Here is a 115343-nt window from a genome sequence, read left to right as displayed (position 1 = left end):
AAGAACGACTGAACTACCGATTGCGATGGGCAAAAAGAACGTTCGCTGAGCAGGTCGAACGTGCCGATGCGGATTACCTGTTCGTACTCGAAGACGACGATCAGCAAGTGGTGGGCGTGAGTGCCGTGGCGGGAGCCGTTGGCCTGCGCGAACCCTGGTACAACTATCGGGTCGGTCTGACGGTCAGCTCATCCCCGGACCTGGGGATCCAGCGACACATTCCGACCTTGTTCCTGAGCAATGAAATGACCGGGCAATCGGAACTCCGCACGTTGTTCCTGCGCCCCGACCAGCGCCTGGGCAGCCACGGTCGACTTCTATCCCTGAGTCGCCTGTTGTTTGTCGCGGAGTTCCCGAGCTTGTTTGGCGACAAACTCATCGCCGAGCTGCGCGGCAGTGCCGACGCACAGGGCTGTTCGCCCTTCTGGGACAGCGTGGGCCGCCACTTTTTCCAGATGGATTTCAGCCACGCCGATCACCTGTCCGGGTTGGGCAACAAATCGTTCATCGCCGAACTGATGCCACGCCAACCCATTTACACCTGTCTGCTCACAGAACAGGCTCAAGCCGTGATCGGCAAACCTCACGCCAACAGCGAAGCGGCACTGAAAATCCTCAGCGACGAGGGTTTTGACCACAAAGGTTATATCGACATTTTCGACGCCGGCCCGGTCATCGAAGCCCCGACCTCCGGCATTCGCACCGTGCGCGACAGTCAATTGCTTGATTTGGCCATTGGCGCCCCGGACGAGCAGGCGCCGCTGTGGCTGATCCACAACCGCCGACTGGAAAACTGTCGCATCACTGCTGCCCGGGCTCGACAATCAGGGCACAGTCTGGTGGTTGATCGTCTCACCGCCAAACGCCTGCAATTGCGACCCGGCGATTCTGTTCGAGCCGTCCCCTTGCTCAAACAACAGCAGCAGGCAGTGGCGGCGTAACACCTCAATTGCCTGGCGTGCCGTTGGTCGCTCAACCCAAGCCGACATCCCCCGGACATACCCGCGTTTACCTTGAAACAGACAATGGCACACACCAAAAGGCAGCAATCACGGCAAATTCGTCATCATTCTCGACTCGCCAGCGTGATAGCCTTTTACAACTTCGGCGTTGACACTTTTGCTCAAGCCCTTCCATTTCCATTGGTGGAACTCATATGTCCAGGCTGTCTCATCAAGATTTGCGCCACAATTTTCGCCAGCTGTTCGCGTCCAAAACCTGCTATCACACCGCATCGGTCTTCGATCCGATGTCGGCGCGCATCGCCGCCGACCTGGGGTTTGAGGTAGGCATCCTGGGAGGTTCGGTTGCATCGTTACAAGTGCTGGGCGCCCCCGACTTTGCCTTGATCACCCTCAGTGAGTTCGCCGAGCAGGCCACCCGTATCGGGCGTGTCGCCCAGTTACCGGTCATCGCCGACGCCGACCATGGCTACGGCAATGCATTGAATGTGATGCGTACCATTGTCGAACTGGAACGTGCCGGCATCGCGGCCCTGACCATCGAAGACACCCTGCTGCCCGCCCAATTCGGCCGCAAATCCACCGACTTGATAACCGTCGCCGAGGGCGTCGGCAAGATCCGCGCGGCACTGGAAGCTCGCTGCGATTCGGAAATGGCAATCATTGCCCGCACCAACGCAGGGATCCTGCCGGTGCAGGAAATCATCAGCCGCACCAAGCAATACCAACGCGCCGGTGCCGATGGTATTTGCATGGTAGGGGTAAAGGATTTCGATCATCTGGAGCAAATCGCCGAACACCTGAGCGTCCCGTTGATGCTGGTGACCTACGGCAACCCGCTGCTGCGTGACGACAAACGTCTGGCCGAACTTGGCGTGCGCGTGGTAATCGACGGCCACGGCGCCTACTTCGCCGCCATCAAGGCGACCTACGACAGCCTGCGCGAACAACGCCAGATCTTCACCCAGGCCTCTGACCTGAGCGCTACCGAACTGACTCACACCTACACTCAGCCTGAAGAGTACATCCGCTATGCGGAGGAATTCATGAGCGTCAAGGAGTGATGAGCAGGCGGTAGTCAGGCGGCGACAGTGGGATCAGGGGATCAAACCGAGCCGAGCAGCTCATGCCGTGGCCTGTCGTCACGGCAACAGATCACCCGATTACGCCCCGTGCTCTTGGCTTCATACAGCGCCTGATCCGCATCATTGAGCCACAGGGTCGCGTCGGTGTGGCCTGCGTTGAACGCCGCAAGACCAATACTCAGGCTGACCTTCAACGTCGGATTCTGTTCATAACCCAGGGTGGCGAAGCGATCACGCAAGCCCTCCATGACAGCAGCGGCACTGCTCAGGGGCAGGTCCGGCAGGATCACGCAAAATTCATCGCCGCCATAACGCCCGGCGACATCCGTGGCCCGCAGGTTGTGTTTGAGCATCTTGCTCAGTTGCCGCAACACGATGTCTCCGGCGACGTGACCGTAGGTGTCGTTGATGATTTTGAAATGGTCGATGTCGATCAGGGCAATCGCCCCGCCCTGGCGTTGCCGCTGGCAGCGCTGGAATTCCACTTCCAGCTGGTCCTTCCAGGCGCCGTGGTTGAGCAATCCGGTCAGGCTGTCGGTGCGGCTCAGGGCCAGTAACTCGCGTTTTTGCCGCCCGAGGGTATAAGCCTGGCGATAGCAGATCCAGCCCAGCGCCAGCGGATAAAGACACATCAGCGGCAAACAGGCGTAGAGCTGGATCTGGCTGGTTTCGGGAACCACGACGGGGCTGAAAAACAGCCAGCCGACGCCCATCCCGAGTACCTGCGCGGCGGTCCCCGTCAGCAGAAAGCGCAAACCGCCAATGGCGACATTATTCATCGCCATCATCGAAAGGGTGGTGGCGGCAGGCAAAGGATTGAAGTGCATGGCGACAACCCAGAACCCACCCATAAAGGCGTCCACCAACAGGTTACGCTGTTCCGCGTGGTAGGGACGCGCAACCCGACGCGACCAATGGTAGGCCAGGTGCGGCCAGAGCAACCCATTGAACAACATCAGGCCCCATACCCAAGGTGCCGGGTTCAATGGGAACATCGCCACACTCACGCATAACAAGCCCAACCCGAGGCCGAGGATGCGCGATGTGTAGAGCCTCCTGGCCAGTGAAAGTCCTTTTCCTCCCATCTTTCCCATTGGGACCTCTGCCGCACGGAACAAAACCTGATTACACCGGTGGTGCAGGTACTGTCGGAGTCTAACAGGGCAACGTCAAATAGCCATCACCGGCTAGCGGCGCATAGGCCGAGCGCTGTGTGCGAGTCTGATCGCGCCCACTTGATGAAGATCACGCGCAATACCGCTTCGTTTGGCTATACATGAAAGAAGCGTTCGCTAAACCACGAGCAAACAGGAGGCCCATGCAGACCTTTCAAGTGCTGATCATCGGCAGCGGCTTTGGAGGTCAGTGCGCCGCCGTCAATTTGCTCAAGGCCGGCATTACCGACTTCCGTGTGCTGGAGCGGCGGGACTTCTTCGGTGGCACCTGGTGCCAGAACACCTACCCCGGCGCCGCCGTCGATGTGCCTTCACCGCTGTATTCGCTGTCCTTTGCCCCCTACCGCTGGACGCAGATGTTTGCCGAACAGGCCGAACTTCATCGCTACACCGGTCATGTGATCGAGCACTTTGGCCTGCGCGAACGAGTGGAATTGCAAGCCGATGTCGAGCGTGTCGAATGGGACGATGCCGGCAAACGCTGGGCCGTGCACACTGCCGCCAAAGGCACGTTTCACGCACAATTTCTGATCAACGCCACGGGTCCCTTGAGCCAACCGGTAATTCCGCATTTCGAGGGGCAGGAACGCTTTCAGGGCAAAACCTTTCATACCAACAATTGGGACCATTCCTACGATTACCGGCAAAAACGCGTGGCCATTGTCGGCAGCGGTGCCAGCGCGGCGCAGGTGATTCCGGCGATAGCCCCGGATGTCGGGCACTTGCATGTATTCCAGCGTACGCCGCATTGGGTGCTGCCTCGGGCTGACCGCACATTCGGGCGTTTCCAGCGTTGGCTGCTCGGGATCAGGCCGGCCTACAAGCTGCTGCGCTGGATGATCTACTGGCAGTTTGAAACCCGGGTGATCGCCTTCAAATACTCGAAACCGGCGTTGCACATGGTCCAGCAAAAGGCCCTGCGCTTCATCAGGCGCCAGGTTCCCGACGGCGAACTTCGGCGAAAACTGACGCCGGACTACACCATCGGCTGCAAACGGGTGATTCTATCGAGCACGCTGTACCCGGCGCTGGCCCGCAGCAACGTAACGCTGCACAGCCGCGAACAGGCCATCGCCGCTATCGACGAAACCGGTATCGTCATGCAGGACGGCCAACACATCGATCTCGATCTGATTATCTGGTCCACCGGTTATGACGCCACCGACGGGGTGATTTCCTACCCGGTCAGCGGCAAGAACGGCACGCAACTGCGAAATGTCTGGCGCGAATTCCCCCGAGCCTACCTCGGCACTGCCCTGCCGGACTTTCCCAACCTGTTTATCGTCACCGGCCCGAACACGGGCATCGGCCACACCTCGGCGCTGTTCATCATCGAATCGCAAATGAACTACATCCTCGACTGCATTCAAACGTTAAAAGCACAAGGTTTGCGCAGCATTGAAGTTCGCCCGGAAGCAGAACGTACCTACACTGAAATGATCCATAGAGAAATGGAGCGCACGGTGTGGAAGTCGGGAGGCTGCCACAGTTGGTATCAAAGCAAGAGCGGTCATGTGATTGCCATGTTTCCGGGGTTCAGTTTCAGCTTCCACCGCTTGACCCGAACCTTGAAACCGGCCGATCACATTTTGTCCTGATTCGTCAGAAGGAAGGCGCCTGATGCTTTTACTGGTTGTCGCAATCGCGGTTTTCGCCGCCTGGAGCTGGTTGAGCTACCCGGCCATCGGCTATTGGATCTATGAATTGAGCACGGCCGCCGAAGCCAAGTTGTACAAGCTGCACAAGATTGTCGTGCCCATCGCCGAAATGACCGTCTCAACCTGGCAAGGTGGCCCCTACGAAGCATCCAGCAATGTGTTGATGCTGCATGGTTTTAGCGCCGATAAAAATATCTGGCTGCGCTTTGCCCGATATTTTGTCGGCAATTATCGGGTCATCATCCCCGACATCGCCGGTCATGGCGAAACCGGCTTCAAGGCCGGCGGCGGCTATGACATCCCGTTGCAGGCCAAGCGCATCATCCAATTGCTGGATGTGTGCGGCGTGGACAAGGTTCATGTGATTGGCAACTCGATGGGCGGGTATCTGGCGGCATGGCTGGCGGCAACGTACCCGGAACGCATCGTTTCGGTCGCCCTGATTGATCCGGCGGGCGTGACCGCGCCCGAACCCAGTGATCTGGAGCGGCATCTGGCCCGGGGCCACAATCCTTTCCTGATCAACTCCCGCGAAGAATTCAAATACCTCTATGCCATGACCATGGCCGATCCACCATGGGTGCCGCGCGTGGTGCTGGATGCCTTTGCCCATCGCTATGAACAGTCGCGGGACGAACTGGAAGAGATTTTTCGCGACTTCCGCGCCAGCCCGCCGATGGAGCCGAAACTCCCTTCGATCAAAGCCCCGGCCCTGCTGCTCTGGGGACGCAAGGACCGTTTGATCGATGTCAGCAGTGTGGCGATCTGGAGCAAAGGCATCGCTGATCTACGGGTAGAAATCTGGGAAGGCGTCGGCCATATGCCCATGGTCGAGGCACCGGCCGGTTCAGCCCACCTGTATCGGGAGTTTTTGGCATCGCTGCGCTCGGAAAGCCCACAGGATCAACGACTGCACTGAAGATGCAGTCCTTTGCAGAATGAAGTTCGTCAGAAACTTCGTTTGTCGGCGACGCCCAAGGCTGCGATCTTTTGATCCATCCTTCTCGTTACCGCGCCAGGAATTCTGTTCATGAACCACCCTAGCTTCGTCAGCCCTGACCTGATCCGCCAACGCTTTTCCAGAGCGATGTCCGACATGTACCGCGAAGAAGTGCCGCTGTACGGCGCGTTGATGGAATTGGTGGAACAGACCAACCGTCACGTGCTCGACAGCGATCCACAAGTGGCGCAGCAGTTGAACAGCACTGGCGAAATCGAACGCCTGGACCTGGAGCGCCACGGTGCGATCCGAGTCGGCACGGCCGCTGAACTGGCCACCCTCGCCCGCCTGTTCGCGGTGATGGGCATGCAACCCGTGGGATATTACGATTTGACCCCGGCCGGCGTCCCCGTGCACTCCACGGCATTTCGTGCCGTGCATGAAGCAGCGTTGCAGGTCAGCCCGTTCCGTGTTTTCACCTCGCTATTGCGCCTGGAACTGATCGAAGATCTTGAGTTGCGGGCCTTCGCCCAGTCGGTTTTGGATAAACGGTCGATCTTCACCCCGACTGCGCTCACGTTGATCGAGCGCGCCGAGACCCAGGGCGGTCTCACCGAACAAGAGGCGGTAACATTCGTCGAGCAGGCGCTGGAAACCTTCCGCTGGCACCACAGTGCCACTGTGACCGCCGAGCAATATCAGAAGCTCAGCGCTCAGCATCGCCTGATCGCCGATGTCGTGGCTTTCAAGGGGCCGCATATCAATCACCTGACTCCGCGTACCCTGGACATCGACATCGTCCAGGCACAAATGCCTGCCCATGGCATCACCCCCAAAGCGGTAATCGAAGGTCCGCCCCGTCGTCAGTGCCCTATTCTGCTGCGCCAGACCAGTTTCAAGGCACTCGACGAACCGGTCGCGTTCATCGACCAAGCCCAAACACGCGGCAGTCACAGCGCCCGTTTTGGTGAGATCGAACAACGTGGCGCTGCGCTCACGCCCAAAGGCCGGGCGCTGTATGACCGCCTGCTCAATGCGGCGCGGGATGAACTCAAGGATTTCCCCAATGAAGCCAATGCCAAGCGTTACAACACGCTGATGGCGCAACACTTCAGCGAATTTCCCGACACCTACGAAGACATGCGCCGTCAGGAACTGGCGTACTTTCGCTATTTTGTGACAGAAAAAGGCCTGGCAGCAGCCGAGCTGAAAACCTTGCCTCTGGAAGATCTGGTCAGCAACGGCTATCTGCGAGTTGAACCGTTGGTGTACGAAGATTTCCTGCCGGTCAGCGCGGCGGGGATTTTTCAGTCAAATCTGGGGGACGCGGCGCAGACCCACTATGGCGTGCATTCCAATCAGCAAGCGTTCGAGAGAGCCCTGGGGCGCCCGACCATTGATGAATTGGGGTTGTATGCCGAGACCCAGCGGCGCTCGATCGAGCAGTGTTTTGCCTCGTTCGTACACTGACACTGGACTGACTGCGGGAGCGAGCACGCTCGCTCCCGCAGAGTGGGTTATTTCAGTTTCGCCAATAGCGCTTCAGCCGTTGCCTGTGACGACGCCGGATTCTGCCCGGTCAGCAACAGACCATCCGTGAGCACATAGCTTGCCCAGTCCGGGCCCTTGGAAAAAATCCCGCCTTTGGCCTTGAGCTCGTCTTCGACCAGAAACGGCACGACGTTGGTCAATTGCACGGCGTCCTCCTCACTGTTGGTGAACCCCGTCACCTTCTTGCCTTTGACCAAGGGCTGGCCGTCGGCGCTCTTGGCATGCCGTAAAACACCCGGGGCATGGCAAACGGTCGCGACCGGTTTGCCGGCGTTGTAAAAAGATTCGATCAGGGCAATCGAATGCTTGTCTTCGGCCAGGTCCCAAAGCGGACCATGGCCTCCGGGATAGAAAATCGCATCGTAATCGCTGGCCTTGACCGAGCTGAGCAGCACGGTGGATGCCAAGGCCGACTGCGCAGCCGTGTCCTTGCGAAAACGCTCGGTGGCTTCAGTTTGTGCATCCGGTTCGTCACTTTTCGGGTCCAGCGGTGGTTGCCCGCCTTTGGGTGAAGCCAGGGTCAACTGAGCGCCGGCATCCTTGAAGGCGTAATACGGTGCCGCGAATTCCTCCAGCCAGAATCCGGTTTTCTTGCCGGTGTTACCCAATTGATCGTGGGACGTTAAAACCATCAGGATTTTCATGTCGTCACTCCGTCTCGGGACTGTAATGGTGGCTTATAGCCGTGATGCGCCGAAAACTGCCCGCTTGGCACGCTGCAGGTTCTCGGCGCGAGGTGGATCATTCGGTCTGTCGGGCGATTCGACAAGGTGCGCCACAATTCGACCTGTATTGCGCAGCAACCTGCGCAGATATCGAGGTGTTTTAGCGAAAGAACGTTCCCCTGAATTGACTCGACCTGCGGCCTCAGGGGCTTCGCGGCTTATGGCACGGACCTTGTTAATCGTGAGACCCCCATCAGGCGAACGTGCCTTTCGGGAGCCTCACTTTACTCTAGCAAGGAGAGCATCCATGGCTACACCCGCGTATATGTATGTGAATGGCGTGACACAAGGCTTGATCACTGACGGTGCTTTCACGGCTGACTCCGTTGGCAACATCTTTCAGGAAGGTCGTGAAAATGAGGTCATGGTTCAAGGTTTCAGCCACGAACTGACAATGCCGCGCGATCCGCAATCTGGTCAAACAACAGGCCTACGCATTCACAAACCGGTAATAATCACGAAGGTCTTCGACAAATCTTCGCCCTTACTACTGCAGGCGTTGACGACGGGTGAAGTGATGACATCTGTCCTGATCAAATGGTACCGCATATCGATAAAGGGGACTCAAGAGCACTACTACACCACCGAGCTTGAAGATGCGATCATCGTCCATATCAAAGATTACATGCACAACTGCCAGGATCCGGCGAATTCGCATTTCACGCATTTACAAGACGTGCACTTTACCTATCGAAAAATAACCTGGACCCACGAAGTAAGTGGTACTTCGGGCTCCGATGACTGGCGCTCGCCGGCAGGCTGATGTGCTCGTGCAATAACTATCGAACCGCTTTTTTCCGGTCTAATTTATAGATCGTATTGGAGAAGCCCCATACGCAAAGAAGAGTTCGCCCAGTGCAATGGCCTCGGCATCCCTGCACCGGTAAAGAGCCGCAACACTGGGCGAACGAGACGCATATTAAATCAACGCCTGGAAGTTGTCCGCGAATATAAACATGAAATTTACAGATACATATTTATCAAATGTCGACTCCAATATAATTTGCATCACTCACTGAACTCACCAGCTCGTTAAAAACAGTGAATATCCCTGTACAAGTTGTACAGGAACATTCAACCGATAGAGCAGATACTCAACTTTTTCGTGTGGTGACCTTCAGTATATCGGTGTAAACCACATTCACCGTCTGGCCTTTCTTCAGATCCTTTAGCTTGGCTTGCATTTCAGGTCTTACGACATCGATCGTCTTGGACTGGCCTTTGGGGTTCTCGAAGGTCACCCGATTGTTCTTCACATCGATGTCGGTGATCTTCAGTTGTACCTGTACCTGACGGTAGGCTTCACCCCCCGGATTGGCGCTGCCGGGCGCGGCGCGGGCTTCACCGGTTCGCTCGATGCTGCCCGGCAAGCCTTTGTCGATATCGGTGTCGAGGTAAGCCGCCACAGCGCGGGTGACCTCAATGTCCACTTGGTCGCCGGCCTTCAGGTTGCCGAGGTTCTTGGCCTTCTCGGTCAATTGCACATGCACCTGATTGCCTTCAGGCCCCTCAAGCACGACTTGATGATTGGCGGCATCGACCGACACGACTTTGGTGGTGATTTGATCTGCTTCCACGACAGCAGACAGCGGGATGTCAGCCGCAATGACACTCAGGCTGGTGGCAGAGAGCAAGGTGGCAAGGGTGATGGCTTTGGTCAGTGCGTGAAGTTTCATAGGCAGAACATTCCCTGTGATCATTGGCGACAAACGGCTTTGAACCCGGGTTAAAAGCCGCGTGCGAATGAGCATAGACGCTGTTGCGCGAGTTCGACGCTAATCTGCATTCTTCGCGGTTTCTTGCGCTGTCGACTCTCCGCTGCGGGTGCCCTTGCCACTTTCCTCGCGCCGCGTCGGATCGGTTGGACGCAGGGCATCGTTGTCGCGTTCTGTTTCCCCCGGTGGACGGGGCTCGTCGGGGTTTTCTGATTCCGGTGTCGGTTTCATGGCGTATTCCTCATGCCTCGGGGTCTTCGACTTCCCGGGCAACGTTGATGGCCGGTGAGCCTTTGTGGGACTGCTCCGCTCTGGCTCGCAAGTCTTGCCACTGTTGAAGGTCAACCGCGCCCTGACCCAGCAAATCGTCGGCCAGACGCAGCAATTCCATGTAATGCGCGTCCGGGGATTGTTGCCAGTAAGCCTGGTCTTCAAACAGGCGCTGCCATGCGTCAAGGTCGGGTGGGGTGAGGTCTTCGCGCATGACAGTCTCCGGTCTGTGGCCTTCTTGATTTAGGAGGCCCGCGAACATCAGAGAGTTCCGGCTCAATACCCGGTCATTTCCAGATACCCCTGCCCTTTATGGCTGCCGCTCAAGCGCACCGGGCCTTCCCAGTAAGGAATGCGCAAATCCATCCAGGCCCCGGGATTGAGGGCGTTGATGACGATGTCGAGGTGTTTGTCGGGAATCCGGATCGACCAGCGCACCGGCATCTCGCGCCCTGCCACCGTAGCGGTGTCCTGCGGGACGAGGCGGATGTCGCCGGCCCTTAGCAGTTGCGTCTGGCCTCGGGCATCGATCCACGTTCCAGTCAAATAGGGCTCACCGTCCTTGTGCCGCATGCGATAGAGCATCACTTGTTCGCCACTCTCCAGGTGCAGGGAAAACCAGTCCCACCCGGTCTGATTGGCCGTCAGCGGCTGGCTGCTCCATTCGCGGTCGAGCCACGCGGGGCCGCTGACTTGATACGGCTTGCCGTCGATCTCAAGCGTGCCGCTGGCCTGGAAAAACGGTTGGCTGTAGTAATACGACGCCTGGCCTTGCTCGGATTTTTGGCTAAACCCCTGGTCACCTTGCAACACCAGCGGTTGGGTCGACGTCAGCCGCAATCGATAACTGAAGGCTTTGTCCCGGGCACTGAGTTGCAGGTCGGTCAATGGGTTTTCAGAAGAGGCCTGGCTGCTGAACACCCAGTCGTCGATCCACGCGCTGAACGGCGTCAGGCTGACGCCCGCCTGACCGACGCCCCCCCGGGCATAACGTTCGGCTGCATGATGTGCCGTCGCCGAGGTCACTGCTGCATGCCCGAGCCAGATCGTCTGATTCTCCCAGCCCTTGACCTCGGGTGTGGCTTTCAAGGCACTGCGAAACAATGTCCACTGCGCGCCGAATTCGTGACCCTGCGGGTCCTTGAGGTTGGCGGTGACGTACCACCACTCGATCCGGAAACCGTCATGAGGGCCGTGATCCGCCGGGAAGCTGAACACTCGACCGGGCACCACCTTGGTGAATGCACTCGCTTGATTGCCCAGCCCCGCAAAGCCTTTTTCCGATGGCGCCGGTTGCTCGCAACCGCTCGACAAGACTGCCAACAGGCACACGACGCACTTAATCCTCATGGGCAAAAGTCCTCAGCAGGTCCGCTGGCTGCGTGCGGTACAACGCGTAAAGCGGCCATGCCGACGCCAGCAACGTTGCCAGCAATGCCAGCCCCATCAACTGCAGCAATTGCAGCGGGAACACCCGCAGTGGCAAGCGCCAGCCGAACGCCTGAACGTTGATCACCGTGTCGAGACACCAGGCCAACGCAATGCCCAACGGCAGTGCCAGCGCCAGGGTCAGCACTGCCAGCAACCAGGTTTGCCCGAGGTTGAGCCGCATCAATTGCTGTCGCGTCACCCCCAGCGCCCATAATGGCGCCAGTTGCCCGAGGCGGCTCTGACTCTGGGTCAGCAGGCTGATGAACAACGCCACGCCGGCCACGCACAGGGTCAGGCTGTTGAGGGCGGCGGTGGCGGCGAACGTTCGCTCGAATACTTGCGTGGACCATCCCTTGAGCCGCGCCTGATCGACGATGCGGCTGTCTTCAAGGTCAAAGCGCGCCTGCAAGGCCTGTACGAACGGTGCAATCAACGTCGGCTCGATGCGCAGATTGAAACGGTTCGGCGTCAATTGCGGCCAACCACGCAACAGATGATTGATGTTCACCAGCACGTGGCCCTTGGGATTTCCGTAATCGGCGTAGATCCCGATGATGCGCGGCGACCACGGGCCATTGGGCGTCGCCATCGACAGATGATCGCCCAAGCCGACCTTCAAACGCCGGGCCAGCTGTTCGCTGAGCATCACCGCGTCGTCCGTCGCCAGCTGCTCCCAGGGCTTGTCGCCCAAGGCTTCGAGCAGTGGCCAGTGCTGGCGATAGGTCGGGTGATCGATCACCCCGAACACATCCGCCGGCCAACCTTGCAATTGAATCGGCACTTGCCAGTTGGGCAATACCGCCGTGAGTTGCGGCTGCTGCATCAGCCAGCCGTGCAGCTCCCGGGCCTGGGTCGGGTTTTGTGGATTGAGGTAAAGCTCGGCGGTCAGCCGTTGTTCCAGCCAGTCGCTGAACGTCTGGCGAAAACCGGCGGTCATGCTGCCGGCCCCGATGTTCGCCGCCAGCGCCAACAGCAGCGCCATCAGCGCCAGGCTCAGGGCCGGTAACTGCTGGCGGCAATCGGCGAGAAACCACTGGCCGAGCACCGACCGAGCGCGATGCAGCAGCAGATTGAGCAGCGCATCGAGCACCACGGGCAACGCCAGTGCCGCACCGATCAACAGTGTCGCCATCAACAAAAACCCGCTGATCAGACTGTCACCCAACACCAGCGCCAACCCGGCGCTTGCCAGGGCTATCGCCGCCACCCAGCCCTGGCGCCGCAACCAACGCGCATGCGCCTGATGCCACGCCTGCGGATCGGCCAGGGCCAGCAATGGCAAACGCGACGCCCGCCACAGACTGTTGGCACCGGCGAGCAAAGCGCCCAACAGGCTTAACCCTATGCCGCCGAGCCACCACAGCGGGCTGAGGTTCAACTGCCCCGCCACTTCCGCGCCGTACAAGCCGCGCAGGCTGGCGGCGACATCCGGCAGCAACACGCCGGCCAGTAAATAGCCGCTGACCACCCCGGCCAACCCGCCTACCAGGGCCAGCCCACCCAGTTCGACGGCGAGACAGGTGATCAGCATCCGCGCACTGACGCCACAGGCACGCATCGTGCGCAGCAAACCACGGCGCTGTTCCAGGGCGAGGCCGATGGCTGCATGCACGATAAAGAGTCCGACCACGAACGACAGAAACCCCAACGCATTGAGATTCAGATGAAAGCTTTCGGTCAGGCGTGCCAGATTGTTTTCTTCAGCGCTGCTTTTGAATTGCAGTTGTCCCTTGAACGCATCGGGAAGTGGCGCAATGAAATCCTTGGGCAGTAACAACCGCGACAGCTGTTCCGGCAAACCGAGAATCTGTTGGGCAAACCCGATGTCCACCAGCAACACCCCCGGGGCCATATCGGTTTGCGCATGCAGGGGCGGCAACGATGTCCCGCTTACGCTCAAAGGTCGGTCACCTTCTTTCAATCCCAATGACTGCAAGGTCGATGGCGCAATCCAGGTACTTCCCGGCGCAGTAAAGAACTCGACCACCTGTTCGATTGCCAACGCCTGGCCCGCCACCGGCGAACCACCCGGCAGTGACACCGGTTCGATGCCCATCAGTTGCAGCCGTTGATCTTCATGGTCCTTGAGCGTCAGCCTTCCCTGCAGTACCGGCGACACCGGCCAACCGGCGCGACGCAGGTCGACAAACCATTGCTGCGGGAACGTCCCGCCAGCGGTTGCACTGAGGCTGGCCTGGGGTTCACCGCCAATCAGCTGGCTGGCGCGGGCGTAGCTTTCTCGCGCCTGGCTGTTCAACGCTTGCACGCCGGTCAGCAGACTGGTGGCCAGCCACAGCCCGGTCAGCACACTGAAAAACTGCACTGGATGCTGTCGCCAGTGACTGAGCAGCGCGCGCAGGGTTTCGCCGAAGATGCGCATCTCAGCGACCGTCCACACCGAGCAGACGACCACCGTGCAGCACCACTTTTTCTGCCAGCTGCGCCGCCACGCCCTGACTGTGAGTGACCATCAACAGCGTCGTGGTGCTGTCGTCGAGCAACGCCAGCAATAAGCGCAATACCTCGGCACTGGTGGTTTCATCCAGGCTGCCGGTAGGTTCGTCGGCCAGCAACAGCTTCGGCCGTGAGGCCAAGGCTCGCCCCAGTGCAACACGCTGCTGCTGACCGCCGGACAATTGCTCCGGATAACGTTTGAGCAACTCGCCCAGCCCCAAACGTTGCACCAGATGCGCCTGCCAGCGTGGATCATGACGACCGGCAAGCCGCGCCTGAAAGGCCAGGTTGTCCTCCACCCGCAGGCTGCCGATCAGGTTGAACTGTTGGAACACCAGGCCGATTTCGGTGCGCCGCCACTTCGCCAGTTGCCCTTCGTTCATCTGTTCCAGACGATGCTCACCGCTGCGGATACTGCCGCGGTCGACCTTGTCCAGGCCAGCGATCAGGTGCAGCAAGGTGCTCTTGCCGCTGCCCGACTCGCCCATCAACGCCAGGCTGCTGCCGGGCTTGAGCGTCAGGTCGACACCTTGCAGCACCGGCAACGGCCCCTGCGGCGTGGCGTAGCTTTTGAAGACACCCTGGACCTCAAGCATGAGAGAACCCGTTCGATTGGCGTGGGCCAAGGATAGCGGGCCTGAATGGTTTTTGTCCGTTGGCGATTGCCATCTGGAACGGGCGCCGCCCTACCCTCGAGGCTGGTCTGACCATAACGATAAAAAACGGAGACGCCATGCCACGTTTTACTTTTAGCCCCCGCGGCCTGCTGGCCTGCCTGATCACCGCGTGCCTGACGCAATCGGCGATGGCCGCCGATGCACCAGTCGCCGCCAGCGCGCAAACCGCCGCCAGCAACAGTGCCGTGTTGCAACAACTGCCCTTTAGCGATCGCACTGACTTCGAGTCGGTGGGCAAGGGCTTGATTGCGCCCTTCAAGGGCCAGGTCAAGGATGCCGCCGGCAAGGTCATCTGGGATGTCCAGGCTTATGACTTCCTGCTCAAGGACCAGGCTCCGGATTCGGTCAACCCGAGTCTTTGGCGTCTGGCTCAACTCAATGCCCATGCCGGGCTGTTCGAAGTCAGCCCGAAGATTTACCAGGTGCGTGGTCTCGACGTGGCCAATATGACCATCATCGAGGGCGATGACGGGTTGATCATCATCGACCCGCTGACCATGGCCGAAACCGCCAAAGCGGCGCTGGCGCTGTACTACCAGAACCGTCCGCAGAAACCGGTGGTGGCGGTGATCTACAGCCACACTCACGTAGACCATTTCGGTGGTGTACGCGGGGTGATCGACGAGGCCGACGTAAAGGCCGGCAAGGTCAAGGTGTTCGCCCCCGCCGGGTTCATGGAACACGTGATGAGCGAGAACGTGTTTGCCGGCAATGCCATGAGCCGTCGCGCGCAGTACCAGTTCGGCAGTCTGTTGCCTCGCGGTGAAAAGGGCCAGGTCGATGCAGGTCTGGGCAAAAGCACGCCGAGCGGCGGCACCATCACCCTGATCGCGCCGACCGACCTGATCGACAAGGAACTGCAAACCCGCACTATCGCCGGGCTGGAGGTAGAGTTTCAGCTCACACCGGGTACCGAAGCGCCGGCAGAAATGAACCTCTACCTGCCGCAACTGCGCGCCTTGTGCATGGCAGAAAACGCCACGCAAATGATGCACAACATTCTCACCCCACGCGGCGCGCAAGTGCGTGACGCCAAGGCCTGGGCGCAATACCTGGACAACAGCCTGGCGCGCTACGGCGACAAGAGTGACGTGCTGTTTGCCCAGCACAACTGGCCGACCTGGGGCGGCGAGCGCATCCGCACGTTCCTCGCCGACCAGCGCGACATGTACGCCTTCCTCAACGACCGTACCCTGCACTTGCTCAACCAGGGCCTGACCCCGCTGGAAGTCGCCGACGCGATCAAGAAACTGCCGGGCAGCCTCGACCAGAAGTGGTACACCCGTGGTTACTATGGCTCCCTGAGTTTCAACGTGCGGGCGGTGTACCAGCGTTACCTGGGTTTCTACGATGGCAACCCGGCCAACCTCAACCCGTTACCCCCGGTGGACAGCGCCAAACGCAGCGTCGAGGCCATGGGCGGTGGCGTAGCGGTGTTGGAGAAAATGCGCGCCGCCATGGCCAAGGGCGATTACCGTTGGGCGGCGCAACTGGGCAATCAGTTGCTGTTCAGCGAACCGGATAACGCCGACGCGCGCACAGCCCAGGCCGAGACATTGGAGCAACTCGGTTATCAAAGCGAAAACGCTACCTGGCGCAACATGTACCTGACCGGTGCCATGGAGCTTCGCAACGGCGTACCAACCCATGCGGGCTCGTCGGTATCGGCCGACATGGTGCGGGCGATGAGTCCTGAGATGTTTTTCGATTTCCTGGCCATTCGCCTGGACAGCGACAAAGCCGTTGGCCACGACATGACCCTGAACTGGACGTTCGAAGAGCCGAACAAGGATTTCACCCTGACCCTGCGCAACGGCGTATTGACCCACCGCCCTGGCCTCGACCCGCAGGCCGATGCATCAGTGAGCATGAGCAAGACAACGCTGGAGCAGATCAGCCTCAAGCAAACGGACTTCCCGACGGCGATCCACAAAGGCCTGGTCAAACTGCAAGGCAATGGCAAGAAGCTTGGCGAATTGATGAGCAGCCTGGACACCTTTGCGCCGCAGTTCAATATCGTCACGCCTTGATCGGATGACGCGGGAAAACCGCGTCGCCCCCATCGCGAGCAGGCTCACTCCTACCCAGGCCAGGTTGATCACAACATTTGTGAACAACACGAAACTCTGTAGGAGCACCTGAGCAAGGCTTGCCCGCGATGACGGCGGCACATTCAACATCCATGGTGCCAGACATTTCGCCATCGCGAGCAAGCTGTGCTCCCACAGGGGATTTGTGCCGAGCACAACAACTGCGGCCACTTCAGCACCTGTGCCAACCTGCTGGCGATGGCTTTGCCCTCACTGCACAGAAACCGCTTCCACCAACGGCATCCGCCAGCGCTGTTCAATCACCTCTGGCTTGGGTCCGTACAGGCGCAGGATCAACGTAAACGCGCCCTGCGCTGGCGTTGGTAACCAGTTGTTCGACGACTCGGGCGCTGAGGTCTGCATGACCAGTGTCACCCCGCCATCCTCATCCACTTGCAATGCATCGCGACTGCTCAGGCAGTAACGGTCTATGGGATTGGCGACCAATTGCCGGTCCGGTAAGTCGTACAACGTCAGCGACCAGAACTCGCTGGCCGGCGGCAATTGTCCCGGTGCAAACCGCAATCGATAACGGCGCCCGCCCTGCAACGGCTGTCCCTGACTGTCCAGGCGAGCACCGGTGTAGAACGCCTCTTCGACGCTGTTGCCGTAGATTCCGACATTCGCAGCGACCGCTCGATTCAAATAGTTGCCGTGCAGCGCTTCACGGTTGCCAAATAGGCCCAGCGTGGTGCGCGTTTGACTGACCGCGGTTTGCAGTTGCGCCTGTGCGTCCGCTACCCCGGCCATCAAGGCGTCACGTACGTCCGTGGTCAGGGCTGCCACATCGAATGCCTGACCGGGCACGATGCCGATCCGGGCAAAGCGTGCTCGCAACGCCTGCTCTGATGGCGGGGTCGGGCACAGCGTGAGGATCTGATTCAGCGTCGCGATAAATTCCGGACCCAAACCGGTCTTGCTGTCCCAGGGTTGCCAGGCAATCGTCGGGGCCGATACCGGTGGTGCGCTGGCGGTGTATTCATGCAGGGCACGCAAACGGTATTGCTGCTGCAAGGCGCGCACGGCCGGCAGGTCGTCAGCGTTCTTCAGCCCGGTGCGCCCGAGGATCATGACAATCGCGGTTTCACTACGCAGCACAGCCTTGACCCCTTCCGGCGTCGGGCCTTGCCAGTCCGGTCCGACAATCAGGTAATCCCCCGCTTCGCGACCGGTGCTGAGCACGCCGACATAGGCAAAGTTATGGGTGTACTGATCGACCAACTGGTGCACGTAGTAGCGGTCGGCAGCAACCGCCGGCACGCTCAGTACCTGCGGTTCGCTGCGCAGGTCCAGCCAGGCCCAGGAGTACGGTGTGTCGTTGTTCGGCGTAACGATTTCGCGGTTGTTCGGGGTGTACAACGCGCTGTAGTGACGGAAACGATTGAAGCCGCCGACATAGGCCGGCGCACTTGGATCAAGCGCCTGCTTTTCCAGGGTCTGGTAATGCATGAGCATCGGGTAGGCGTAGATCCAGGCCTCCCGGGCAATCGTGCGCAGCTCATCGGAACCGCTGGCCAACAACCAGCGCGGCAACATCAAGCCACCCCCCAACACGCCCATGCCACCCAGTACACGGCGGCGACTGACGAACATGTTCATGGCTCGACCCTCGCGATAGCAGGCAGCGGATAGCTGCCGTCCAGCGCCCCGCCCTTCGGCAGATACAGGCGCAACAACAGGTTGAATGGGCCTGCGGGCGTCGGCAGCCAGTTGCTTTGCTGCGCTGGTGCATTGGCTTGCAGGATCAGGGTCAGGCCGCCGTCGGCGTCGTATTGCAAACCCGGACTGCGATCACCCAGCGAGTAACGCTCGATCGGATTGGCCGCAAGCAATTGCGTCTTGCCGTCGTACAGGGTCAACGACCAGAAGGCATTCACCGGCGGCAACTGCCCGGCCGGGAAGTGCAGACGATAGGCATATCGGCCATCCAACAACTGCCCCTGACCATCGTGCAGCGCCATCGGGTAGACCGCTTCCAGCGGATCGTTGGCGTAGATGTAGCGCCAGGCGACGGCCGCGCGAGTCAGGTCGTCATCGCCGAATTTGCCGACATTGCTCGGCGAGCGAAGCCAGCCTTGCTGCTCCACCGAGATCTGGCTGGACGCGGCGCGCACCTGGTCTCGCCCCGCTTCGGCACCTTGGGCAATGGCTGGGTTGAGGTCTTTTGGCGGGGCGAACGCTACGCCGGGTTTCACCCCGATGGCAGCGAAACGCTTGAGTTTTGCTTGCTCGCTGGCCGTCCATTGATGCAACGGCGCCAGCGCATTGAAGGTGCTGAACAAAGCCTGCGCCGGGCCTTGTTTGGTGTCCTGATAGGTCGGCAGGTGCAGCGGCGCCATCGGCTCAGGCGTTGCACTTGCGATCACTTTGGACAACGGCTGCAAGGCATAGCCCATCAACACTTTTGCGGCCTCCTGCTGATCTGCTTTGCCTTTGACTTCGGTTCGCCCGAGCAAAAACACCAGGCGACTCGGCGAACGAATCACACCGTTGAATCCGCTTGGCAGCTCACCTTTCCAGTCCGGCCCGACGATCAGGTAGCGCCCGGCCTGATCGCCGGTAGCGCGGGTGCCAATGTAGTCGAGGTTATCGGTGCGCATGTCGACCAACTGGAAGCTGTAGTAGCGCCCCTGCACCGCCGGCACTTGCAACACCTGTGGTTCCGCGCGCAAGTCGAGCAAGGCCCGGGAATAGAATGTGTCGTTGTTTGGCGACACCACTTTGTTGTCCTGCGGGCCGAGCAATCGCGCTTCGCTGTAGAGGCGGTTGAACGGCAGCTTCGCGGCGATGGCGCTGAGCACCTTGTCGTGCTCGACGGTGGCGTAAGCAAACACATAGGCCTCTTGCGCCAGCGCCCTGGCCTGCGATTGATCGAGGGTTTGCGCGTGAACCGATCCCAGGCTTGCGCCCAGGGCCAGCGCGGATATCCAGTAGCGCACGGATAGATCTCCTTACGGGTGATGAATGATCGTTCCCACGCTCTGCGTGGGAATGCCTCTTGTGACGCTCCGCGTCACGCTTTGGGACGCGGAGCGTCCCGGGCTGCATTCCCACGCAGAGCGTGGGAACGATCGAACGACGACGCGGAGCGTGGGAACGATCGACAAAAAAGGGTTACTTGGCCCAGCGCCGCAGGTCCGACGGGGTGTAGTCGTCGGTCTTGGCGGCAAAGCCGACACGCATCGGCTCGGTCTCTTCGTTGGCCAGGCCACCGGCGTAATAACGTCCGGAAATCAGGTCATAGGAGGTTTCCAGCACGTTGTAGGTGAAGCCGTGGTCGTACTGCTGAATCGCATGCAGTTCACCGCTGCGCCACAGTTCGCCGCGGCTGTCGTACTGGTCTGATTGGGCGATCTGCCAACTGTCTTCGTCGACATAGAACCGGCGCTTGGCATAGATGTGTCGCGCGTCGGGCTTGAGGGTCGCTTCGACCACCCACACCCGATGCTTCTCGTAACGAGCCAGATCCTGATTGATATGGTTGGGTTGGATCACAGCGTCGTACTTGATGTCGCGGCTGCCGATCTTGTAGCTGTTGTAAGGGATGTACAGCTCTTGCTTGCCCACCAGTTTCCAGTCGAAGCGATCCGGCGCGCCGTTGTAGCCGTCGATGTTGTCGGCGGTGATCAGGCCGTTGCTGTAACGGGCGCTGTTGTCGTAGGCGATCATCGGTGCACGGCGCACCCGGCGCTGGCCCGGCAGGTATTGCCACGCCGAACGCGGCTCGGCGACCTGATCGATCGGCTCATGCACCAGCACCGCTTCCCCGGACAAACGCGCCGGTTCCAATACGCGGCTCTTGAACATGAACAGGATGTTCGAGTTTGCCTCCAGCCCGCCCACCGTGTCGGCGAAGTTGATCAGCGACTGATTACGCACGTAACTGGTGGCGCCGTTTTCACGCACCAATGCCGCACTGCTGATGCGCTCGTAACTGCCACCGCGATAACGGGTCATATGGTTCCACATCACCTCGAGGCCTTCGGTGGGCAGTGGAAACGGAATGCCCCGCGCATAGTCGTGCAAGCCATTGCCACCGTCGGCCATGCTGGTTTTGGCCACATTGTCACGGCTCGCCGCGAGCACGTCCTTGGGCAGGTTGGCGCTGCGGTGGCTCGGGTAGATGTTCATTTTGTAGCTGTCGGGGAAACGCTTGAACAAGGCAATTTGACCCGGGCTGAGAAACTTCTGGTACTGGCTGACGTTCTTTGCCGTGATGGTGAACAACGGTTTCTCGGCGGCATATGGATCGCTGTAACCGCCCTTGCTATCTACGATACCGGCGTTGGCGCCAAGGCCTCCGGTCCAGGCCGGAATGCTGCCGTCGGCATTGGCCGCCATCTCCGAACCCATCGGGGTCAGGGTTTTGCCCAGAGCAGCCGAATCGGTGCCTTTGGCCTGAGCCAGGCCTACGGTGCAGGCCAGGGCCAGCACGCACAATTGCATACGCATTATGATTCTCCTTAGAAGTCTGCCTTGAAGCTGACAGAGGCGAAGTCGCGGTCGTCGAGGGTGCTGTAGTCGTTGGAACCGAAGAAGGCGTTGTAGGCCAGTTCCACGCTGTAATCGTTCATGTAGACGCCGGTCAGGCTGACGCCGAGCGCTTGCTGGCCTTCCTGGAACGGCCCTTGCGGATCGTAGGAATAACCCTCGACGTCATGTCGCCAGTTGACGGCCGGAATCAGGTTGATGCCCGGCAGCACATCGCTGTATTCCAGGCTGGCGCGCAAGCGATAACCCCACGACAAATCGGTGGCGAAACCCTTGTCGGTGCAGTACTGGTTGGTCACGCCCGACGCCGCGGTGTTGCACGGCGTACCGTTGCGCGTGGAGCTGCGGCCGAATGCCGAGTTGCGACCCAGGCGCTCGTCGCCCAGATCATCGATGTGCACCACGCCAGCCTCACCGAACAGGCTCAGGCGTGTGGCACCCAAAATGTTATCGAAGGCCTGGGTCGCCGAGGCGGTCGCCTGCCAGACGCCTTTGCGCTCCCAGCCGTCGTAACGGTCGCCACGATTGATGTTGAACCCTGTCGGCAACTGCACCCAGGAGCTGCCTGCCGCCCCGGTGATCACTGCAACGTTGATGTCCGGCGCGTTGATCGCCAGCGGCATGTTCGGCCGGTAGCTCAGCTCGCCGGCAAGGGAAATTCCGCTGTTGGGCTCGACACCGTTGAGGCTGATGCCGTACAGGCGAATATCTTCCGGAAAAGCCGCGGCATAAGTCGGCGGTTGAACGCCGCCAGGGAACGTACCGCGTACGGCGGTGTTCTTCGCATTGAGGGTGAAATACGGCAGGCGTGAGTGGTAGTTGATAAAGTAAATCGCCGCTTCGGCATCGTTGAGCGCCGGGATCATCTGGCGCAAAGCGAAACCGAATTGACCGTTGTCCGACGGCGATTCATTACCCCGCGACGGCGCGTACAAACCGCTGGTCTGCATCTGCTGATCGGTCAACACCTGGCTCAGGTACAACGGCCCGCAACCTTTCTGGATCGCATCGCTGCTGGCGAAAAATGTGCCGCAACCGTCGAGAACGCTGGGGCGCCAGTTGTATTGGTAAAAACCTTCGAGGTTGGTGGTGTCCGACAGGCCAAAGCTGAAAGACACCATCTCCACCGGCAACTGGCCTTCCTTGATCTCGACGCCAGGACGGTTGAACGCCGAGACGTCCAGCGGGTTGATCACGTTGATGCCGTTCTGGATCAGCAGCGACTCGCCCCAGGACAATACCTGATTGCCGACTTTCACGTTCAGCGGATGATCGGCCAACTGGAAGTCTTTCCAGACATAGGCATCGAGCATCTCGAACCCCTTGAACTTCGACAGATCGTCCCAGCCCGAATCGTCGAAATCCTTGAACCGACCGTTGCGGGTTTCATAGGCGTGGTCGTACCAGTATTTGAAGCGGATGAACGCGCCCTGCCCCTGGCCATCGAGGCTGAAATCGGTAAGGCCCTTGAAGATCTGCGAGATGGGGTCGCCCCGCTCGAAATTCAGCCGGTTGTCGTCGGCGCTCACGCTCGTGCCATTGGCCTGAACGCCTTGGGCTTGCAAGGCGTTGGCCCGGGTCATGAGGCTCTTGTCGGGATTTTGCGTCGACCAGCTACTGCCCAGGCTCAGCGTGGTCTTGGTCGACAGGCTCCAGTCTTCGTTGATATCGAACGTGGTCGCACAGGCGGGTCCCGTCAGTACGGCAATGATCGCCAGCGCAAGGGGTTGCGGGCGGGTGTGGCCAGGCCGGTGCAGTCGTTGGCGGACTGTGGCGGTGGCCGAGCGTTTTTTTATCATTATTAGGCTCCGGTCAGGTTTGCTCAACCTGATCACGGTGCCTGACGCTCATCGATGACACACAAGCGGTGGCCGACAAAAAGTAATCATCGGAGGTGATTTAAGGGCGGTCATGCGACCAGTCAGGCCGCCGCGATTACCCAAGCAACGGATATACAACCACCTTCAAGGCGCGCCGAACCTCTCCAGATACGCCAACAGATCATCAATTTTCTCTTGATCACTGATCCCCCAGAAAATCATCCGCGTCCCCGACACCACAGCCTTCGGATCTTCGATATACGCCGCCAGTTTCTCCCGGGTCCAGACGATTCCAGATGATTTCATGGCCTCGGAGTACTGATAGTCCGTGGTACTCCCGGCAACTCGCCCGATCACATTATTGAGCTGCGGCCCAAAAAACGCTCTCGCGGACTCCCCGACCTGATGGCAGCCACCGCACACTCGCTTGAACAGTTTGCCGCCCGCCTCGGCGTCCCCCGCCGCCTGCGCTTGCATGCTGAGCCATCCGAGGCTCAGGACGAGCGCCAACACCGCCGTTTTGTTCATGTACACCCCGTTCCACCGTCGCCTGCGATAAAAAATGCTCGCCATTTGAGCATGACCGGGATCGCTGGCATACCTGAGTATGAATCTTTAACACCTAGATGTTCGCCTGCCCAACCTATGCATGAGTGACGTGCTTTTTAAGCCAATTAAGATGGCTTGCTTGAATGTGAACAACCCCGTGACCCACCAGGTGAACATGATGAACACCCCCAAACTCGCGTTAGGCATTGCCCTCTTTTCGGCTCTCGGTTGCATCGCGGCGAACACTCAAGCGGCCGAAGCGGGAGCTACGACAACCGGTGCCGGCACCGCCGCCCACAACGTTGCCGAAGGCGCGCCCGACCGTATCAAGGAAAGACAACTGGCTGAAGGCGGCGCTGATCGCTTGCAGGAACGGCGACTCGCCGAGGGTGGTGCGGATCGCCTGCAAGAACGTCGACTTGCCGAGGGCGGCGCGGATCGCCTGCAAGAACGGCGGCTCGCCGAGGGTGGTGCCGACCGTCTGCAAGAACGGCGGCTCGCCGAAGGTGGCGCGGATCGGCTACAGGAACGTCGACTTGCCGAAGGTGGTGCGGATCGTCTCCGAGAACGGCAACTGGCCTCGGACGGTTCCGATCGACTGAAGCAGAACAACGTCGCGGCGGGCTACAACTCGATGCGCGGCACACGTGTAGCAGAAGGCGGTTCCGACCGATTGCTGCACAACCATTACGCCGATGGCAGCAATGGTTACGATGCCAGCTCCGACGTCATGCCTTACTTCTGCATGGAATGTCGCTGAAATACATAATGTGGGAGCGAGCCTGCTCGCGATGGCGGAGGAACATTCAACATCACTGTTGACTGATCTACCGCTATCGCGAGCAGGCTCGCTCCCACAGGTTATTTGCTTCAAGCGGTTTGTAATTTGGCTTCAATCCTTGAAGTCAGTGGACAGCGCCAGGTCTTTCCACTCGGCCAGTTCCTCGGCGACAAAGCGGTTCTTCGCTTCAATCCTCGCAATGGTGTCGCTGCCCAGCGCCAGACGTTGCGGTGGCTTCGGTGCATTGACCAGGGCGAGCATGGCCTCGGCGAATTTCACCGGATCACCCGGCTGCGCATGGTTGGCCGCCTCGGCATGCTTGCGCATCGCACCGACGGTTGCATCGTAGTCCGGCAGTTCCAGCGCGGTCTTTACCAGCGATTGTTCGTCGAGGAAATCCGTGCGGAAGAAGCCCGGTTCGACCACCGTGGCATGAATGCCCAGCGGCGCCAGTTCCTGATGCAGCGCTTCGGTAATGCCCTCCACCGCAAACTTGGTGGAACCATAGACCCCCCAACCCATGTAGGCCTGGTAGCCGCCAATCGAAGAGATGTTGATCACATGCCCGGCACGCTGGCGGCGCATGTGCGGCAGTACTGCACGCGTCACGTTGAGCACGCCGAACACGTTGGTGGCGAACAGTCGCTCGGTCTCGCTGGCGCTGGTTTCTTCGACTGCCCCCAACACGCCGAAACCGGCATTGTTGATCAGCACGTCGATGCGGCCAAAACGCTTGATGCCCTCGGCGACTGCCTGATGCGCTTCTTCTTCGCGAGTCACGTCCAGGCGCACAGCCAGCAGGTTTGGATGATCGCCCAGCCGGGCGATGATTTCTTCGGGTTTACGGGCGGTGGCAATCACCGCGTCGCCGGCACGCAGAGCCTGTTCTGCGATGAGGGTACCAAAACCACGGGAAGCTCCAGTAATCAACCAAGTACGCATTTCAACGCCTCCTGACAACGACCCGAGCGTGATTGCCGGGCCTTCTTGATGAGTTGACGCCACTGTAAAACTCGATTACTGATGTGATAATCCCAGCAATTTTGCATGGCTTTGTGAAAGGCACTCACAAATGAAAGTTCCTTCTGCGGCCGACCTTACGACCTTCCTCAGCGTGGCCACTCACCTGAACTTCAGCCGGGCGGCGGTGGAGCTGGGGTTGACGCCTTCCGCGCTGAGCCATTCGGTACGGACCCTGGAAAACCGGCTCGGTGTGCGGTTGTTCAATCGCACCACCCGCAGCGTCGGCCTGACCGAGGCGGGTGAACGTCTGTTCGCGCGATTGAAGCCCGCGTTTCGCGACATCGACGACGCCCTCGAAGACCTCAACAACTTTCGCGACAAACCCTCCGGCAACCTGCGAATCACCGCCGGCCGCCAGGCCGCGGAGTTGGTGCTGCTGCCCCTGGCCGCGAAATTTCTGCAAGCCTATCCGGACGTGAAGCTGGAGATCGTCGCCGATGACGGTCTGGTCGACGTGGTGTCGGAGGGGTTTCACGCCGGGGTGCGGTTCGGTGCGCGTCTTGAAGCTGATATGGTATCGCTGCCCATCGGTACCTACATGCGTTCGGTGGTGGTGGCCTCGCCCGAATTCTTCAAGCAACATGCCATTCCGCAAAAACCCGAGGACTTGCATGGCCTGCCATGCATCCGCCATCGCTTCCCCAGTGGTTCGCTGTATCGCTGGGAGTTCGAACGGGGCGGCATCGCCCAGGAAATCGAAATCGACGGGCCGCTGACCTTAGGCGACGTCAGCCTGATGGTCGGCCCGGCGCTGCAGGGCGTCGGTTTGGCTTACGTTTTCGAAGAGATGGTCAAGGTGCCTGTCGCCGACGGCCGGCTGATCCAGGTGCTGGGCGATTGGTGCCCCTACTACCCGGGCCTGCACCTGTACTACCCGAGCCGACGGCATGTGCCGGCGACGCTCAAAGCCTTCATCGAATTTGCTCGCGCCGCCCGGGAGCAGCATCCGGGCTGACGCAGCCGACAGAAAAAAATCATTAACCCCGACTGAGAGAAAAACCGATGGTCACCTGCTACCTCAAATATGTGCTGGACCCGTACAAGCTCGAAGCGTTCGAGCACTACGGGAAATTGTGGATACCGCTGGTGGAGAAATTCGGCGGCCAGCATCACGGCTACTTCTTGCCGTCCGAAGGTGCCAACAACATCGCCATGGCCCTGTTCACTTTCCCGAGCCTGGCGGCTTACGAAAGCTATCGGCAACAGTCCATGAGCGATCCGGAGTGCATCGCCGCGTTCAAATACGCCGAAGAGACCCGCTGCATCCTCAGCTATGAGCGCAGCTTCTTGCGCCCGGTGTTCGGCACCCCGGTGTAAATAACCGGCAGACGATTGTCGGCGTCACCGTCCCTTGGAGGGCGTCGACAGCCCCGGGCTCAACCTTGGTGCAGATCGAGGCAGTAGGTGTAGTAACCGCCATCGCGTACATAACCCAAAGACTCATACAAACGCTGGGCGCTGAAGTTATCGGTAGCGGTTTCCAGGGTCATGCCCTTGGCACCGCTCAACCGGGCAAAGTCGCGGGCGGTGTTCAGCAGCAGCGTACCGACGCCTTTGCCCCGAGCGTCCGGTGTGGTGAACAGGTCGCCAAGCAACCAGGTGCGGTGCGCGTCGATTGAGGAAAACGTCGGGAACATTTGCACGAAACCCAACGCTGCGCCGTCGCTGTCTACGGCAATGAAGATCACCGATTCGTCCCGGGCAATACGCTCGGCGATGAAGTCACGGGACTGAGGCAGGTTTGTTGGCTGACGGTAAAAAACCCGGTAGGCGTCGAACAATGGGGCAATGATATCGATGTGGGATGCGTCGGCGCGCAGGGCCTGGATAGCCATGAGGATGCTCCATTGCGGTCTCGAGGATTAACAGCCTAGCAGCCCATGATCACCTGTAGGAGCAAAGCTTGCTCGCGATGACGGCGCCACACTCAGCACAGATGTTGACTGCAAGACTGCTATCGCGAGCAAGCTTTGCTCCTACCGGTTGCGTGACCTGTGGAGGTGAAGTGCGATTCAAGCCATTATGAAGTGATGGGTCATCAAGGAGCCGTTGCCGATGTCGCGTTTTCCCGGTCTGTGGATGCTATGCCTGAGCCTTGCGCTGCCGTGCATGGCTGACGAGTCGAAACCTGAACACATGGTGTATCTGCGCAACGTCGATCCCGGCATTGAGCAGGACATCCGGTATGCCGGCGCCCATAACTTCACCGGTCATGCGCTGGATGGCTATCAGGCGGCCGAGTGCCTGTTGGCGGCGGATGCAGCCAAAGCGCTGTCACGGGTGCAATCGGCGCTCAAGGCCGAGGGCTACGGCCTGAAAGTCTTCGACTGCTACCGCCCCCGTCGTGCCGTGGCCGACATGGGACGTTTCGCCAACGAACCGGGCGACCCGCGCAAGGCCGAATTCTACCCACGGGTAGACAAGCAGGACTTCTGGCGCCTGGGTTACGTGGCGCGGGTCTCCAACCACTCACGGGGCGGCACCGTCGACCTGACCATGACCGGCCCCGGTGCACTGCCCGCAGACAACTGGACACCTGCCGTCACACCGGTCGATTGCACCGCCGACGTTGGCCACCGCTGGCACGACGGCGCGGTCGACATGGGCACCGGGTTCGATTGTTTTGATGAACGTGCCCATACTGACTCTCCATTGATCAGCGCGGCGGCCAGGGACAATCGCCAGCGACTCAGCCGTGCCATGGAAAAGGAAGGGTTTACCGGCTACGCCAACGAGTGGTGGCACTTCACGTATACCCGGGACCCGTCATTGAAGACTGTCATGGACTTCCCCATTACCCCGCTTGCACCATGAACAATCTGATCAAGGCCTGGTCGTTTCTGGTGCTGTTGCTGCCCGCTGCAGTCGTGGCCCAGGTACTCGACGACAGCGATCAGCTGATTGTGGTCACCAGCAAAAACTGGGATGCCATCCAGGGCATCGCGCAACGCTATGAACGGCACGGCGACAGCTTTGAAAAATTCGAAGTGGCGTTTCCCGTGGTGCTCGGAAAACACGGCATGGGCTGGGGCAAAGGCATGATTGTCGTGAAGGACCCCTCGGGACCGGTAAAACAGGAAGGCGATGGCAAGGCCCCGGCCGGTGTGTTCAAACTGGGAACCGCGTTCGGCTATGACACCTCTGCCGCCACCCGCCTGCCGTATCTCGCACTGACGCAAACCCTCGAATGCGTGGATGACAGCCAGTCGTCGCGCTACAACCAACTGGTCGACAACGGGACACTCGCCGGGGACTGGACAAGCGCCGAACGCATGCGCCGCAAAGACGATTTGTATCGCCAGGGCATTTTCATCGAACACAACACACCGGCCATCCCCGGCGCAGGCTCGTGCATCTTCCTGCACATCTGGCGCGGCCAGACGACACCGACCCGAGGCTGCACGGCAATGGCCGCGGAAGACATCGCGCGGTTGTTCAACTGGCTCGACCCGCGCCGTTCCCCACTGCTGGTGCAATTGCCCGAGGCACAGTACGAGCAGTGGCGTGAACACTGGAAGCTTCCGCCTCGCTGACCAAAGGACTGCACTTTGCCTGGCGCAGCTTTGCTGCAGTTTCCACGAACGGCATGACGATCAGGCTGTAGAGGGTCAGGTAACGCTCGTCCGCTTCACCGGTGCCAAACCGGATGGATTCGGGTTTTGACTGCGTGACGTAGAGCGTGCCGAACATCCAGTCCCAGAGCGACAAGTTGACCCCGTAGTTTTTGTTGAAGTGTCGAGGCGCATCGCTGTGATGAATCTGGTGTTGCGCCGGGCTGTTCAGCACATGCTCGACTACCGGTCCGAACGAAAGCCAGACATGACTGTGCCGCAGGTTTGCCGCCAGCGCATTGAGGATGAACACCATGTAGGTCACACCAAACAGTGTGTAGCGGCTGATCTCCCCGCCACAGGCATACCAGAAGACACCGGCGAAGGCGCTGATGAAAACGATGTCAATCAACCGCCCGACTATTATCTCGCTGAAATGCACGCGACTGGCCGTCACCGGAACCAGCACCGACGCCGAATGATGAACCTTGTGAAACGCCCACAGATAACGGGAATGAAAGGCACGATGTACCCAGTAATGAATGCAGTCCTGTAGCAAAAATACGCCCAGCCCGTAGAGCAAGGACAGCGCCAGATGTTCCTCCATCTGCACCCGTGCGCCCCACAGGTGCGTGAAAAAACGGATGTAATCGCCGGAACTCAGAACATACGGATCAACCAGCCCGACCACGGGCACGACCAGCATGACCTTGAGGATCGCCCGCACAAAGTAATAGCGGTAATCGAGCAATGCCGAAGGATGAAAATGCACACGGTTACCGCCGATGAATTGCCAGAACGTGCGTGCATTGGTCAGGCCCCGGGGCTTCCTGAAACGGAACAACCCATAGGCAACGACATAAGAGATGAAAAGGAATGCCACACAGAGGCGGCCATTGAGGTCGAACAGACCGAGGAACCGCTCGCTGACAGGTGCGATCACCCAGCGAAACAGGTATTGGTAGAACGGTGCGAGAACATCCATGAACGGCTGCCCCCTTTCGAAGCAAGTACGTTGTTGGCCAGATTGGAAATGGGTGAAACCCTGTGAGTGACAAGTCCATTTCCGACCAACATCCGTTCATCACATCCAGGCGCACGAGCCCGATGACCTGTGCCTTCCCGGTTTGCACCGTACCATCGAGTGCAGACGCTATTGCGGATGTATCTTATTCAGGCTTTTGTGTTTCGGCAACAGGCGTGCCTGCCTGTTTTGCGATAGTCGCGTCTCACAGCAACGCACTTGGATATCTTCGGTTCGCCCTGAGTTGTGCGACCTGATGCGTCAATCAAGACCGGGGACCTGTAGGAGCGAGCCTGCTCGCGATGAGGGGGGCACATTCACCGTCTGCAGCGACTGACACACCACCATCGCGAGCCTGCTAGCGCCTTCAGGGAGATTCGGTTTTTTCAGAAGTGAATTTCGGCAGCCGGGATCACATCGATCCGCGCTACCGAGCCGGTCAAGTGCGCCAGATCCTTGTTGTGCTCGGCAATGATGTCTTCGGCGGTGAGGTTACCGTTGTCGACGGTGGAGTGTGCATCCGCCGCCAGTACCACGTCGTAACCCAGTTTCAATGCCTGGCGCACGGTGGCGTTGACGCAGTAATCGGTTTGCAGCCCGCAGATGACCAAGCGATCGAAATCCTGCACCGGCAGCAGTTTTTGCAGGTTGGTCTGGTAGAACGAATCACCGGTGGTCTTGCGTACGCGCCAATCCGTGGCCGCAGTCGCCAAGCCTTCAGCCAGTTGCCAGCCAGCGGTGTCATGAGCAAAAGGACTGCCCTCTTCTTCTTCGTGCTGGATAATCACCACCGGAGCTCCGGCATTGCGCGCACGCGCAGAAAGCTCGTTGATGGTATCGATGACACGCCCGATCTCGAAGCACTCGTATTCGCCTGAACACAGAGCCTGCTGGACGTCGATGATTAACAATGCGGTGGTCATGATTCCTTCCTTGAACATTCAGAGTGGCAGGGGACGAACATAAGTCCGTCCCCCCTCGAACACAACCCTCAGTAACCCAGCGACAAGCCGGTGTTACGCCGCGGATCGTTGGCCCCGTAGAAACGGTTCTTGCCCACCGGTTTGCCATCCAGTGACGGCGCGCCAACCAGGATCGCCGCCAGGTGGTTGGCATCCTGCGGGCCGGCAAACTTGTGGCCCCAGCTTTCGAGGATCTTCACCGTATCCGGGCTGGTGGTGAACGTTTCCAGGTTGGTTTCCTCCGGCAGCCACTGCTGGTGGAATCGCGGTGCATCGACCGCTTCCTGGATGTTCATGCCGTAGTCGATGACGTTGAGCATGGTCAGCAGAGTGGCCGTGATGATCCGGCTGCCACCCGGCGTACCCACCACCATCACCACTTTGCCGTCCTTGGTGACGATGGTCGGGCTCATGGACGACAACGGCGCCTTGCCCGGCGCGATGGCATTGGCCTCGCCCTGCACCAGACCGTACATGTTGGGCACGCCGATCTTCGAGGTGAAGTCGTCCATCTCATCGTTGAGGATGACCCCGGTCTTGCTGGCCATGACCCCGGCACCGAACCAGTCGTTGAGGGTGTAGGTCACCGACACCGCGTTGCCCCATTTGTCGACGATCGAGTAATGGGTGGTGTTGCTGCCTTCGTGGGGCGCTACGCCAGGCTTGAGGTCCTTCGACACCCCGGCCTTCTGCGGGCTGATCGCTTCGCGCAGCTTGGTCGCGTAGTTTTTGTCGAGCAGATGGGCGATCGGGTTTTTTACGAAATCCGGATCCCCCAGGTAGCTGTTGCGGTCGACGTAAGCGTGGCGCATCGCTTCGATCTGGTAGTGCATGCCCTGGGCCGAGTGATAGCCCAGGTCCTTCATCGGATAGCCTTCGAGGATGTTCATGATCTGGCAGATCACTACGCCGCCAGAACTCGGTGGCGGTGCCGACACCACGTGGTAACCGCGGTAGTCGCATTCGATCGGCGCCAGTTCGCGGGTCTTGTATTTGTCGAGGTCGGCCTGGGTGATGATGCCTTTGTTGGCCTGGCTGGACGTGACGATGGCGTCGGCCACCCAGCCTTTGTAGAAGCCGTCGGCGCCCTTCTCGGAAATTTCCCGCAGGGTTTTGCCGAGGTCCTTTTGCACAAGCTTTTGCCCGACCTGCATTGGCTCGCCGTTGCTGAGGAAAATCGCGCCGGAATCCTTGATATCCTTCTTGAACACGTCGGTGGCGTATTCCAGCAACTCGACATCACCCTGTTCCAGCACGAAACCGTCTTCCGCGAGTTTGATCGCCGGGGCAATGACTTCCTTGCGCGGTTTGGTGCCGTATTTGCTCAAGGCCAGTTCCATGCCGGAAACAGTGCCCGGCACGCCGACAGCCAGGTGACCACGGGTGCTCAGGTCCGGCACGACGTTGCCGTCCTTGTCGAGGTACATGTCGGCAGTGGCAGCCAAGGGGGCTTTTTCGCGGAAGTCGAGGAAGGTCTTGCGCCCGTCGGCCAGTTGAATGGTCATGAAACCACCACCGCCCAGATTACCCGCCGCCGGATACACCACGGCCAGTGCGTAACCCACCGCGACAGCGGCGTCGACCGCGTTGCCGCCATTTTTCAGAACATCAACGCCCACGTGGCTGGCCAGGTGCTGAGCGGTGACCACCATGCCGTTTTCAGCGGCGACCGGGGCCACAGAGGCCGCGTTGGCCGTCAGACAGCTGAGAGCCAATGAGGTCGCTATCAGCGTTTTGGCAAAAGGTTCGTACTTCATGAGTCGGTCTCTTCTTGTTTTAAAGTCGGAAAATTCGTCAAAAGCAGTAGCCAAGTATGGTCGGGATTGCGCATTGCGCCTCCCTTGAGAAGCAGTATCCTTAACGCCTGTTCAACAATCAGACGGGGCTAGCGCCATGACTTTCACCTGCACCACTCTGGCTTCCCCGGTTGGCGAATTGAAGCTGGTGGCGAACGGTTCGAGACTGGTGGCCATCCTCTGGGAAAACGACAGACCGGGGCGAGTGCGCCTGGGACCGATGAGCGAAGCGCCGGACTCTCCGATCCTGATACGTGCCGCCGCGCAACTGCGCGAGTATTTCGCCGGCACACGCCGAAGCTTCGATCTGGAGCTGGATTTTTCCGGAACGGAATTTCAAAAGCAGGTTTGGGCAGCGCTACTGACCATCCCGTTTGGCGAGACTCGCAGCTACAGCCAGATTGCCGAACAGATCGGCAACCCGACCGCGGTCAGGGCGGTTGGAGCGGCGAATGGCAAGAACCCGCTATCGATCATTGCACCGTGCCATCGGGTAATCGGTGCGTCGGGAAAATTGACCGGTTTTGCCGGGGGCTGGAAGCGAAAGAACTGCTATTGACGCTGGAGGGCGGACATTGGCCCGCCACAGCGCGCCTGCCTGGCTTCTAATCCTGTAGGAGCGAGCCTGCTCGCGATGGTCTTCAACGATAACGCGGGAAATCTGAATCCCCGCGGTGTTTGCGAATCCATCGCGAGCAGGCTCGCTCCTACAGGGGGGGGGCAATACCTCAGGAGAGCTGCGCCTGGTATTCCTTCTCGTATTGTCCTGCCAGCGATTCTTTCTGCTTGTCGTCGAGCAACTTACCAGCCATCTGGAAGAACTTCTGCTCTTCCTCCTTGAGATGGTGATGAACCTTTTCCGACAGCTTCTTGGCGGTCGCGAGCCAGGCCGGGCTGGACATCTCGGTCTCGTCCAGTTCCTCCATCATTTCGTCCATTTCGTGATGTTCGGCAATCGCATGGCGGCTGAGGTCGACGCCGTTATCGAACTCCATCAGCGGGATGTAGAAATGCCGCTCTTCAGCGGTTTCATGGGCCTGGAGTTCAGCCTTGAGCTGTTTGTACGCCTCGACCCGCTCGGGGGTGTCGCCACTGGTCTGGATCAGCGCCTTGGCATAGGTACGCTGGCGTTCATGGCTTTCGCGCAAGGCTTCGAAAATATTCACGGATTGTCCTCATCGGTCGCGTTCGGGAAGACGCGTCTTAATCAGTGACATCCGCGCGCGGGCGACGGTTCCACCCGCGTTGCGCTGATGGAACATTGCCGCCGAGCACGATAGGCTGAGTGTTCACAGCCATAAGGATATAGCCATGACCCTGCGTATCGAACGCAAGACCAACCCCAGCAACGAAGAGCGCGAGGCGATCCTCGTGCCGCTGCGCGCCTACAATGCTTCGAAATCAGCCAGCCCGCCGCCGGAACACATCGCGTTGCTGGTACGCGATGACAACGATCAGATTGTTGGCGGTGTTTACGCCCGGTTGTTTTATCAATGGTTGTTCATCGACCTGCTGGCGGTGCCGGAACAAGCCCGTGGCCAGGGCATGGGCACGAAGCTGATGGAGATGGCCGAAGACCTGGCCCGGGAAAAGGAATGCGTCGGCCTGTGGCTTGAAACCTTTGAATTCCAGGCACCGGAGTTCTACAGGAAATGCGGCTACAGCGAAGTCGGACACATCGCCGACTACCCGCCGGGACACAAACACTTTTTCTTTCAGAAGCGCTTGAGAAACGACCTGTAACCTGTAGGAGCCGGCTTGCTGGCGATGGGGATTTCATAGACGCCATCGCCAGCAAGCCGGCTCCTACCAGGGGTTTGTGTCACGCCATTCGATTAGAGACAAGTGGCCAATGCCGCCAACCGGCGTTTGGCGACGAAGTCGTCCTGTTGCGCGTAGTAGCTCAACACAGTGCCCGAGGCATCGGTGGTCACGTCCACAAAAGACTCCGCGGAACGGGTGTAGACCGTAGTGCCGCCCTTCTCGGCCGGTTCCAGGTACGCAGCAGCGTCAACACCGAATACCGTTTCGTCCTGCCACGAAAACTGCACACACTGGGCGACGTCTTTCGCCGGTTTGTCCGAGTTCAGGGTTTTGTACGGGGCTTTGGTGCGCGCATCGTTCATTGCCGAGCCCGCGCATCCCGCCAGCAAGGTAGCGGCCAGCGCCACCATCAGAATTCGCATTGCATTCACTCATCAGGAAAAAGCGGACTGTATCACCGTGGCACAGGGTATCGTTCTGCTTTACTGCATTTATAACGCGACACCACGCGACGATTCGCGCACCCTGTCGCGCCATGACGCTGCATCGCACCTTGACTGGAAGCCCCATGATCCCCAACGCCGAGTTTTACAAACCGACCACTGAATACGCTGACAAACTGATCAGCCAGATAGGCCAGACGCCCTCCTGGATCGCCAAGCGGATCGGCGTCACCGACAAGCGGATTCGCTACATCCTCGACGGTGAGAGGACCGTCAAAGGCGAAACCACGCCGATCCAGATGACCTACACCGAGCAGTTTGCCCTCGAATGTCTGGCGGCAGCGGCCAAGGCCAGCAAGAAACAGTCTTCGTAATCCGTTCCCGAGGAGTGACCATGGCGGCATCCGAGCTGCAACATGAACAGGCATTGAACAGGTTTCTCGATGACCGCCCCGAACTGCGCATCGAACTGGACAACCTCAACCCGTTGCTGGCCCAGGCCAAAGGCGAGACCCTCGCGCAGTTTCGCGAGGAGCGTTTGCATGAAGCCTTCGAAGCCGAAGCCGAGCGCCTTGGTTTGTTTGCCTGGGAACTGACCCTGCAATTGACCTCTGCCACACCGCAGGAATACGAGGCCCAGCGCCTTGAGGTGCACCGGGAGGTCGCGGAAATGGCCGGCATGGACTGGCTGGAGTATTGCGACTTGTACGGGATAAAATCCTGACCACCGCTCAAGGACGCCATCGCCCATGCTGCCTTCCGCCTCCAGAACTCACGCCAGCCCCGGCCACCTGCACACACAGAAATGGCGCGGGCGCATCGGCCTGAGCCTGGTGGCCATGCTTTCGGTATTGGCCGGCATGACCGACGCTATCGGTTTCATGGCCAGCGGCGATTTTGTTTCGTTCATGAGTGGCAACACCACACGCATGGCCGTCGCGATCAGCGCCGGTGACCTGGGTTTGACCTTGCGTCTGGTGATCCTCGTCGCCACGTTCATCCTCGGTAACGCGCTGGGGATTATCGTCAGTCGCTGGGGTGGTCGCCGGGCGCTGCCTTTGATGTTGTGCATTGCCGCCCTGCTCTGCGCTGCAGCGGCATGGCCATACGACACGCAAATGCCGGCCTTGCTGGCGGCGATCATCGCGATGGGCATGCTCAACGCCGCGGTGGAACAGGTCAATGGTTTGCCGGTCGGCCTGACCTACGTCACCGGTGCCCTGTCGCGTTTCGGGCGTGGGTTGGGACGCTGGCTGCTTGGCGAACGACGCGACGGCTGGCGGGTGCAATTGATCCCCTGGACCGGCATGTTTGCCGGCGCAATACTCGGTGCGGTGCTGGAACACCACTTTGGGCTCAAGGCACTGTTTGCCAGTGGTTTGCTGGCGGCGGCGCTGGGGGTGTTGTCGCTGAGGATTCCGCGGCGTTGGCAGTTGGGCTACATGCCACGCTGAATTTTGTATCGCCCGCTCTGGTCTCATCGCTGGCAAGCCAGCTCCCACAGGGATTTGTGAAATGATTGAGATTGTAGTGTCACTACATAACCTGTGGGAGCTGGCTTGCCAGCGATAAGGTCCGCACAGGCGACATCGACTTAGCCCCTGCGCCGATAAAGCTTTATCATGGCCGCAGTTTCGCTGATCGAGTCCGTCATGAAGTTCGCCATCGCCGTGTTTTCCGCCGCCCATGCGCCCTCCTCGCGCCGCGCCTTGCTGTTCGCCCAAGCGGCGCTGGCCGGTGGGCACGAGATTGTCCGGCTGTTTTTCTACCAGGATGGCGTCCACAACGCGTCCGGCAGCGTAGTGACGCCGCAGGATGAGCAGGACTTGCCAAAGCAATGGCGAGCTTTTGTCAGCGAGCAAAAACTCGATGGCGTGGTGTGCATCGCCGCCGCCCTGCGCCGGGGTGTGTTGAACGAGGAAGAAGCCAAACGCTATCAACGCGAAGCTGTCGCCGTCGGCGCACCGTGGGAATTGTCCGGCCTCGGCCAATTGCATGATGCGGTGCAAGACGCCGACCGCCTGATCTGTTTCGGAGGCGCCTGACATGGCCAAATCCTTGTTGATCATCAGCCGTCAGGCACCGTGGTCCGGCCCCGGTGCCCGGGAAGCGCTGGACATCGTGCTGGCCGGCGGCGCTTTCGATCTGCCGATCGGCTTGCTGTTTCTCGATGACGGCGTGTTCCAGCTCGCGACCAGACAAGACGCCAAGGCTTTGCAACAGAAAGACTTGAGCGCCAACCTGCAGGCCTTGCCGATGTTCGGCGTTGAAGAACTGTTTGTCTGCGCCGACAGCACGGCGCAGCGCGGGCTGGACCCGAGCGCTCTATCGCTGAAAGAAGCCCGGGTGCTGGCTGCCAACGAAATCACCGCCCTTATTGACCGATACGACCAGGTGATCACTCTCTGATGTCGACTTTGCATGTGTTGTCTCATTCCCCTTTCGGCGACGAACGCCTGAACAGTTGCCTGCGGTTGATCGGCAGCAATGACGCACTGCTGCTGTCCGGCGACGCGGCTTATGCCTTGCAACCGGGCACCGCGCCGTTCACCACGCTGCATGCCCGCGGCCTGCAACTCTATGTCCTGGCCGAAGATGCCCAGGCCCGCGCCATCGACGTTCCGGATTGGGCCAATGCCATCGATTACCCGGCCTTCGTCGAACTGTCGCTGCGCCACGACAAGGTCAACAGTTGGCTATGAATGCACTGACGGTCGGCGCACGCGCCATCGAATTGGACAAAGACGGTTTTCTGCTCGAACTGAGCGACTGGTCGGCTGAAGTCGCCTGTGCCCTGGCGGCTGCGGAAGACATCGAGCTGAGCGCCGAACACTGGGAAATCCTCGAACTGCTGCGCAGTTTCTACGCCGAATTCCAGCTGTCGCCCGCCACCCGCCCACTGATCAAATACACCGCATTGAAGCTCGGTCCGGAAAAAGGCAACAGCCTGCACCTGAACCGATTGTTCAAAGGCACCCCCGCCAAACTCGCCGCGAAACTGGCGGGCCTGCCCAAACCGACGAATTGCTTATGACCGACTATCCAGCGCTGACCCTTGAAACACCTGCCGAGCACCCATTCGCCCAGTTCGTGCGGATTCTCGGCAAAGGCAAACGCGGCGCCCGCGACCTGACGCGCACGGAAGCCCGCGAAGCCATGGGCATGGTGCTTGATGAGAAGGTCGAGGAAACCCAACTCGGCGCGTTCCTGATGCTGTTGCGGCATAAAGAAGAAAGCGCCGAGGAAATGGCCGGGTTCACCGAGGCTTTGCGCGAGCGCCTGCAAGCGCCGGCATTGGCGGTGGATCTGGACTGGCCGACCTACGCCGGCAAAAAGCGCCATTTGCCATGGTATCTGTTGGCCGCCAAATGCCTTTCGCAGAACGGCGTGCGGATTTTCATGCACGGTGGCGGCGCGCACACCGCGGGCCGGCTGTACAGCGAGCAATTGCTGGATGAGCTGCAGATTCCGTTGTGCCGCAACTGGCAGCAGGTCGGCACGGCTCTGGACAACGGTGGCCTGGCGTTCATGCCGCTGGTGGACTGGGCACCGCAACTGCAACGGATGATCGACCTGCGCAACACCCTCGGGCTGCGTTCGCCGATCCATTCGCTGGCGCGGATTCTCAATCCGCTGGGGGCCCGCTGCGGCTTGCAAAGTATCTTCCACCCCGGTTATCAAGCCGTGCATCGTGATGCCAGCGGTCTGCTCGGCGACACCGCCATCGTGGTCAAGGGAGACGGCGGCGAGATCGAGATCAACCCGGACGCCGACAGCCACTTGTACGGCACCACCGGCGGCGCAAGCTGGGATGAGGAATGGCCGCAGCTGTCGAGCCAGCGTCACGTCAAACCTTCCAGTCTCGACCCTGCACACCTCAAGGCCGTATGGCGCGGCGATGTGGTCGACAGCTACCCGCAAATGGCCCTGATCGCGACCATGGCTTTGGCCTTGCGCGGCCTCGGCCAGAGTCGTGAACAAGCATTCGAAACGGCTGAGAAATACTGGAACGCCCGGGATAAATCGATTTAATCGATCATTGACGCCCGAACTTTGCGCTTTTTGTTCGAACTCATCGGCATAGACTCCTCTCCAACGCTTATCGGTTGAGGAGTCCTGGACATGGGTTTGTTAGTTGAAGGTCGCTGGCAAGACAAGTGGTATGAAAGCAGCAAGGACGGCGCGTTCCAACGTGAGCAGGCGCAACGTCGCAACTGGGTGACTGCCGACGGCCAGCCCGGCCCGAGCGGCGTCGGTGGCTTTGCCGCCGAGCCAGGGCGCTATCACCTGTACGTTTCCCTCGCCTGTCCGTGGGCTCATCGCACGTTGATCCTGCGCAAACTCAAAGGCCTCGAAAACCTGATCGATGTGTCGGTGGTCAGTTGGCTGATGCTGGAAAACGGCTGGACGTTCGACAAGGCACTGGGTTCGACCGGTGACAAGCTCGACGGCCTGACCTTCCTGCACCAGCGCTACACCGCCGATGCCGTCGATTACAGCGGTCGCGTCACAGTGCCGGTGCTCTGGGACAAACAGCGTCAGCACATCGTCAACAATGAATCATCGGAAATCATCCGCATGTTCAATGGCGCCTTCGACGAGCTGACCGGCAATGACCTGGATTTTTACCCGGCACCGTTGCGCAGTGAGATCGACGCGCTTAACGAACGGATTTATCCGGCGGTGAACAACGGCGTGTACCGTGCAGGGTTCGCCACTTCTCAGCAGGCCTATGAACAGGCGTTCGACGAGTTGTTTGCCGAACTGGACCGACTGGAACAGTTGCTGGGCGCCAACCGCTATCTGGCCGGTGAGTACCTGACCGAGGCTGATATCCGCCTGTTCACCACGCTGATTCGTTTTGATGCGGTGTATTACGGCCACTTCAAGTGCAACCTGCAGCGCATTGCCGATTATCCGAACCTGTCGAACTGGTTGCGGGAGATTTATCAGTGGCCAGGAATCGCCGAGACGGTGGATTTCACCCACATCAAGAACCACTACTACGGCAGCCACAAGACCATCAACCCGACCGGGATCGTGCCCAAAGGCCCGGCGCAGGATTTCACAGCACCGCATGATCGCGAGCGGTTGATTGGCAAAGGGGTTTGGCGCAGGGCCTGAGATTCAGATCGATCCCACGCTCCGCGTGGGACCGCCGCCGGGGACGCTCCGCGTTCCGCTTCTGGAGGTGACGCAGAGCGTCACTGGATGCATTCCCACGCAGAGCGTGGGAACGATCCAAGGCCCCATCGCTGGCAAGCCAGCTCCCACAGTGATCTATGTGATGTTGAAGCTTGTCGTTTCAACACAAAACCTGTGGGAGCTGGCTTGCCAGCGATCGGGACACCCGGGTCTCAGAGTTGCCCCTGAGCCCCTTCGAACCACGCCAGTTTCTCCCGAAGTTGCACCACTTCACCAACGATCACCAAGGTCGGTGCATGGACTTCATGCTCCGCCACCAACCGTGGCAAGTCGGCCAGTGTGCCGGTAAACACCCGCTGATTGACCGTGGTGCCCTGTTGAATCAGCGCTGCCGGGGTATCTTTGCTGCGACCATGCTTGATCAACTCTTCGCAAATGATCGGCAAGCCCACCAAGCCCATGTAGAACACCAGGGTTTGCGCGGGCGCGACGAGGTCGGCCCACGGCAAATCGGTAGAGCCGTCCTTCAAGTGACCGGTAACAAACCGTACCGATTGCGCATAATCGCGGTGGGTTAGCGGGATCCCGGCATAAGCTGCGCAACCACTGGCCGCCGTGATTCCCGGCACGACCTGGAACGGGATGCCTTGGGCGGCCAGCTCTTCGATCTCTTCACCGCCACGACCGAAGATGAACGGATCACCGCCCTTCAGTCGCACCACGCGCTTGCCCTGCCTGGCCAAATCCACCAATTGCTGGTTGATCTGGTCCTGCGGTACGGCGTGATCGGCGCGACGCTTGCCGACGTACACCCGCTCGGCATCGCGACGGCACAGTTCGAGAATCGCCGGCGCCACCAGGCGGTCGTATAGCACTACATCGGCTTGCTGCATCAAGCGCAAGGCGCGGAACGTCAGCAGGTCGGGATCACCTGGCCCGGCCCCCACCAGATACACCTCACCGGTGGCCACTGGCGCTTCGCCATCGATCTTGGCTTGCAGCAGACGCTCGGCCTCACCGCCCTGCCCGGCCAGTTGACGATCGGCAATCGGTCCCTGGAAAACCTCCTCCCAGAACGCGCGACGCTGCTGCACATCCGGAAACAGCTTTTTAACCTGATGGCGAAAACGCGCCGCGAGCCCCGCGAGCTGACCGTAGGTGGAAGGAATCCAGGTTTCGATCTTCGCCCGGATCAACCGCGCCAGCACCGGCGCATCGCCGCCGCTGGACACGGCGATGATCAATGGCGAACGATCGACAATCGCCGGGAAGATCACGCTGCACAGCGCTGGCGCATCCACCACGTTGACCGGCACGCAACGCCGATGCGCATCGGCGGAGACCTGTGCGTTCAGCGCTTGGTCGTCAGTGGCGGCAATGATCAGCCCGCAACCGTCCAGATCCGCTTCGACATAGCCACGCACCAGGCACTCGCCGCCACTGGCGGCAACCAGTTCGCGCAATTGCTGTTCGATTTCAGGTGCAACCACCCGCAGCAGCGCACCGGCATCGGCCAGCAGGCGGGATTTGCGCAAGGCAATTTCCCCCCCGCCGACGACCAACACACGACTGCCGCGAAGGTTGTGAAACAGCGGCAGATAGTTCATTCAGCCGATTACCTCAAGGCCACCCATGTAAGGCTTGAGCACTTCAGGCACGCGGATCGAACCGTCGGCCTGCTGGTAGTTCTCAAGAACCGCAACCAACGTACGACCCACAGCCAGGCCGGAACCGTTCAAGGTGTGCACCAGTTCAGGCTTGCCGGTTTCCGGATTACGGAAACGGGCTTGCATGCGACGGGCCTGGAAATCGCCGCAGTTGGAGCACGAGGAAATTTCACGGTACTTGTCCTGGCTCGGGATCCACACTTCCAGGTCGTAAGTCTTGACCGCGCTGAAGCCCATGTCGCCGGTACACAGCGCCAGGGTGCGGTAAGGCAGTTCGAGCAGTTGCAGGACTTTTTCAGCGTTGGCGGTCAGGCCTTCCAGCGCTTCCATCGACTTCGACGGCTCGACGATCTGCACCATTTCAACCTTGTCGAACTGGTGCTGGCGGATCATGCCGCGAGTGTCACGGCCCGACGCACCGGCTTCACTGCGGAAGCAAGGTGTGTGGGCGACGAATTTGATCGGCAGTTGCTTGGCGTCGACGATCTCACCGGCAACGATGTTGGTCAGCGACACTTCAGCGGTAGGGATCAAGTACAGGTCGGCTTCGCCTTCGCGAGCGATCTTGAACAGGTCCTCTTCGAATTTCGGCAACTGGCCGGTGCCTTGCAGCGCCGGAGCCTGGACCAGATAAGGCGTGTAAGCCTCTTCGTAACCGTGCTCGGTGACGTGCAGGTTGATCATGAACTGCGCCAGGGCGCGATGCAGACGGGCAATCGGGCCACGCAGCAGGGCGAAACGAGCGCCGGACAGCTTGGCGGCGGTTTCGAAGTCCAGCCAGCCGAACTTCTCGCCCAGTGCTACATGGTCCTGAACCGGGAAATCGAAGGCAGTCGGGGTGCCCCAACGGCGTACTTCGACGTTGCCGTCTTCATCTTCACCGACCGGCACCGATTCGTGCGGCAGGTTGGGGATACCCAGCAGGATCGAGTCCAATTCGGTCTGGATCGAGTCCAGTTCGACTTTGCCGGCGCTCAATTCACCCGCCATGCGCTCGACGTCCGCCATCAGCGGCGCGATGTCTTCGCCGCGCTGCTTGGCCTGACCGATGGATTTGGAGCGCGCGTTACGTTCGGCCTGCAGTGCTTCGGTGCGGGTCTGGACGGTCTTGCGCTGTTCTTCCAGCGCTTCGATGCGCGCGACATCCAGGGCATAGCCACGGGAAGCCAGGCGGTCCGCTACGTCCTGAAGGTTGCTACGTAACAGTTTGGAATCGAGCATGTCGGTCTCTCGTTATCAAAGTTTGGTCAAGGACAGGCCGGCCCAGGTGGCGAGCAGCCCGCCGAATACGCTGATGGCCGCATAGCCCAGGGCCAGCGGCACTTGCCCGCTTTCCAGCAAGCGCACCGTATCCAGTGAAAAGGATGAAAAAGTCGTCAGCCCTCCGAGGAAGCCGACGATCAACCCGGCACGCACCTCGATGGGCACCTCCGGGCGAATCAAAAACAGACCGTATAGAACGCCGATCAGCAAACAGCCCACGATATTAACGGCCAGCGTCGCGGTATAGAAGTGCCGCGGCCAATTAGCGTTGATCCAGTTACCCGTAGCGAAGCGCAACAGCGTGCCGGCGATCCCGCCGACGGAAACCGCGATTATCAATGGGACCACTATTTTCTCCGCTGCCTGGGGCTTAAACGGTCGAGTTTCGCCAGATGACTGAGCTTTTCGCCGATTTTCAGCTCAAGGCCCCGGGGCACCGGCTGATAGAACGGAATAGGGTCGAGTTCTTCCGGGAAATAGTCTTCCCCGGCGGCGTAGGCATCGGGTTCGTCGTGGGCATAACGGTACTCGTCGCCGTAGCCCAATTGCTTCATCAGTTTGGTCGGCGCGTTGCGCAGGTGCAGCGGCACTTCCAGCGAGCCGTGTTCGGCAGCCGCGCGCAATGCGCTCTTGAAACCCATGTACACCGCGTTGCTCTTAGGCGCGCAGGCCAGATAAGTGATGGCCTGGGCCACCGCCAATTCACCTTCGGGACTGCCAAGCCGCTCCTGCACTTCCCACGCCGCCAGGCACAGGCTCAACGCGCGCGGGTCGGCATTGCCGATGTCTTCGCTGGCCATGCGCACCACGCGCCGGGCCAGGTACAACGGATCGCAACCGCCGTCGATCATGCGCGCGAACCAATACAAGGCGCCGTCGGGATTGGAGCCGCGCACCGACTTATGCAGCGCGGAGATCTGGTCGTAGAACGCTTCACCGCCCTTGTCGAAGCGCCGACGTGTGTCGCCGAGCAGGCTTTGCAGCAGATCGGTGCCGATTTCGCTATTGTCTTCTGCCAGGTCGGAGGCGTTTTCCAGCAGATTGAGCAGACGCCGGCCATCGCCGTCAGCGGCCGACAACAACATCTGGAAGCCTTCATCACTGAGGGTCAGGTTGCGCTTGCCCAGGCCGCGTTCTTCGGTCAGTGCGCGGTGCACCAATTTGCGCAGCGCGGTTTCGTCGAGGCTTTTCAGCACATAGACGCGCGCGCGCGAAAGCAATGCGTTATTGAGTTCGAACGAAGGGTTTTCGGTGGTTGCACCGATGAAAATCAACGTGCCGTCTTCGACGTACGGCAGGAACGCATCCTGCTGGGACTTGTTGAAACGGTGCACTTCGTCAACGAACAGAATCGTGCGGCGGCCGTACTGCGCGGCCTGCTGCTTGGCGATTTCCACCGCCTGACGGATTTCCTTGACCCCGGCCAGCACGGCCGACACCGTTTCGAAGTGCGCCTCCGAGACTTCCGCCAGCAACCGCGCCAGCGTGGTTTTACCGACCCCTGGCGGCCCCCAGAAAATCATCGAGTGCAGGGCACCCTGCTCCAGGGCTTCGCGCAAAGGCTTGCCGCGAGCGAGCACGTGTTCCTGACCGACGTACTCATCCAGGTTGGTCGCACGTAAACGGGCGGCCAAGGGCTGAGCGATCGGGGCACTGCGAAACAGGTCCATCACGTACTGTTAAAACCTCGCTTTTTATTACGTAGTTCTCAAGTCTGGCGAAATCCTGTGGCGAGGGAGCTTGCTCCCGCTGGGGCGCGAAACACCCCCAAAATGGGACTGCTGCGCAGTCCAGCGGGAGCAAGCTCCCTCGACACACAAGCCCGCTCCCACAAGTTATGCGTCTTACTCCTGGATCACGTCCGCCCCTTTAGGGATGTCGAACTTGAATTTCGAAGCCGGGATCGGCTCGTTGGCCTTCACACCGGTAAACAGGATATTGGTGCGCTGGCCGACGCTGTCGATCAGTTGCATGTCATTGACCAAGCCGTTGCGGAACGACAAACGCAGGTTGTCGAACAGCGTGTCCTTGGTTTTCGGCTTCAGGGTGAAGTCAATCACCCCGCCGGCTTCCTTGGCGCTGATGTCAAAGCTCTGGCTGATCTTCGACACGTCACCGGACAACAGCAACGCCGGGGTTTGAGTCAGTCGCTGATCGAGGTTCTTGATGGTGACCTGCTCCAGGTCCGGGTCCCAAAGGGTGACCTTCTTGCCATCGGAAACCATCAACTGTTCTTGCGGCGCGTCGGTGTGCCAGTAGAACAGGCCCGGGCGTTGCAGGGACATTTGACCTGCGGTTTCCTGCAACTGGGTGCCGCTGCCATCGAGGGTCAGCTGGGAGAAACGTGCGGTCAGGGTCTGGGATTTTTCCAGCAATTGAGTCAGGCGCGCCACGTCCTTGTCATCGGCGTGAGCCTGCAGCGTGGTCAAGGCCAGTACCGGTAGCAACAGCATGCGGATCAGACGCATGGGAGTCCTCATAACATTCGTGGGAGTGCGGGCGGCGCCTCGGGACGCCGCCCCTTTTCAATCTCGGATCAGTCGCGTACCGGGCCAGGGGCCAGCACTTCACGCGAACCGTTGGTATTCATGGACGTCACGACACCGGCCATTTCCATGGCTTCGATCATGCGCGCTGCGCGGTTGTAGCCGATTTTCAGTTTACGCTGAACCGCGGAAATGGAGGCACGGCGGCTTTCCAGAACGAACTGCACCGCTTCGTCATATAACGCATCGGCCTCGGGATCATCACCGTCGCCACCACCGCTGCTGCCCTCAAAGCCACTGCCGGCCTCTTCGACACCGTTGAGGATGTCGTCGTTGTACTCCGGCGCGCCACGCAGCTTCCAGGCCTCGACCACGCGATGAACCTCATCGTCGGACACAAAGGCCCCGTGGACACGGATCGGCAGACTGGTACCCGGCGGCATGTAGAGCATGTCACCGTGCCCCAGCAATTGTTCGGCGCCGCCCTGGTCGATGATGGTCCGGGAATCGATCTTGCTCGACACCTGGAACGCCATACGGGTCGGAATGTTGGCCTTGATCAGGCCGGTGATCACGTCAACCGACGGACGCTGGGTCGCGAGGATCAGGTGGATGCCGGCAGCACGCGCCTTCTGGGCGATACGCGCGATCAGTTCTTCCACCTTCTTGCCGACGATCATCATCATGTCGGCGAATTCGTCGACCACCACCACAATGGTCGGCAGCTTTTGCAGCAGCGGCGCTTCATCATGGATGCTTTCGCGCTTGTACAGCGGATCGCTCAACGGCTCGCCAGCGTCCTGGGCTTCCTTGACCTTGGCATTGAAACCAGACAGGTTGCGCACGCCCATTTTCGCCATCAGTTTGTAGCGTCGCTCCATCTCGGCAACGCTCCAGCGCAGGGCGTTCGCGGCGTCCTTCATGTCGGTGACCACCGGGCACAGCAGATGCGGAATGCCCTCGTAGATCGACAGTTCGAGCATTTTCGGGTCGATCATGATCAGTTTGGCGTCTTCCGGGCCGGACTTGAACAGAATCGACAGGATCATCGCGTTCACACCCACCGACTTACCGGAACCGGTGGTACCGGCCACCAGCAGGTGCGGCATCTTCGCCAGGTCAGTGATGACCGGCTTGCCGCCGATGTCATGACCCAGTGCCAGTGTGACCGGCGATTTGAAGTTGTCGTACTCGGGGGTCGACAGCACTTCGGAGAAGCGCACGATCTGCCGGTCTTCGTTGGGAATCTCGATACCGACCGTGGTCTTGCCCGGAATCACTTCCACCACCCGCACGCTGGTCACGGCCAGGGAACGTGCCAGGTCCTTGGCGAGGTTGGCGATGCGGCTGACCTTGACCCCGGCCGCCGGTTGAATTTCGTAACGGGTGATCACCGGCCCAGGGTGGATCGAATCCACAGTGACTTCGACGCCGAATTCCTTGAGCTTGATTTCCAGCAAATGGCCGACCGCGGCCAGGGATTCCGGCGAATAATTGAGTTGTTTCTTTTCCGCAGGATCAAGAATCGAAATCGGCGGCAAGGTGCCTTCCACCGCACTGTCGACGAACAGCGGCGCCTGTTTCTCTTTCTCGACGCGCTTGCTCGGGGCTGGTGGCTTGACCGGCGCCGGCGCAATCACCGGCGGCACCTGTTTCTCACGCTCGGACATGTGCTTGCTCAGGGCTTGCTCACGCTCGATCAAGCGCTCCTTGACCTTGGCCTGTTCGCGTTTATCGGTGACGGTTGGCGCGACCACGTCGTGCACGCGGTCGTCGACTTCACGCAATTGCGCCACCAGTTGCTTGCGCTCGGTACGGGCCGCCCACCAGCGGTTGGCTGCGCCCTGGAACAGCTCGAAGAGGTCGAGCGTGATCTTGCCGGTGACGTCCATCACCTTGAACCACGACAAATCGGTGAAAACGGTCAGGCCGAACAGGAACAGGGCAATGAACAGCAGCGTGCTGCCCTGAATGTTCAAGGCGTTTTTCGCCAGATCACCCAGGCTTTCGCCCAGCGCACCGCCAGCACCGGCCGGCAGACCGGTCGCCGCGTGAAAATGGATATGGGCAAGCGCAGCACCGGACAACACCAGAAATACCAGCCCGATCAGGCGCCAGGAGAACAGCCAGCCGCTCCACTGCCACGGCTCGTGACGTTGGCGGAAGATCTGGTAGGCCTTGATCGCCAGCAACAGGGGGAAGATGTAGGCGAAGTAACCGAGCACCATGAACAGGATATCGGCGCTGTAGGAGCCCGCCGGACCACCGAAATTCTGCACATCGTCGATCTTGCTGTTATGGCTCCAGCCCGGATCGTCCTTGCCGTAGGTCAGCAAGGCCATCATCAGAAACAGGCACAACGCGCCAATGGCGATCAATGCACCTTCCTTGAGGCGGTAGTGCAATTGCTGACGCCAGAGCGGCACGACTGTTTTGGGTGCTTCGGTGGATTTCTTCAAAACGCTACTATTCCTGCGCCCAAGGCGCGTCCATCTGTTGATTGACTATTAAAAACTGCCCAATCCAGGCAGGTAAAAAAGTTGACAGCCATAACTCAGACTACTTTTAACACTGCGTTCCGGTTTTTATAAACACGAAACGTCCTGCTTATTTTGTTACAAACGCTGTTACAGCCAGGCATTGTACGGGTTTGTACGCTTGATGCCATGCTTGTGATCCTAGGGTGTAGCATAGTCAACAGCACATCACGTGCGACTCAATTTGAGCATGCATTGTCTTTTGTGACAAAGGCTTATGAGGTGTTTTTATGAGCGAAGCGAAGCATCACCGCCTGATCATCCTGGGTTCCGGCCCCGCCGGTTACAGCGCAGCCGTGTATGCCGCCCGCGCCAACCTCAAACCCGTTGTCATTACCGGCATACAGGCCGGTGGCCAGCTCACTACCACCGTGGAAGTCGATAACTGGCCAGGCGATGTCGAAGGCCTCACCGGCCCGGTGTTGATGGAACGCATGCAAAAACACGCCGAGCGCTTTGCCACAGAGATCGTTTACGACCACATCCATACTGCCAAGTTGCAACAGCGCCCGTTCGAACTGATTGGCGACAGCGGCACTTACACGTGTGACGCGCTGATTATTGCCACCGGTGCGTCCGCGCAATACCTGGGGTTGGCGTCGGAAGAAACGTTTGCCGGCAAAGGCGTTTCCGCCTGCGCGACCTGCGACGGGTTCTTCTATCGCAATCAAGTGGTCGCGGTCATTGGTGGCGGCAATACCGCCGTTGAAGAAGCACTGTACTTGTCGAACATTGCCAAGGAAGTTCATCTGATACACCGGCGGGACAAGTTGCGTTCTGAGAAAATCCTCCAGGACAAACTCTTCGAGAAAGCCGCCAACGGCAATATTCGCCTGCACTGGAACCAGAACCTCGATGAGGTACTGGGTGACGCCACTGGCGTGACCGGCGCCCGCCTGCGCGATAGCCATACGGGTGAACTCAAGGAACTGGCAGTGGCCGGGGTGTTCATCGCCATCGGCCACAAACCCAATACCGACCTGTTCGTCGGCCAACTGGAAATGCGCGACGGTTACCTGCTGGTCAAGGGTGGCAGTGATGGCGATGCCACGGCGACCGCCATTGCGGGCGTGTTTGCCGCTGGTGACGTGGCCGACCACGTCTATCGCCAGGCCGTGACTTCCGCAGGGGCTGGCTGCATGGCTGCACTGGACGCGGAAAAATACCTCGACGACATTCCCGTCGTTTAACGGCACACTTCACGGCGGGCCGAGAGCCCGCCACCGCCCTCCCCTTCTGCAAGCCCGAACGCCATGCTGACTTGGTTACAACGCAACACCCTGACTTTCCCGCCACTGGAAAAGGCCATGCGTGACCCCAACGGGTTGCTGGCGGCCGGTGGCGACCTGTCTGCCGACCGGCTGATCCAGGCATATCGTCACGGCTGTTTCCCATGGTTCTCGGAAGGCCAACCGATCCTCTGGTGGTCACCCGACCCACGCACAGTTTTATTTCCCGACGAACTGCACGTATCCCGCAGCCTTGGCAAATTGCTGCGCCAACAACGCTATCAGGTGACCTTCGATCGGGATTTCGCCGCCGTTATCCGGGCGTGCGCCGCCCCCAGGGAATACGCCGATGGCACCTGGATTACCGATGCCATGCAGGACGCCTACATTAAACTGCACCGTCGCGGGTTCGCCCACTCGGTGGAAGTCTGGGACCAGCAAGAACTGGTTGGCGGATTGTACGGTTTGGCGATGGGCCAGATGTTTTTCGGCGAATCGATGTTCAGCCGCGCCGACAACGCCTCCAAATTTGGTTTTGCCACATTGGTGCGACATCTGAAAGACTCCGGCTTTGTCTTGATCGACTGCCAGATGCCGACCGATCATCTGCACAGCCTTGGCGCGCGGGCAATTCCCCGCAGCGCATTTGCCGGTTATCTGGCGCAATATCTGGATCGACCCAGCCGCGCAACCTGGGTTTGCTGAGCGACTTTTGCGCGCGTGGCTTACACTTAATCGAAAGCATTATCCCGAGGGTTGATCATGACCGAGTTGGCGCGCCTGAAGTTCTATGCCACTCAGCCCCACTCTTGCAGCTATCTGCCTGAGGAGCAGGCCACGACCCTGTTCCTTGACCCTAGCCAGCCCATGGATGTGCATGTCTATGCAGACCTGTCGGAAATGGGTTTCCGTCGCAGTGGCGATCACCTCTACCGGCCCCATTGCCAGAACTGCAATGCGTGCGTGCCTGCGCGCATTCCCGTAGGGCAATTCGCGCCCAATCGTCAGCAGAAACGCATTTTCAAACGCAACGCCGATCTGCAGGTGCGCCCGGCCAGACCCGGGTTCAGTGAAGAGTATTTCGATCTCTATCAACGGTACATTGAAGAGCGACATGCCGATGGCGACATGTATCCGCCCAGCCGCGATCAATTTTCTACGTTCCTGGTGCGTGACCTGCCGTTTTCGCGTTTCTATGAATTTCGTCTCGACGGACGGTTGCTGGCGATCGCGGTGACCGACCTGCTGCCAAACGGCCTGTCGGCGGTTTACACCTTCTATGAGCCTGCCGAAGAACGACGCAGCCTGGGGCGTTATGCGATCCTCTGGCAAATCGCCGAGGCCCGGCGCCTGGGGCTGGATGCGGTCTACCTGGGCTACTGGATCAAAAACTGCAAAAAAATGAGCTACAAGACCCAATACCGCCCAATAGAGCTGCTGGTTAACCAGCGCTGGGTCGTTCTGAACTAGAGCACACCCTAAACCCCTTGGCTTGACCCCCACTTTTCGGGCACAATGCACGCCGCTTTTGCCTGGCGCAGTTGCACCGGGCCATTCACTGGACACCGAGGGCTTTACTGCATGTCGAAAGAAGACAGCTTCGAAATGGAAGGCACTGTCGTCGACACCCTGCCCAACACCATGTTTCGCGTGGAGTTGGAAAATGGGCACGTCGTAACCGCGCATATCTCCGGCAAGATGCGCAAGAACTACATCCGTATTCTTACCGGTGACAAAGTGCGCGTCGAGCTGACGCCCTATGACTTGAGCAAAGGGCGCATCACTTACCGCGCTCGCTAATCAAGTCAATACAAAACGCCCGGCTTATGCCGGGCGTTTTTGTTTGCGGATCGTTCCCACGCTCTGCGTGGGAATGCCTCAACGGACGCTCTGCGTTCGGCTTTTGAAGGGATGCGGAGCGTCCCGGGCTGCATGCCCACGCGGAGCATGGGAACGATCAATAGCAGAAAGGCGCCAATTGGCGCCTTTCTGCTTTGTTGCGGTTAACGTCAGGCCATTTCAGCCGTGGTCTCGAACTCGAAGGTCAGTTCGCCGTCCTTGATGTCGATGTGCACCACACCGCCATGTTCGGCCAGTTCGCCAAAGAGAATCTCCTCCGCCAGCGGACGCTTGATCTTGTCCTGGATCAGGCGAGCCATTGGTCGAGCACCCATTGCCGAGTCGTAACCACCGGCCGCCAGCCAGCTGCGGGCCGCATCGGTGACTTCCAGCAATACACGCTTGTCTTCCAACTGCGCCTGGAGTTCGGTAAGGAACTTGTCCACCACACTCTTGATGACCTCATGACTGAGGCGACCAAACTGGATAATGGTGTCCAGACGGTTGCGGAACTCTGGCGTAAAGCTCTTCTTGATCACTTCCATCGCATCGGAAGAGTGGTCCTGATGAGTGAAACCGATCGAAGCACGTGCGGCAGTTTCGGCACCGGCGTTGGTCGTCATGATGACGATCACGTTACGGAAGTCCGCTTTGCGCCCGTTGTTATCGGTCAGCGTACCGTGATCCATCACCTGCAACAGCAAGTTGAAGACTTCCGGATGCGCCTTTTCGATTTCATCAAGCAACAGCACGCAGTGTGGCTGCTTGGTAATCGCTTCGGTCAGCAGGCCGCCCTGATCGAACCCCACATAACCAGGAGGTGCACCGATCAGACGCGATACGGTGTGCCGCTCCATGTACTCGGACATGTCGAAACGAATCAGCTCGACACCCAACGCCTTGGCCAGTTGGCGCGCCGCTTCGGTTTTACCGACACCGGTCGGCCCGGCGAACAGGAACGAACCGACTGGCTTGTCAGGCGACTTGAGGCCGGCACGGGAGAGCTTGATCGCGGTTGCCAGCGAGTCGATCGCCGCATCCTGGCCAAACACCGTCAGCTTCAGGTCACGCTCAAGGTTACGCAGCAGCTCCTTGTCGGAACTGGTGACGTGCTTTGGCGGAATCCGCGCGATTTTCGCAACGATGTCCTCGACCTGAGGCACTTCGATGCGCTTCACCCGCTTCTCGATCGGTTGCAGGCGCTGGAAGGCTCCCGCCTCGTCGATCACGTCGATCGCCTTGTCCGGCATATGACGGTCGTTGATATAACGCGAAGCCAGTTCGGCAGCGGCACGCAAGGCTTCATCACTGTATTCGATATTGTGATGAGTCTCGAAACGCCCTTTCAGGCCACGCAGAATACCAATGGTGTCTTCCACCGAAGGCTCCGACACGTCCACCTTTTGGAAGCGCCGTGCCAATGCTCGGTCCTTCTCGAAAATCCCACGGAATTCCTGGAAGGTGGTCGAACCGATGCACCGGATATCACCGGACGACAGCAACGGCTTGAGCAGGTTCGAAGCATCCATCACGCCACCGGACGCGGCACCCGCACCGATGATGGTGTGGATTTCGTCGATGAACAGGATCGCCTGCGGACGTTTTTTCAGTTCATTGAGCAACGCCTTGAAGCGCTTCTCGAAATCGCCACGGTATTTGGTCCCGGCCAGCAGCGCGCCGAGATCAAGGGAGTAAACCACGCTGTTGGCCAGCAGGTCCGGAACCTGGTTGTCGACAATACGCTTGGCCAGGCCTTCGGCGATCGCGGTTTTACCCACGCCGGCCTCGCCCACCAGCAGCGGATTGTTTTTGCGACGACGCGCCAGGATCTGCGCGACGCGTTCGACTTCCAGCTCACGGCCTACCAACGGATCGATTCGACCCTGGCGCGCGAGTTCATTGAGGTTGCTGGCATAAGCATCCAGAGGATTGCCTGAAGAAGAAGACTCACCGCCCTCGTCGTCCTGCATATCTTGCTCACCTTCAGAGTGATCGCCGTGCCCGGGCACCTTGGAAATGCCGTGGGCGATGTAGTTGACGACATCAATGCGGGCAACGCTCTGCTGTTTCAGCAGGAACACCGCCTGACTTTCTTGCTCACTGAAGATCGCGACCAGCACGTTGGCGCCAGTCACTTCACGCTTGCCCGAGCTCTGTACGTGAAACACAGCACGTTGCAGTACACGCTGGAAGCCCAGGGTTGGCTGGGTTTCACGATCTTCGTCATGCACGGGGATCAATGGCGTGGTGGAGTCGATGAACTCCTGCAGGTCATGCTTGAGTTTGTCGAGGTTTGCGCCGCACGCACGCAAAACGGTGGCGGCAGCCTCATTGTCCAATAGGGCCAGCAGAAGATGTTCGACGGTCATGAACTCATGACGCTTCGAACGAGCCTCCTTGAAGGCAAGATTGAGGGTGACTTCGAGCTCGCGGTTTAACATAGCTTCACCTCATACCCAAGTGGTCGGCGATTAACCGTCCTTCTCGATTTCACAGAGTAGCGGATGCTGGCTTTCCCTGGCGTACTGGTTGACCTGCATGGCCTTCGTCTCGGCGATGTCGCGGGTAAACACTCCACATACTGCCCGTCCTTCTGTATGAACGGCCAGCATGACCTTGGTCGCCAGCTCGCGATTCAGGTTAAAAAACACCTCGAGCACTTCGACGACGAAATCCATCGGTGTGTAGTCATCGTTGAACAAAACCACCTTGTACATCGGCGGCGCCTGTAAAGCAGGCTTGGCCTCCTGAACAGCAATGCCTGCGGAATCGTCGTCGTGTAAATCAGGGCGATCCTGATTGAATGTTAGTCGAATCTGGCTGATTGCATGCATGGAAAGAAAGGTTCGTCAGTTGTTCGAATACAGTGGTGGGGGCGGCTATCAGCGTTTTCAACTCCGACTGCCGGGTCAGCTTGACTATCGGCAAAAGGGTGTTACAAACAATAGAGCCCACAGTGGGTAAAAAAGGTCCGCGGAGTCAACTTTTTTCGAAGAAGTGACTGCGGATGAACTGGATGATACTCCAGTGATGGAGTCTGTTGCAGAGGGAGTTGGGTATGTCAGGTGTCAAGGTCAGCGGCAAGGTCAAATGGTTCAACAACGCCAAGGGTTACGGCTTCATCAATGAGGATGGCAAGACGGAAGATCTGTTTGCCCATTACTCGGCCATCCAGATGGACGGTTACAAGACCCTCAAAGCCGGGCAATCTGTGGTGTTCGAGATCATCCAGGGACCCAAGGGCCTGCATGCGGTCAACATCATGAATCCTGTGGATGCATCGAAACCGGTGACATCCACCACATCATCAGCTGTAACGGCCTGAGCCCGCACAACATCCAGTCATAAAAAAAACCGCCCGGCTCAAACACTTGAGCCGGGCGGTTTTCGCATGCCTTTCGTTCGCTTACATGTGCGAGATCAACGCATCGCCAAAGCCGGAAGAGGAAACCAGTTTCGCGCCCTCCATCAGACGTTCGAAGTCATAGGTCACGGTCTTGGCGGAAATCGCGCCGTTAGTGCCCTTGATGATCAGGTCTGCCGCTTCGGTCCAGCCCATGTGGCGCAGCATCATTTCCGCAGACAGGATCAGCGAACCCGGGTTGACCTGGTCCTTGCCGGCGTACTTCGGTGCTGTGCCGTGGGTGGCTTCGAACATGGCCACCGTGTCGGACAGGTTGGCACCTGGGGCAATACCGATACCTCCCACTTCAGCCGCGAGGGCGTCGGACAGGTAGTCCCCATTCAGGTTCAGGGTGGCGATTACATCGTACTCAGCCGGGCGCAGCAGGATCTGCTGGAGCATGGCATCGGCGATGGCATCCTTGACGATGACATTCTTGCCGGTTTTCGGGTTCTTGAACTGCATCCACGGGCCGCCGTCGAGCAGAGTCGCACCGAACTCTTCAGCCGCCACTTCGTAGGCCCATTCCTTGAAGGCACCTTCGGTGAACTTCATGATGTTGCCTTTGTGCACGATGGTCAGCGAATCACGATCGTTGTCGACCACATATTGCAGGGCCTTGCGCGCCAGACGCTTGGTGCCTTGCAGGGACACCGGCTTGACGCCGATACCGCAGTTCTCGTCGAAACGGATCTTGGTAACGCCCATTTCTTCTTTAAGGAACTTGATGACCTTGGTGGCTTCCGGCGTGCCGGCTTTCCATTCGATGCCGGCGTAGATGTCTTCGGAGTTCTCGCGGAAGATCGTCATGTCGACGTCGCCTGGCTTCTTGACCGGGCTGGGCACGCCTTCGAACCAGCGCACCGGGCGCAGGCAGACGTAAAGGTCGAGTTGCTGACGCAACGCCACGTTGAGCGAGCGGATGCCGCCACCCACCGGGGTGGTCAGCGGGCCTTTGATGGAAACCACGTAATCCTTGACCGCGTCCAGGGTTTCCTGAGGCAGCCAGGTGTCCTGATCGTAAACCTGGGTCGCTTTCTCCCCGGCATAAACTTCCATCCAGGAAATCTTGCGCTCGCCGCCGTAAGCCTTTTTCACAGCAGCATCGACAACCTTGATCATGACCGGGCTGATGTCGACACCAATGCCGTCACCTTCGATGAAGGGGATGATCGGGTTATTAGGAACATTGAGAGAATGGTCTGCATTGACGGTGATTTTGTCGCCGACGGCTGGAACCTGAATCTTCTTGTAACCCATGCTGAACTCCATTGATTGGATTGAACATCTGGCTTGGTTCGAGCGTAACCCAGTTGAATCGGCGCGCAAACCCTATGTTCCATTCATCTGCCGCAAAGCCATACAACCAGCGCGCTACAAGCCTGAAAGCAAAGGGAAAAGCGCCAAACTCAAGCACGACGAATGACCATACGCCTTGCTCGCCCCTGCGACCTTTAGACCAATGGACGACAATCGTTGCATATGAACCATCGGCAGATTGCCAGCAACCTATGTATAATGCCGCCCGCTGACTAAAGGGTCACGATGGCTGAACGGCTCTATGACGAGCCTTTGCGCCGCACAATCTGGTCTGTTACCGCAGACCGGCTACTTGACGCCCTACTGATGCACCCAACATCACAGCAACGAAACCTCGATATTCGGCTCATGGATGACTTTGAACGAACGCGCTTACCCGGCGCCCCTCGAGTTTCTGCGCACGCTTTAGCAAAGAAGAGAGAGTTAATCCGAATATGCCCACCCGCTCGAAGATCATCTATACCTTCACCGACGAAGCTCCCGCCCTCGCCACCTATTCACTGTTGCCTATCGTAGAGGCGTTCACCGCCTCGGCTGATATCGCCGTGGAAACCCGCGATATCTCTCTTGCAGGGCGCATCCTGGCCAGCTTCCCCGAGCAATTGGGCGACAAAGCCGTAGCCGACCACCTCGCCGAACTGGGCGACCTGGCCGTTACGCCTGAAGCCAACATCATCAAGCTGCCGAACATCAGCGCCTCGGTTCCGCAATTGCAAGCCGCGATCAAAGAACTGCAAGCCCAGGGCTACGCACTGCCGGACTACCCGGAAACCGTGACCAGCGACGCCGACAAAGACGTCAAGTCGCGCTACGACAAGGTCAAGGGCAGCGCCGTGAACCCGGTTCTGCGTGAAGGCAACTCCGACCGTCGCGCCCCGCTGTCGGTCAAGAACTACGCGCGCAAACACCCGCACAAAATGGGCGCCTGGGCTGCTGACTCCAAGTCCCACGTTGCGCACATGAGCACCGGTGATTTCTACGGCAGCGAAAAAGCTGCCCTGATCGACGCCGCTGGCGCCGTGAAGATCGAACTGATCGCTCAAGACGGCACCACCACCGTCCTGAAAGAAAAGACCACCGTTCAGGCTGGCGAGATCCTCGACTGCGCCGTCATGAGCAAAAACGCTCTGCGCGCATTCATTGCCGCTGAAATCGAAAGCGCCAAGGCACAAGGCGTGCTGCTGTCGGTTCACCTGAAAGCGACCATGATGAAGGTTTCCGACCCGATCATGTTCGGCCAGATCGTTGCCGAGTTCTATAAAGACGCACTGGCCAAGCACGCTGACGTGCTGGCACAGATCGGCTTCAACCTGAACAACGGCATCGGCGATCTGTACGCTCGCATCAAGGCCCTGCCGGCCGAGCAGCAAGCGCAGATCGAAGCTGACATTCAAGCGGTCTACGCCGTTCGCCCTGCCCTGGCGATGGTCAACTCCGACAAAGGCATCACCAACCTGCACGTGCCGAGCGACGTCATTGTCGACGCCTCGATGCCAGCAATGATCCGTGACTCCGGCAAAATGTGGGGCACCGACGGCCAGCTGCACGACACCAAGGCTGTGATCCCGGATCGCTGCTACGCCACCATCTACCAGGCGGTGATCGAAGACTGCAAGGCCAACGGCGCCTTCGACCCAACCACCATGGGCAGCGTGCCGAACGTTGGCCTGATGGCGAAAAAGGCCGAAGAGTACGGTTCCCACGACAAGACGTTCCAGATCAAGACCAACGGCGTTGTCCGCGTGACCGACACCAATGGCACCCTGCTGCTGGAACAGTCGGTTGAAGCCGGCGACATCTTCCGCATGTGTCAGACCAAAGACGCGCCGATCCAGGACTGGGTCAAGCTGGCCGTCAACCGTGCTCGCGCAAGCAGCACGCCAGCGATCTTCTGGCTGGACCCGATGCGCGCCCACGATGGCGTGGTGATCGAGAAAGTTCAGGCTTACCTGAAGGATCACGACACTGCCGGCCTGGACATCCAGATCATGGCGCCGGTCGACGCAATGAAGTACACCCTGCAGCGCACCCGCGCAGGCAAGGACACCATCTCGGTGACCGGCAACGTACTGCGCGACTACCTGACCGACCTGTTCCCGATCATGGAACTGGGCACCAGCGCCAAGATGCTGTCGATCGTGCCGCTGATGAACGGCGGTGGCCTGTTCGAAACCGGCGCCGGCGGTTCGGCGCCGAAGCATGTTCAGCAGCTGCTGGAAGAAAACTTCCTGCGCTGGGATTCGCTGGGTGAGTTCCTGGCATTGGCCGCATCCCTGGAACACCTGGGCGTGACCTACAACAATCCAAAGGCACTGGTTCTGGCCAAGACCCTGGACCAGGCCACCGGCCAGTTCCTGGACAACAACAAGTCGCCATCGCGCAAAGTCGGCAACATCGACAACCGCGGCAGCCACTTCTACCTGGCGCTGTACTGGGCTCAAGCCCTGGCTGCCCAGACCGAAGACACTGCACTGCAAGCGCAGTTCGCGACGCTGGCCAAGACCCTGACCGAGAACGAGGCAACCATCGTTGCCGAGCTCAACGCCGTTCAGGGCAAGCCAGTGGACATTGGCGGCTACTACCACGCCAGCGCCGAGCTGATCAGCAAGGCCATGCGTCCAAGCGCCACACTCAACGCGGCGATTGCTGCGCTGGTGTAAGGCTGCAAGGAAGTACCACAAACCCCGGCCCTGTGCCGGGGTTTGTGTTTTCGGTACTTAATGATTGGCACAAAAACCTGTGGGAGCTGGCTTGCCAGCGATGACGATTTATCATTCGACATCAACATTGACTGACCCACCGCTATCGCTGGCAAGCCAGCTCCCACAGGGACTGTGCTCCAGCATTCAACATCGAGGAAGCTTCATGACCTGGCAACCCCACATCACCGTCGCCACCATCGTCGAAGACAACGGCCGCTTCCTGATGGTCGAGGAACTCAAGCACGGTCGCGTCGTACTCAATCAACCGGCCGGCCACCTCGACCCGAACGAGACCCTGACCGAAGCCGCCGTGCGCGAAACCCTCGAGGAAACCGGCTGGGACGTCGAACCGACCGGCGTGCTGGGCATTTATCTGTACACCGCCCCGAGTAACGGCGTGACTTACCAACGGGTCTGCTTCATCGCCAAACCACTGAAACACCACCCGGATTATCAATTGGACGACGGCATCGTCGGTGCCAAGTGGTTGACCCGCGACGAATTAATCGAGCAGCGCGATAACTGGCGCAGCGAACTGATCATCCGCTGCATCGACGACTATCTGGGCGGCCAACACTTCAGCCTCGAATTGATCCGTCCTTCTCTTTAGCCTTGCGGGCCTGAGCCTGCTAGAATCGCGTCCTTTTTCAAGACACTCATTGAATCCCTATGCGTGATCCAGCCCCTTCTGACACAAAAAAGAAGCGCGTCATTGTCGGCATGTCCGGCGGCGTGGACTCTTCCGTTTCCGCCCTCCTGCTGATCGAGCAGGGTTATGAGGTGGAAGGCCTGTTCATGAAGAACTGGGAAGAAGACGATGGAACGGAATACTGCACCGCCATGGATGACCTGGCGGACGCCCAGGCCGTGTGCGACAAGATCGGCATCAAGCTGCACACCGCCAACTTCGCGGCGGAGTACTGGGACAACGTGTTCGAGCATTTCCTGGCCGAATACAAGGCCGGTCGTACGCCGAATCCGGACATCCTGTGCAACCGCGAAATCAAGTTCAAGGCGTTCCTCGACTACGCCATGATGCTGGGCGCCGACCTGATCGCCACCGGTCACTACGTGCGTCGCCGCGACATCGATGGCCGCACCGAATTGCTCAAAGGCCTGGACCCGAACAAGGACCAGAGCTATTTCCTGCACGCCGTCGGTGGCGAACAGATCGCCAAGACCCTGTTCCCGGTCGGCGAACTGGAAAAACCCCAAGTGCGCGCAATTGCCGAGAAATACCAGCTGGCGACCGCGAAGAAGAAAGACTCCACCGGGATCTGCTTCATCGGCGAGCGCCGTTTCAGCGATTTCCTCAAGCAATACCTGCCAGCTCAACCAGGCGAGATCAAGACCACCGAAGGCGAAATCATCGGCCGTCACCACGGCCTGATGTACCACACCATCGGCCAGCGCCAGGGCCTGGGCATTGGCGGCTTGAAAGACGCCAGTGACGAGCCGTGGTACGTGCTGGTCAAAGACCTGGAGCACAACGAGCTGATCGTCGGCCAAGGCAACGATCACCCGTGGCTGTTCTCCCGCGCCCTGCTCGCCTCGGACATCTATTGGGTCAACCCGATCGACCTGAGCCAGCCACGCAAGCTGACCGCCAAGGTGCGCTATCGCCAGAGCGACCAGCCTTGCACCCTGGAAAAGACTGCCAACGGCTATCGCGCGACCTTCGATGACCCGCAGCGCGCGGTCACTCCAGGCCAATCGGTGGTGTTCTATGACGGCGAAATCTGCCTCGGCGGCGGCGTCATTGAAGTAGCAGAGCCATGGACCAGCAAAGGCGCTCTTGAAGGCGAGCAGCAATGACTCCCACCCAGGAACAACTGACGGCGCTGGGCGGCGTATTTCTCGCCGCCGTGCTGGTAGACAAGATCGCCAAGACCGGACAGACCAGCGAAGCCGGCTTGACCTGCATGCTCGGCAGCCTGTTGATCCGCGACCCCAAGGACACCCTGGAAGTCTACGGGGGCGACGACCTCAATCTGCGCGAAGGCTATCGCGCGCTGATCGGCGCCCTCGAACGCGACCCGAGCGCCCTGCAACGCGAGCCGTTGCGCTATGCGCTGGCCATGCTCGGTCTTGAGCGGCAGCTGGCCAAGCGCAGCGACATGCTGGATGTGATCGGCAAGCGCCTGCCGCAAATTCAATCCCAGGTCGAACACTTCGGCCCGGCCCACGAAAACGTGATCGCCGCCTGCGGCGCGCTGTATCAGGACACCTTGAGCACCCTGCGCCAACGCATCCAGGTGCATGGCGACATGCGCAACCTGCAGCAACCGAGCAATGCCTCGAAAATCCGCGCCTTGTTGTTGGCCGGCATTCGTTCGGCACGCCTGTGGCGGCAATTGGGCGGGCATCGCTGGCAACTGGTGATCAGCCGTCGCAAATTGCTCAAAGAACTTTACCCATTGATGCGTAACGAATAACTCGCATCGACGGAACCGAACCTAGCAATACGCGTAATACGCCGGTCAGTTGGCGACGGACCGGCGGATTTTTTCATGTATGATACGCGCCCCATTTCGTTGCCCGACTGTCCGAGAACACCCCATGCAGCTTTCTTCGCTCACTGCGGTTTCCCCTGTTGACGGCCGCTACGCCGGCAAAACCCAGGCCCTGCGCCCAATTTTCAGCGAGTACGGCCTGATCCGTGCCCGCGTTCTGGTTGAAGTGCGCTGGCTCCAGCGCCTGGCCGCTCACCCTGCCATCAGCGAAGTGCCGGCGTTCTCCGCCGAAGCCAACGCTGTATTGAATGCCCTGGCGGAAAATTTCTCTCTGGAACACGCCGAGCGCGTCAAAGAGATCGAGCGCACCACCAACCACGACGTCAAAGCCATCGAATACCTGCTCAAAGAGCAAGCGGCCAAACTGCCGGAATTGGCCAAGGTCAGCGAATTCATCCACTTTGCCTGCACCAGCGAGGACATCAACAACCTGTCCCACGCCCTGATGCTGCGCGAAGGCCGTGATGACGTGATGCTGCCGCTGATGCGCCAGACCGCCAACGCCATCCGCGAGCTGGCCATCCGCTTCGCCGACGTGCCGATGCTGTCGCGCACCCACGGTCAACCGGCCTCGCCGACTACCCTGGGCAAAGAACTGGCCAACGTGGTCTACCGTCTGGAGCGCCAGATCGCTCAAGTCGCTGCCGTGCCACTGCTGGGCAAGATCAACGGCGCTGTCGGCAACTACAACGCTCACCTGTCGGCCTACCCCGAGATCGACTGGGAAGCCAACGCCCGCGCCTTCATCGAAGACGAGCTGGGCCTGGGCTTCAACCCGTACACCACGCAGATCGAGCCGCATGACTACATTGCCGAGCTGTTTGACGCGATCGCCCGCTTCAACACCATTCTGATCGACTTCGACCGTGATATCTGGGGCTACATCTCCCTGGGTTATTTCAAACAGCGCACCATCGCTGGCGAAATCGGTTCGTCGACCATGCCGCACAAGGTCAACCCGATCGACTTCGAAAACTCCGAAGGCAACCTGGGCATCGCCAACGCACTATTCCAGCACCTGGCGAGCAAACTGCCGATCTCCCGCTGGCAGCGCGACCTGACCGACTCCACCGTACTGCGCAACCTCGGTGTCGGCTTCGCCCACAGCGTGATCGCGTACGAAGCCAGCCTCAAGGGCATCAGCAAACTGGAGCTCAACGAGCAGAAGATTGCCGCTGACCTGGACGCGTGCTGGGAAGTATTGGCCGAGCCGATCCAGACCGTGATGCGTCGCTACAACATCGAAAACCCGTACGAAAAGCTGAAAGAATTGACCCGCGGCAAGGGCATCAGCCCGCAAGCGCTGCAGACTTTCATCGACGGCCTGGACATGCCAGCCGCCGCGAAGGCCGAGCTGAAATTGCTCACCCCGGCCAACTACATCGGTAACGCTGTAGAGCAAGCCAAACGCATCTGATCGACCGCTGGACCCCTTTAAGACGCCCGGCCGCGCCGGGCGTTTTTATTCCCGTATGAAAAGTGCTTTTTTTCAATAGGTTACACATGAATCCTGACACTCCTCTTCAACTTCTGGGCGGCATCACGGCACGGGAATTCCTGCGCGATTACTGGCAGAAAAAACCACTGCTGATCCGCCAGGCAATTCCTGATTTCGAAAGCCCGATCGACGCCGACGAACTGGCCGGCCTGGCGCTGGAAGAAGAAGTTGAATCGCGCCTGATCATCGAGAACGGCGAGCGTCCATGGGAATTGCGTCGCGGCCCGTTTGCCGAGGACGAATTCAGCAAGTTGCCGGAGCGCGACTGGACCCTGCTGGTTCAAGCGGTCGACCAGTTCGTACCGGAAGTCAGTGAACTGCTGGAAAACTTCCGCTTCCTGCCAAGCTGGCGCATCGACGATGTGATGATCAGCTTTGCTGCACCGGGTGGCAGCGTCGGTCCGCACTTCGACAACTACGATGTTTTCCTGCTGCAAGGCCACGGCAAGCGCAACTGGAAGATTGGCCAGATGTGCGATTCCGAAAGCCCGCTGCTGCAACACGCCGACTTGCGCATCCTCGCTGATTTCGAAGCGACCGATGAATGGGTCCTGGAGCCGGGCGACATGCTGTACCTGCCGCCGCGCCTGGCCCACTGCGGCGTCGCCGTCGACGACTGCCTGACCTACTCGGTCGGCTTCCGCGCACCGAGCGCCGCTGAAGTGCTGACTCACTTCACCGACTTCCTCAGCCAGTTCCTGCCGGACGAAGAACGCTACACCGACGCCGACGCCTTGCCGGCCGCCGACCCGCACCAGATCCAGCACGACGCCCTCGATCGCCTGAAAAGCCTGCTGGCCGAACACATGAGCGACGAGCGCCTGCTGCTGACCTGGTTCGGCCAGTTCATGACCGAGCCGCGCTATCCAGAGCTGGTGGTCGGCCCTGAAGACCTCGCAGAAGACGACGTCCTGGGTGCGCTGGAGCAAGGCGCCGTCTTGATCCGTAACCCGAGCGCGCGCCTGGCCTGGTCGGAAGTCGATGACGACTTGCTGTTGTTCGCCAGCGGCCAGAGTCGTTATCTGCCGGGCAAACTGCGCGAACTGCTGAAGATGATCTGCGCCGCCGACGCCCTGCACGTCGACAACCTTGGCGATTGGCTCAGCGACGAAGACGGTCGCGGGCTGCTCTGCGAGCTGGTCAAGCAAGGAAGCCTGGGGTTCGCCGATGAATAAGATTCACGTACGTGTCGCAGACTGGCAAAAGGACAACGCCGAGATCCGGCGCATTCGTGAAACGGTGTTCGTCGCCGAGCAATGCGTACCGCCTGAACTGGAATGGGACGCCGACGATGCAACGGCCGTGCATTTCCTTGCATTCGAAGGCGACTTCCCCATTGGCACCGCACGCCTGCTGCCGGACGGTCACATCGGCCGGGTGTCGGTCCTCAAGGACTGGCGCGGCTTGAAAGTCGGCGACGCGCTGATGCAGGCCGTGATCGGTGAAGCCGAAGAACGCGGGCTCAAGCAGCAAATGCTCAGCGCCCAGGTGCAAGCCACGGCGTTCTATGAACGCCTGGGTTTCAGCATGGTCAGTGAGGAGTTCCTCGAAGCCGGAATCCCGCATGTGGACATGGTGCGCCATTCTGCCTGAGGTTTAAGGCTTAAAGTTTGATCCCTGTGGCGAGGGAGCTTGCTCCCGCTGGGCTGCGTAGCAGACCCAAGATTTCAGGGCCGCTTCGCGCCCCAACGGGAGCAAGCTCCCTCGCCACAAAAGCTTCGATCGCATCACAAAACGCCCCGACATCGCGAGATGCCGGGGCGTTTTGCTGTCTAGGATTCAACTTGCCCCACCCCAGGCCGACAAACTGGCAATATCAAGCCTTTGATTGCGGAGATAACGGATATGTCCCTACGCACCCTGCTCACCACACTGCTGGTGAGCTGCAGTTTTTCGGTCATGGCAGCCACCGAAATCGTGCCTTTGAATTACCACACCAGCGCCGACATGTTACCCGTGGCACAAGACTTCATCGGCAAGGACGGCAACGTCAGCGCCTACGGAAATCAGTTAATAGTCAATGCCGATCAACGCAAGATCGACGAACTTAAAGCGCTGATCGGCCAACTCGACACCGCACCCAAGCGCCTGCTGATCACCGTCGACACCAACGACAACAACGTACAGGGCGATCAGGGTTATTCAGTCAACGGCGCCAAGCCCGGCCAAACTCGCATCATCAGCCGTAGCACCGCCAGTCGTGACGGCGGAATTCAACAAGTCCAGGCCACCGATGGCATGCCGGCGCTGATCCAGGTCGGCCAGAGCGTACCGCTGACCAGCACCCAGAGCGACTCCTACGGCGACCTGCGCAGCCAGACTGAATACCGCAACGTCACCCAGGGCTTTTACGTCACAGCCAACGTCACCGGCGAAATCGTCCACCTGTCGATCAGTACCAACCGTGACCGCTTGAGCCAGGAACGTCCCGATGTAGTGAACGTACAAAGTACCGACACAACCGTCACCGGACGTCTTGGTGAATGGATCCTGCTGGCCGGGGTCAATGGCCAGACCCAGGCCGACAAACAGGGCATAGCCCGCAGCTACTCGACACAGAGCCGCAATGACATGACCCTGCGCGTGAAAGTCGACACTTTGGACTAAACATCGAAAACTGACTGATTAGTCGTATTAGACCAAAGATGTAGTGCTTGAAAAAAAGCACTACAAAACGTTTGACGAGCCAAAAAAGCAAAGGCATGATGGCCTCGCTCCCGCTAATCAGGGGCCCTGGCAAGGGCCTTCGAGGCGACGTTCGTACCTACCCCGCGAACCGCTTCGTGTCTGTACCGCCCACAAGGTGTGTTTGACGAGGTTGCCGACTGGAACGAAGTTGTCCCGAGGGACGGAAGCGTATTTAGGTAAACCCGGCATCACACTGAAGTTCGCACCAAGGCCCACGACGCCCCAATGCGCCCACCAGTTCGCCCTTACCTGCTCACTTCCCCTCGAGCCCATCGTTCATCCCGTCGCCACCCCCGCCGAATCCGACTTGACCGCCTAAGCTTCTGGTCAGCGAGCGCAGGAATTTTCCACCGCAGAACAACTTTTCATAAAGACGCGACGAGGTTTATCTCCCATGGCACTGACACGCGAACAGCAAATTGCAGCCCTCGAAAAAGACTGGGCTGAAAACCCGCGCTGGAAAGGCGTGACACGCACTTACTCCGCTGCTGACGTCGTCCGCCTGCGTGGCTCGGTTCAACCTGAGCACACCTTTGCAAAAATGGGCGCCGAGAAGCTGTGGAACCTGGTTACCCAGGGTGCCAAGCCAGCCTTCCGTCCTGAGAAAGATTTCGTCAACTGCATGGGCGCCCTGACCGGCGGCCAGGCTGTGCAACAAGTCAAAGCCGGTATCCAGGCAATCTACCTGTCGGGCTGGCAAGTGGCTGCGGACAACAACTCCGCCGAATCGATGTACCCGGACCAGTCGCTGTACCCGGTGGACTCGGTTCCAACTGTGGTCAAGCGCATCAACAACTCGTTCCGTCGTGCCGACCAGATCCAGTGGAAAGCCGGCAAGAACCCGGGCGACGACGGCTACATCGACTACTTCGCACCGATCGTGGCTGACGCTGAAGCCGGTTTCGGCGGCGTACTGAACGCTTACGAGCTGATGAAGAGCATGATCGAAGCAGGCGCCGCCGGTGTTCACTTCGAAGACCAACTGGCTTCCGTGAAGAAATGCGGCCACATGGGCGGCAAAGTACTGGTTCCTACCCAGGAAGCCGTACAGAAGCTGACCGCTGCACGTCTGGCTGCTGACGTTGCCGGTACGCCGACCATCATCCTGGCTCGTACCGACGCGAACGCTGCGGACCTGCTGACTTCCGACTGCGACCCGTACGACCAGCCGTTCGTAACGGGCGAACGCACCCAGGAAGGTTTCTACAAAGTACGCGCTGGTCTGGACCAGGCAATCGCTCGTGGCCTGGCTTACGCTCCGTACGCCGACCTGATCTGGTGCGAAACCGCCAAGCCAGACCTGGAAGAGGCTCGTCGCTTCGCTGAAGCGATCAAGAAGGAATACCCGGACCAACTGCTGTCCTACAACTGCTCGCCTTCCTTCAACTGGAAGAAGAACCTGGACGACGCGACCATCGCCAAGTTCCAGCGCGAACTGTCCGCCATGGGCTACAAGCACCAGTTCATCACCCTGGCCGGCATTCACAACATGTGGCACAGCATGTTCAACCTGGCGCACGACTACGCCCGCAACGACATGACTGCCTACGTGAAGCTGCAAGAGCAGGAATTCGCTGACGCATCGAAGGGCTACACCTTCGTGGCTCACCAGCAGGAAGTGGGCACCGGCTACTTCGACGACATGACCACCGTGATCCAGGGTGGCTCGTCTTCGGTAACCGCACTGACCGGTTCGACTGAAGAAGAACAGTTCCACTGATCTGCTTCTTGAGTAAACAGCCGCTGCGGACTGAATAGAAAGCTAACCGCAGCGCTGCACATCTGACGCCCCGACCGCCTGGTTCGGGGCGTTTTTTTGTCTGCGATTTAACCAACACTGCAAAACCCCGGTAGGAGCTGACGAGTGAAACGAGGCTGCGATCTTTTGATCTTGCTTCTAAAAAACAAAGTCAAAAGATCGCAGCCTCGTTTCACTCGTCAGCTCCTACAAAGGTCGGCGGCAGTCTGGGCAAAAACGTTGCTCCATCTCTAAGCGGAGTGAGCGACCGGGAATCAGATAACGAAGTTAACCAGTCGATTGGGCACCACAATCATCCTGCCCGCGCCTTCCAGATAACTGCGCAACACCGGATCAGCCAATGCCTGGCTCCGTATCGCATCGTGATCGGCATCAACCTGGATCATGATGTCCCCACGCAACTTGCCGTTGACTTGCACCATCATTTTTACTTCGTTCTGTTTCAAGGCTTCATTGTCGGGTACCGGCCACGAACTGTCGTAGATGTCACCTGCGAAACCCAGTTCCGCCCAGAGTGTCTGGGCGATGTGCGGCGTAACGGGATACAGGACCTGCAACAGGATCGCCATCCCCTCGCGGGCCGCGTGCGGGCCAGCCGACCTGCCGCCCTCCAGCACCTTGAACATCTTCATCGCACCCGAAACCACAGTGTTGTATTGCAGCCGTTCGTAATCGTTGTTGATCTGCTGCAGCAAGCGATGTATCTCAAAGCGCACGCGTCTGGATTCGGCAACGTCCTCAACCCGAGCATCCCCACCATCCGGGGCCCGGCTGTCACAGGCAAAAGTCCATAGCCGGCGCAGGAAGCGATAAGCACCCTCCACCCCACTGTCGCTCCAGATCGTGTCCTGGTCGGGAGGTCCCGCGAAAATAGTAAACAAACGGGCAGTGTCGGCGCCGAACGTGTTGATGATGTCCTTCGGCTCGACGACGTTGTTCTTCGACTTGGACATTTTCTCCACGCCGCCAATGGTGACGGGCAAACCGTCCTCAAGCGCCGTAGCCTTTACCGGGCGACCTTTTTCATCGTACTCGACCGTCACCTGCGCGGGATAAAACCATCGCCGACTGCCATCATCCGCTTTGCGGTAATAACTTTCCCGCAACAGCATGCCTTGGGTGAACAGGTTCTTGAACGGTTCGCTGAACGCCACCAGCCCTTCATCCCGCATAGCCCGGGTCCAGAACCTGGCGTACAGCAAATGCAGCACAGCATGCTCGATACCGCCGATGTATTGATCGACGGGCATCCAGTATTGGCTGCCTGGCCCCACCATCGCGGTAGCACTGTCGGGATCGCAGTAGCGCATGAAGTACCAGCTTGAGTCGACGAAGGTATCCATGGTGTCCGTTTCTCGAAGCGCCGGCGCCGCGCAGCGAGGGCAAGCCACATGGCGAAATCCTTCATGTTCCAGTAACGGGTTTGCGCTGCCGTCGGGAACACAATCGGTGGGTAACACCACGGGCAGATCTGCGTAAGGTACCGGGATGTCGCCACATTGTTCACAATGGATGATGGGAATTGGGGTTCCCCAGTACCGCTGCCGTGAAATCCCCCAATCGCGCAGGCGCCACGTGGTGGTTTCCTCGCCCATGCCACATTCAACCAACGCCGCGACGATGGCCTGAGTGGCCTGTTCGACTGTCAGCCCATCGAAGGTGCCGGAGTTGATCAGATGGCCGTCCCGACGGGTGTAATCGTCTGACCAGACCTCGGGCTCGTACGCCTGATCATCGGAGGCAATGACCTGGCGAACAGGCAAACCGTATTGATGGGCAAAGTTGAAGTCACGCTCATCGTGGGCAGGCACGGCCATCAGGGCCCCTTCACCGTATTCGCTGAGCACATAGTTGGTAATCCACAGTGCGACAGGCTCACCGGTCAACGGGTGCTCGACGTGCAAACCGCTGGGAACGCCGATCTTGACCTGAACGCTGGAGGCGGGACCGGCATCCGCCGCTTGACGACACGCCCGCACCTGCAACTCCAGGCTCGGATCAAGCTCCAGAGCCCGCCTGGCCAGTGCATGCTCGGGAGAAATGGCACAGAAGGTCACCCCCATCAGCGTATCCACCCGGGTTGTGAACACCCACAGCTTGCCTGCATCGATAAGTTGCTCCGACGCATCCCGGATCTGGTGGGCAAATGCCAGACGAACACCGCTGGCCTTGCCGATCCAGTTGCGCTGCATGGTGCGCACCCTGTCGGGCCAGCCATCCAGCGTGTCGATGGCCGATAGCAACTCTTCGGCATATTGCGTGATACGCAGGTAGTACCCGGGAATTTCCCGCTTCTCGACCAGCGCCCCCGAGCGCCAGCCTCGACCTTCGATCACCTGCTCATTGGCCAGCACCGTTTGGTCGACAGGATCCCAGTTGACTATCTGGGTTTTCTTGTAGGCCACGCCCTTTTCCAGCAACTTGAGGAAGAACCACTGACTCCATTTGTAATACTGTGGGTCGCTGGTGGCGATCTCGCGCGACCAATCGAAGGCCAGCCCCAGCGGCTGCATTTGCGCCTTCATGTCCGCAATGTTCAGTCGTGTCCACTCGGCGGGAGAAACACCCGACTGCATGGCCGCATTCTCTGCCGGCAAACCAAAAGCATCCCAGCCCATCGGCATCAGGACATTGAACCCTTTCATGCGTAAATGACGGGCCAACATGTCGTTGATCGTATAGTTGCGAACGTGCCCCATATGCAACTTTCCCGATGGATAGGGAAGCATCGAGCAGGCATAAAACTTCGGCCGACTTTGATCTTCGACCGCCCTGAATACATCACCTTGAAGCCATTTGGCCTGAGCCGTACTTTCAACCCAGACTGGATCATACTGTGGTCGCATAGAGGTTCCTCAACATTGCAGGAGCTGAACAACGACTCGCTCGGCTCACACTCCTTAAAAGTTACCGGTCGATTTGCTTCAGTTCCTGTCCGGCGATGAAATACGGGGCGCTACAGCCGTCCTGGCAGCAACCAAAAGACAGCCGCCTCCGAACAGGAGGCCCAACAGCCCATAAAGACTCCAACTCAGCTGGAAACCGACCCCGCTGATCAACGAGGCGCCCAGCCCTACGGATACCATCCTCGCCCCCGCCAGCACGATCGGAATAAGGGAAAAAAGACTGGCCTGGGTTTGCAATGTGGTTTTCTGCGAAATCAGCGCGGTGATGTAGGTAATGCCGAGAATCTCACCCAGCGTCCAGAAGAAAACAAACGACAGGATCAGAACTGTCTGCTCGAAAAAGGCATAGGCGCCAAATCCGATACCGTAAAAAACCGCAGCCAGGGACAGATTGGTGAGCGCCCCGAAACGCGACGTCAACGCTATCAGTGGTTGCGTCAACACGATCACCATCAACGCATTGACGATACCTACAGCACCGAACACGCTGGCGGCCTTCCCCGCCGTTACCACGTCAAGCCATAGAGGCAGCTGATATTCACGCTGCGCATCCAGCACCGACAACGCAAAGAACATTGCGCCCGCAACGATCACGATCCTTGGCACATCAACCAGTGCGCCGATGGAAGCCCTTCTGGCTTCAGGTACGGCGCTCTGGCGTTCCGGCAGAGCCAGAAAGATACTCGCCAAAAGGCACAACACACTCACGACCATCGCAAAAATCATCAGGTAGTGACTGTCCAGGCCGAGCAAATACCCACCAATCACGAACAGCAGCGCGCCCCCCAGATTGCTGGCCAGGTGTAAATAGCCAAAGTTGGCGACGCGATTGCTTTCATCCGCCGCCAAGGACGTGAGGACACTAAATACCGGCGTGATCAGGCCCGCACACAGCATGAACAGCAGCACCATCACAATGGATGCGATCGATGAGCTGAACAGTGCAGCAAACAACAAAAACACCGATGAACAAGACGAGGTACAGATCAATAGCACCCGGAAGGAACAACGACCGATCAGCACCCCGCCCAACAGATTGCCCAACAGATAGAACGCCGACATCAGCGTGATTACCAAGGCCACCGCCGAACTGTCGAGCTGGTAGTGGCGCTGGAAAAACAAAGCAGCAAAAGGCCCCAAGGCATTCGCCATGACGAACAGCAACCGAAGCAAAACGATATTGCGCATCCCTTCTGCCATACCGATCCTTTTCAGCAATCCCTTCACTTGAGAATCACCTCGACGCTGCGCAAGTGAGGAACGCTGGCAGCCGTACTGCCACTGCCAAGCAATATTGCCATCAGGAATGTTTTGACATCCGACGAAGCAGGAATGGCCACACGCAACATATTGTGGAGCAGGCCGAAGCTGTGGGGGTACTGCGAACAGTCGCTGACGCGAATTTTGGCCTGAGCGAAAGCGTTGGCCAGACGACCGTCGGACTGATCCTGCAACAGCAAAAAATTCGTATCGCTTTCGTATACGACGATCGCGTTGGCCCGACAGACTTCGATTATTTCACGCTTGATCTGCGCGAGTTTATCGTGAGCCCGCTGCAATGCTTCCCGGTTCTGCAAGCAGAACAGCGCAGCTTTCACCGCCACATGGTTTACATCCCAGGGTCCGCGCACCTTCATCAGTTCACGGATTGATTCCGGTCGCGTGATCACATACCCCAGACGCAACCCGGCAAGGCCAAAGTACTTTGAGAACGAACGGATGACGAACAACTGCCTGGCCGTGTTGAATGTATCCAGACACGAGTGTTGCAGGTACTCAAAATAGCATTCGTCAACGATCATCGGCTTGTCTTGTCTTACACAAGTCTCGACAAGAGCTTTCAATTGCTCAGGATCAATACGTACGCCCAGAGGATTGTTGGGGTTACACAGGATCAGTCCCTGACAGGTTTGCAAAGCCTCGAGCACAGCCTCGGTCGGCAGCACGAATCTTTGGGCTTGTTTCTCGAAGCCCACGATCACCGGCGCCACGCCATTGACGTCGAGCATCTGGTAATAGAAGGAAAAAACCGGAGAAGGAACTACCACCCGATTCCCGGGCGAAAACACCGACCGTATCACCAGATCGATTGCCTGATCCGCCCCATTGGTCAACAGCAAGCTGTCGGTCGACACCTTGCAGTACTTTGCCAGCTCGCTAAGGAGTGGCTGATAATTGGGGTAGGTGAACAGATCCCGAGGCTTCAATTCGGTGGCCATGAACCGCGCCAGAAACTCATGTAGAAACTGGTTTTCATTCAGATCCAGCAACACCGACGAGAGATCGCGTTCCGCAGACTTCCATAATCCGGAACGCAAGATGTGTCCGTGAAACTTCATTTGTGCATCCCTCCGTAGATCACCTGTTCGCCGAGCTCATACATCTGCCTGACCTCTTCATCGCTGGCATACACCACCGACTTCCCTGTGGCCGCCGATAAATACTGGCTCGTAATCAATCGACTGATTTCCGCAGTGAATGCCACGGCACGATGAAACGCCTCGGACAGGTCGCGGCCAAAACAGGTAATGCCATGACTGGGCATGACAATGCAGTTGGTGTCGCTGGCGCAGCGGCCAATGGCACTGACATCCAGTTCGACATTCACACCCTCACCAAGAATGCACGGTGGCTTGCCCATCACCAGTGCCGTGTCGTTCGACACGTACTCCATTTCACGCCATTGCATGACAGCGAAGAAGGAAATGACTTCATTGGGATGAAGATGCACCGTGGCATTGACATCAGCGCGACAGCGCATGATTTCCCGGTGCATCTGGTGCCCCAGGCTGGGTCTGAAACGACCGTGCAAAAGCTCATCGGACTGCATATCCAGCACAGCCAGATGTTCAAGACCGCACTCTTCCAGGGAGACGCCGCGGTGTTTGGTGTAGATCACTTCGCGCTGCCAGTATGCGCAGTGGCTTCGTACAGCGATATTGCCCAGCGTATTGACCAACAGCTGTCGCGCCGCCAAGCGCTGACCGTATTGAAGAATACTGCTGCCGATCGCCACGTCGAACCAGGCTGGCAACCCGGATCGGGAAGTTTCAAGTCCCGCCAGTTTTAATTCAGGCATATCCCTTTGCCTCCCCCCGATACGCAATCGGGATTGACCACGGTTTTGATCTTTGTCCCCTGTAGCAGACCCAGAATCGTTTCCAGGGCATTGGCCTTCAAATCGGCCAGAGAGCGTTCGCTGTAAAACGCGGCATGCGGCGTCAATAACACACGCTCATGTTCGATCAGGGCCTGGGGAGGTGCCGGTTCCTCCTGCACGACATCCAGCAGTGCCATTGACACTACCCCGGACTGCAGGGCCAGAAGCAGAGCATTGGTATCGACGATGCCACCTCGCGCAGTATTGACCAGGGTCGCACCGTGCTTCATCCGCGAAAATCGCGCATCGTTCATCAAATGCGCAGTGTCCGGATTAAGAGGCAAATGCAGCGATATGACATCGGCCGTATCGAGCAACGACTCCAGCGTGCCGCCCTGCGCAATACCTTCGACACAGCGCTCGACCCAAGGATCGTAAAAACAAATCCGGTAACCCAGGGCCACCGCTCTGCGCGCCAATGCTCGCCCTGTTGCGCCATAACCGATCAACCCCAGGACCGTATCTGCGCAGGCTTTGACCTCGCCAGTATGAGCTCGCCAGCTCCAGCCGCCCTGCCGGGTGTGCCTGGCGTAGTCGAGAAGCTTGCGCTGGGCAAAGAGAATCAACGCCATGGCGTGCTCCGCGACTTCCTCCGCCCCCACAGAGCCGATGTTGGAGCAAAGAATGCCTTTCGCGCTCAAAGCCTCGACATCCACATCATCAAGGCCAATGGTCGCCTTCACCAACGCGCGGCATCGATGCATCCTGGCCACCAATGGCGCGTCGATGACAACCGAATGAAAGGCGATGATCCCGTCGGCGCGGGCCAATTGTTCATCCGAGGGCCGGGATGTGACCTCCAGGCTATAGGGCTGATGCGCCGAACCCGAGACATACTCCCCAGGGTCGACATAATTCACTCTCCGCGAATCGATCATCAGAATATTCATGAGCTTCTCCTCCTTCCCTAGCAGTAGCATTGCCGATTCAAATTTCGCGCCTGGCAGGCCTCAGCCGCTGAGGTAGTCGCAGTGTTTGCCGATGTTCCGTGCCATGGCCACGTCATATAGGCAGGCAGCGACCACCATGTCCTGACTGGCGTGGCCGACGCTGCGGAAATAACTCAGACCTTGTTTATGCGTTACTGGCGAAGGCTGCTCGACGGCTAAAGCACCGATTTCCCGGATGTCCTTTACACCAATCACCGACAACGCCAACGCCTGTGCAATTTCGCCCGACTCACGACATGCGGCGTCCAAATGATCGACATGAACTTGAGCGTTGCCCAGTAACCGGGGATCGATCTCGCATGCCTGAAGCGTACTGCCACCAATGGCATTGATATGGGCATCGGATTTGAGCTGATGCACTCCAATCAAGGGCAGTGGACTGTCATGGGAGGTCGTCGTGCAGACTATGTCCGCATCAGCCAGCGCCTCCTCCATGCGGTTGACGGCCTCGACCGGCAGCGCAAGCTCAATGGACAGGCGCTCGGCCAAAGCGACACTTTTGGCCAGGCAACGGGAAAATATCCTGACCTGCCCCAGATCTCTGATAGCGGCCATCGCCTTGGTATGCGCTGCGGCCTGAGCCCCAGCACCGATCACCGCCAGATTGAGTCGCTCCCGCGGGCAGAGCTTGTCCGTCGCCAGGGCACTCATGGCACTGGTACGAATCGCCGTCAGGGCTGCACTGTCAATCATGGCTAGCAACCTCCCGCTGTCGATATCGATCAGCAAAACCGCGCCATTGACCCCCGATAACCCATGCATAGCGTTGCCGGGATGAAACGACGACACTTTGATGCCCAGCGTCTGGCTTCCGGGCAAAAAGGCCGGCATGAACAAAGAGAATGCTTTCTGTCGCTCGTGTGTGATGATCGAACGTTGCGGAACCACAGGAGGCGAGAGTGCAAACCCCCGGTGGGCTTTTTCGAGTGCGCGAACAAGCGTTAGTAACTCGACACAACGCCCGATATCTTCGCGATTAAGAAGCAGCATGGCTTTTCCTTTTCCATCAAAGCTTTTCGAAGATACGGGCCATCCTCGAGCCGGCAGCACTCATGCTTGAGTGCCTCCATCCATCGACATCGCCATCCCGAGACGCCTAGCCGACCGGGTAGTCTTGGGAATGCCCTTGCTTGGGAACCAAAAAGGTGCGCAGGTAAGTGATCACGGGGGTGTCATCCTGCTTACGACCAATCACCCTGATGGTGACAATGCCTTGCCCCGGACGCGATCGGGATTCACGCTTGGAGACAACCTCGCTCTCGGCGTACAAGGTGTCGCCGACATAAACCGGATTTGGCAGACGAATTTCGTCCCAGCCCAGGTTTGCGATCGCCCGGGCACTCATTGTCGCTACCGTCATGCCGCTGATAATCGACAAGGTCACCGAACTGTTGACCAGCAATTTCCCGAATTCGGTGCGCTGGGCATAAGCAACGTCGATATGTGCAGGATGGTTGTTCATGTTCACCAGTGACTGCCAGATGTTGTCCAGCTCAGTCACAGTTCGGCCGGGGCGGTGCTCGAATACATCCCCCACCACAAACTCTTCGTAGTGCAAGCCATAAGACTCCCGGTAGCGATTTGCACCGATCCGTACATGGGCCGAAATCATCGGTTCCATAACCTTCTCCTCAAAGGCCCAGTTCCTGGGCGCGCTGGATAAGTTTCCTGGCTTGCTTCACAAACGGCGGCCCCACCATGAGGTTTTTCAACCGGGTGATTTTTTCACCACTGTTCTCCGCAGCCTGCACAACTGCCAAAGCATGTTCGTACTCAGCGATGGAAGGAGTGAACACATCATTGATGATGGGAATCTGCCTTGGGTGAATGGAGGTCTTGCCACTGAATCCCAACTCCCGGGTGTCCTGGCATTCCTTCAGCAGCCCCGCCTCGTCGTCGAGATTGAAGTAAGCGGTGTCGAACGCGGGAATACCCGCGGCGCTTGCGGCCGCGACGATGCTCCCACGGGCATGCAGGATGTTGCTCCAGCCACCGATCTGCACCCCCAGGCTGGCCGCATAGTCGGCGGAACCAAAGATCAGTCCATCGGCACTCGATGCAATGGCGTAAATATCCCGCAGACAGGCCGGTGTTTCGACGGTGACCAGTATTTTCGGACTTTCTCCATCACGACTTAAATTGGCGCGCACCACCTCTATCTCCGCCGCCGCTTCGGTCATTGCCAGGACAACGAACTCGGGCCGCTGGTCAAGTGATTGCACCAGCAGCAGATCGAGCAACCCTTGATTGTCCCGCAGAGGATTGATACGCAGTGCTGTACGCTGCGTAACACGGGAACGATAGAACTGTTCGACACACAACCGGGCTTCAGCTTTCCCAGAGAGCGGAACACCGTCCTCCAGATCAATCACCATGACATCCGTCAGAGCACTCTTGGCGTATTGCTCAGGGTGCAAGGCGGAGCAATACAGCAAACTTCTTGGTGTAGGATTGGACATCGCAACCTCTCAACGCTGGACAGGTTTCAGGTTCAGACGGGCCTCTTTGACCGCTGCCTGGACAGCGGAGCAGAAGCTCCGGACATCTTCTTGGGACATGTCTGCACGCATCATCACGCGCAAACCGGATTTGTTCCTGGCCACGATGGGAAAGAATACTGCCGAGGTGTAATACCCGCGTTTGAAGACACCCTCCGAAACAGAAATCGCCATATCCGGACTGTCTAATGGGATAACCCGAATCGGTAGACCCGACCCCGCGTGCTCCGTCGCAAACAAGCTGTCGAACAGGCAAATATTGGCACTAAGCTTCTGCTGCAAAACGCCAAGCTCACTGGTCTTGTGAATATCCAGAGAAGCCATGGCAGCGCCTATAGCGGCGGGATTCACATATTGCGAATAGGACATTGGCCCGCCAAAACGACGGAAAATCTTCTGATAGTTGGCCTTCTCCGACATGAATATACCGCCTCCATTGGCGCCAAATGCCTTGGCCAATGAATAAACCAACAGGGTCCGCGGATTGAGCTCAGGCAGGAAAGTACGAATATAACCCTCACCCCGCTCGCCATAGGCGCTCAATGAATGAGAATCATCGAAGTAGAGAAACAGCCCAAACTTGTCCTGCAAAGCCAACAGCCGCTCAATAGGCGCACTTCCCCCCATACTGTAAGCACCGTCAGCAACATACGCGACCAAAGGATGACGCTTGCACATATCCTCGATGAAATCGACATCATTGTGATTGCAAGTGACAACCTGCGTTTCATCACCGCAGATGGCCTTGACCTGGTTCAGTGCAAAATGGGCATGTTTATCAAAGATCAAAAAGGGCCGCTGGCCATCAGTAAACATACCGGCTGCCAGCAGGGGAAGAGACGCGACGATGCCCGCGCTGCAGGAAGTCGCTGTGAATGCTCGACAATTGAAATGGGCAGATAAGGCGTCTTCAAGCTCATCAAGCTCTTTCAACCTTATTCGGATACGCGAAGTGGGCAAATTCACGGTACCGCAACTCAGCACATAATCTGCAGCACGTCGCGCCAGACGTTCATCGACCTCAAGCCCCAAATATGAACAAGAGCACATATTCATGAATTCATGACCGTTCTGGTCTTGCATGCGCCCCTGTCGAGTATGCTCGATACTCAAATCGGTAAGCCCCGACTCTTGTGCAAGCCCCCAGGAGGGATTACCCATTTCGACGGATCTGGCAGTGTTGATATATTTATTTTTTTGCTCTGACATACACGACCTCTCTATGACCGATGACACATGAAGAGCCAGTACAACAGCAAAATTCAATACACCAGCCACTTCATGCCAGCCCAATTAGCCTTACACACTCATTTCTTTCCGGCAACTCAGAAAAGTCTGTAATTTACGAATGAAAGTTCCGTAGGAATTTTCGCCAAAACCAAACCGAAATACTAACAAAGCTTCAACAGATAGATATTTACGCAAGTGCAATCCTGATGAGAAATTATACCCAACGCCGCTCTGAATTATCATGTAACAAACCAAGATAGTTTTGTTAGATCCCACGCCAGCAAAATGCAGATCCCTCTCTATATTCAAACGTTACGCCTACTTGAACTATTTGCACCCAACCACCAAACGGAGGTTCCTTCATGGAAGGAAGATTAAAAGGTAAGCGAGCTCTAATAACAGGCGCATCGGCAGGCATTGGAAGAGCAATAGCCGAAGCTTTCATTGCGCAGGGGGCCGACGTTTTCATTACCGCACGCACTGATGAAGCCGGCGCGCGTGCAGTTATTGAAATAGCCGAGCGTCTTGAACAGCGGGCCAGTTTCATGCTTATGGATGCCGAAAGCTGTAGCGTAAATGCGCTCTTCGAGAAAGCGCACGCAGACATCGGACCGATAGATATACTTGTCAATAATCCCGCATTCATAACCCGCACTCCATTTCTGGAGCTGAGCGGCGATGAGTACGAACGCACCCTTGCAGTCAACCTCCGCTTCCCCTTCTTTGCAACTCAACGCTTTGCAAAAGATTGCATAGCACGCAAACAGGGCGGAAGCATCATTAACATTTCATCGGTCAGCGCCTTCAAGGCAGTCAGCCGAATGTCAGCGTATCAAGCCAGCAAGGCAGCACTGTCGATGCTTACACGAAGCTGTGCCTTGGAACTGGCTCCCTATGGTATCAGGGTCAACACCCTTTCACCTGGACTGACCGCCACCAACGGCAACGCCAACCAGTGGCGGGACGCTCCAGAGCTATGGCAGAACAGAAAAAAAGAGATTCCAATGCAGCGCGCCGGAATTCCCTCGGATATGACGGGCGCTGCCATCCTCCTGGCATCCGATGAGTCATCATGGATGACCGGTGCTGATCTGGTAATTGATGGGGGGCACAGCTGTATTTAGAGAACCTTAAAGTCGCAGCAGACTTTATGTTTTTTTCCTATTGGCACGAGGCATAGCAAGGTCGTACCTGTCGCCTCTGATCTGCTTGGCCTAAACAACTGGCCGTTGCGGACCGAAAGCCAACCGCAACGCCCCACATCTGATACCCCGACCTGGTTCGGGGCGTTTTTGCCTGAGATATACAATCACCGCCGAACCCTGTGGGAGCGGGCGATGGTGATTCAGGGAAAAACATTGTTCCAGAGCAGTTTCTCGCTCGGAAAACCAAGGTAAAAATGCCCCGTCCGCTGCTCGCAGTAGCGCGCATGTAAGACAACTTCCCGACCACTCACCCGTTAAACAGTTTGAAAACCGACTCAAACAATATTGATTATCATTTGGCGAAAACTATGTTCGTTACATTCCCTACAAAACATAATTGATGAAAACCCTGCTAATGCCCGCATCGCATGGGCTGCGGGGCTTTGGAGGTGCGCTATGTCCTTATTCCTATAAATAATTTCGCTATAGGAATTTTACTTGCGGGGTGTTTAGCCATAAAATCAGCGGGATTGATTGCTGCGACATATCGTCACTGCTTTGTTCTTTTTCAAGCTCAGAGACCTTTGCTCTCTGTTAAGGATTACCAGCATGCCCGAAGCGACAGGACTCATGGCCCACAACTGGGGCTTTGCCATTTTCCTTCTAGGCGTCGTCGGCCTCTGTGCCTTCATGCTGGGCGTCTCCAGCCTCCTTGGGTCAAAAGCCTGGGGCCGCAGCAAAAACGAACCGTTCGAGTCCGGCATGCTACCTACAGGTGGCGCCCGCTTGCGGCTCTCAGCCAAATTCTATCTGGTCGCGATGCTGTTCGTGATCTTCGATATCGAAGCCCTCTTTCTCTTTGCATGGTCTGTGTCCGTCCGCGAAAGCGGCTGGACCGGATTCGTCGAAGCTCTCGTTTTCATAGCAATTCTGTTGGCAGGTCTTGTCTACCTATTCCGAGTGGGCGCCCTTGATTGGGCACCGGAAGCTCGGCGCAAGCGGCAAGCGAAGCTGAAACAATGAGGCTTTGGCAATGCAATACAATCTCACCAGGATCGACCCCGATGCTCCTAACGAGCAGTATCCGATTGGCGAACGGGAAACCGTTTCCGATCCGTTAGAAGATCAAGTCCACAAAAACATTTTCATGGGCAAGCTCGAAGACGTGCTTAACGGCACGATCAACTGGGGGCGCAAGAACTCCCTGTGGCCGTATAACTTCGGCCTTTCGTGCTGCTATGTGGAAATGACCACCGCCTTCACGGCGCCCCACGACATCGCGCGCTTTGGCGCCGAAGTTATCCGGGCATCGCCGCGTCAGGCGGATTTCATGGTTATCGCCGGTACCTGCTTCATCAAGATGGCGCCGATCATTCAGCGTCTCTACGAGCAAATGCTCGAACCCAAATGGGTCATTTCCATGGGTTCGTGCGCCAACTCCGGTGGCATGTACGACATCTACTCTGTCGTTCAAGGGGTGGACAAGTTCCTGCCCGTGGACGTCTACGTGCCTGGCTGCCCGCCCCGTCCTGAAGCTTTCCTGCAAGGCCTGATGCTGTTGCAGGAGTCGATTGGACAGGAGCGTCGTCCGCTTTCCTGGGTCGTTGGTGATCAAGGCGTATACCGCGCCGAGATGCCTTCCGAGAAGGACAAGCGCCGCGAACAGCGAATCGCAGTCACCAACCTGCGCAGCCCCGACGAAGTCTGATCCAGATCTGCTTCTTTTATAGAACGAGAAACTGGCTTCATTCTTTACGTTGACCGAAAGCGATAAATAACCATGACTACAGGCAGTGCTCTGTACATCCCGCCTTACAAGGCAGACGACCAGGATGTGGTCGTCGAACTGAACAACCGTTTTGGCCCGGAGGCGTTCACCGCCCAGCCTACCCGCACCGGCATGCCGGTGCTTTGGGTTGCCCGCGCCAAACTCGTCGAAGTCCTGACGTTCCTGCGTAACGTGCCAAAGCCGTACGTCATGCTTTATGACCTGCACGGCGTGGACGAGCGTCTGCGCACCAAGCGTCAAGGGTTGCCAAGCGGCGCCGATTTCTCCGTGTTCTACCACTTGCTGTCGATCGAACGTAATAGTGACGTGATGATCAAGGTCGCCTTGTCCGAGAGCGACCTCAGCTTGCCGACCGTCACCAGCATCTGGCCGAACGCCAACTGGTACGAGCGTGAAGTCTGGGACATGTACGGTATCGACTTCAAAGGCCACCCTCACCTGTCGCGCATCATGATGCCGCCGACCTGGGAAGGTCACCCGTTGCGCAAGGACTTCCCGGCGCGCGCCACCGAATTCGATCCGTTCAGCCTGACCCTGGCCAAGCAACAGCTCGAGGAAGAAGCCGCGCGCTTCAAGCCAGAAGACTGGGGCATGAAACGTTCCGGCCCGAACGAGGACTACATGTTCCTCAACCTCGGTCCGAACCACCCTTCGGCGCACGGTGCGTTCCGCATCATCCTGCAGCTGGACGGTGAAGAAATCGTCGATTGCGTTCCGGACATCGGTTACCACCACCGTGGCGCCGAGAAAATGGCCGAGCGTCAGTCCTGGCACAGCTTCATCCCGTACACCGACCGTATCGACTACCTCGGCGGCGTGATGAACAACCTGCCGTACGTGCTCTCGGTCGAGAAGCTGGCCGGCATCAAGGTGCCGGAGAAAGTCGACGTCATCCGCATCATGATGGCCGAGTTCTTCCGGATCACCAGCCACCTGCTGTTCCTGGGTACCTACATCCAGGACGTCGGCGCCATGACCCCGGTGTTCTTCACCTTCACCGACCGCCAGAAGGCGTACACGGTGATCGAAGCCATCACCGGTTTCCGTCTGCACCCGGCCTGGTACCGTATCGGTGGCGTCGCCCACGACCTGCCGCGCGGCTGGGAAAAACTGGTGAAGGATTTCGTCGAGTGGATGCCCAAGCGTCTGGACGAATACCAGAAAGCCGCACTGGACAACAGCATCCTGCGTGGCCGGACCATCGGCGTCGCCGACTACAACACCAAACAAGCCCTGGAATGGGGCGTCACCGGTGCCGGCCTGCGTGCCACCGGGTGCGACTTCGACCTGCGTAAAGCGCGTCCGTACTCGGGTTACGAGAACTTCGAATTCGAAGTGCCGCTGGCTGCCAATGGCGATGCCTACGACCGCTGCATCGTGCGCGTCGAAGAAATGCGCCAGAGCATCAAGATCATCGAGCAGTGCATGCGCAACATGCCGGAAGGCCCGTACAAGGCGGATCACCCGCTGACCACGCCGCCGCCGAAAGAGCGCACCCTGCAGCACATCGAAACCCTGATCACGCACTTCCTGCAAGTTTCGTGGGGCCCGGTCATGCCGGCCAACGAATCCTTCCAGATGATCGAAGCGACCAAGGGCATCAACAGTTATTACCTGACGAGCGATGGCGGCACCATGAGCTACCGCACCCGGATTCGTACCCCAAGCTTCCCGCACCTGCAGCAGATCCCTTCGGTGATCAAAGGCAGCATGGTCGCGGACTTGATCGCGTACCTGGGTAGTATCGATTTCGTTATGGCCGACGTGGACCGCTAAGCATGAACAGCACGCTTATCCAGACAGACCGTTTCACCTTGAGTGAAACCGAGCGCTCGGCCATCGAGCACGAGTTGCATCACTACGAAGACCCGCGCGCGGCGTCGATCGAAGCCCTGAAGATCGTCCAGAAGGAACGTGGCTGGGTGCCGGACGGCGCTCTGTACGCCATTGGCGAGATCCTCGGTATCCCGGCGAGCGACGTTGAAGGCGTGGCGACGTTCTATAGCCAGATCTTCCGTCAGCCGGTGGGCCGTCACATCATTCGCGTCTGCGACAGCATGGTCTGCTACATCGGTGGACACGAGTCGGTGGTCAGCGAAATCCAGAGCAAGCTCGGCATCGGCCTGGGTCAAACCACCGCCGACGGTCGTTTCACCCTGCTGCCGGTCTGCTGCCTCGGCAACTGCGACAAGGCGCCGGCGTTGATGATCGACGACGACACGTTCGGCGATGTGCAGCCAGCAGGCGTTGCCAAATTGCTCGAGGGCTACGTATGACCCTGACTTCTTTCGGCCCGGCCAACCGCATCAAGCGTTCGGCCGAGACTCACCCGCTCACCTGGCGTCTGCGTGACGACGGCGAAGCCGTATGGCTCGACGAGTACCAGGCCAAGAACGGCTACGCCGCTGCGCGCAAGGCCTTCGCCGACATGGCTCAGGACGACATCGTCCAGACCGTGAAAGATTCCGGCCTCAAGGGTCGCGGCGGTGCAGGCTTCCCCACTGGCGTGAAGTGGGGCCTGATGCCCAAGGACGAATCCATCAACATCCGCTACCTGCTGTGCAACGCGGATGAAATGGAGCCCAACACCTGGAAAGACCGCATGCTGATGGAGCAACTGCCCCATCTGCTGATCGAAGGCATGCTGATCAGTGCCCGCGCACTGAAAACCTACCGCGGATACATCTTCCTGCGTGGCGAATACACCACTGCCGCCAAGCACCTGAACCGTGCCGTGGAAGAAGCCAAGGCCGCGGGCCTGCTGGGCAAGAACATTCTGGGTTCGGGTTTTGATTTCGAGCTGTTCGTCCACACCGGTGCCGGGCGTTATATCTGCGGTGAAGAAACCGCACTGATCAACTCCCTCGAAGGCCGCCGCGCCAACCCGCGCTCCAAGCCGCCCTTCCCTGCCGCCGTTGGCGTGTGGGGCAAGCCGACGTGCGTGAACAACGTCGAGACCCTGTGCAACGTGCCGGCGATCATTGCCGACGGCGTGGACTGGTACAAATCGTTGGCCCGCGAAGGCAGTGAAGACATGGGCACCAAGCTCATGGGCTTCTCCGGCAAGGTCAAGAATCCGGGTCTGTGGGAACTGCCGTTTGGCGTCACCGGTCGCGAACTGTTCGAAGACTACGCCGGCGGCATGCGCGACGGTTACAAGCTCAAGTGCTGGCAGCCAGGCGGCGCCGGTACCGGCTTCCTGTTGCCGGAACACCTGGACGCCCAAATGTACGCCGGCGGCATCGCCAAAGTGGGCACCCGTATGGGTACCGGCCTGGCCATGGCGGTGGACGACAGCGTCAACATGGTGTCCCTGCTGCGCAACATGGAGCAGTTCTTCGCTCGCGAATCCTGCGGTTTCTGCACCCCTTGCCGGGATGGTTTGCCTTGGAGCGTCAAGCTCCTGATGGCCATCGAGAACGGCGAAGGCCAGCCAGGCGACATCGAGACCCTGCTGGGTCTGGTCGGTTTCCTCGGCCCGGGCAAGACGTTCTGTGCTCACGCACCGGGCGCCGTGGAGCCGTTGGGCAGCGCAATCAAATACTTCCGCCATGAGTTCGAAGCCGGTATCGCGCCTGTCAGCGCCGCCGTCCCGCCTCTGGCAAGGCCGATCGTAGTCGGCGCGTAAACGCTTAAAGAAGCGAAGGGTCCGTGCCCTTCGCTTTTCGTGTGATGACGCCGTAAGCGGCTGTGTTGATTCACGCGGACAACAAGATTCCATTAGCCACGCCCGCTGACACCGGGCCAACGAAGAACTTTGAACCATGGCCACTATCCACGTAGACGGCAAAGAGCTCGAAGTCGATGGGGCAGACAACCTGTTACAGGCATGTCTGTCGCTAGGCCTCGATATCCCTTATTTCTGCTGGCACCCTGCCCTCGGCAGCGTTGGCGCTTGCCGCCAGTGCGCGGTCAAGCAGTACACCGACGAGAACGACACCCGTGGTCGTATCGTCATGTCCTGCATGACCCCTGCCACCGACAACACCTGGATCTCCATCGAAGATGAAGAGTCCAAGGCGTTCCGCGCCAGTGTTGTCGAATGGCTGATGACCAACCACCCTCACGACTGCCCGGTCTGTGAAGAAGGCGGTCACTGCCACCTGCAAGACATGACGGTAATGACCGGCCACAACGAGCGCCGTTACCGCTTCACCAAGCGTACCCACCAGAACCAGCAACTGGGCCCGTTCATTTCCCACGAGATGAACCGCTGCATCGCTTGCTACCGCTGCGTGCGCTTCTACAAGGACTACGCCGGCGGCACCGACCTCGGTGTATTCGGCGCCCACGACAACGTGTACTTCGGTCGCGTTGAAGACGGCACCCTGGAAAGCGAGTTCTCCGGCAACCTCACCGAGGTCTGCCCGACCGGTGTGTTCACCGACAAAACTCACTCCGAGCGCTACAACCGTAAATGGGACATGCAGTTCTCGCCGAGCATCTGCCACGGCTGCTCCAGCGGTTGCAACATTTCCCCGGGCGAACGTTACGGTGAACTGCGTCGCATCGAAAACCGTTACAACGGTTCGGTGAACCAGTACTTCCTGTGCGACCGTGGCCGTTTCGGCTATGGCTACGTCAACCGCGAAGACCGCCCACGTCAGCCACTGCTGGCCAACGGCACCAAACTGAGCCTCGACGAAGCGCTGGATAAAGCCGCCGACCTGCTGCGCGGTCGCAACATCGTCGGTATCGGCTCGCCTCGCGCCAGCCTCGAAAGCAACTACGCGTTGCGCGAACTGGTCGGTTCCGAGCACTTCTATTCGGGTATCGAAGCCGGCGAACTGGAGCGCATCCGTCTGGTCCTGCAAGTGCTGAAAGACAGTCCGTTGCCAGTGCCGAACATGCGTGACATCGAAGACCACGATGCGATTTTCGTCCTCGGTGAAGACCTGACCCAGACTGCCGCCCGTGTTGCGCTGTCGCTGCGTCAGTCGGTCAAAGGCAAGGCCGAAGACATGGCCGACGCCATGCGCGTTCAGCCTTGGCTCGACGCCGCCGTGAAGAACATCGGCCAGCACGCGCTGAACCCGCTGTTCATCGCCAGCCTGGCTGAAACCAAGCTCGACGACATCGCCGAAGAGTGCGTTCACGCCGCCCCGGATGACCTGGCCCGTATCGGTTTCGCCGTGGCTCACGCCCTTGACGCCAGCGCTCCAGCCGTTGAAGGCCTGGACGCTGAAGCGCTCGAACTGGCCCAACGCATCGCCGATGCCCTGCTCGCTGCCAAGCGCCCGCTGATCATCGCCGGTACTTCCCTGGGCTCCAAAGCCCTGATCGAAGCCGCCGCGAACATCGCCAAGGCCTTGAAGCTGCGTGAGAAGAACGGTTCCATCAGCCTGATCGTGCCTGAAGCCAACAGCCTCGGCCTGGCCATGCTCGGTGGTGAATCGGTCGACTCCGCGCTGCAAGCGGTGATCGATGGCAAGGCCGACGCCATCGTCGTGCTGGAAAACGATCTGTACACCCGTACCGACAAGGCCCGTGTCGATGCCGCCCTGACTGCCGCGAAAGTGGTCATCGTTGCCGACCATCAGAAGACCGCCACCAGCGATCGCGCGCACCTGGTGCTGCCAGCCGCCAGCTTCGCTGAAGGCGACGGTACCCTGGTCAGCCAGGAAGGCCGCGCCCAGCGCTTCTTCCAGGTCTTCGATCCGAAGTACATGGACGCGAGCATCCTGGTTCACGAAGGCTGGCGCTGGCTGCATGCCCTGCGCGCGACCCTGCTGAACCAGCCGATCGACTGGACCCAACTGGACCACGTCACCGCCGCTGTCGCTTCCAGCACTTCGATCCTGAACCGCATCGTCGACGCCGCACCGTCCGCCGCGTTCCGCATCAAGGGCATGAAACTGGCCCGTGAACCGCTGCGCTACTCCGGTCGTACCGCCATGCGCGCCGACATCAGCGTGCACGAACCGCGTACCCCGCAGGACAAGGACACCGCATTCGCCTTCTCGATGGAAGGTTACTCAGGCTCCGCCGAACCGCGTCAGCAAGTGCCGTTCGCCTGGTCTCCGGGCTGGAACTCGCCGCAGGCCTGGAACAAGTTCCAGGACGAAGTCGGCGGTCACATCCGCGCTGGCGACCCGGGCACCCGCCTGATCGAAAGCACCGGTGATTCGCTGAACTGGTTCGCCAGTGTTCCGCGCGCCTTCAACCCGGCCCAGGGTACCTGGCAGGTTGTACCGTTCTTCCACCTGTTCGGCAGCGAAGAAAACTCTTCGAAAGCCGCGCCGGTCCAGGAACGCATTCCGGCTGCCTACGTTGCACTGGCCAAGTCCGAAGCCGACCGCCTGGGTGTCAACGACGGTGCCATGCTGAGCCTGAACGTGGCAGGCCAGACCTTGCGTCTGCCGCTGCGCATCAATGAAGAGCTGGGCGCTGGTCTGGTTGCATTGCCTGCGGGCATCGCCGGCATTCCGCCAGCGATCTTTGGCAAATCCGTTGACGGTCTGCAGGAGGCAGCGCAATGACCTTGTTCACTCCTGAAGTGATCGACGTGATCATCGCGGTCCTCAAGGCCGTGGTGATTCTGCTTGCCGTGGTGGTCTGCGGTGCACTGCTGAGCTGGGTCGAGCGTCGCTTGCTCGCCCTCTGGCAGGACCGTTACGGTCCGAACCGCGTCGGTCCGTTCGGCGCGTTCCAGATCGCCGCCGACATGATCAAGATGTTCTTCAAGGAAGACTGGACGCCTCCATTCGCCGACAAGATGATCTTCACCCTGGCCCCGGTAGTCGCCATGAGCGCCCTGCTGATTGCCTTCGCGATCATCCCGATCACCCCGACCTGGGGCGTGGCGGACATCAACATCGGCATCCTGTTCTTCTTCGCCATGGCTGGCCTGTCGGTCTACGCGGTGCTGTTCGCCGGCTGGTCGAGCAACAACAAGTTCGCCCTGTTGGGCAGCTTGCGTGCCTCGGCCCAGACCGTGTCGTACGAAGTGTTCATGGGCCTGTCGCTGATGGGTATCGTGATCCAGGTCGGCTCGTTCAACATGCGCGACATCGTTGAATATCAAGCGCAGAACCTGTGGTTCATCATTCCGCAGATCTTCGGTTTCCTGACCTTCTTCATCGCTGGCGTGGCCGTGACTCACCGTCACCCGTTCGACCAGCCGGAAGCGGAGCAGGAACTGGCCGACGGTTACCACATTGAATACGCCGGCATGAAATGGGGCATGTTCTTCGTCGGCGAGTACATCGGCATCGTGCTGATCTCGGCGCTGCTGGTGACCCTGTTCTTCGGTGGCTGGCACGGTCCGTTCGGCATTCTGCCGCAGATCCCGTTCATCTGGTTTGCACTGAAAACCGCGTTCTTCATCATGATCTTCATCCTGTTGCGCGCTTCGATTCCGCGCCCACGGTATGACCAAGTGATGGATTTCAGCTGGAAGTTCTGCTTGCCGCTGACCCTCGTCAACATGCTGGTGACCGCTGCGATCGTGTTGCTCAACACGCCCGCCGTCGCGGCTCAGTGAGGATAGAGAATCATGAAGTACATATTTGACATCGTGCATGGCCTCTACACCCAGCTTCGCAGCCTGGTGATGATCTTCGGCCACGCCTTCCGCAAGCGCGACACGCTGCAGTACCCGGAAGAACCGGTCTACCTGCCGCCGCGCTACCGTGGCCGAATCGTCCTGACCCGCGACCCCGACGGTGAAGAGCGTTGTGTAGCCTGCAACCTGTGCGCCGTGGCGTGCCCGGTCGGCTGCATCTCGCTGCAGAAAGCTGAAACCGAAGACGGTCGCTGGTACCCGGACTTCTTCCGCATCAACTTCTCGCGCTGCATTTTCTGCGGCCTCTGCGAGGAAGCCTGCCCGACCACCGCGATCCAGCTCACGCCGGATTTCGAAATGGCCGAGTTCAAACGTCAGGACCTGGTTTACGAGAAAGAAGATCTGCTGATCTCCGGCCCCGGCAAAAACCCTGATTACAACTTCTATCGTGTTGCAGGTATGGCGATTGCCGGGAAGCCGAAAGGCTCCGCGCAGAATGAAGCCGAACCGATCAACGTGAAGAGCTTGCTGCCTTAAGGAAGAAAGATGGAATTCGCTTTCTATTTCGCATCGGGTATCGCTGTGGTGTCCACGCTCCGCGTGATCACCAACACCAACCCTGTGCACGCCCTGCTCTACCTGATCATTTCGCTGATCGCCGTGGCCATGACGTTCTTCGCCCTCGGCGCACCGTTTGCCGGTGTCCTGGAAGTGATCGCCTACGCTGGCGCCATCATGGTGCTGTTCGTGTTCGTGGTGATGATGCTGAACCTTGGCCCGGCCTCGGTTCAGCAAGAGCGCGTCTGGCTCAAGCCCGGTATCTGGGGCGGCCCCGTCGCCCTCGCCGCGCTGCTGCTGGTTGAACTGCTGTACGTGCTGTTCTCCCACCAGAGCGGTGAAGCCATCGGCCACACCACCGTAGACGCCAAGGCCGTGGGCATCAGCCTGTTCGGTCCTTACCTGCTGGTGGTCGAACTCGCCTCGATGCTGCTGCTCGCCGCAGCCGTCACGGCGTTCCACTTGGGCCGCAACGAAGCCAAGGAGCAATGACGATGCCTGCTATCCCCATGGAGCATGGTCTGGCGGTCGCCGGCATCCTGTTCTGCCTCGGCCTGGTCGGCCTGATGGTCCGTCGCAACATTTTGTTCGTGTTGATGAGTCTTGAAGTGATGATGAACGCCTCTGCACTGGCGTTCATCGTTGCCGGTAGCCGCTGGGCGCAGCCGGATGGACAGATCATGTTCATCCTGGTGATCAGCCTGGCAGCCGCCGAGGCCAGTATTGGTCTGGCGATCCTGTTGCAACTGTATCGCCGCTTCCACACGCTCGATATCGACGCTGCCAGTGAGATGCGCGGATGAACCTACTCTTTCTGACTTTCGTATTCCCTCTCATTGGTTTTCTGCTGCTGTCGTTCTCCCGTGGACGCCTCTCGGAAAACCTGGCCGCGCTGATCGGCGTGGGTTCCATCGGTCTGTCGGCAATCGTTACCGCCTACGTGATCTGGCAATTCAACGTTGCCCCGCCAGAAGGCGGCCACTACACCCAGGTGTTGTGGCAGTGGATGGCGGTGGAAGGCTTCACGCCGAACTTCGCGCTGTATCTGGACGGCCTGTCCGTGACCATGCTCGGCGTGGTTGTCGGCGTCGGCTTCCTGATCCACCTGTTCGCATCCTGGTACATGCGCGGTGAAGCCGGTTACTCGCGCTTCTTCGCCTACACCAACCTGTTTATCGCCAGCATGCTGTTCCTGGTGCTGGGCGATAACCTGTTGTTCCTGTACTTCGGTTGGGAAGGCGTGGGCCTGTGCTCGTACTTGTTGATCGGTTTCTACTACAGCAACCGCAACAACGGTAACGCTGCACTCAAAGCCTTCATCGTGACCCGAATCGGTGACGTGTTCATGGCCATCGGCCTGTTCATTCTGTTTGCCCAACTGGGCACGCTGAACGTCCAGGAACTGCTGGTGCTGGCACCGCAGAAATTCCAGGCCGGCGACTTCTGGATGGTCATGGCCACCCTGATGCTGCTCGGTGGCGCTGTCGGTAAATCCGCGCAACTGCCGCTGCAAACCTGGCTGGCAGACGCGATGGCCGGTCCAACGCCGGTTTCGGCACTGATCCACGCTGCAACCATGGTGACAGCAGGCGTTTACCTGATTGCCCGTACCCACGGCCTGTTCACCCTGGCGCCGGAAATCCTGCACCTGGTGGGCATCGTTGGTGGCGTGACCCTGGTTCTGGCTGGCTTCGCAGCCCTGGTCCAGACCGACATCAAGCGTATCCTCGCCTACTCGACCATGAGCCAGATCGGCTACATGTTCCTGGCCCTGGGTGTCGGCGCCTGGGATGGCGCGATCTTCCACCTGATGACCCACGCCTTCTTCAAGGCCCTGCTGTTCCTTGCTTCCGGTGCGGTGATCGTTGCCTGCCACCACGAGCAGAACATCTTCAAGATGGGTGGTCTGTGGAAGAAGCTGCCACTGGCCTACGCCAGCTTCATCGTCGGCGGCGCGGCCCTGGCGGCCCTGCCTCTGGTCACCGCGGGCTTCTACTCCAAGGACGAAATCCTCTGGGAAGCGTTCGCCAGCGGCAACGAAGGTCTGCTGTATGCAGGTCTGGTCGGCGCGTTCATGACCTCGTTGTACACCTTCCGCCTGATCTTCATCGCGTTCCACGGTGAAGCGAAGACCGAAGCCCACGCCGGTCACGGCATTGCCCACTGGCTGCCACTGTCGGTGCTGATCGTACTGTCGACTTTCATCGGCGCAATGATCGTTCCACCGCTGCACGGCGTGCTGCCGCAAAGCGTCGGCCATGCCGGCGGCGAAGCCAAGCACAGCCTGGAAATCGCTTCGGGCGCCATCGCCCTGGCCGGTATCCTGCTGGCCGCGCTGCTGTTCCTCGGCAAGCGTCGCTTCGTCACCGCCATCGCCAACAGCGGCATCGGGCGTTTCCTTTCGGCCTGGTGGTTCGCTGCCTGGGGCTTCGACTGGATCTACGACAAACTGTTCGTCAAGCCTTACCTGGCGATCAGCCACATCCTGCGCAAAGACCCGCTCGATCAGACCATCGGTTTGATCCCGCGCATGGCCAAAGGCGGTCACACCGCCCTGAGCCGTACCGAGACCGGTCAACTGCGTTGGTATGCCGCCTCGATGGCTGCTGGTGCCGTGCTGGTTATTGGCGCCGTCGTGCTGGTAGCGGTCTGATATGAACCTTGCGAATTTGCGAAAGGAAACGAGCCCGTCATGATTCTGCCTTGGCTAATCCTGATCCCCTTCATCGGCGGCCTGCTGTGCTGGATGGGTGAGCGCTTCGGCGCCACCCTCCCCCGCTGGATTGCGCTGATCACCATGTCCCTGTTGCTTTGCCTCGGCCTCTGGCTGTGGGCCAACGGTGATTATTCATTTGCCCCGGCGCCTGGCGCCGACCCGACCTGGGCGCTTGAGTTCAAGCACGTCTGGATCCAGCGGTTTGGCATCAACGTGCACCTGGCCCTCGATGGCCTGTCGCTGTTGATGATCATGCTGACCGGTCTGCTGGGTGTACTTTCGGTACTCTGCTCGTGGAAAGAGATCCAGCGTCACGTTGGCTTTTTCCACCTGAACCTGATGTGGATCCTGGGCGGTGTCGTCGGCGTGTTCCTCGCCCTCGACCTGTTCATGTTCTTCTTCTTCTGGGAAATGATGCTGGTGCCGATGTATTTCCTCATCGCGCTCTGGGGTCACAGTTCTTCGGACGGCAAGAAAACCCGGATCTACGCAGCGACCAAGTTCTTCATCTTCACTCAGGCTTCCGGCCTGATCATGTTGGTGGCGATCCTCGGCCTGGTGCTGGTCAACTTCAACGAAACCGGCGTGATTACTTTCAACTACGCCGACCTGTTGAAAACCAAGATGTCGATGACCACCGAGTACATCCTGATGCTCGGCTTCTTCATCGCCTTCGCGGTCAAGCTGCCAGTCGTACCGTTCCACTCCTGGCTGCCTGATGCTCACGCCCAGGCACCGACCGCAGGTTCTGTCGACCTCGCCGGTATCTTGCTGAAGACCGCTGCCTACGGCCTGTTGCGTTTCGCCCTGCCGCTGTTCCCGAATGCCTCGGCCGAGTTCGCGCCGATCGCCATGACCCTGGGTCTGATCGGGATTTTCTACGGCGCGTTCCTGGCTTTCGCACAAACCGACATCAAGCGCCTGATCGCCTTCTCGTCCGTTTCCCACATGGGCTTCGTACTGATCGGCATCTACTCCGGCAGCCAACTGGCACTGCAAGGTGCAGTGATGCAGATGCTGGCGCACGGTCTGTCGGCCGCGGCACTCTTTATCCTGAGTGGCCAACTGTACGAACGCACCCACACCCGCGACATGCGTGAAATGGGTGGCCTGTGGTCGAAGATCGCTTACCTGCCGGCCCTCAGCCTGTTCTTTGCAGCAGCGTCGTTGGGTCTGCCGGGTACCGGTAACTTCGTCGGTGAGTTCCTGATCCTGATCGGCAGCTTCCCGATCGCTCCATGGGTCACCATCATCGCCACCACCGGCCTGGTGTTCGGTTCGGTCTACTCGCTGATCATGATCCACCGTGCGTACTTCGGTCCGGCCAAATCGGACGCGGTACTGCATGGCATGGACGGTCGCGAACTGATCATGGTGGTCGGTCTGGCTGCACTGCTGATCTACCTCGGCGTGTACCCACAACCGTTCCTCGATACCTCTGCCGCTACGATGCATGGCGTGCAGCAATGGCTCGGCACCGCCTTCACTCAACTCGCTTCGGCCCGGTAAGAGCGCTATGGAATTCACGACTCAACACTTTATCGCGCTTGCGCCGTTGTTGATCACCAGCGCCACGATCATCGTGGTGATGCTGGCGATCGCCTGGCGCCGCAACCACTCGCAGACCTTCCTGATTTCCGTGGCGGGTCTGAACCTGGCTTTGCTGTCGATCCTGCCGGCTCTGAAGGTTGCGCCTCTGGCCGTGACCCCATTGCTGCAAATCGACACCTTCGCCTGCCTGTACATGGCGCTGATCCTGGTCGCCACCCTCGCCTGTGTCACCCTCGCCCACGCCTACCTCGGCGATGGCGGTTCGGGTTACCCGGGCAACCGTGAAGAACTGTACCTGCTGATCCTGATGGCTGCCGCCGGTGGCCTGGTTCTGGTCAGCGCGCAGCACCTGGCCGGGTTGTTCATTGGCCTGGAACTGCTGTCGGTGCCGGTCTATGGTCTGGTGGCCTATGCCTTCTTCAACAAGCGCTCGCTGGAAGCCGGCATCAAGTACATGGTGCTGTCGGCCGCCGGTTCTGCATTCCTGTTGTTCGGTATGGCGCTGCTGTACGCAGACTCGGGTTCCCTGAGCTTCGTCGGCATCGGTCAGGCATTGGCGGCTACCGGTCTGCCAAGCTCGCTGGCACAACTGGGCCTGGGCATGATGCTGATTGGCCTGGCATTCAAGCTGTCGCTGGTGCCGTTCCACCTCTGGACCCCGGACGTTTACGAAGGTGCTCCGGCGCCGGTTGCAGCGTTCCTCGCTACCGCTTCCAAGGTTGCCGTGTTCGCGGTGATGGTGCGTCTGTTCCAGATCTCGCCAGCGGCAAGCAGCGGCATCCTGAGTGATGTGCTGACCATCATCGCCATCGCGTCGATCCTGTTCGGTAACCTGCTGGCACTGACCCAGAGCAACCTCAAGCGTCTGCTGGGTTACTCGTCCATCGCTCACTTCGGTTACCTGCTGATCGCCCTGGTGGCGAGCAAAGGCCTGGCCGTGGAAGCCATCGGCGTGTACCTGGTCACCTACGTGATCACCAGCCTCGGCGCCTTCGGCGTGATCACCCTGATGTCCTCGCCGTACAACGGCCGTGACGCCGACGCCCTGTACGAATACCGCGGCCTGTTCTGGCGCCGTCCGTACCTGACCGCCGTACTGACCGTGATGATGCTCTCCCTGGCCGGTATTCCGCTGACCGCGGGCTTCATCGGCAAGTTCTACATCATCGCTACTGGCGTCGAGTCGCATCAATGGTGGCTGGTCGGTTCCCTGGTATTGGGCAGCGCCATCGGCGTGTTCTACTACCTGCGTGTCATGGTCACCCTGTACCTGATCGAACCGAACCTGCGTCGCCACGATGCGCAACTGCACTGGGAACAGAAAGCAGGCGGCGTGATGCTGCTGGCCATCGCTCTGGTCGCGTTCTTCCTCGGCGTCTACCCACAACCGCTGCTGAACCTGGTTCAGCAATCGGGGCTGGTGGGTTGATCGCTTGAGCGACACTCGGTAGAAAACAGAAACGGCACCTTCGGGTGCCGTTTTTGCGTTTGTGGGATTTGTTACCGCTGCCCTGCCCTCTTTCGGAAATCCCGGAACGATCTTGCACACTACTCAGGGCCGTCCTACATCCCGTATTGATCATTTGGCTTTATCTTCAATGGCCTCAGAGTTAATAAATCAACGCGGGGAAGAACAATGGGACGTGACGTTTTTTCCGAACTGTTACACGGCCTCGACGACTTGGCCGACGAGCGCCAGGGCAAGCTCACGTTGCGTACGCACAAGCTCAAACTGCCGAAGCCGCAACCTCTCTCAGTCGAGCAATTGGTAGCGTTGGAGTCGAATCAAGCGATAGAGGCAGAGCAGTTACATAACAAGCGAATTGGTGCAATGAAGGACAAGCTTGTACTCCCCGGAGACTACGACACGCCGCTGCCTGATGAGATCCTTGATGCATTCGAGGCTCTCGAATCTGAAGCTACTGGGTCATTGCCCGGTTACCCAGGCTCGGTTGATGAATGTGGGTGACTGAGCCGACCCCATTTTCGGAACGCCGCCCGGACCATGCTCCCACAGGTTGTGAGTCTGCCCGCAGATTTTGAATACGGCATAAATCCATTTTGGGAGCTTGCTCGCGATTGTGGTGACATAGTCACCGCAAAAAAAAACGGCACCTTGCAGTGCCGTTCGTGATTATGGTTTCACCAAATCCCATTGACACTCTTTCAGCCTGACTCCATCAAGAACACTCCCTTTCTGGATATCAATGTTGCCGTCAGCGTCGAGGAAGATATCCGTGTTGGGCCACTTCGGTGTGATGCTGATGCAATGCCAACGCTCGTTTTCGACAGCCCACGAAAACTCCATGAAAAAATGGGTATCCGGAATTAGATATCCGTGGTCACTGACTGCATCTCCGGGAGATATCCGTCCCCGGTATATTCGATCTTTGACATTCCATGTGTACCGCAATACCTGCTTGGCATCCTTGGAGTAATTTACGGTTGCGCTGGGTAGAACATAAATATTCCATAGGGCGATCAAACACAACACCAGCAGCGGCAGGAGTAGTGGGAGCAATGGAATCCAGAGCCATCTTATGTACCGGAATCGTGGTTTATTGACAGATGTGGACACTGACTCCGTCTCCCCAGTCCTTTGGAGCTACTGCCAACACTTTATTCATGATGATCTGCGCTGTTATTCCGCCATCAGGGTACAGATTGGCAAGTTTTATACCGATACCTATCGACACTCTATCAGCTACATCATCCCATGATCGCAGTTGAGTCCAAGGACTGGCCGTGGGACGAGGACCAGGAAGTGCTCTGTTCTTTTTGGGGATTATTCGTAACTCTTCCGCCTTGCGCAGGGCATCTGATGCAATTTGTTCAGCCCCTGCGCCGTCTAGCAGCAAGCGATCGGAAAGTCCCCCTATAATTCCGACGTAACCGTAGTGGATGTTCGACCAAATATCGTAGTAATAGAGATACCCCCCTTGCTTGTGCCTGACTCCGGGGAATCGTTCCCGAAGCTTTGGCTTGTGGTCCCACTCCATATCCTGACCCACTTGTTTAGTCCAAATCGCCATCGCTTCAACCTTCTTCGTCAATGCGATAGCGTTGAAATTCGGTGATCCGGCCAGTCTGGCATACCACGGTAGCTCCTGAAATTGCCTGGCAGCCGCGCTACTGTCGTAGTTGAGCAGCTCTTTCATTTTCAACACGGCTGGATGCAGGATATTTCGGTTCATCTCTCCAGCAATGTAGACGGCAAGCTCTTCCATTTGATCCGGGTGATTACAGCGTGGGGTTTTACCGGGGTCGCCGGGTGCGGTTGAGGTTTTCCGTGCAAGCGTTGGCTCAGCCAGTCGGGATTCTGTCGCCTTTACTTTTTCGGACTGATTAGCTGGCTGTACAAAGGCCCTGCCCATTGGCGGAGCAGAATCCTCGTTTCGATAGCTGGCCGTAACCACCGATGGAATCAGCTGAGCTCTACAAGGGCAATTGCTGTGGCTGTCCAGCGTGCCTGCCATGGCTTTGCCGTGGCTGATCATGTGCGAGATGCCACCGACGATCTGATAGGTATTCCCATCCTTACCGCAAGTGACCCGGTCACCTTCTAGTGCATGGGCGATGCCATACCACATGAAACTGGTGTCGCCATCCAGGACTGTGCCGCCACAGGTGGTCTTGTCATGCTGACCAATGAAATGCCCTTCGTTCATTGAGGTTCTCCTTGCTCGATGCAAGGCAGAAAACCCTCGGCCATCGGTACGCCTTCACGCACCACTAACAACATGCAGCCATGTGATGTGGTGATGATCTCGACTTCGGAGGTGGATGAGGGGTACAGAAGAGCATTCATGTGCAACGTCCTTATTGTCATCGATTTGAATTGCCTTCCCTCTCCTTCCTGCAGAAGTACTGAGTAGAAAGCGTATCGGTCGAGGACGAATGAGACGGCGGGACGCATGCTGGCAGCAATCCCGATGGCATTGCCGAAACAACGAATAGGAAATTTCACAGAAGCCAACAACCCACTTCCTACAGTGATTGGAGCAACTAGCGATTTTTCGCAAGTTCTGGGTATGCCACCAATCCTGTGGGAGCGAGCCTGCCCGCGATTGCGGTATCACAGACACCAAAGAAAAACGGCACCTTCCAGTGCCGTTCGTCTTTCACAGTCCCACCAGTTTACTTACGCGCCGCCTCCCACGATTTCAGCAGTTCGGCGTAGCTCACGGTCTCGCCTTTCGGCTTCTCGTTTTCCAGTTTCGGTTTCGGAGCGCCCGGTTGGTCGAACCAGTATTGCGCGTCGCGCTCGGGGTTCATTTTCGGGGCGCAGGTGGCTTGGGCTTTCGAGCGTTCCAGGCGGGACATGATGGCGTCCTGATCCTTGGCCAGACCGTCGAGTGCCTGTTGCGGGGTTTTCTCGCCGCTGGCGGCTTCAGCAATGTGGCTCCACCACAACTGTGCGAGACGCGGATAGTCCGGCACGTTGGTTCCGGTCGGCGTCCATTGCACGCGGGCCGGGCTGCGATAGAACTCCACCAGACCGCCGAGTTTCGGTGCCAGATCGGTCATGGCCTGCGAGTTGATGTCCGACTCGCGGATCGGCGTCAGGCCGACGATGGTTTTCTTCAGAGAGACGGTTTTCGAAGTCACGAACTGCGCATACAGCCAGGCCGCCAGTTTTTGCTTCTCAGGCGTGGATTTCATGAACGTCCACGAACCCACGTCCTGATAGCCCAGCTTCATGCCCTCTTCCCAGTACGGTCCCCGTGGCGACGGCGCCATGCGCCATTTCGGCGTGCCATCGGCGTTCATCACCGCCAGACCCGGTTTGGTCATGTCGGCGGTAAATGCGGTGTACCAGAAAATCTGCTGGGCGATGTTGCCTTGGGATGGCACCGGCCCGGACTCGGAGAAGGTCATGCCCGCCGCTTCCGGTGGCGCGTACTTCTTCATCCAGTCCACGTATTTGGTGGTCGCGAACACCGCCGCCGGGCCGTTGGTGTCGCCGCCACGAGTCACGCTAGAACCGACCGGATGGCAATTCTCGACGCGGATACCCCACTCGTCCACCGGCAATCCGTTCGGAATACCCTTGTCGCCACCACCGGCCATGGAGAACCAGGCATCGGTGAAGCGCCAGCCCAGGGACGGGTCTTTCTTGCCGTAGTCCATGTGCCCGTAGACGCGTTTGCCGTCGATTTCCTTGACGTCTTCAGTGAAGAACTTGGCGATGTCTTCATAGGCTGACCAGTTCACCGGCACGCCCAATTCGTAGCCGTACTTTTCCTTGAACTTGGCTTTGAGGTCCGCACGTTCGAACCAGTCGGCGCGGAACCAGTACAGGTTGGCGAATTGCTGGTCAGGCAATTGGTAGATTTTGCCGTCCGGTGCGGTGGTGAAGGAGATGCCGATGAAGTCCTTGATATCCAGGGTCGGCGAAGTGAAGTTCTTGCCTTCGTTGGCCATCAGGTCGGTGATCGATTCAGTCTTGCCGTAGCGGAAGTGCGTACCGATCAAGTCCGAGTCGTTGACCCAGCCGTCATAGATGTTCTTGTCCGACTGCATCTGGGTCTGCAGCTTTTCCACCACGTCGCCTTCCTGCAGCAAGTCGTGGGTCAGCTTGATCCCGGTGATCTCACTGAAAGCCTTGGCCAGCACCTTGGACTCATACTCGTGAGTGGCGATGGTTTCCGATACCACTTTGATGCTCATCCCGCGAAACGGCTCCGCGGCCTTGATGAACCACTTCAGTTCTTCGAGTTGTTGATCGGCCGTCAGGGTGGACGGCTTGAATTCACTGCCGATCCATTTCTTTGCGGCATCTTCGTAGGCATCGGCCCAGGCCGAAGCGCTCAAACCGCTGAGTGCCAGCATGGCTGCCAATGAAATGCTATGTCGCAGCTTATTGTTTTTGTCGAACATAGAGACCTCCTGTTTAAGTTTCGGAGCAACATTGCCGAGCGATTCGACTAGCCCCAACGCATCACAGCCAACAGCCACACCAGGGACAACGCGAACGCTACCCAGATGCTCCAGTCGGTGACGCCGATTACCAGCAAATGCAGGTAGGCGCTGCCGAGAAGACCGATAAACAAACGATCGCCACGGGTGGTGGCAATCGGTAAAAAACCACGCCGAAGGACACTTGGCGAACGCAATTCCCAAGTGGTCATACCCACCAGGATCAAACCGATAACACCGAAAAACGCCGCCGTCGGGACGGTCCAGCTCATCCATTCCATCATCAGTTCCTCATACCCGGCCCAAGGCAAAGCCCTTGGCCACGTGGTTGCGAACAAACCAGATCACCAGCATGCCCGGAAGGATAGTCAGCACCCCCGCCGCCGCCAGCACCCCCCAGTCGATACCCGACGCCGAAACGGTGCGCGTCATGACTGCCGCGATGGGCTTGGCGTTCACCGAGGTGAGGGTTCGCGCCAGCAGCAGTTCGACCCAGGAAAACATGAAGCAGAAAAACGCCGTGACGCCGATGCCGGAGCCGATCAACGGGATGAAAATCTTCACGAAGAACTTGGGGAAACTGTAGCCGTCAATGTAGGCGGTTTCGTCGATTTCCTTCGGCACGCCAGACATGAAGCCTTCCAGAATCCACACCGCCAGCGGCACGTTGAACAGACAGTGAGCCAGGGCCACAGCGATGTGCGTGTCGAACAGGCCAATCGACGAATACAGCTGGAAGAACGGCAACAGGAACACTGCCGGTGGCGCCATACGGTTGGTCAGCAACCAGAAGAACAGGTGCTTGTCACCGAGGAAGCGGTAGCGCGAAAACGCATACGCCGCCGGCAAAGCCACGGTCAGGGAAATGATCGTGTTCAGGCTCACGTAATACAGCGAGTTGATGTAGCCGGTGTACCAACTCGGGTCAGTGAAAATCACCTTGTAGTTCGCCAGCGTAAAGTCCTGTGGGAAAAGGGTCAGCCCGCCGAGGATTTCGGTGTTGCTCTTGAACGACATGTTCAGCAGCCAGTAGATCGGCACCAGCAGGAACAGGATGTAGATCAGCAGTGGGATCAGCTTTCTCTTGCTCATGATGGCCTCAGCGGTTGGCGTCAGAGTGAGTCATGGCGGTGTAAAACAGCCAGGACACCAACAGGATGATCAGGAAATACACCAACGAAAACGCCGCCGCCGGCCCCAGGTCGAACTGCCCGATCGCCATCTGCGTCAGGGTCTGGCTGAGAAACGTCGTGGCATTGCCCGGCCCGCCGCCGGTCAGTACGAACGGCTCGGTGTAGATCATGAAACTGTCCATGAAGCGCAGCATCACGGCGATCAGCAACACACTTTTGAGCTTGGGCAACTGGATGTGCCGGAACACCGCCCAGGCAGAGGCCCGGTCAATTCGCGCAGCCTGGTAGTACACATCCGGAATCGCCCGCAGACCGGAGAAGCACAACAGCGCCACCAACGAAGTCCAGTGCCAGACGTCCATCACCAGCACCGTGACCCAGGCGTCCATGGTGTTCGCTGCATAGTTGTAGCTGATACCCATGGCGTTGAGGCTGGAGCCCAGCAGGCCGATGTCGGCCCGGCCAAAGATTTGCCAGATGGTGCCGACCACGTTCCACGGGATCAGCAGCGGAATCGCCAGGATGATCAGCACCACCGACGACCAGCGGCCCTTGGTCGGCATGGTCAGTGCAATCGCGATCCCCAGCGGGATTTCGATGAGCAGCACGCAGGCCGAATAAATGAACTGACGCAACAGCGAATCATGCAGTCGTGGATCGAGCAGCACCTGCTTGTACCAGTCGGCACCGACGAAGTAGCGGCTGGATTGATCGAAGATATCCTGCACCGAATAGTTGACCACGGTCATCATCGGGATCACCGCACTGAACGCCACCAGCAGGAACACCGGCAGCACCAGCCACCAGGCCTTGTTGTTCTGCACCTTGTTCATGGCTGCACCTCATTGTTGGCCTGTGCTTCGAGCAGGAATTCGTCGGCATAGACCATCAACCATTGCGCCGGAAAGCTGATGTAGGCCATGCCTTCCGGCACCGGTTTATCTTCGGCCAGGCGTACTTTCAGCGGTGCGCCGTCGAGGTTCAGGGTCATGATCTTGTAGGTGCCGAGGTCTTCGACGTGTACGACCTGTGCCCGCATCGCCTCATCAAAAGGCTCGTCCCAGACGTGCACGAACTCGGGGCGAATGCCGATTTTCAGGGTTTTCCACTCGGACTCGGCAATGCGTTGCTGCATGGCCTCGGACAGCGGCAAATGCGTTGAAGCGAAACCAACGCCGCCCGGTTGCGGCTGCACATCGATCAGGTTCATGCCTGGACTGCCGATGAAATAGCCGACAAAGGTGTGGCTCGGCCGTTCGAACAACTCCCGGGGTGTGCCGAACTGCACGATCTGCCCGCCGTACATCACCGCGATCTTGTCGGCGAAGGTCGATGCCTCCAGCTGATCGTGGGTGACGTAGACCATGGTGATGTTGAACTGCTCGTGGATCTGCTTGAGTTTGCGCCGCAGCTTCCACTTCAGGTGCGGGTCGATCACTGTCAGCGGTTCATCGAAGAGGATCGCCGACACGTCGTCGCGCACCAACCCACGGCCCATGGAGACTTTCTGTTTCTCGTCGGCGGTGAGGTTGCGGGCTTTTTTGCTCAGCAGGTTCTGCAGGTCGAGGACTTCAGCAATTTCCTGCACCTTGGTGTGAATTTTCGCCTCTGCCATGCCCTGGTTGCGCAACGGGAACGCCAGGTTGTCGAATACCGTCATGGTGTCGTAGACCACCGGGAACTGGAAAACCTGGGCGATGTTGCGCTTTTCCGGGGTCAGGTCATTGACCGCTTTGCCGTCGAACAGCACATGCCCCTGTGACGGGCTGAGCAACCCGGAAATGATGTTGAGCAACGTCGATTTGCCGCAACCCGACGGGCCGAGCAAGGCGAACGCACCACCCTGCTCCCAAATGTGGTCCATTTCCCGGATCGCATAGTCTTCCGGCCCAGCCGGGGTTTTGGTGTAGCTGTGGGCGAGGTTCTGCAAACGGATTTCGGCCATCAGGCAACCCTCGCGACACGCCGGCCCGGCGCCTGGACCAGCCGCCCCTGCGCATCGAACACAAACAGTTTATGGGTCGGAATGTAGATGCGGATCGGCGCATCGACGTCGTATTCGTGAACACCGGGCAAGTGCAGCACCAGCAGGAAGTGTTCGTTACGCACATGCAGGAAGGTTTCCGAGCCGCTGATCTCGGCGACTTCGACGGTCACTGCCAGTTCGAGGTCATCGTCGTTGCTCGGCACCAGCGAGATGTGGCTGGGACGAACGCCGAAGCGAAACTCGCCCTCGCCCACCGGGCGCAGGTCAACGTTCAACGGAAAGTGCACGAAATTGGCGAAACTCACTTCGTTGCCAGCGATGCGGCCCGGCATCAGGTTGATCGGCGGTTCGGAAAACAATTCCGCCGCCAGCACCGTCTGCGGCTGGTGATAGACCTCGGAGGACTTGCCGCTCTGGATCACCCGGCCTTCATGAAGAATGGTCGTGGTGCCGCCCAAAGCCAGGGCTTCGTTGGGTTCGGTGGTGGCGTAAATCGCAATGGTATGGCGCGCCTTGAACAGCTCGCGCATTTCCTGGCGTAGTTCTTCGCGCAGTTTGTAGTCGAGGTTGACCAGCGGCTCATCGAACAGAATCAGCTCGGCGTCCTTGACCAGCGCCCGAGCCATAGCTGTGCGTTGTTGCTGACCGCCGGAGAGTTCGAGCGGATAGCGCTGCAGAAACTTCTCGATGCGCAGCATCTTCGCAGTTTCGAGCACTTTGCTCTGGATCAGCTCGTTGGACACACCGGCCTGACGCAGTGGCGAGGCGATGTTCTCAAAGACGGTCATGGTCGGGTAATTGATGAACTGCTGATACACCATCGACACATTGCGCAGTCGCACGGGCCGTTGCGTAACATCGACGCCATTCATCAGGATACGGCCGGTGTCCGGCTTGTCCAGCCCGGCCATCAGACGCATGAGACTGGTTTTGCCGGACAGCGTGCGCCCAAGCAAAACGTTGAAGGATCCAGGTTCGAAACGCAGACACGCATCGTCAATCCAGGTCTGGCCCTCGACGGTGCGGCTGACATGCTCCAGGGTTAATGACATGGCTCGGCCTTTTTTATTTTTTGGAGTCAAGCGACCGGAGCACTAGAGCGACTTTCGTGCCAGAAATTTCAAGCTGTTGATTTACCTGAAAAACCATGGAAAAAGCGTTAACCCAAAGTTCGTTGCTGAACACAAATGAACAATCACAAATGAACAATTGAACAGTTCACCCATTGACAGTGAACAATAGTGAACAACACTCTATGGATGCTTTTTCCCTCTGTAGGAGCACGGCTTGCCGGCGATGGCGCCCTCGAAATCGCCATCGCCGGCAAGCCGTGCTCCTACAGGTTTGTAGTGTTTGAATGTCAACGCAACACCCATAAAAACAATAAAAGCCTGTTCAGAGATCAACTGCCATGGCCGCACCTGCCTCGCCGCTGTCCCACGACACCATCATCCAGGATTCCTGGTCCCGGTGCCGTGCGTTTGGCCTTGATCACCAGAGCGCTCCGGCCTTCGATCAACTTCCGGCGCAGAGCATCAAGCAATTGCTCGAGAGCCAGCATTCATTGGTGCAAACCACCCACCAGGAAGTGCTGCCGTACTACGAAAACATTCTCAGCAACTCCAACTGCCTGATCATGCTCGCCGACAATCAGGGCCAGGTGCTGACGACCTGGGGCACCCAGCGTTTTATCGAACCTAGCCTGACCCGCGGCTTCAGCGCTGGCGCCAGCTGGATGGAGCGCTGCAGCGGCACCAACGCTATCGGCACGGCGCTGGTCTGCGAGCAGGCGGTACACATCGAACACGACGAACACTTTCTCAAGGCCAACCGCTTCATGACCGGTTCCGCCGCGCCGATTTTCGATGCCGAGCGCAAGATCATCGCGGTGCTCGACGTATCCAGCGACAGCTACCTGCCACCGTCCCACACCCTGGGCATGGTCAAGATGATGAGCCAGACCGTGGAAAACCGGCTGATCCTCAACCTGTTCCATGGCCAGCATTTCCAATTGACCTTCAACACCGGCCTGAACAACCTCGACAGCCAATGGGCCGGCTTGCTGATTTTCGATGAGAGCGGCCAAGTACTCTCGGCCAACCGCCGCGCCGACAATTTGCTGGGCGTGCGCCTGTCGCGGGTCAGCGTCGAGAGCCTGTTCAAGGTCTCGTTGCTGGAGCTGCTGAATCAACCCGAAGGGCTGCCCTTCTCGCTGCAGGCTTCCGGGCGCAACCGTTTCCAGTGTTTGCTGAAAAGACCGAAACAGGTTGCGATTCAACCGCGAGTATTCGCCGAACCGGCTGTGACTGTACCCACACCGGCCATTATCAGCCTCAACACCCTGCACTTCGGCGACAGCCGTGTAGAAAAAGCTGTGCGCCAGGCCGAGCGCTTGCTGGAAAAAGACATTCCACTGTTGATCCACGGTGAAACCGGCGTTGGCAAGGAAGTGTTCGTCAAGGCTTTGCATCAGGCCAGCTCGCGCAGCAAACAGGCGTTCATTGCGGTGAACTGTGCGGCCATCCCCGCTGAACTGGTCGAATCAGAGCTGTTCGGTTACGAGAAAGGCGCGTTTACCGGTGCCAACCAGAAAGGCAGCATCGGCCTGATCCGCAAGGCGAATAAAGGCACACTGTTCCTCGACGAAATCGGCGACATGCCGCTACCGACCCAGGCCCGCCTGCTGCGAGTGCTGCAGGAGCGCTGCGTGCAACCGGTGGGCAGCAGTGAGTTGTTCCCGGTGGACATCCGCATCATTTCCGCGACCAACCGCTCATTGCGCGAGCAGGTGCAGTTGGGGCGTTTCCGCGAGGATTTGTACTACCGCATCGGCGGCCTGACTCTAGAGCTGCCGCCCTTGAGAGAGCGCAGTGATAAAGAGGCACTGTTCAAGCGTTTGTGGGAACAGCACCGCGAACCGAGCCAGTGGGCCGGCCTGAGTCGCGAGGTACTGGAGTTGTTCGGGCGCCATCCGTGGCCGGGAAACTTACGTCAGGTCAGCAGCGTAATGCAGGTGGCGCTGGCCATGGCCGAGGAACAGCCGGTGCGGCCAGAGCATTTGCCGGATGATTTTTTCGTCGATCTGGAGATGGAGCCGGTGGAGACACCCGAGCCGCTGGCCGTGGATCTGAATGACGTCGAAGATTTGAACCGGCAATTGCAGGCGGCCGGGGGCAATATTTCCTATCTGGCGCGCAGGCTGGGGGTTAGCCGCAACACCCTTTATAAAAGACTGCGCCAGACTGAGTGACAAGGGATCATTCCCACGCTCCGCGTGGGAATGCCTGAACGGACGCTCCGCGTTCGGCTCTAAATGGGACGCGGAGCGTCCCTGGATGCATTCCCACGCGGAGCGTGGGAACGATCAAAAAGCCAGCTCCCACAGGTTCTGTGGGCTGCGACGATTTTGTATACGATACGGACACTGTGGGAGCTGGCTTGCCAGCGATGGGGCCCGCCCTGTCAGCGCCGAATTCGCGAACAGCACCAAAAAACAAAAACCCGCACAAGGCGGGTTTCGTTTTGAAGCGGATCAAGCCATCAGTCAGCCAGACGCCAGGTCGTGCCGCCCTTGCCGTCTTCCAGCACCACGCCCATGGCGGTGAGCTGGTCGCGGATGCGGTCCGATTCGGCCCAGTCCTTGCCGGCACGTGCCGCCAGACGCGCAGCGATCAACGCTTCGACTTCGGCTGCGTCCACTCGCCCTTCGGCGCCGGCCTGCAGGAAGTCATCAGCCTCAAGCTGCAACACGCCCAACACGCTGGCCAGTTCTTTCATACGGGCTGCCAGACCGGCCGCGGCATTGAGATCGCTCTCGCGCAGACGGTTGATCTCGCGGACCATCTCGAACAGCACCGCACAAGCTTCCGGCGTGCCGAAGTCGTCGTTCATCACCTGAGTGAAACGCTCGACGAAAGCTTCGCCGCCGGCCGGGGCTACGCTCGGCAGGCCTTTCAACGCATGGTAGAAACGCTCCAGAGCGCCTTTGGCGTCCTTGAGGTTGTCTTCCGAATAGTTGATGGCGCTGCGGTAATGGCTCGACACCAGCAGGTAACGCACGACTTCCGGGTGGTACTTGTCGAGCACGTCGCGGATGGTGAAGAAGTTGTTCAAGGACTTGGACATCTTCTCGCCATTGATGCGAATCATGCCGCAATGCATCCACGCGTTGGCATAGGTCTTGCCGGTGGCCGCTTCACTCTGGGCGATTTCGTTTTCGTGGTGCGGGAACTCGAGGTCGCTGCCGCCACCATGAATGTCGAACGTCTCACCGAGGCAGCAGGTCGACATCACCGAGCATTCGATGTGCCAGCCCGGACGCCCGGCGCCCCACGGGGATTCCCAGCTCGGCTCGCCCGGCTTGGCGGCCTTCCACAGCACGAAGTCCAGCGGGTCCTGCTTGGACTCGTCGACTTCGATGCGGGCGCCGATACGCAGGTCTTCGATCTTCTTGCGCGACAGCTTGCCATAGCCCATGAATTTGCCGACGCGGTAGTACACGTCGCCATTGCCCGGGGCGTAGGCGTAACCCTTGTCGATCAGGGTCTGGATCATCGCGTGCATGCCCGGGATGTGATCCGTGGCGCGCGGCTCCATGTCAGGTTTCTTGATGTTCAGGCGCGCTTCATCTTCGTGCATCGCCGCGATCATGCGCTCGGTCAAGGCTTCGAACGACTCGCCGTTCTCGTTGGCCCGGTTGATGATCTTGTCGTCGATGTCGGTGATGTTGCGCACGTAGGTCAGGTCGTAACCGCTGAACCGCAGCCAGCGGGTCACCAGGTCGAACGCGACCATGCTGCGGCCGTGGCCGAGGTGGCAGTAGTCGTACACGGTCATGCCGCACACGTACATGCGCACCTTGTTGCCATCGAGCGGCTTGAAGACTTCTTTGCTCTTGGTGAGCGTGTTGTAAATCGTTAGCACGTTAACTTCCTTGAATCACTGGCCCCACGAATCACGCAGGGTCACGGTACGGTTGAATACCGGCTGACCTGGTTTCGAGTCCTTGATGTCCGCGACGAAGTAGCCTTCGCGCTCGAACTGGAAACGGTCTTCCGGCTGTGCGTTGCCCAGCGAGGGTTCAGCACGACAACCGGTGAGTACCTGCAGCGAATCAGGGTTGATGTTGTCCAGGAAACTGGCGCTGTCTTCGGCCTTCTCCGGGTTCGGAGAACGGAACAGACGATCGTACAGACGCACTTCGCACTCGACGCTGGCAGCGGCCGGCACCCAGTGGATCACGCCTTTGACCTTGCGGCCTTCCGGGTTCTTGCCCAGGGTGTCCGGGTCGTACGAGCAACGCAGCTCGACGATGTTGCCGTCGGCGTCCTTGATCGCTTCGTCGGCGCGTATCACGTAGCTGCCACGCAGACGCACTTCACCGGCCGGTTCCAGGCGCTTGTAGCCCTTCGGCGGCTCTTCCATGAAGTCTTCGCGGTCGATGTAGATTTCGCGGGCGAACGGCAAGGCGCGCACGCCCATGTCTTCCTTCGGATGACGCGGCAGTTCGAGGTTCTCGACCTGGCCTTCCGGGTAATTGGTGATCACGACTTTCAGCGGACGCAACACGCACATGGCACGCGGCGCACTCTGGTCGAGGTCGTCACGGATGCTGAACTCGAGCATGCCGAAGTCGACCACGCCGTCGGAACGGTTGGTGCCGATCATTTCGCAGAAGTTGCGGATCGATTTCGGCGTGTAACCACGGCGGCGGAAGCCCGACAGCGTGGACATGCGCGGGTCGTCCCAGCCATTGACGTGCTTTTCATCGACCAGTTGCTTGAGCTTGCGCTTGCTGGTGATGGTGTAGTTCAGGTTCAGGCGGCTGAACTCGTACTGGCGCGGGTTGGCCGGTACCGGCAGGTTTTCGAGGAACCACTCGTACAGCGGACGGTGGCTTTCGAACTCCAGGGTGCAGATCGAATGGGTGATGCCTTCGATGGCGTCCGACTGACCGTGGGTGAAGTCGTAGTTCGGGTAAATGCACCACTTGTCACCGGTCTGGTGGTGGTGCGCGTGACGGATGCGATACATGATCGGATCACGCAGGTTCATGTTCGGCGACGCCATGTCGATCTTGGCCCGCAGCACACGTGCGCCGTCCGGGAATTCACCGGCCTTCATGCGGGCGAACAGGTCCAGGTTCTCTTCGACGCTGCGGTCGCGGAACGGGCTGTTCTTGCCCGGCTCGGTCAGGCTGCCACGGTATTCCTTGGCTTGCTCAGGGGTCAGGTCGTCGACATAGGCCTTGCCGGACTTGATCAGTTCCACCGCCCAGTCGTGCAACTGGTCGAAATACTGCGAGGCGTAGCGCACTTCGCCGGACCATTCGAAACCCAGCCATTTGACGTCGCTTTCGATTGCGTCGATGTATTCCTGGTCTTCCTTGGCCGGGTTGGTGTCGTCGAAGCGCAGGTGCGTGACGCCGCCGAACTCCTGGGCCAGGCCGAAGTTCACGCAGATCGACTTGGCGTGACCGATGTGCAGGTAGCCGTTGGGCTCAGGCGGGAAACGGGTGACGATCTGCGTGTGCTTGCCCGAGTCCAGGTCTGCCTGGATGATCGGCCGCAGGAAGTTGACCGGCACGGCTGGGCCGGTCTTGGCATTCGAGGTAGGGTCGACAGTGGGCTTGCTCATAGGATCCTTGAACGTACAAGTGCGTGGCCGTAATGAAGGCCGGACAAAACAAAGCCGCTATCATAGCCGATGCCGTCAAGCACCTGACAGAGCGCACCTGCAAACGGTCGCATTTAATGAACCGTAAATGAAAAACAGCCTCGAAATTCGCGTCTGTCACGCTAAACTGCGCGTCTCGGCCGCAAAAGGCTGAACCGGTGACGGGACGCTGAAGTCCCAAAATCCACGAATTCCTTGAAAGAGTAGTAATCATGACCCAAGTCAAACTGACCACCAACCATGGCGACATCGTCCTGGAACTGAACGCTGAGAAGGCACCGATCACCGTTGCCAACTTCATCGAGTACGTCAAAGCCGGTCACTACGAAAACACCGTTTTCCACCGTGTCATCGGTAACTTCATGATCCAGGGCGGCGGTTTCGAGCCAGGCATGAAAGAAAAGAAAGACAAGCGTCCAAGCATCCAGAACGAAGCTGACAACGGTCTTTCCAACGACAAGTACACCGTCGCCATGGCCCGAACCATGGAGCCGCATTCGGCTTCCGCGCAGTTCTTCATCAACGTGGCTGACAACAGCTTCCTCAACCACAGCGGCAAGAACGTTCAGGGCTGGGGTTACGCGGTATTCGGCAAAGTGACCGCCGGCACCGACGTCGTCGACAAGATCAAAGGCGTGGCCACCACTTCCAAGGCCGGCCACCAGGACGTACCAGCAGACGACGTGATCATCGAGAAAGCCGAGATCATTGAGTGATATTGCTGATTTCAGACTTGCATCTGGAAGAGGAGCGCCCGGACATTACCCGGGCGTTTCTGGATTTGCTCGCCGGACGCGCCCGCTCGGCGAGTGCGCTGTACATCCTGGGCGACTTTTTCGAGGCGTGGATTGGCGACGACGCCATGAGCCCTTTCCAGCGTTCCATCTGCCAGGCCCTGCGCGAATTGAGCGACAGCGGCACGGCGATTTTTCTGATGCACGGCAATCGCGACTTCATGCTGGGCCAGGCCTTTTGCAAACAGGCTGGCTGCACCTTGCTGAAGGACCCGAGCGTCGTGCAGTTCAACGGAGAGCCGGTGCTGTTGATGCACGGTGACAGCCTCTGCACCCGCGACGAAGCCTACATGAAGCTGCGTCGCTACCTGCGCAACCCGATCACCCTGTTCATCCTGCGTCATCTGCCCTTGAGCACCCGGCATAAGCTGGCGCGCAAGCTGCGCAGTGAAAGCCGCGCACAAACCCGAATGAAGGCCAATGACATCGTCGATGTCACGCCCCTGGAGATTCCGCGGATCATGCAGCAGTACGGCGTGAAAACGCTGATCCACGGCCATACCCACCGGCCCGCCATCCACAAGCTGCAACTGGGCGACCAGGCGGCACGGCGCATTGTGCTGGGGGATTGGGATCGTCAGGGTTGGGCATTGCAGGTCGATGAGCAAGGCTTTGCATTGGCGCCGTTTGATTTCACCCCGCCAGCGCAATGATCGTTCCCACGCTCTGCGTGGGAATGCAGCCCGGGACGCTCCGCGTCCCCAATCAAAAGCCGAACGCGGAGCGTCCGTAGAGGCATTCCCACGCAGAGCGTGGGAACGATCTGTTTCGTGTTTGACTCAATGCCCGGCAGACGCCGCAGGCCCGGCCTTGGCGGTAAACGGCGGCTTGGCCAGCCACACGATGAGTATCAGCCCCATGAACATCCAGCCCAGCAGGGTGAAGTAATCCACCGTGGACATGATGTACGCCTGGCTGATCACCATCTGATCCAGTTGCGTGTAGGCCTTGGCCCCTGCCCCGCCCAGCTGCGTCAACGTCTCGTGGGTTACCGGGTCGAACTGGGTGATGCTTTCGGTCAGATACGCATGGTGCTGGTCCGCCCGGCGAATCCAGATCCAGGTGGTCAGCGATGCCGCAAAACTGCCGCCCAGCGTGCGCAAGAACGTTGCCAACCCGGAGCCATCGGCAATCTGCTGCGGCGGCAGGTCCGAGAGCAGGATGGTCAGGGTCGGCATGAAGAACAGCGCCACGCCAATGCCCATGAACAGCTGCACCATGGCGATGTGCTGGAAATCCACTTCGTTGGTGAACCCGGCGCGCATGAAACAGCTCAGGCCGATGGCCAGGAACGCCAGCCCTGCCAGCAAGCGCATATCGAACCTCGGCGCGTATTTACCGACAAAAGGTGACAGCAGCACCGGCAAGATGCCCAACGGCGCCACGGCAAAACCGGCCCAGGTTGCGGTGTAGCCCAGTCGCGTCTGCAACCATTGCGGCAGGATCAGGTTGATCCCGAAGAACCCGGCATACCCCAGAATCAACACGATGGTGCCGTAGCGGAAGTTGCGGTGAGCAAACAGCCGCAGGTTGACCACCGGATGCTCGTCGGTCATTTCCCAGATCACGAAAAATGCCAGAGCAACCACCGAAATCACCGAACCGATGACGATGAAGCTCGATTCGAACCAGTCGGCGTCGTTGCCTTTATCCAACACAATCTGCAAGGCACCGACGCCAATGATCAAGGCGATCAGGCCGACGTAATCCATCGGCTGGCGGCTGGTGACCACCGGACGCTTCTTCATCTGTTGGGTCACCACCCACGCGGCGAACAGGCCGATCGGCACGTTGATGAAGAAGATCCACGGCCAGCTGTAACTGTCGGTGATCCAGCCGCCGAGGATCGGCCCGGCAATCGGTGCCACCACCGTGACCATCGCCAAAAGCGCCAGGGCCATCCCCCGTTTTGCCGGGGGATAGACCGCAATCAGCAGCGTTTGGGTCATCGGATACAACGGCCCCGCGACCACGCCTTGCAGGACTCGGAACCCTACGAGTTCCGGCATGGACGTCGAGATCCCGCACAGAAACGACGCGATCACGAACAGCAACGTGGCCCAGACGAACAGCTTCACTTCACCAAAACGGCGGCTCAGCCAACCGGTCAGCGGCAGGGCGATGGCGTTGCTCACCGCAAACGAAGTGATCACCCAGGTGCCCTGCTCCGCACTCACCCCGAGGTTGCCGGAAATCGTCGGCAACGCCACGTTGGCGATGGTGGTGTCGAGCACTTGCATGAAGGTCGCCAGCGACAGGCCGATGGTACTCAGCAGCAGGCTGGGCGGGGTGAAAGACGCGTTATTGCTCATTGCGAATCCTTTGACACCTGATTGACGCTATGGAGCGGGCCTTTGTGGCGAGGAAGCTTGCTCCCGCCGGGGCGCGAAGCGGCCCTAAAAGCTTTACGACTGCTTCGCAGCCGAGCGGGAGCAAGCTCCCTCGCCACAAAGGCCCGCACCTGAGGAGTGTGATCTCAGCGGTGGGCGGTCTTGCTGACCGCGGCGCTGTTGTCGTGGATCAGCTGCGTGATCATGGCGTCGGCTTCGGCCAGTTGACGGTCATAAATGCCAGTGCTGAACGAAGCTTTTTGCGGGGGCTGTTGCGCCAGCACCGGGCCGCTCTGGTCGTGCAAGTCCACATCCACCACGGTCGACAGGCCGACCCGCAAGGGGTGTTTGGCCAGTTCTTCGGCGTTGACGTGAATCCGTACCGGCACCCGTTGCACGATCTTGATCCAGTTACCGGTGGCATTCTGCGCGGGCAGCAAGGCAAACGCGCTACCGGTACCGGCGCCGAGGCTGTCGATGGTGCCGCTGTATTTCACGTCACTGCCGTAGAGGTCGGTTTCGATTTCCACGGGCTGACCGATACGCATGTCACGCAGCTGGGTTTCCTTGAAATTGGCGTCGATCCACAACTGATTCAGGGGGATAACCGCCATCAGCGCTTCACCCGGCTGCACCCGCTGGCCCAGCTGCACGGTGCGTTTGGCCACGTAACCGGTCACCGGCGCGATCAACGTGCTGCGGGCATTGTTCAGGTAAGCCTGACGCAACTGTGCGGCAGCGGCCATCACGTCCGGGTGCGAGGACACCACGGTGTCATCGACCAGAGCACTGGTGGTCTTGAGCTTCTGCTGCGCGTTGGCCAAGGCGTTTTGCGCAGAGGTCAGGTCGTCACGAGCGTGAGACAGTTCTTCCTGGGAAATCGCCCCGCCGACGGCGAGGTTTTTTCGGCGGTTGAAGTTGTCCTGGGCTTTCTGCACTTCGGCTTGCTGGGCGTTGACCTGCGCTTTCATGCCGTCGACGTCGCTGTACAAGCCGCGCACCTGACGCACCGTGCGCGCCAGATTGGCCTGGGCACTTTGCAACCCGACTTCGGCGTCGTTGGGGTCGAAATTCACCAGCACCTGACCTTCCTGGACCAGATCGCCGTCATCGGCACCGATGCTCACGACGGTGCCGGTGACCAGCGGAGTGATTTCCACCACGTTGCCATTTACATAGGCATCATCGGTGCTTTCACTCCAGCGCCCGAAGAATTCGTGGTAAGCCCAGACGCCCGCACCGCCGAGCACGACGACCATGGCAAGCACCAGCAACAGGAACTTGCGCTTGCCCGCGTTGGGATTGGCCGGGGTGGTTTGCGGGGATTGAGTTGTATCGGCAGTGGCCATGACAAGTACCTTGAATTAGTGAGTCAGCGTGGCTGGAGCAGTGTTGGCCGAGGCAATGGCCTCAGGCTGAAACCCGCCACCCAGCGCCTGTATCAGTTGGATCGACAGATCGATCTGCTCGGCATTCAGGTTGGCCAGCTGCCGCTGGGCCTGGAGCAGTTGCTGCTCGATGCTGAGCACGTCCAGGTAGTTACCGATGCCGGAACCGTAACGCTGGACCACGGTGTTGTAAGAATCCTGGGCGATGTCGGTGGCGTGTTGCTGGGCGGCAATCTGCCGGCCGACATCGCGCAACTGGTTGATGCTGTCACTGACATCCCCCAGCGCTTTCACCAGGTTTTTGTTGTACTGCGCCACCGCCAGGTCGTAGTCGGCGTCGCGGGAGTCGAGGTCGGCACGCAACCGGCCACCGTCGAAAATCGGTACGGAAATGGTCGGCGCCACATTGAAGAAACGGCTGGCCGAACCGAACATTGCATCGCCCAACAACGATTCGGTACCGGCCGCAGCGCTGAGGTTCAGGTTCGGATAGAACTGCGTCTTGCCGGCGTCGATGTTTTTGCTCGCCGCCTCGACCCGCCAGCGCGCGGCCACCAGGTCAGGGCGGCGACCCAGCAACTCGGCCGGCAGCACCGACGGCAACGCCACGGCACCCGGCTTGAGAATGTTCGGCCGGGCGATTTCATTGCCGCGGTCAGGACCTTTGCCCAGCAACACCGCCAAGGCGATCTTGGCGGATTGCAGGCGTTTTTCGGCGTCGATCAGATTGGCTTCGGAGGTCGCTTCCAGGCTTTCGGTCTGCTGGAACTGATACTGGCTGTCGATCCCGGAACTCAGGCGGCGCTGGCTCAGGTCGAGCATTTGCCGGGTGCGCTTGAGGTCTTCGGCGGACAGGTCGTAGACGATGTGCGCCTGCCCCAGATCGCTATAGGCACGCGCAACATCGGCGGACAAGGTCAGTTGCGCCGCCTGCTGGTCGATTTCAGCGGCGCGAGCCTGGCCCAGCGCGGCTTCCCAGGCGTCGCGCTGACCACCCCAGAGATCGAAGTTGTAATTGAAACTGGCAGCGATGTTACGCACGGTGGAATAGTTGCCACCCTGCCCCAGCGGGTCCTGATCCCGCGCCAGTCGCGAACGGCTGACACCGGCGCTGGCATCGAGGGTCGGCATGCGTGCGGCATCGGCGGCGTAGGCGGCGGCGCTGGCCTGATGGGTGCGGGCGTCGGCGATCTGCATGTCGGGGCTGTCGCGCAGTGCTTCGCGGATCAGGCCATCGAGTTGCGGATCACCCAGGCTCTTCCACCAATCGCTTTTCGGCCAGGCTGCGGGCGATAGCGTCACGCCGCTGAGGGATTGCCCGGCCTTGAGGTTTTTTGCCTCGAGGCTGACACCTACGGTGTGCAGCCCGCTGTAGCTGGCGCAACCGGCCAGGCTCATGGCAAACAGCACCAGACTCAGGCCGGTGCGCAAGGTTTTACTGTTCATTGTTACCACCCAAGCGCAGCACGGTGATTGAGTCACCGGCTGCCAGCAGAATTTTCTTCAGGATCAGTTCCAGGGTTTTCAGTTCTTCCGGGCTGATGGCGCCCGCCAGTTCGTTCATGGCCTCGGCACCGATGTTCGGCAGACGATTCGCCAAGGCCTGGCCTTGTTCCGTCAGCACCAACTGCACTTGCCGGCGATCCGCCTCGGAGCGTTGGCGCGCGAGGAAGCCTTTCTGTTCCAGACGATCGAGCATGCGAGTCATCGAGCCGCTATCCAGCGACAGGTGCCGACACAACTCACCCGGTGAATCGACACCGTACTGGGCCATGATGATCAGCACCTTGAACTGCGCGGCGGTGATGCCGTGAGGTTCCATGTGCGTGTCAATGATCCGGTCCTTGAGCAATGCGGCTCGCCCCAGCAGGAGACCGAGATGGCAGTTGTGAAAGTCGTCTGGCGCGAAATGTTTCATCTGAACACCGATTAGCTGCCTAGGCAGTGAATGTATGTCGAGATGTTACTGCCTAGACAGTGAATGTCAACGTAATAGTTAGGTTGCTTTGTAAATAGTTGACCAGTGGCGTCGGGTTTCAGTGCGGCTTAGGGGTATCTGGGAGAAGTTTGTTGGCTGGCAGGCCGTCATCGCTGGCAAGCCAGCTCCCACAGGGACAGAGGACA

The 115343-nt window shown here is 59.0% G+C and carries 107 protein-coding genes and 1 pseudogene (1 of these 108 running past the window's edge); 56 read left to right on the top strand and 52 right to left on the bottom strand.

Features of this window, described 5'->3' with window-relative positions:
• Both astA and D8U73_RS28060 read left to right on the top strand, forming a co-directional pair.
• Window positions 1–941, top strand: the 3' portion of a protein-coding gene (gene astA, locus D8U73_RS28070) for an arginine N-succinyltransferase (protein ID WP_130906314.1). Its footprint begins 94 nt before the window's first position; 941 of the gene's 1035 nt are visible here — the last part of the coding sequence; the start codon falls outside the window, past its left edge; the stop codon is at window positions 939–941.
• A gap of 215 nt (window positions 942–1156) precedes the next feature.
• Window positions 1157–2026: an oxaloacetate decarboxylase gene (locus D8U73_RS28060; RefSeq protein WP_056854561.1), complete on the top strand. Its 870-nt coding sequence runs from the start codon at window positions 1157–1159 to the stop codon at window positions 2024–2026.
• 41 nt (window positions 2027–2067) lie between these two features.
• Here D8U73_RS28060 and D8U73_RS28055 read toward each other — a convergent pair whose 3' ends face one another.
• Window positions 2068–3141: a diguanylate cyclase gene (locus tag D8U73_RS28055; RefSeq protein ID WP_056854562.1), complete on the bottom strand. Its 1074-nt coding sequence runs from the start codon at window positions 3139–3141 to the stop codon at window positions 2068–2070.
• Between the two features lie 224 nt (window positions 3142–3365).
• Here D8U73_RS28055 and D8U73_RS28050 point away from each other — a divergent pair, with 224 nt between their 5' ends.
• The 3 genes from D8U73_RS28050 (at window position 3366) to D8U73_RS28040 (ending at window position 7290) form a co-directional block, all read left to right on the top strand.
• Complete coding sequence (locus D8U73_RS28050; protein WP_130906312.1) at window positions 3366–4820, top strand: NAD(P)/FAD-dependent oxidoreductase; 1455 nt, start codon at window positions 3366–3368, stop codon at window positions 4818–4820.
• Window positions 4821–4842: 22 nt separating this feature from the next.
• Entirely contained in the window at window positions 4843–5799 is a 957-nt protein-coding gene (locus D8U73_RS28045; RefSeq protein ID WP_056854564.1) for an alpha/beta fold hydrolase, read from the top strand.
• 111 nt (window positions 5800–5910) lie between these two features.
• Entirely contained in the window at window positions 5911–7290 is a 1380-nt protein-coding gene (locus D8U73_RS28040; RefSeq protein WP_130906311.1) for a VOC family protein, read from the top strand.
• Window positions 7291–7337: 47 nt separating this feature from the next.
• Here D8U73_RS28040 and D8U73_RS28035 read toward each other — a convergent pair whose 3' ends face one another.
• The gene (locus tag D8U73_RS28035; RefSeq protein ID WP_056854566.1) at window positions 7338–8015 is read right to left on the bottom strand and encodes a type 1 glutamine amidotransferase domain-containing protein; all 678 of its coding nucleotides are present in this window, start codon (window positions 8013–8015) and stop codon (window positions 7338–7340) included.
• Window positions 8016–8343: 328 nt separating this feature from the next.
• Between D8U73_RS28035 and D8U73_RS28030 the strand changes: the two genes are divergently transcribed.
• Window positions 8344–8859: an Hcp family type VI secretion system effector gene (locus tag D8U73_RS28030; protein WP_056854567.1), complete on the top strand. Its 516-nt coding sequence runs from the start codon at window positions 8344–8346 to the stop codon at window positions 8857–8859.
• Between the two features lie 331 nt (window positions 8860–9190).
• On the opposite strand, the gene D8U73_RS28025 is transcribed toward D8U73_RS28030, so the two are convergent.
• The 6 genes from D8U73_RS28025 to D8U73_RS28005 all read right to left on the bottom strand — a co-directional run bounded on the left by D8U73_RS28025 (window position 9191) and on the right by D8U73_RS28005 (window position 14562).
• On the bottom strand, window positions 9191–9772 hold the full coding sequence (locus tag D8U73_RS28025; protein WP_056854568.1) for a hypothetical protein: 582 nt from the start codon (window positions 9770–9772) through the stop codon (window positions 9191–9193).
• 99 nt (window positions 9773–9871) lie between these two features.
• Window positions 9872–10042: a hypothetical protein gene (locus D8U73_RS29290; RefSeq protein WP_177336583.1), complete on the bottom strand. Its 171-nt coding sequence runs from the start codon at window positions 10040–10042 to the stop codon at window positions 9872–9874.
• 10 nt (window positions 10043–10052) lie between these two features.
• Complete coding sequence (locus D8U73_RS28020) at window positions 10053–10295, bottom strand: hypothetical protein (protein WP_130906310.1); 243 nt, start codon at window positions 10293–10295, stop codon at window positions 10053–10055.
• Window positions 10296–10357: 62 nt separating this feature from the next.
• Window positions 10358–11431, bottom strand: a complete 1074-nt coding sequence (locus D8U73_RS28015; protein WP_130906309.1) for a lipocalin-like domain-containing protein — start codon at window positions 11429–11431, stop codon at window positions 10358–10360.
• On the bottom strand, window positions 11421–13892 hold the full coding sequence (locus D8U73_RS28010) for an FtsX-like permease family protein (protein ID WP_056854571.1): 2472 nt from the start codon (window positions 13890–13892) through the stop codon (window positions 11421–11423). Before D8U73_RS28010 ends, D8U73_RS28015 begins: the two co-directional genes overlap by 11 nt.
• Before the next feature lies 1 nt (window position 13893).
• Window positions 13894–14562, bottom strand: coding sequence for an ABC transporter ATP-binding protein (locus D8U73_RS28005; protein WP_056854572.1), 669 nt, complete (start codon window positions 14560–14562; stop codon window positions 13894–13896).
• A gap of 137 nt (window positions 14563–14699) precedes the next feature.
• On the opposite strand from D8U73_RS28005, the gene D8U73_RS28000 reads away from it, so the two are divergent.
• Window positions 14700–16673: an alkyl sulfatase dimerization domain-containing protein gene (locus D8U73_RS28000; RefSeq protein WP_130906308.1), complete on the top strand. Its 1974-nt coding sequence runs from the start codon at window positions 14700–14702 to the stop codon at window positions 16671–16673.
• Window positions 16674–16943: 270 nt separating this feature from the next.
• Here the strand turns inward: D8U73_RS28000 and D8U73_RS27995 are convergent, their stop codons facing one another.
• The 5 genes from D8U73_RS27995 to D8U73_RS27975 form a co-directional block, all read right to left on the bottom strand.
• On the bottom strand, window positions 16944–18332 hold the full coding sequence (locus tag D8U73_RS27995; RefSeq protein ID WP_130906307.1) for a DUF1254 domain-containing protein: 1389 nt from the start codon (window positions 18330–18332) through the stop codon (window positions 16944–16946).
• Window positions 18329–19672 carry a DUF1254 domain-containing protein gene (locus D8U73_RS27990; RefSeq protein ID WP_130906306.1) on the bottom strand — a complete coding sequence of 448 codons (1344 nt, stop codon included), beginning with the start codon at window positions 19670–19672 and terminating at the stop codon, window positions 18329–18331. The genes D8U73_RS27995 and D8U73_RS27990 overlap by 4 nt, the downstream gene beginning before the upstream one ends.
• Before the next feature lie 175 nt (window positions 19673–19847).
• On the bottom strand, window positions 19848–21185 hold the full coding sequence (locus tag D8U73_RS27985; protein WP_130906305.1) for a DUF1329 domain-containing protein: 1338 nt from the start codon (window positions 21183–21185) through the stop codon (window positions 19848–19850).
• Window positions 21186–21196: 11 nt separating this feature from the next.
• Window positions 21197–23023, bottom strand: a complete 1827-nt coding sequence (locus tag D8U73_RS27980; protein ID WP_130906304.1) for a DUF1302 domain-containing protein — start codon at window positions 23021–23023, stop codon at window positions 21197–21199.
• 165 nt (window positions 23024–23188) lie between these two features.
• On the bottom strand, window positions 23189–23572 hold the full coding sequence (locus D8U73_RS27975) for a cytochrome c family protein (RefSeq protein WP_056854886.1): 384 nt from the start codon (window positions 23570–23572) through the stop codon (window positions 23189–23191).
• Between the two features lie 199 nt (window positions 23573–23771).
• On the opposite strand from D8U73_RS27975, the gene D8U73_RS29635 reads away from it, so the two are divergent.
• Window positions 23772–24353, top strand: coding sequence for a phage infection protein (locus D8U73_RS29635; protein WP_241664345.1), 582 nt, complete (start codon window positions 23772–23774; stop codon window positions 24351–24353).
• 132 nt (window positions 24354–24485) lie between these two features.
• Here the strand turns inward: D8U73_RS29635 and D8U73_RS27965 are convergent, their stop codons facing one another.
• Window positions 24486–25316 carry an oxidoreductase gene (locus D8U73_RS27965; RefSeq protein ID WP_056854578.1) on the bottom strand — a complete coding sequence of 277 codons (831 nt, stop codon included), beginning with the start codon at window positions 25314–25316 and terminating at the stop codon, window positions 24486–24488.
• Between the two features lie 130 nt (window positions 25317–25446).
• On the opposite strand from D8U73_RS27965, the gene D8U73_RS27960 reads away from it, so the two are divergent.
• Window positions 25447–26352: a LysR family transcriptional regulator gene (locus D8U73_RS27960; protein ID WP_130906303.1), complete on the top strand. Its 906-nt coding sequence runs from the start codon at window positions 25447–25449 to the stop codon at window positions 26350–26352.
• Window positions 26353–26399: 47 nt separating this feature from the next.
• Window positions 26400–26714, top strand: a complete 315-nt coding sequence (locus D8U73_RS27955) for an NIPSNAP family protein (RefSeq protein ID WP_056854580.1) — start codon at window positions 26400–26402, stop codon at window positions 26712–26714.
• Window positions 26715–26773: 59 nt separating this feature from the next.
• On the opposite strand, the gene D8U73_RS27950 is transcribed toward D8U73_RS27955, so the two are convergent.
• Window positions 26774–27232, bottom strand: coding sequence for a GNAT family N-acetyltransferase (locus D8U73_RS27950; protein WP_130906302.1), 459 nt, complete (start codon window positions 27230–27232; stop codon window positions 26774–26776).
• 220 nt (window positions 27233–27452) lie between these two features.
• On the opposite strand from D8U73_RS27950, the gene D8U73_RS27945 reads away from it, so the two are divergent.
• Window positions 27453–28211, top strand: a complete 759-nt coding sequence (locus tag D8U73_RS27945; protein ID WP_130906301.1) for a M15 family metallopeptidase — start codon at window positions 27453–27455, stop codon at window positions 28209–28211.
• Window positions 28208–28930, top strand: coding sequence for a L,D-transpeptidase family protein (locus D8U73_RS27940; RefSeq protein ID WP_130906300.1), 723 nt, complete (start codon window positions 28208–28210; stop codon window positions 28928–28930). Before D8U73_RS27945 ends, D8U73_RS27940 begins: the two co-directional genes overlap by 4 nt.
• On the opposite strand, the gene D8U73_RS27935 is transcribed toward D8U73_RS27940, so the two are convergent.
• The 3 genes from D8U73_RS27935 to ggt form a co-directional block, all read right to left on the bottom strand.
• A complete protein-coding gene (locus D8U73_RS27935; protein ID WP_056854584.1) occupies window positions 28833–29933 on the bottom strand; it encodes a sterol desaturase family protein in 1101 nt (366 codons plus the stop codon). The two genes, D8U73_RS27940 and D8U73_RS27935, sit on opposite strands and share 98 nt — an antisense overlap.
• A gap of 425 nt (window positions 29934–30358) precedes the next feature.
• Entirely contained in the window at window positions 30359–30895 is a 537-nt protein-coding gene (locus D8U73_RS27930) for a cysteine hydrolase family protein (protein ID WP_056854585.1), read from the bottom strand.
• A gap of 68 nt (window positions 30896–30963) precedes the next feature.
• Window positions 30964–32691 (bottom strand): gamma-glutamyltransferase, encoded by a 1728-nt coding sequence (ggt, locus tag D8U73_RS27925; protein WP_056854586.1) that lies wholly within the window; start codon window positions 32689–32691, stop codon window positions 30964–30966.
• A gap of 136 nt (window positions 32692–32827) precedes the next feature.
• On the opposite strand from ggt, the pseudogene D8U73_RS27920 reads away from it, so the two are divergent.
• Window positions 32828–33339 (top strand): annotated as a pseudogene (locus D8U73_RS27920) (methylated-DNA--[protein]-cysteine S-methyltransferase).
• 119 nt (window positions 33340–33458) lie between these two features.
• Here D8U73_RS27920 and D8U73_RS27915 read toward each other — a convergent pair.
• Entirely contained in the window at window positions 33459–33896 is a 438-nt protein-coding gene (locus tag D8U73_RS27915) for a hemerythrin domain-containing protein (RefSeq protein WP_130906299.1), read from the bottom strand.
• A gap of 145 nt (window positions 33897–34041) precedes the next feature.
• On the opposite strand from D8U73_RS27915, the gene D8U73_RS27910 reads away from it, so the two are divergent.
• Window positions 34042–34473 carry a GNAT family N-acetyltransferase gene (locus D8U73_RS27910; protein WP_130906298.1) on the top strand — a complete coding sequence of 144 codons (432 nt, stop codon included), beginning with the start codon at window positions 34042–34044 and terminating at the stop codon, window positions 34471–34473.
• Between the two features lie 92 nt (window positions 34474–34565).
• Here the strand turns inward: D8U73_RS27910 and D8U73_RS27905 are convergent, their stop codons facing one another.
• Entirely contained in the window at window positions 34566–34916 is a 351-nt protein-coding gene (locus D8U73_RS27905; protein ID WP_056854590.1) for a hypothetical protein, read from the bottom strand.
• A 146-nt stretch (window positions 34917–35062) separates the two neighbouring features.
• Between D8U73_RS27905 and D8U73_RS27895 the strand changes: the two genes are divergently transcribed.
• From D8U73_RS27895 to D8U73_RS27855, 9 genes are all read left to right on the top strand, one after another.
• Window positions 35063–35311 carry a hypothetical protein gene (locus D8U73_RS27895; protein ID WP_056854591.1) on the top strand — a complete coding sequence of 83 codons (249 nt, stop codon included), beginning with the start codon at window positions 35063–35065 and terminating at the stop codon, window positions 35309–35311.
• A 20-nt stretch (window positions 35312–35331) separates the two neighbouring features.
• Window positions 35332–35661, top strand: a complete 330-nt coding sequence (locus D8U73_RS27890) for a DUF6388 family protein (protein WP_130906297.1) — start codon at window positions 35332–35334, stop codon at window positions 35659–35661.
• Window positions 35662–35686: 25 nt separating this feature from the next.
• Entirely contained in the window at window positions 35687–36391 is a 705-nt protein-coding gene (locus D8U73_RS27885) for a YoaK family protein (RefSeq protein ID WP_056854593.1), read from the top strand.
• 198 nt (window positions 36392–36589) lie between these two features.
• Window positions 36590–36982: a sulfurtransferase complex subunit TusD gene (tusD, locus tag D8U73_RS27880; RefSeq protein WP_056854888.1), complete on the top strand. Its 393-nt coding sequence runs from the start codon at window positions 36590–36592 to the stop codon at window positions 36980–36982.
• Window position 36983: 1 nt separating this feature from the next.
• Window positions 36984–37346 (top strand): sulfurtransferase complex subunit TusC, encoded by a 363-nt coding sequence (tusC, locus tag D8U73_RS27875; protein ID WP_130906296.1) that lies wholly within the window; start codon window positions 36984–36986, stop codon window positions 37344–37346.
• On the top strand, window positions 37346–37639 hold the full coding sequence (tusB, locus tag D8U73_RS27870; RefSeq protein ID WP_056854595.1) for a sulfurtransferase complex subunit TusB: 294 nt from the start codon (window positions 37346–37348) through the stop codon (window positions 37637–37639). Before tusC ends, tusB begins: the two co-directional genes overlap by 1 nt.
• Window positions 37636–37971 carry a TusE/DsrC/DsvC family sulfur relay protein gene (locus D8U73_RS27865; protein ID WP_056854596.1) on the top strand — a complete coding sequence of 112 codons (336 nt, stop codon included), beginning with the start codon at window positions 37636–37638 and terminating at the stop codon, window positions 37969–37971. Before tusB ends, D8U73_RS27865 begins: the two co-directional genes overlap by 4 nt.
• The gene (locus D8U73_RS27860) at window positions 37968–38969 is read left to right on the top strand and encodes a glycosyl transferase family protein (protein WP_130906295.1); all 1002 of its coding nucleotides are present in this window, start codon (window positions 37968–37970) and stop codon (window positions 38967–38969) included. The genes D8U73_RS27865 and D8U73_RS27860 overlap by 4 nt, the downstream gene beginning before the upstream one ends.
• Window positions 38970–39059: 90 nt before the next feature.
• Entirely contained in the window at window positions 39060–40061 is a 1002-nt protein-coding gene (locus tag D8U73_RS27855) for a glutathione S-transferase family protein (RefSeq protein ID WP_130906294.1), read from the top strand.
• A gap of 233 nt (window positions 40062–40294) precedes the next feature.
• Here D8U73_RS27855 and cysG read toward each other — a convergent pair whose 3' ends face one another.
• From cysG to D8U73_RS27825, 6 genes are all read right to left on the bottom strand, one after another.
• Window positions 40295–41689, bottom strand: a complete 1395-nt coding sequence (gene cysG / locus D8U73_RS27850; protein ID WP_130906293.1) for a siroheme synthase CysG — start codon at window positions 41687–41689, stop codon at window positions 40295–40297.
• The gene (gene serS / locus D8U73_RS27845) at window positions 41690–42970 is read right to left on the bottom strand and encodes a serine--tRNA ligase (RefSeq protein ID WP_056854600.1); all 1281 of its coding nucleotides are present in this window, start codon (window positions 42968–42970) and stop codon (window positions 41690–41692) included. It abuts the gene before it with no gap.
• Window positions 42971–42985: 15 nt separating this feature from the next.
• Window positions 42986–43360 carry a fluoride efflux transporter CrcB gene (crcB, locus tag D8U73_RS27840; RefSeq protein ID WP_130906292.1) on the bottom strand — a complete coding sequence of 125 codons (375 nt, stop codon included), beginning with the start codon at window positions 43358–43360 and terminating at the stop codon, window positions 42986–42988.
• Entirely contained in the window at window positions 43360–44682 is a 1323-nt protein-coding gene (locus tag D8U73_RS27835; RefSeq protein WP_056854602.1) for a replication-associated recombination protein A, read from the bottom strand. The genes crcB and D8U73_RS27835 overlap by 1 nt, the downstream gene beginning before the upstream one ends.
• 174 nt (window positions 44683–44856) lie before the next feature.
• Window positions 44857–45480, bottom strand: a complete 624-nt coding sequence (gene lolA / locus D8U73_RS27830; RefSeq protein WP_056854603.1) for an outer membrane lipoprotein chaperone LolA — start codon at window positions 45478–45480, stop codon at window positions 44857–44859.
• 68 nt (window positions 45481–45548) lie between these two features.
• Window positions 45549–47957 carry a DNA translocase FtsK gene (locus D8U73_RS27825; RefSeq protein WP_056854604.1) on the bottom strand — a complete coding sequence of 803 codons (2409 nt, stop codon included), beginning with the start codon at window positions 47955–47957 and terminating at the stop codon, window positions 45549–45551.
• 308 nt (window positions 47958–48265) lie between these two features.
• Between D8U73_RS27825 and trxB the strand changes: the two genes are divergently transcribed.
• The 4 genes from trxB to infA all read left to right on the top strand — a co-directional run bounded on the left by trxB (window position 48266) and on the right by infA (window position 51064).
• Complete coding sequence (gene trxB, locus D8U73_RS27820; protein ID WP_130906291.1) at window positions 48266–49225, top strand: thioredoxin-disulfide reductase; 960 nt, start codon at window positions 48266–48268, stop codon at window positions 49223–49225.
• 63 nt (window positions 49226–49288) lie between these two features.
• The gene (gene aat, locus D8U73_RS27815) at window positions 49289–49969 is read left to right on the top strand and encodes a leucyl/phenylalanyl-tRNA--protein transferase (protein ID WP_130906290.1); all 681 of its coding nucleotides are present in this window, start codon (window positions 49289–49291) and stop codon (window positions 49967–49969) included.
• Between the two features lie 57 nt (window positions 49970–50026).
• Entirely contained in the window at window positions 50027–50734 is a 708-nt protein-coding gene (locus D8U73_RS27810; RefSeq protein ID WP_130906289.1) for an arginyltransferase, read from the top strand.
• A gap of 111 nt (window positions 50735–50845) precedes the next feature.
• Window positions 50846–51064 (top strand): translation initiation factor IF-1, encoded by a 219-nt coding sequence (gene infA, locus D8U73_RS27805; protein ID WP_002553999.1) that lies wholly within the window; start codon window positions 50846–50848, stop codon window positions 51062–51064.
• A gap of 209 nt (window positions 51065–51273) precedes the next feature.
• On the opposite strand, the gene clpA is transcribed toward infA, so the two are convergent.
• Window positions 51274–53544, bottom strand: coding sequence for an ATP-dependent Clp protease ATP-binding subunit ClpA (gene clpA, locus D8U73_RS27800; protein WP_056854608.1), 2271 nt, complete (start codon window positions 53542–53544; stop codon window positions 51274–51276).
• A 30-nt stretch (window positions 53545–53574) separates the two neighbouring features.
• Window positions 53575–53937, bottom strand: coding sequence for an ATP-dependent Clp protease adapter ClpS (gene clpS, locus D8U73_RS27795; RefSeq protein WP_015094394.1), 363 nt, complete (start codon window positions 53935–53937; stop codon window positions 53575–53577).
• A 224-nt stretch (window positions 53938–54161) separates the two neighbouring features.
• On the opposite strand from clpS, the gene cspD reads away from it, so the two are divergent.
• Window positions 54162–54428 carry a cold shock domain-containing protein CspD gene (gene cspD, locus D8U73_RS27790; protein WP_056854609.1) on the top strand — a complete coding sequence of 89 codons (267 nt, stop codon included), beginning with the start codon at window positions 54162–54164 and terminating at the stop codon, window positions 54426–54428.
• Between the two features lie 81 nt (window positions 54429–54509).
• On the opposite strand, the gene icd is transcribed toward cspD, so the two are convergent.
• Entirely contained in the window at window positions 54510–55766 is a 1257-nt protein-coding gene (gene icd / locus D8U73_RS27785; protein ID WP_007972065.1) for an NADP-dependent isocitrate dehydrogenase, read from the bottom strand.
• Between icd and D8U73_RS29285 the strand changes: the two genes are divergently transcribed.
• The 10 genes from D8U73_RS29285 (at window position 55765) to aceA (ending at window position 66947) form a co-directional block, all read left to right on the top strand.
• On the top strand, window positions 55765–55932 hold the full coding sequence (locus D8U73_RS29285; protein ID WP_177336584.1) for a hypothetical protein: 168 nt from the start codon (window positions 55765–55767) through the stop codon (window positions 55930–55932). The genes icd and D8U73_RS29285 overlap by 2 nt on opposite strands.
• A 328-nt stretch (window positions 55933–56260) precedes the next feature.
• Window positions 56261–58486: an NADP-dependent isocitrate dehydrogenase gene (locus tag D8U73_RS27780; RefSeq protein WP_056854610.1), complete on the top strand. Its 2226-nt coding sequence runs from the start codon at window positions 56261–56263 to the stop codon at window positions 58484–58486.
• A 205-nt stretch (window positions 58487–58691) separates the two neighbouring features.
• Complete coding sequence (locus tag D8U73_RS27775) at window positions 58692–59138, top strand: NUDIX hydrolase (RefSeq protein ID WP_130906288.1); 447 nt, start codon at window positions 58692–58694, stop codon at window positions 59136–59138.
• 59 nt (window positions 59139–59197) lie between these two features.
• Complete coding sequence (gene mnmA / locus D8U73_RS27770) at window positions 59198–60343, top strand: tRNA 2-thiouridine(34) synthase MnmA (protein WP_130906287.1); 1146 nt, start codon at window positions 59198–59200, stop codon at window positions 60341–60343.
• Window positions 60340–60963, top strand: coding sequence for a high frequency lysogenization protein HflD (gene hflD / locus D8U73_RS27765; RefSeq protein WP_056854613.1), 624 nt, complete (start codon window positions 60340–60342; stop codon window positions 60961–60963). The genes mnmA and hflD overlap by 4 nt, the downstream gene beginning before the upstream one ends.
• A gap of 124 nt (window positions 60964–61087) precedes the next feature.
• Window positions 61088–62458, top strand: a complete 1371-nt coding sequence (purB, locus tag D8U73_RS27760; protein WP_056854614.1) for an adenylosuccinate lyase — start codon at window positions 61088–61090, stop codon at window positions 62456–62458.
• Between the two features lie 86 nt (window positions 62459–62544).
• The gene (locus tag D8U73_RS27755; protein WP_130906286.1) at window positions 62545–63714 is read left to right on the top strand and encodes a cupin domain-containing protein; all 1170 of its coding nucleotides are present in this window, start codon (window positions 62545–62547) and stop codon (window positions 63712–63714) included.
• Window positions 63707–64132, top strand: a complete 426-nt coding sequence (locus D8U73_RS27750; RefSeq protein WP_056854616.1) for a GNAT family N-acetyltransferase — start codon at window positions 63707–63709, stop codon at window positions 64130–64132. The genes D8U73_RS27755 and D8U73_RS27750 overlap by 8 nt, the downstream gene beginning before the upstream one ends.
• Before the next feature lie 252 nt (window positions 64133–64384).
• Window positions 64385–65146: a secretin N-terminal domain-containing protein gene (locus tag D8U73_RS27745; protein WP_056854617.1), complete on the top strand. Its 762-nt coding sequence runs from the start codon at window positions 64385–64387 to the stop codon at window positions 65144–65146.
• Between the two features lie 475 nt (window positions 65147–65621).
• On the top strand, window positions 65622–66947 hold the full coding sequence (aceA, locus tag D8U73_RS27740) for an isocitrate lyase (RefSeq protein WP_056854618.1): 1326 nt from the start codon (window positions 65622–65624) through the stop codon (window positions 66945–66947).
• 293 nt (window positions 66948–67240) lie between these two features.
• Here the strand turns inward: aceA and leuS are convergent, their stop codons facing one another.
• The 9 genes from leuS to D8U73_RS27695 all read right to left on the bottom strand — a co-directional run bounded on the left by leuS (window position 67241) and on the right by D8U73_RS27695 (window position 77709).
• Complete coding sequence (gene leuS, locus D8U73_RS27735; protein WP_015094386.1) at window positions 67241–69832, bottom strand: leucine--tRNA ligase; 2592 nt, start codon at window positions 69830–69832, stop codon at window positions 67241–67243.
• A 78-nt stretch (window positions 69833–69910) separates the two neighbouring features.
• Window positions 69911–71119: an MFS transporter gene (locus D8U73_RS27730; RefSeq protein WP_241668554.1), complete on the bottom strand. Its 1209-nt coding sequence runs from the start codon at window positions 71117–71119 to the stop codon at window positions 69911–69913.
• Window positions 71116–72231 carry a histidinol-phosphate transaminase gene (locus D8U73_RS27725; protein WP_130906285.1) on the bottom strand — a complete coding sequence of 372 codons (1116 nt, stop codon included), beginning with the start codon at window positions 72229–72231 and terminating at the stop codon, window positions 71116–71118. The genes D8U73_RS27730 and D8U73_RS27725 overlap by 4 nt, the downstream gene beginning before the upstream one ends.
• Window positions 72228–72971 carry a class II aldolase/adducin family protein gene (locus tag D8U73_RS27720; protein WP_015094383.1) on the bottom strand — a complete coding sequence of 248 codons (744 nt, stop codon included), beginning with the start codon at window positions 72969–72971 and terminating at the stop codon, window positions 72228–72230. The genes D8U73_RS27725 and D8U73_RS27720 overlap by 4 nt, the downstream gene beginning before the upstream one ends.
• On the bottom strand, window positions 72959–73942 hold the full coding sequence (locus D8U73_RS27715) for a C-terminal binding protein (protein ID WP_015094382.1): 984 nt from the start codon (window positions 73940–73942) through the stop codon (window positions 72959–72961). The genes D8U73_RS27720 and D8U73_RS27715 overlap by 13 nt, the downstream gene beginning before the upstream one ends.
• A gap of 60 nt (window positions 73943–74002) precedes the next feature.
• Window positions 74003–74992, bottom strand: a complete 990-nt coding sequence (locus D8U73_RS27710; protein WP_015094381.1) for an ornithine cyclodeaminase family protein — start codon at window positions 74990–74992, stop codon at window positions 74003–74005.
• Window positions 74993–75098: 106 nt separating this feature from the next.
• Window positions 75099–75623, bottom strand: a complete 525-nt coding sequence (locus tag D8U73_RS27705; RefSeq protein ID WP_015094380.1) for a MaoC family dehydratase — start codon at window positions 75621–75623, stop codon at window positions 75099–75101.
• Window positions 75624–75633: 10 nt separating this feature from the next.
• Window positions 75634–76461: a CoA ester lyase gene (locus D8U73_RS27700; protein WP_015094379.1), complete on the bottom strand. Its 828-nt coding sequence runs from the start codon at window positions 76459–76461 to the stop codon at window positions 75634–75636.
• 9 nt (window positions 76462–76470) lie between these two features.
• A complete protein-coding gene (locus tag D8U73_RS27695; protein WP_130906284.1) occupies window positions 76471–77709 on the bottom strand; it encodes an aminotransferase class I/II-fold pyridoxal phosphate-dependent enzyme in 1239 nt (412 codons plus the stop codon).
• A gap of 383 nt (window positions 77710–78092) precedes the next feature.
• Between D8U73_RS27695 and D8U73_RS27690 the strand changes: the two genes are divergently transcribed.
• From D8U73_RS27690 to D8U73_RS27620, 15 genes are all read left to right on the top strand, one after another.
• Window positions 78093–78854: an SDR family oxidoreductase gene (locus tag D8U73_RS27690; RefSeq protein WP_015094377.1), complete on the top strand. Its 762-nt coding sequence runs from the start codon at window positions 78093–78095 to the stop codon at window positions 78852–78854.
• Window positions 78855–79484: 630 nt separating this feature from the next.
• Window positions 79485–79898, top strand: coding sequence for an NADH-quinone oxidoreductase subunit A (locus tag D8U73_RS27685; protein ID WP_003223812.1), 414 nt, complete (start codon window positions 79485–79487; stop codon window positions 79896–79898).
• Between the two features lie 10 nt (window positions 79899–79908).
• On the top strand, window positions 79909–80583 hold the full coding sequence (locus tag D8U73_RS27680) for an NADH-quinone oxidoreductase subunit NuoB (protein WP_008032725.1): 675 nt from the start codon (window positions 79909–79911) through the stop codon (window positions 80581–80583).
• Between the two features lie 72 nt (window positions 80584–80655).
• Window positions 80656–82440, top strand: coding sequence for an NADH-quinone oxidoreductase subunit C/D (nuoC, locus tag D8U73_RS27675; RefSeq protein WP_130906283.1), 1785 nt, complete (start codon window positions 80656–80658; stop codon window positions 82438–82440).
• 2 nt (window positions 82441–82442) lie between these two features.
• Window positions 82443–82940 (top strand): NADH-quinone oxidoreductase subunit NuoE, encoded by a 498-nt coding sequence (gene nuoE / locus D8U73_RS27670; protein ID WP_008020715.1) that lies wholly within the window; start codon window positions 82443–82445, stop codon window positions 82938–82940.
• Entirely contained in the window at window positions 82937–84292 is a 1356-nt protein-coding gene (gene nuoF / locus D8U73_RS27665; protein WP_007970446.1) for an NADH-quinone oxidoreductase subunit NuoF, read from the top strand. The genes nuoE and nuoF overlap by 4 nt, the downstream gene beginning before the upstream one ends.
• A gap of 136 nt (window positions 84293–84428) precedes the next feature.
• Window positions 84429–87143, top strand: coding sequence for an NADH-quinone oxidoreductase subunit NuoG (gene nuoG / locus D8U73_RS27660; RefSeq protein WP_130906282.1), 2715 nt, complete (start codon window positions 84429–84431; stop codon window positions 87141–87143).
• The gene (gene nuoH, locus D8U73_RS27655; RefSeq protein ID WP_056723843.1) at window positions 87140–88147 is read left to right on the top strand and encodes an NADH-quinone oxidoreductase subunit NuoH; all 1008 of its coding nucleotides are present in this window, start codon (window positions 87140–87142) and stop codon (window positions 88145–88147) included. Before nuoG ends, nuoH begins: the two co-directional genes overlap by 4 nt.
• Window positions 88148–88156: 9 nt before the next feature.
• Window positions 88157–88705: an NADH-quinone oxidoreductase subunit NuoI gene (gene nuoI / locus D8U73_RS27650; protein ID WP_047527653.1), complete on the top strand. Its 549-nt coding sequence runs from the start codon at window positions 88157–88159 to the stop codon at window positions 88703–88705.
• Between the two features lie 9 nt (window positions 88706–88714).
• Window positions 88715–89218, top strand: a complete 504-nt coding sequence (gene nuoJ / locus D8U73_RS27645) for an NADH-quinone oxidoreductase subunit J (RefSeq protein ID WP_056854621.1) — start codon at window positions 88715–88717, stop codon at window positions 89216–89218.
• A 2-nt stretch (window positions 89219–89220) separates the two neighbouring features.
• Window positions 89221–89529, top strand: coding sequence for an NADH-quinone oxidoreductase subunit NuoK (gene nuoK / locus D8U73_RS27640; protein ID WP_007946416.1), 309 nt, complete (start codon window positions 89221–89223; stop codon window positions 89527–89529).
• Window positions 89526–91379 (top strand): NADH-quinone oxidoreductase subunit L, encoded by a 1854-nt coding sequence (gene nuoL, locus D8U73_RS27635; protein ID WP_056854622.1) that lies wholly within the window; start codon window positions 89526–89528, stop codon window positions 91377–91379. Before nuoK ends, nuoL begins: the two co-directional genes overlap by 4 nt.
• 39 nt (window positions 91380–91418) lie before the next feature.
• Window positions 91419–92951: an NADH-quinone oxidoreductase subunit M gene (gene nuoM, locus D8U73_RS27630; RefSeq protein WP_056854623.1), complete on the top strand. Its 1533-nt coding sequence runs from the start codon at window positions 91419–91421 to the stop codon at window positions 92949–92951.
• A 7-nt stretch (window positions 92952–92958) separates the two neighbouring features.
• The gene (gene nuoN / locus D8U73_RS27625; protein WP_056854624.1) at window positions 92959–94422 is read left to right on the top strand and encodes an NADH-quinone oxidoreductase subunit NuoN; all 1464 of its coding nucleotides are present in this window, start codon (window positions 92959–92961) and stop codon (window positions 94420–94422) included.
• Window positions 94423–94629: 207 nt separating this feature from the next.
• Entirely contained in the window at window positions 94630–94962 is a 333-nt protein-coding gene (locus tag D8U73_RS27620) for a hypothetical protein (RefSeq protein WP_241667766.1), read from the top strand.
• A gap of 589 nt (window positions 94963–95551) precedes the next feature.
• Here the strand turns inward: D8U73_RS27620 and D8U73_RS27610 are convergent.
• From D8U73_RS27610 to D8U73_RS27575, 8 genes are all read right to left on the bottom strand, one after another.
• Complete coding sequence (locus D8U73_RS27610; RefSeq protein WP_241668552.1) at window positions 95552–96661, bottom strand: polymorphic toxin type 44 domain-containing protein; 1110 nt, start codon at window positions 96659–96661, stop codon at window positions 95552–95554.
• Window positions 96658–96801, bottom strand: coding sequence for a hypothetical protein (locus D8U73_RS29280; protein ID WP_177434341.1), 144 nt, complete (start codon window positions 96799–96801; stop codon window positions 96658–96660). Before D8U73_RS29280 ends, D8U73_RS27610 begins: the two co-directional genes overlap by 4 nt.
• Before the next feature lie 329 nt (window positions 96802–97130).
• On the bottom strand, window positions 97131–98873 hold the full coding sequence (locus D8U73_RS27600; protein WP_056854626.1) for an ABC transporter substrate-binding protein: 1743 nt from the start codon (window positions 98871–98873) through the stop codon (window positions 97131–97133).
• Window positions 98874–98920: 47 nt separating this feature from the next.
• Window positions 98921–99193 carry a DUF2160 domain-containing protein gene (locus D8U73_RS27595; RefSeq protein ID WP_056854889.1) on the bottom strand — a complete coding sequence of 91 codons (273 nt, stop codon included), beginning with the start codon at window positions 99191–99193 and terminating at the stop codon, window positions 98921–98923.
• Window positions 99194–99203: 10 nt separating this feature from the next.
• Window positions 99204–100004, bottom strand: a complete 801-nt coding sequence (locus D8U73_RS27590) for a carbohydrate ABC transporter permease (RefSeq protein ID WP_056854627.1) — start codon at window positions 100002–100004, stop codon at window positions 99204–99206.
• Window positions 100005–100011: 7 nt separating this feature from the next.
• Complete coding sequence (locus tag D8U73_RS27585) at window positions 100012–100878, bottom strand: sugar ABC transporter permease (protein ID WP_056854628.1); 867 nt, start codon at window positions 100876–100878, stop codon at window positions 100012–100014.
• Window positions 100875–101990 (bottom strand): ABC transporter ATP-binding protein, encoded by a 1116-nt coding sequence (locus tag D8U73_RS27580; protein WP_056854629.1) that lies wholly within the window; start codon window positions 101988–101990, stop codon window positions 100875–100877. Before D8U73_RS27580 ends, D8U73_RS27585 begins: the two co-directional genes overlap by 4 nt.
• Window positions 101990–103084, bottom strand: a complete 1095-nt coding sequence (locus D8U73_RS27575; protein WP_056854630.1) for an ABC transporter ATP-binding protein — start codon at window positions 103082–103084, stop codon at window positions 101990–101992. The genes D8U73_RS27580 and D8U73_RS27575 overlap by 1 nt, the downstream gene beginning before the upstream one ends.
• Before the next feature lie 359 nt (window positions 103085–103443).
• On the opposite strand from D8U73_RS27575, the gene D8U73_RS27570 reads away from it, so the two are divergent.
• A complete protein-coding gene (locus D8U73_RS27570; RefSeq protein WP_130906281.1) occupies window positions 103444–105282 on the top strand; it encodes a sigma-54-dependent Fis family transcriptional regulator in 1839 nt (612 codons plus the stop codon).
• A gap of 290 nt (window positions 105283–105572) precedes the next feature.
• On the opposite strand, the gene cysS is transcribed toward D8U73_RS27570, so the two are convergent.
• Window positions 105573–106955 (bottom strand): cysteine--tRNA ligase, encoded by a 1383-nt coding sequence (gene cysS / locus D8U73_RS27565; protein WP_130906280.1) that lies wholly within the window; start codon window positions 106953–106955, stop codon window positions 105573–105575.
• 15 nt (window positions 106956–106970) lie between these two features.
• Entirely contained in the window at window positions 106971–108668 is a 1698-nt protein-coding gene (locus tag D8U73_RS27560; protein WP_056854632.1) for a glutamine--tRNA ligase/YqeY domain fusion protein, read from the bottom strand.
• Window positions 108669–108919: 251 nt separating this feature from the next.
• Here D8U73_RS27560 and D8U73_RS27555 point away from each other — a divergent pair, with 251 nt between their 5' ends.
• Together D8U73_RS27555 and lpxH are read left to right on the top strand one after the other, a co-directional pair.
• Window positions 108920–109423, top strand: a complete 504-nt coding sequence (locus D8U73_RS27555) for a peptidylprolyl isomerase (RefSeq protein WP_056854633.1) — start codon at window positions 108920–108922, stop codon at window positions 109421–109423.
• Entirely contained in the window at window positions 109420–110154 is a 735-nt protein-coding gene (lpxH, locus tag D8U73_RS27550; RefSeq protein ID WP_056854634.1) for a UDP-2,3-diacylglucosamine diphosphatase, read from the top strand. Before D8U73_RS27555 ends, lpxH begins: the two co-directional genes overlap by 4 nt.
• A 126-nt stretch (window positions 110155–110280) precedes the next feature.
• Here lpxH and D8U73_RS27540 read toward each other — a convergent pair whose 3' ends face one another.
• The 4 genes from D8U73_RS27540 to D8U73_RS27525 all read right to left on the bottom strand — a co-directional run bounded on the left by D8U73_RS27540 (window position 110281) and on the right by D8U73_RS27525 (window position 115137).
• Window positions 110281–111813 carry a DHA2 family efflux MFS transporter permease subunit gene (locus tag D8U73_RS27540; protein ID WP_130906279.1) on the bottom strand — a complete coding sequence of 511 codons (1533 nt, stop codon included), beginning with the start codon at window positions 111811–111813 and terminating at the stop codon, window positions 110281–110283.
• A gap of 164 nt (window positions 111814–111977) precedes the next feature.
• A complete protein-coding gene (locus D8U73_RS27535; protein WP_056854636.1) occupies window positions 111978–113180 on the bottom strand; it encodes an HlyD family efflux transporter periplasmic adaptor subunit in 1203 nt (400 codons plus the stop codon).
• A gap of 15 nt (window positions 113181–113195) precedes the next feature.
• Window positions 113196–114665, bottom strand: a complete 1470-nt coding sequence (locus tag D8U73_RS27530; RefSeq protein WP_130906278.1) for an efflux transporter outer membrane subunit — start codon at window positions 114663–114665, stop codon at window positions 113196–113198.
• Window positions 114655–115137 (bottom strand): MarR family transcriptional regulator, encoded by a 483-nt coding sequence (locus D8U73_RS27525; RefSeq protein WP_130906277.1) that lies wholly within the window; start codon window positions 115135–115137, stop codon window positions 114655–114657. Before D8U73_RS27525 ends, D8U73_RS27530 begins: the two co-directional genes overlap by 11 nt.
• Window positions 115138–115343: the final 206 nt, after the last annotated feature.

Source organism: Pseudomonas sp. Sample_22, from assembly GCF_004307635.1.
GTDB lineage: Bacteria > Pseudomonadota > Gammaproteobacteria > Pseudomonadales > Pseudomonadaceae > Aquipseudomonas.
This window is presented reverse-complemented; position numbering and strand designations above follow the sequence as displayed.

Bases quoted from the DNA above. Each gene is read 5' to 3' on its own strand.
- D8U73_RS28060 (WP_056854561.1), top strand. From the start codon at position 1,157: ATGTCCAGGCTGTCTCATCAAGATTTGCGCCACAATTTTCGCCAGCTG.
- D8U73_RS28055 (WP_056854562.1), bottom strand. From the start codon at position 3,141: ATGGGAAAGATGGGAGGAAAAGGACTTTCACTGGCCAGGAGGCTCTAC.
- D8U73_RS28050 (WP_130906312.1), top strand. From the start codon at position 3,366: ATGCAGACCTTTCAAGTGCTGATCATCGGCAGCGGCTTTGGAGGTCAG.
- D8U73_RS28045 (WP_056854564.1), top strand. From the start codon at position 4,843: ATGCTTTTACTGGTTGTCGCAATCGCGGTTTTCGCCGCCTGGAGCTGG.
- D8U73_RS28040 (WP_130906311.1), top strand. From the start codon at position 5,911: ATGAACCACCCTAGCTTCGTCAGCCCTGACCTGATCCGCCAACGCTTT.
- D8U73_RS28035 (WP_056854566.1), bottom strand. From the start codon at position 8,015: ATGAAAATCCTGATGGTTTTAACGTCCCACGATCAATTGGGTAACACC.
- D8U73_RS28030 (WP_056854567.1), top strand. From the start codon at position 8,344: ATGGCTACACCCGCGTATATGTATGTGAATGGCGTGACACAAGGCTTG.
- D8U73_RS28025 (WP_056854568.1), bottom strand. From the start codon at position 9,772: ATGAAACTTCACGCACTGACCAAAGCCATCACCCTTGCCACCTTGCTC.
- D8U73_RS29290 (WP_177336583.1), bottom strand. From the start codon at position 10,042: ATGAAACCGACACCGGAATCAGAAAACCCCGACGAGCCCCGTCCACCG.
- D8U73_RS28020 (WP_130906310.1), bottom strand. From the start codon at position 10,295: ATGCGCGAAGACCTCACCCCACCCGACCTTGACGCATGGCAGCGCCTG.
- D8U73_RS28015 (WP_130906309.1), bottom strand. From the start codon at position 11,431: ATGAGGATTAAGTGCGTCGTGTGCCTGTTGGCAGTCTTGTCGAGCGGT.
- D8U73_RS28010 (WP_056854571.1), bottom strand. From the start codon at position 13,892: ATGCGCATCTTCGGCGAAACCCTGCGCGCGCTGCTCAGTCACTGGCGA.
- D8U73_RS28005 (WP_056854572.1), bottom strand. From the start codon at position 14,562: ATGCTTGAGGTCCAGGGTGTCTTCAAAAGCTACGCCACGCCGCAGGGG.
- D8U73_RS28000 (WP_130906308.1), top strand. From the start codon at position 14,700: ATGCCACGTTTTACTTTTAGCCCCCGCGGCCTGCTGGCCTGCCTGATC.
- D8U73_RS27995 (WP_130906307.1), bottom strand. From the start codon at position 18,332: ATGAACATGTTCGTCAGTCGCCGCCGTGTACTGGGTGGCATGGGCGTG.
- D8U73_RS27985 (WP_130906305.1), bottom strand. From the start codon at position 21,185: ATGCGTATGCAATTGTGCGTGCTGGCCCTGGCCTGCACCGTAGGCCTG.
- D8U73_RS27980 (WP_130906304.1), bottom strand. From the start codon at position 23,023: ATGATAAAAAAACGCTCGGCCACCGCCACAGTCCGCCAACGACTGCAC.
- D8U73_RS27975 (WP_056854886.1), bottom strand. From the start codon at position 23,572: ATGAACAAAACGGCGGTGTTGGCGCTCGTCCTGAGCCTCGGATGGCTC.
- D8U73_RS29635 (WP_241664345.1), top strand. From the start codon at position 23,772: ATGAACACCCCCAAACTCGCGTTAGGCATTGCCCTCTTTTCGGCTCTC.
- D8U73_RS27965 (WP_056854578.1), bottom strand. From the start codon at position 25,316: ATGCGTACTTGGTTGATTACTGGAGCTTCCCGTGGTTTTGGTACCCTC.
- D8U73_RS27960 (WP_130906303.1), top strand. From the start codon at position 25,447: ATGAAAGTTCCTTCTGCGGCCGACCTTACGACCTTCCTCAGCGTGGCC.
- D8U73_RS27955 (WP_056854580.1), top strand. From the start codon at position 26,400: ATGGTCACCTGCTACCTCAAATATGTGCTGGACCCGTACAAGCTCGAA.
- D8U73_RS27950 (WP_130906302.1), bottom strand. From the start codon at position 27,232: ATGGCTATCCAGGCCCTGCGCGCCGACGCATCCCACATCGATATCATT.
- D8U73_RS27945 (WP_130906301.1), top strand. From the start codon at position 27,453: ATGTCGCGTTTTCCCGGTCTGTGGATGCTATGCCTGAGCCTTGCGCTG.
- D8U73_RS27940 (WP_130906300.1), top strand. From the start codon at position 28,208: ATGAACAATCTGATCAAGGCCTGGTCGTTTCTGGTGCTGTTGCTGCCC.
- D8U73_RS27935 (WP_056854584.1), bottom strand. From the start codon at position 29,933: ATGGATGTTCTCGCACCGTTCTACCAATACCTGTTTCGCTGGGTGATC.
- D8U73_RS27930 (WP_056854585.1), bottom strand. From the start codon at position 30,895: ATGACCACCGCATTGTTAATCATCGACGTCCAGCAGGCTCTGTGTTCA.
- ggt (WP_056854586.1), bottom strand. From the start codon at position 32,691: ATGAAGTACGAACCTTTTGCCAAAACGCTGATAGCGACCTCATTGGCT.
- D8U73_RS27910 (WP_130906298.1), top strand. From the start codon at position 34,042: ATGACCCTGCGTATCGAACGCAAGACCAACCCCAGCAACGAAGAGCGC.
- D8U73_RS27905 (WP_056854590.1), bottom strand. From the start codon at position 34,916: ATGCGAATTCTGATGGTGGCGCTGGCCGCTACCTTGCTGGCGGGATGC.
- D8U73_RS27895 (WP_056854591.1), top strand. From the start codon at position 35,063: ATGATCCCCAACGCCGAGTTTTACAAACCGACCACTGAATACGCTGAC.
- D8U73_RS27890 (WP_130906297.1), top strand. From the start codon at position 35,332: ATGGCGGCATCCGAGCTGCAACATGAACAGGCATTGAACAGGTTTCTC.
- D8U73_RS27885 (WP_056854593.1), top strand. From the start codon at position 35,687: ATGCTGCCTTCCGCCTCCAGAACTCACGCCAGCCCCGGCCACCTGCAC.
- tusD (WP_056854888.1), top strand. From the start codon at position 36,590: ATGAAGTTCGCCATCGCCGTGTTTTCCGCCGCCCATGCGCCCTCCTCG.
- tusC (WP_130906296.1), top strand. From the start codon at position 36,984: ATGGCCAAATCCTTGTTGATCATCAGCCGTCAGGCACCGTGGTCCGGC.
- tusB (WP_056854595.1), top strand. From the start codon at position 37,346: ATGTCGACTTTGCATGTGTTGTCTCATTCCCCTTTCGGCGACGAACGC.
- D8U73_RS27865 (WP_056854596.1), top strand. From the start codon at position 37,636: ATGAATGCACTGACGGTCGGCGCACGCGCCATCGAATTGGACAAAGAC.
- D8U73_RS27860 (WP_130906295.1), top strand. From the start codon at position 37,968: ATGACCGACTATCCAGCGCTGACCCTTGAAACACCTGCCGAGCACCCA.
- D8U73_RS27855 (WP_130906294.1), top strand. From the start codon at position 39,060: ATGGGTTTGTTAGTTGAAGGTCGCTGGCAAGACAAGTGGTATGAAAGC.
- cysG (WP_130906293.1), bottom strand. From the start codon at position 41,689: ATGAACTATCTGCCGCTGTTTCACAACCTTCGCGGCAGTCGTGTGTTG.
- serS (WP_056854600.1), bottom strand. From the start codon at position 42,970: ATGCTCGATTCCAAACTGTTACGTAGCAACCTTCAGGACGTAGCGGAC.
- D8U73_RS27835 (WP_056854602.1), bottom strand. From the start codon at position 44,682: ATGGACCTGTTTCGCAGTGCCCCGATCGCTCAGCCCTTGGCCGCCCGT.
- lolA (WP_056854603.1), bottom strand. From the start codon at position 45,480: ATGCGTCTGATCCGCATGCTGTTGCTACCGGTACTGGCCTTGACCACG.
- trxB (WP_130906291.1), top strand. From the start codon at position 48,266: ATGAGCGAAGCGAAGCATCACCGCCTGATCATCCTGGGTTCCGGCCCC.
- aat (WP_130906290.1), top strand. From the start codon at position 49,289: ATGCTGACTTGGTTACAACGCAACACCCTGACTTTCCCGCCACTGGAA.
- D8U73_RS27810 (WP_130906289.1), top strand. From the start codon at position 50,027: ATGACCGAGTTGGCGCGCCTGAAGTTCTATGCCACTCAGCCCCACTCT.
- infA (WP_002553999.1), top strand. From the start codon at position 50,846: ATGTCGAAAGAAGACAGCTTCGAAATGGAAGGCACTGTCGTCGACACC.
- clpA (WP_056854608.1), bottom strand. From the start codon at position 53,544: ATGTTAAACCGCGAGCTCGAAGTCACCCTCAATCTTGCCTTCAAGGAG.
- clpS (WP_015094394.1), bottom strand. From the start codon at position 53,937: ATGCATGCAATCAGCCAGATTCGACTAACATTCAATCAGGATCGCCCT.
- cspD (WP_056854609.1), top strand. From the start codon at position 54,162: ATGTCAGGTGTCAAGGTCAGCGGCAAGGTCAAATGGTTCAACAACGCC.
- D8U73_RS29285 (WP_177336584.1), top strand. From the start codon at position 55,765: ATGCTGAACTCCATTGATTGGATTGAACATCTGGCTTGGTTCGAGCGT.
- icd (WP_007972065.1), bottom strand. From the start codon at position 55,766: ATGGGTTACAAGAAGATTCAGGTTCCAGCCGTCGGCGACAAAATCACC.
- D8U73_RS27780 (WP_056854610.1), top strand. From the start codon at position 56,261: ATGCCCACCCGCTCGAAGATCATCTATACCTTCACCGACGAAGCTCCC.
- D8U73_RS27775 (WP_130906288.1), top strand. From the start codon at position 58,692: ATGACCTGGCAACCCCACATCACCGTCGCCACCATCGTCGAAGACAAC.
- mnmA (WP_130906287.1), top strand. From the start codon at position 59,198: ATGCGTGATCCAGCCCCTTCTGACACAAAAAAGAAGCGCGTCATTGTC.
- hflD (WP_056854613.1), top strand. From the start codon at position 60,340: ATGACTCCCACCCAGGAACAACTGACGGCGCTGGGCGGCGTATTTCTC.
- purB (WP_056854614.1), top strand. From the start codon at position 61,088: ATGCAGCTTTCTTCGCTCACTGCGGTTTCCCCTGTTGACGGCCGCTAC.
- D8U73_RS27755 (WP_130906286.1), top strand. From the start codon at position 62,545: ATGAATCCTGACACTCCTCTTCAACTTCTGGGCGGCATCACGGCACGG.
- D8U73_RS27750 (WP_056854616.1), top strand. From the start codon at position 63,707: ATGAATAAGATTCACGTACGTGTCGCAGACTGGCAAAAGGACAACGCC.
- D8U73_RS27745 (WP_056854617.1), top strand. From the start codon at position 64,385: ATGTCCCTACGCACCCTGCTCACCACACTGCTGGTGAGCTGCAGTTTT.
- aceA (WP_056854618.1), top strand. From the start codon at position 65,622: ATGGCACTGACACGCGAACAGCAAATTGCAGCCCTCGAAAAAGACTGG.
- leuS (WP_015094386.1), bottom strand. From the start codon at position 69,832: ATGCGACCACAGTATGATCCAGTCTGGGTTGAAAGTACGGCTCAGGCC.
- D8U73_RS27725 (WP_130906285.1), bottom strand. From the start codon at position 72,231: ATGAAGTTTCACGGACACATCTTGCGTTCCGGATTATGGAAGTCTGCG.
- D8U73_RS27720 (WP_015094383.1), bottom strand. From the start codon at position 72,971: ATGCCTGAATTAAAACTGGCGGGACTTGAAACTTCCCGATCCGGGTTG.
- D8U73_RS27715 (WP_015094382.1), bottom strand. From the start codon at position 73,942: ATGAATATTCTGATGATCGATTCGCGGAGAGTGAATTATGTCGACCCT.
- D8U73_RS27710 (WP_015094381.1), bottom strand. From the start codon at position 74,992: ATGCTGCTTCTTAATCGCGAAGATATCGGGCGTTGTGTCGAGTTACTA.
- D8U73_RS27705 (WP_015094380.1), bottom strand. From the start codon at position 75,623: ATGGAACCGATGATTTCGGCCCATGTACGGATCGGTGCAAATCGCTAC.
- D8U73_RS27700 (WP_015094379.1), bottom strand. From the start codon at position 76,461: ATGTCCAATCCTACACCAAGAAGTTTGCTGTATTGCTCCGCCTTGCAC.
- D8U73_RS27695 (WP_130906284.1), bottom strand. From the start codon at position 77,709: ATGTCAGAGCAAAAAAATAAATATATCAACACTGCCAGATCCGTCGAA.
- D8U73_RS27690 (WP_015094377.1), top strand. From the start codon at position 78,093: ATGGAAGGAAGATTAAAAGGTAAGCGAGCTCTAATAACAGGCGCATCG.
- D8U73_RS27685 (WP_003223812.1), top strand. From the start codon at position 79,485: ATGCCCGAAGCGACAGGACTCATGGCCCACAACTGGGGCTTTGCCATT.
- D8U73_RS27680 (WP_008032725.1), top strand. From the start codon at position 79,909: ATGCAATACAATCTCACCAGGATCGACCCCGATGCTCCTAACGAGCAG.
- nuoC (WP_130906283.1), top strand. From the start codon at position 80,656: ATGACTACAGGCAGTGCTCTGTACATCCCGCCTTACAAGGCAGACGAC.
- nuoE (WP_008020715.1), top strand. From the start codon at position 82,443: ATGAACAGCACGCTTATCCAGACAGACCGTTTCACCTTGAGTGAAACC.
- nuoF (WP_007970446.1), top strand. From the start codon at position 82,937: ATGACCCTGACTTCTTTCGGCCCGGCCAACCGCATCAAGCGTTCGGCC.
- nuoG (WP_130906282.1), top strand. From the start codon at position 84,429: ATGGCCACTATCCACGTAGACGGCAAAGAGCTCGAAGTCGATGGGGCA.
- nuoH (WP_056723843.1), top strand. From the start codon at position 87,140: ATGACCTTGTTCACTCCTGAAGTGATCGACGTGATCATCGCGGTCCTC.
- nuoJ (WP_056854621.1), top strand. From the start codon at position 88,715: ATGGAATTCGCTTTCTATTTCGCATCGGGTATCGCTGTGGTGTCCACG.
- nuoK (WP_007946416.1), top strand. From the start codon at position 89,221: ATGCCTGCTATCCCCATGGAGCATGGTCTGGCGGTCGCCGGCATCCTG.
- nuoL (WP_056854622.1), top strand. From the start codon at position 89,526: ATGAACCTACTCTTTCTGACTTTCGTATTCCCTCTCATTGGTTTTCTG.
- nuoM (WP_056854623.1), top strand. From the start codon at position 91,419: ATGATTCTGCCTTGGCTAATCCTGATCCCCTTCATCGGCGGCCTGCTG.
- nuoN (WP_056854624.1), top strand. From the start codon at position 92,959: ATGGAATTCACGACTCAACACTTTATCGCGCTTGCGCCGTTGTTGATC.
- D8U73_RS27620 (WP_241667766.1), top strand. From the start codon at position 94,630: ATGGGACGTGACGTTTTTTCCGAACTGTTACACGGCCTCGACGACTTG.
- D8U73_RS27610 (WP_241668552.1), bottom strand. From the start codon at position 96,661: ATGAACGAAGGGCATTTCATTGGTCAGCATGACAAGACCACCTGTGGC.
- D8U73_RS29280 (WP_177434341.1), bottom strand. From the start codon at position 96,801: ATGAATGCTCTTCTGTACCCCTCATCCACCTCCGAAGTCGAGATCATC.
- D8U73_RS27600 (WP_056854626.1), bottom strand. From the start codon at position 98,873: ATGTTCGACAAAAACAATAAGCTGCGACATAGCATTTCATTGGCAGCC.
- D8U73_RS27595 (WP_056854889.1), bottom strand. From the start codon at position 99,193: ATGGAATGGATGAGCTGGACCGTCCCGACGGCGGCGTTTTTCGGTGTT.
- D8U73_RS27590 (WP_056854627.1), bottom strand. From the start codon at position 100,004: ATGAGCAAGAGAAAGCTGATCCCACTGCTGATCTACATCCTGTTCCTG.
- D8U73_RS27585 (WP_056854628.1), bottom strand. From the start codon at position 100,878: ATGAACAAGGTGCAGAACAACAAGGCCTGGTGGCTGGTGCTGCCGGTG.
- D8U73_RS27580 (WP_056854629.1), bottom strand. From the start codon at position 101,990: ATGGCCGAAATCCGTTTGCAGAACCTCGCCCACAGCTACACCAAAACC.
- D8U73_RS27575 (WP_056854630.1), bottom strand. From the start codon at position 103,084: ATGTCATTAACCCTGGAGCATGTCAGCCGCACCGTCGAGGGCCAGACC.
- D8U73_RS27570 (WP_130906281.1), top strand. From the start codon at position 103,444: ATGGCCGCACCTGCCTCGCCGCTGTCCCACGACACCATCATCCAGGAT.
- D8U73_RS27560 (WP_056854632.1), bottom strand. From the start codon at position 108,668: ATGAGCAAGCCCACTGTCGACCCTACCTCGAATGCCAAGACCGGCCCA.
- D8U73_RS27555 (WP_056854633.1), top strand. From the start codon at position 108,920: ATGACCCAAGTCAAACTGACCACCAACCATGGCGACATCGTCCTGGAA.
- D8U73_RS27540 (WP_130906279.1), bottom strand. From the start codon at position 111,813: ATGAGCAATAACGCGTCTTTCACCCCGCCCAGCCTGCTGCTGAGTACC.
- D8U73_RS27535 (WP_056854636.1), bottom strand. From the start codon at position 113,180: ATGGCCACTGCCGATACAACTCAATCCCCGCAAACCACCCCGGCCAAT.
- D8U73_RS27530 (WP_130906278.1), bottom strand. From the start codon at position 114,665: ATGAACAGTAAAACCTTGCGCACCGGCCTGAGTCTGGTGCTGTTTGCC.
- D8U73_RS27525 (WP_130906277.1), bottom strand. From the start codon at position 115,137: ATGAAACATTTCGCGCCAGACGACTTTCACAACTGCCATCTCGGTCTC.